The organism is Vibrio sp. SCSIO 43009 (assembly GCF_023716525.1).
Lineage (GTDB): Bacteria > Pseudomonadota > Gammaproteobacteria > Enterobacterales > Vibrionaceae > Vibrio > Vibrio alginolyticus.
Window position 1 is genome coordinate 1,383,283 of record NZ_CP071842.1, and the last position, 115,343, is coordinate 1,498,625.

110 protein-coding genes and 1 pseudogene (1 of these 111 running past the window's edge) are annotated in these 115,343 nt (G+C 43.8%); 72 read left to right on the forward strand and 39 right to left on the reverse strand.

Translation table 11 applies throughout. The features are described from left to right. Window positions 1–62: 62 nt before the first annotated feature. From J4N43_RS06750 to J4N43_RS06795, 10 genes are all read left to right on the forward strand, one after another. Entirely contained in the window at window positions 63–608 is a 546-nt protein-coding gene (locus tag J4N43_RS06750) for a GNAT family N-acetyltransferase (RefSeq protein WP_054702081.1), read from the forward strand. A 142-nt stretch (window positions 609–750) separates the two neighbouring features. Then, window positions 751–1,392, forward strand: coding sequence for an alanine--tRNA ligase-related protein (locus tag J4N43_RS06755; RefSeq protein WP_158159692.1), 642 nt, complete (start codon window positions 751–753; stop codon window positions 1,390–1,392). Between the two features lie 128 nt (window positions 1,393–1,520). Further along, complete coding sequence (locus J4N43_RS06760; RefSeq protein WP_158159691.1) at window positions 1,521–1,808, forward strand: putative quinol monooxygenase; 288 nt, start codon at window positions 1,521–1,523, stop codon at window positions 1,806–1,808. A 143-nt stretch (window positions 1,809–1,951) separates the two neighbouring features. After that, on the forward strand, window positions 1,952–2,248 hold the full coding sequence (locus tag J4N43_RS06765) for an antibiotic biosynthesis monooxygenase family protein (RefSeq protein ID WP_017634583.1): 297 nt from the start codon (window positions 1,952–1,954) through the stop codon (window positions 2,246–2,248). Window positions 2,249–2,329: 81 nt separating this feature from the next. Then, window positions 2,330–2,935, forward strand: coding sequence for a hypothetical protein (locus tag J4N43_RS06770; RefSeq protein WP_017634582.1), 606 nt, complete (start codon window positions 2,330–2,332; stop codon window positions 2,933–2,935). Between the two features lie 97 nt (window positions 2,936–3,032). Continuing rightward, entirely contained in the window at window positions 3,033–3,386 is a 354-nt protein-coding gene (locus J4N43_RS06775; protein ID WP_005377096.1) for a DUF1428 domain-containing protein, read from the forward strand. A 129-nt stretch (window positions 3,387–3,515) separates the two neighbouring features. Then, entirely contained in the window at window positions 3,516–4,142 is a 627-nt protein-coding gene (locus J4N43_RS06780; protein WP_158159690.1) for a LysE family translocator, read from the forward strand. Between the two features lie 327 nt (window positions 4,143–4,469). Further along, window positions 4,470–5,096: a LysE family translocator gene (locus tag J4N43_RS06785; protein WP_033907480.1), complete on the forward strand. Its 627-nt coding sequence runs from the start codon at window positions 4,470–4,472 to the stop codon at window positions 5,094–5,096. Between the two features lie 169 nt (window positions 5,097–5,265). Further along, window positions 5,266–5,730: a DUF2846 domain-containing protein gene (locus J4N43_RS06790; RefSeq protein WP_005377099.1), complete on the forward strand. Its 465-nt coding sequence runs from the start codon at window positions 5,266–5,268 to the stop codon at window positions 5,728–5,730. 336 nt (window positions 5,731–6,066) lie between these two features. Beyond that, the gene (locus tag J4N43_RS06795) at window positions 6,067–7,725 is read left to right on the forward strand and encodes an autotransporter assembly complex protein TamA (protein WP_242013648.1); all 1,659 of its coding nucleotides are present in this window, start codon (window positions 6,067–6,069) and stop codon (window positions 7,723–7,725) included. 57 nt (window positions 7,726–7,782) lie between these two features. Here J4N43_RS06795 and J4N43_RS06800 read toward each other — a convergent pair whose 3' ends face one another. The 6 genes from J4N43_RS06800 to J4N43_RS06825 form a co-directional block, all read right to left on the reverse strand. After that, entirely contained in the window at window positions 7,783–9,234 is a 1,452-nt protein-coding gene (locus J4N43_RS06800; RefSeq protein WP_158159688.1) for a phospholipase D family protein, read from the reverse strand. Window positions 9,235–9,335: 101 nt separating this feature from the next. Continuing rightward, window positions 9,336–11,375: a carboxylesterase family protein gene (locus J4N43_RS06805; protein WP_158159687.1), complete on the reverse strand. Its 2,040-nt coding sequence runs from the start codon at window positions 11,373–11,375 to the stop codon at window positions 9,336–9,338. A gap of 209 nt (window positions 11,376–11,584) precedes the next feature. Next, a complete protein-coding gene (locus J4N43_RS06810) occupies window positions 11,585–13,240 on the reverse strand; it encodes a hypothetical protein (protein ID WP_064354002.1) in 1,656 nt (551 codons plus the stop codon). 302 nt (window positions 13,241–13,542) lie between these two features. Further along, a complete protein-coding gene (locus tag J4N43_RS06815) occupies window positions 13,543–14,898 on the reverse strand; it encodes an FUSC family protein (RefSeq protein WP_158159686.1) in 1,356 nt (451 codons plus the stop codon). A 13-nt stretch (window positions 14,899–14,911) separates the two neighbouring features. Next, entirely contained in the window at window positions 14,912–15,775 is an 864-nt protein-coding gene (locus J4N43_RS06820; RefSeq protein ID WP_053350319.1) for an HlyD family secretion protein, read from the reverse strand. A 10-nt stretch (window positions 15,776–15,785) separates the two neighbouring features. Continuing rightward, a complete protein-coding gene (locus tag J4N43_RS06825; RefSeq protein ID WP_033005140.1) occupies window positions 15,786–15,998 on the reverse strand; it encodes a DUF1656 domain-containing protein in 213 nt (70 codons plus the stop codon). 426 nt (window positions 15,999–16,424) lie between these two features. On the opposite strand from J4N43_RS06825, the gene aspT reads away from it, so the two are divergent. The 6 genes from aspT to J4N43_RS06855 all read left to right on the forward strand — a co-directional run bounded on the left by aspT (window position 16,425) and on the right by J4N43_RS06855 (window position 23,691). Further along, window positions 16,425–18,140 carry an aspartate-alanine antiporter gene (aspT, locus tag J4N43_RS06830; protein ID WP_042523827.1) on the forward strand — a complete coding sequence of 572 codons (1,716 nt, stop codon included), beginning with the start codon at window positions 16,425–16,427 and terminating at the stop codon, window positions 18,138–18,140. A gap of 95 nt (window positions 18,141–18,235) precedes the next feature. Continuing rightward, complete coding sequence (locus J4N43_RS06835) at window positions 18,236–19,831, forward strand: bifunctional aspartate transaminase/aspartate 4-decarboxylase (RefSeq protein WP_158159685.1); 1,596 nt, start codon at window positions 18,236–18,238, stop codon at window positions 19,829–19,831. A 125-nt stretch (window positions 19,832–19,956) separates the two neighbouring features. Continuing rightward, window positions 19,957–20,814 carry a pyridoxal kinase PdxY gene (gene pdxY / locus J4N43_RS06840; RefSeq protein ID WP_005377109.1) on the forward strand — a complete coding sequence of 286 codons (858 nt, stop codon included), beginning with the start codon at window positions 19,957–19,959 and terminating at the stop codon, window positions 20,812–20,814. A gap of 210 nt (window positions 20,815–21,024) precedes the next feature. Continuing rightward, a complete protein-coding gene (locus J4N43_RS06845; RefSeq protein WP_053350321.1) occupies window positions 21,025–22,194 on the forward strand; it encodes a patatin-like phospholipase family protein in 1,170 nt (389 codons plus the stop codon). Window positions 22,195–22,211: 17 nt separating this feature from the next. Continuing rightward, window positions 22,212–22,640 (forward strand): hypothetical protein, encoded by a 429-nt coding sequence (locus J4N43_RS06850; RefSeq protein ID WP_053350322.1) that lies wholly within the window; start codon window positions 22,212–22,214, stop codon window positions 22,638–22,640. A 142-nt stretch (window positions 22,641–22,782) separates the two neighbouring features. Beyond that, window positions 22,783–23,691, forward strand: coding sequence for a LysR family transcriptional regulator (locus J4N43_RS06855; protein WP_017821360.1), 909 nt, complete (start codon window positions 22,783–22,785; stop codon window positions 23,689–23,691). 286 nt (window positions 23,692–23,977) lie between these two features. On the opposite strand, the gene J4N43_RS06860 is transcribed toward J4N43_RS06855, so the two are convergent. The 5 genes from J4N43_RS06860 to J4N43_RS06880 all read right to left on the reverse strand — a co-directional run bounded on the left by J4N43_RS06860 (window position 23,978) and on the right by J4N43_RS06880 (window position 29,072). Next, window positions 23,978–25,129 carry an ABC transporter permease gene (locus J4N43_RS06860; RefSeq protein WP_053350323.1) on the reverse strand — a complete coding sequence of 384 codons (1,152 nt, stop codon included), beginning with the start codon at window positions 25,127–25,129 and terminating at the stop codon, window positions 23,978–23,980. Beyond that, window positions 25,126–26,292, reverse strand: coding sequence for an ABC transporter permease (locus tag J4N43_RS06865; RefSeq protein WP_053350324.1), 1,167 nt, complete (start codon window positions 26,290–26,292; stop codon window positions 25,126–25,128). The genes J4N43_RS06860 and J4N43_RS06865 overlap by 4 nt, the downstream gene beginning before the upstream one ends. A gap of 22 nt (window positions 26,293–26,314) precedes the next feature. Next, window positions 26,315–27,295: an HlyD family secretion protein gene (locus J4N43_RS06870; RefSeq protein ID WP_005377122.1), complete on the reverse strand. Its 981-nt coding sequence runs from the start codon at window positions 27,293–27,295 to the stop codon at window positions 26,315–26,317. A 3-nt stretch (window positions 27,296–27,298) separates the two neighbouring features. After that, window positions 27,299–28,714 (reverse strand): TolC family protein, encoded by a 1,416-nt coding sequence (locus J4N43_RS06875; RefSeq protein ID WP_053306992.1) that lies wholly within the window; start codon window positions 28,712–28,714, stop codon window positions 27,299–27,301. Window positions 28,715–28,844: 130 nt separating this feature from the next. Beyond that, complete coding sequence (locus tag J4N43_RS06880) at window positions 28,845–29,072, reverse strand: hypothetical protein (protein ID WP_005377125.1); 228 nt, start codon at window positions 29,070–29,072, stop codon at window positions 28,845–28,847. Between the two features lie 476 nt (window positions 29,073–29,548). Here J4N43_RS06880 and J4N43_RS06885 point away from each other — a divergent pair, with 476 nt between their 5' ends. Further along, a complete protein-coding gene (locus J4N43_RS06885; RefSeq protein WP_017821356.1) occupies window positions 29,549–31,168 on the forward strand; it encodes an ATP-binding protein in 1,620 nt (539 codons plus the stop codon). Further along, window positions 31,165–31,851, forward strand: coding sequence for a response regulator (locus J4N43_RS06890; protein WP_017821355.1), 687 nt, complete (start codon window positions 31,165–31,167; stop codon window positions 31,849–31,851). The genes J4N43_RS06885 and J4N43_RS06890 overlap by 4 nt, the downstream gene beginning before the upstream one ends. Window positions 31,852–31,942: 91 nt before the next feature. Here J4N43_RS06890 and J4N43_RS06895 read toward each other — a convergent pair whose 3' ends face one another. Then, window positions 31,943–34,078, reverse strand: coding sequence for a TonB-dependent siderophore receptor (locus J4N43_RS06895; RefSeq protein ID WP_053350325.1), 2,136 nt, complete (start codon window positions 34,076–34,078; stop codon window positions 31,943–31,945). 99 nt (window positions 34,079–34,177) lie between these two features. Then, a complete protein-coding gene (locus J4N43_RS06900; protein ID WP_053350326.1) occupies window positions 34,178–35,143 on the reverse strand; it encodes a helix-turn-helix domain-containing protein in 966 nt (321 codons plus the stop codon). A 537-nt stretch (window positions 35,144–35,680) separates the two neighbouring features. Between J4N43_RS06900 and zwf the strand changes: the two genes are divergently transcribed. The 5 genes from zwf to J4N43_RS06925 all read left to right on the forward strand — a co-directional run bounded on the left by zwf (window position 35,681) and on the right by J4N43_RS06925 (window position 40,959). After that, window positions 35,681–37,183 carry a glucose-6-phosphate dehydrogenase gene (gene zwf / locus J4N43_RS06905; RefSeq protein ID WP_017634563.1) on the forward strand — a complete coding sequence of 501 codons (1,503 nt, stop codon included), beginning with the start codon at window positions 35,681–35,683 and terminating at the stop codon, window positions 37,181–37,183. Then, window positions 37,180–37,896 carry a 6-phosphogluconolactonase gene (gene pgl, locus J4N43_RS06910; protein ID WP_005387158.1) on the forward strand — a complete coding sequence of 239 codons (717 nt, stop codon included), beginning with the start codon at window positions 37,180–37,182 and terminating at the stop codon, window positions 37,894–37,896. Before zwf ends, pgl begins: the two co-directional genes overlap by 4 nt. 38 nt (window positions 37,897–37,934) lie before the next feature. Continuing rightward, window positions 37,935–39,383 (forward strand): decarboxylating NADP(+)-dependent phosphogluconate dehydrogenase, encoded by a 1,449-nt coding sequence (gene gnd / locus J4N43_RS06915; protein ID WP_005377160.1) that lies wholly within the window; start codon window positions 37,935–37,937, stop codon window positions 39,381–39,383. A 197-nt stretch (window positions 39,384–39,580) separates the two neighbouring features. Beyond that, window positions 39,581–40,435 carry a BAR domain-containing protein gene (locus J4N43_RS06920; RefSeq protein WP_053350327.1) on the forward strand — a complete coding sequence of 285 codons (855 nt, stop codon included), beginning with the start codon at window positions 39,581–39,583 and terminating at the stop codon, window positions 40,433–40,435. Then, the gene (locus J4N43_RS06925; protein ID WP_053350328.1) at window positions 40,432–40,959 is read left to right on the forward strand and encodes a DUF1240 domain-containing protein; all 528 of its coding nucleotides are present in this window, start codon (window positions 40,432–40,434) and stop codon (window positions 40,957–40,959) included. The genes J4N43_RS06920 and J4N43_RS06925 overlap by 4 nt, the downstream gene beginning before the upstream one ends. Window positions 40,960–40,969: 10 nt before the next feature. Here J4N43_RS06925 and J4N43_RS06930 read toward each other — a convergent pair whose 3' ends face one another. Continuing rightward, window positions 40,970–41,173, reverse strand: a complete 204-nt coding sequence (locus J4N43_RS06930; protein WP_053350329.1) for a hypothetical protein — start codon at window positions 41,171–41,173, stop codon at window positions 40,970–40,972. A 578-nt stretch (window positions 41,174–41,751) separates the two neighbouring features. Between J4N43_RS06930 and J4N43_RS06935 the strand changes: the two genes are divergently transcribed. Continuing rightward, window positions 41,752–41,889 carry a hypothetical protein gene (locus J4N43_RS06935; protein ID WP_005377165.1) on the forward strand — a complete coding sequence of 46 codons (138 nt, stop codon included), beginning with the start codon at window positions 41,752–41,754 and terminating at the stop codon, window positions 41,887–41,889. Window positions 41,890–41,950: 61 nt separating this feature from the next. On the opposite strand, the gene J4N43_RS06940 is transcribed toward J4N43_RS06935, so the two are convergent. Next, complete coding sequence (locus J4N43_RS06940; protein WP_158159682.1) at window positions 41,951–43,717, reverse strand: sigma-54-dependent Fis family transcriptional regulator; 1,767 nt, start codon at window positions 43,715–43,717, stop codon at window positions 41,951–41,953. A gap of 239 nt (window positions 43,718–43,956) precedes the next feature. On the opposite strand from J4N43_RS06940, the gene exaC reads away from it, so the two are divergent. Next, window positions 43,957–45,477 (forward strand): acetaldehyde dehydrogenase ExaC, encoded by a 1,521-nt coding sequence (gene exaC, locus J4N43_RS06945; protein ID WP_005377169.1) that lies wholly within the window; start codon window positions 43,957–43,959, stop codon window positions 45,475–45,477. Window positions 45,478–45,603: 126 nt separating this feature from the next. On the opposite strand, the gene exsE2 is transcribed toward exaC, so the two are convergent. Beyond that, window positions 45,604–45,909 carry a T3SS regulon translocated regulator ExsE2 gene (exsE2, locus tag J4N43_RS06950; RefSeq protein WP_158159681.1) on the reverse strand — a complete coding sequence of 102 codons (306 nt, stop codon included), beginning with the start codon at window positions 45,907–45,909 and terminating at the stop codon, window positions 45,604–45,606. 8 nt (window positions 45,910–45,917) lie between these two features. Further along, the gene (exsC, locus tag J4N43_RS06955) at window positions 45,918–46,364 is read right to left on the reverse strand and encodes a type III secretion system regulatory chaperone ExsC (protein WP_005377174.1); all 447 of its coding nucleotides are present in this window, start codon (window positions 46,362–46,364) and stop codon (window positions 45,918–45,920) included. 388 nt (window positions 46,365–46,752) lie between these two features. On the opposite strand from exsC, the gene J4N43_RS06960 reads away from it, so the two are divergent. The 20 genes from J4N43_RS06960 to J4N43_RS07055 all read left to right on the forward strand — a co-directional run bounded on the left by J4N43_RS06960 (window position 46,753) and on the right by J4N43_RS07055 (window position 62,861). Continuing rightward, entirely contained in the window at window positions 46,753–47,166 is a 414-nt protein-coding gene (locus tag J4N43_RS06960; protein WP_158159680.1) for a YscW family type III secretion system pilotin, read from the forward strand. A 609-nt stretch (window positions 47,167–47,775) separates the two neighbouring features. After that, window positions 47,776–48,636 carry an AraC family transcriptional regulator gene (locus J4N43_RS06965; protein WP_005377191.1) on the forward strand — a complete coding sequence of 287 codons (861 nt, stop codon included), beginning with the start codon at window positions 47,776–47,778 and terminating at the stop codon, window positions 48,634–48,636. Window positions 48,637–48,784: 148 nt separating this feature from the next. Further along, window positions 48,785–49,765, forward strand: coding sequence for a T3SS regulon anti-activator ExsD domain-containing protein (locus J4N43_RS06970; RefSeq protein WP_025768113.1), 981 nt, complete (start codon window positions 48,785–48,787; stop codon window positions 49,763–49,765). A 12-nt stretch (window positions 49,766–49,777) separates the two neighbouring features. After that, window positions 49,778–50,206, forward strand: a complete 429-nt coding sequence (locus J4N43_RS06975) for a YscB family type III secretion system chaperone (RefSeq protein ID WP_005377195.1) — start codon at window positions 49,778–49,780, stop codon at window positions 50,204–50,206. Beyond that, a complete protein-coding gene (gene sctC, locus J4N43_RS06980; RefSeq protein ID WP_306309021.1) occupies window positions 50,203–52,077 on the forward strand; it encodes a type III secretion system outer membrane ring subunit SctC in 1,875 nt (624 codons plus the stop codon). The genes J4N43_RS06975 and sctC overlap by 4 nt, the downstream gene beginning before the upstream one ends. 5 nt (window positions 52,078–52,082) lie before the next feature. Continuing rightward, on the forward strand, window positions 52,083–53,384 hold the full coding sequence (gene sctD, locus J4N43_RS06985; protein ID WP_065646413.1) for a type III secretion system inner membrane ring subunit SctD: 1,302 nt from the start codon (window positions 52,083–52,085) through the stop codon (window positions 53,382–53,384). Further along, window positions 53,371–53,574: an EscE/YscE/SsaE family type III secretion system needle protein co-chaperone gene (locus tag J4N43_RS06990; RefSeq protein ID WP_005377198.1), complete on the forward strand. Its 204-nt coding sequence runs from the start codon at window positions 53,371–53,373 to the stop codon at window positions 53,572–53,574. The genes sctD and J4N43_RS06990 overlap by 14 nt, the downstream gene beginning before the upstream one ends. An 18-nt stretch (window positions 53,575–53,592) precedes the next feature. Then, window positions 53,593–53,841 (forward strand): type III secretion system needle filament subunit SctF, encoded by a 249-nt coding sequence (gene sctF, locus J4N43_RS06995; RefSeq protein ID WP_005377199.1) that lies wholly within the window; start codon window positions 53,593–53,595, stop codon window positions 53,839–53,841. 3 nt (window positions 53,842–53,844) lie between these two features. Beyond that, a complete protein-coding gene (locus tag J4N43_RS07000) occupies window positions 53,845–54,204 on the forward strand; it encodes a YscG family type III secretion system chaperone (RefSeq protein WP_005377200.1) in 360 nt (119 codons plus the stop codon). Continuing rightward, the gene (locus J4N43_RS07005; protein WP_158159678.1) at window positions 54,201–54,836 is read left to right on the forward strand and encodes a YopR family T3SS polymerization control protein; all 636 of its coding nucleotides are present in this window, start codon (window positions 54,201–54,203) and stop codon (window positions 54,834–54,836) included. The genes J4N43_RS07000 and J4N43_RS07005 overlap by 4 nt, the downstream gene beginning before the upstream one ends. Window positions 54,837–54,844: 8 nt before the next feature. Next, on the forward strand, window positions 54,845–55,189 hold the full coding sequence (sctI, locus tag J4N43_RS07010) for a type III secretion system inner rod subunit SctI (RefSeq protein ID WP_005387149.1): 345 nt from the start codon (window positions 54,845–54,847) through the stop codon (window positions 55,187–55,189). Next, window positions 55,189–55,935 (forward strand): type III secretion system inner membrane ring lipoprotein SctJ, encoded by a 747-nt coding sequence (gene sctJ, locus J4N43_RS07015; protein WP_086012989.1) that lies wholly within the window; start codon window positions 55,189–55,191, stop codon window positions 55,933–55,935. The genes sctI and sctJ overlap by 1 nt, the downstream gene beginning before the upstream one ends. Next, the gene (vscK, locus tag J4N43_RS07020) at window positions 55,928–56,593 is read left to right on the forward strand and encodes a SctK family type III secretion system sorting platform protein VscK (protein WP_158159677.1); all 666 of its coding nucleotides are present in this window, start codon (window positions 55,928–55,930) and stop codon (window positions 56,591–56,593) included. Before sctJ ends, vscK begins: the two co-directional genes overlap by 8 nt. Beyond that, window positions 56,572–57,210 (forward strand): HrpE/YscL family type III secretion apparatus protein, encoded by a 639-nt coding sequence (locus J4N43_RS07025; RefSeq protein ID WP_005387146.1) that lies wholly within the window; start codon window positions 56,572–56,574, stop codon window positions 57,208–57,210. The genes vscK and J4N43_RS07025 overlap by 22 nt, the downstream gene beginning before the upstream one ends. A 131-nt stretch (window positions 57,211–57,341) precedes the next feature. Then, window positions 57,342–57,827 carry a type III secretion system chaperone gene (locus J4N43_RS07030; protein WP_242013647.1) on the forward strand — a complete coding sequence of 162 codons (486 nt, stop codon included), beginning with the start codon at window positions 57,342–57,344 and terminating at the stop codon, window positions 57,825–57,827. A gap of 3 nt (window positions 57,828–57,830) precedes the next feature. Continuing rightward, window positions 57,831–58,994, forward strand: a complete 1,164-nt coding sequence (locus J4N43_RS07035) for a VopS family T3SS effector adenosine monophosphate-protein transferase (protein ID WP_158159676.1) — start codon at window positions 57,831–57,833, stop codon at window positions 58,992–58,994. 255 nt (window positions 58,995–59,249) lie between these two features. Further along, window positions 59,250–59,696 (forward strand): type III secretion system chaperone, encoded by a 447-nt coding sequence (locus J4N43_RS07040; protein ID WP_025768119.1) that lies wholly within the window; start codon window positions 59,250–59,252, stop codon window positions 59,694–59,696. A 10-nt stretch (window positions 59,697–59,706) separates the two neighbouring features. Beyond that, window positions 59,707–60,684, forward strand: coding sequence for a type III secretion system effector VopR (vopR, locus tag J4N43_RS07045; RefSeq protein ID WP_017821338.1), 978 nt, complete (start codon window positions 59,707–59,709; stop codon window positions 60,682–60,684). Between the two features lie 230 nt (window positions 60,685–60,914). Next, the gene (locus J4N43_RS07050; protein ID WP_005387141.1) at window positions 60,915–61,373 is read left to right on the forward strand and encodes a CesT family type III secretion system chaperone; all 459 of its coding nucleotides are present in this window, start codon (window positions 60,915–60,917) and stop codon (window positions 61,371–61,373) included. Between the two features lie 9 nt (window positions 61,374–61,382). After that, window positions 61,383–62,861 (forward strand): CesT family type III secretion system chaperone, encoded by a 1,479-nt coding sequence (locus tag J4N43_RS07055; RefSeq protein ID WP_151514830.1) that lies wholly within the window; start codon window positions 61,383–61,385, stop codon window positions 62,859–62,861. Window positions 62,862–62,950: 89 nt separating this feature from the next. Here J4N43_RS07055 and J4N43_RS07060 read toward each other — a convergent pair whose 3' ends face one another. From J4N43_RS07060 to vscN, 10 genes are all read right to left on the reverse strand, one after another. Further along, window positions 62,951–63,853, reverse strand: a complete 903-nt coding sequence (locus J4N43_RS07060) for a DMT family transporter (protein WP_373417447.1) — start codon at window positions 63,851–63,853, stop codon at window positions 62,951–62,953. 106 nt (window positions 63,854–63,959) lie between these two features. Beyond that, window positions 63,960–64,670 (reverse strand): helix-turn-helix domain-containing protein, encoded by a 711-nt coding sequence (locus J4N43_RS07065; protein WP_021707757.1) that lies wholly within the window; start codon window positions 64,668–64,670, stop codon window positions 63,960–63,962. 102 nt (window positions 64,671–64,772) lie between these two features. Beyond that, entirely contained in the window at window positions 64,773–65,822 is a 1,050-nt protein-coding gene (gene vscU, locus J4N43_RS07070) for a SctU family type III secretion system export apparatus subunit VscU (protein ID WP_005387129.1), read from the reverse strand. Window positions 65,823–65,837: 15 nt separating this feature from the next. After that, on the reverse strand, window positions 65,838–66,623 hold the full coding sequence (sctT, locus tag J4N43_RS07075; RefSeq protein WP_158159675.1) for a type III secretion system export apparatus subunit SctT: 786 nt from the start codon (window positions 66,621–66,623) through the stop codon (window positions 65,838–65,840). Next, a complete protein-coding gene (vscS, locus tag J4N43_RS07080) occupies window positions 66,620–66,886 on the reverse strand; it encodes a SctS family type III secretion system export apparatus subunit VscS (RefSeq protein ID WP_005377227.1) in 267 nt (88 codons plus the stop codon). The genes sctT and vscS overlap by 4 nt, the downstream gene beginning before the upstream one ends. Before the next feature lie 13 nt (window positions 66,887–66,899). Continuing rightward, window positions 66,900–67,550, reverse strand: coding sequence for a SctR family type III secretion system export apparatus subunit VscR (vscR, locus tag J4N43_RS07085; RefSeq protein ID WP_005377232.1), 651 nt, complete (start codon window positions 67,548–67,550; stop codon window positions 66,900–66,902). Continuing rightward, window positions 67,547–68,515, reverse strand: a complete 969-nt coding sequence (vscQ, locus tag J4N43_RS07090; protein WP_017634547.1) for a SctQ family type III secretion system cytoplasmic ring protein VscQ — start codon at window positions 68,513–68,515, stop codon at window positions 67,547–67,549. The genes vscR and vscQ overlap by 4 nt, the downstream gene beginning before the upstream one ends. Next, window positions 68,512–69,723 carry a type III secretion system needle length determinant gene (locus J4N43_RS07095; protein WP_158159674.1) on the reverse strand — a complete coding sequence of 404 codons (1,212 nt, stop codon included), beginning with the start codon at window positions 69,721–69,723 and terminating at the stop codon, window positions 68,512–68,514. Before J4N43_RS07095 ends, vscQ begins: the two co-directional genes overlap by 4 nt. Before the next feature lie 9 nt (window positions 69,724–69,732). After that, entirely contained in the window at window positions 69,733–70,194 is a 462-nt protein-coding gene (locus J4N43_RS07100; protein WP_065274573.1) for a type III secretion protein, read from the reverse strand. After that, window positions 70,191–71,513, reverse strand: a complete 1,323-nt coding sequence (gene vscN, locus J4N43_RS07105) for a SctN family type III secretion system ATPase VscN (protein ID WP_124008910.1) — start codon at window positions 71,511–71,513, stop codon at window positions 70,191–70,193. Before vscN ends, J4N43_RS07100 begins: the two co-directional genes overlap by 4 nt. A 185-nt stretch (window positions 71,514–71,698) precedes the next feature. Here vscN and sctW point away from each other — a divergent pair, with 185 nt between their 5' ends. The 13 genes from sctW (at window position 71,699) to J4N43_RS07170 (ending at window position 82,538) form a co-directional block, all read left to right on the forward strand. Further along, window positions 71,699–72,592 carry a type III secretion system gatekeeper subunit SctW gene (gene sctW / locus J4N43_RS07110; RefSeq protein WP_158159673.1) on the forward strand — a complete coding sequence of 298 codons (894 nt, stop codon included), beginning with the start codon at window positions 71,699–71,701 and terminating at the stop codon, window positions 72,590–72,592. After that, window positions 72,573–72,857 (forward strand): TyeA family type III secretion system gatekeeper subunit, encoded by a 285-nt coding sequence (locus tag J4N43_RS07115; RefSeq protein WP_005377239.1) that lies wholly within the window; start codon window positions 72,573–72,575, stop codon window positions 72,855–72,857. Before sctW ends, J4N43_RS07115 begins: the two co-directional genes overlap by 20 nt. Then, a complete protein-coding gene (gene sycN, locus J4N43_RS07120; protein WP_005388159.1) occupies window positions 72,844–73,218 on the forward strand; it encodes a type III secretion chaperone SycN in 375 nt (124 codons plus the stop codon). Before J4N43_RS07115 ends, sycN begins: the two co-directional genes overlap by 14 nt. Further along, window positions 73,215–73,592, forward strand: coding sequence for a type III secretion system protein VscX (gene vscX, locus J4N43_RS07125; RefSeq protein WP_064368455.1), 378 nt, complete (start codon window positions 73,215–73,217; stop codon window positions 73,590–73,592). Before sycN ends, vscX begins: the two co-directional genes overlap by 4 nt. Window positions 73,593–73,597: 5 nt before the next feature. After that, window positions 73,598–73,939: a type III secretion system chaperone VscY gene (gene vscY, locus J4N43_RS07130; RefSeq protein WP_158156522.1), complete on the forward strand. Its 342-nt coding sequence runs from the start codon at window positions 73,598–73,600 to the stop codon at window positions 73,937–73,939. Next, on the forward strand, window positions 73,923–76,049 hold the full coding sequence (vcrD, locus tag J4N43_RS07135; protein WP_104979251.1) for a SctV family type III secretion system export apparatus subunit VcrD: 2,127 nt from the start codon (window positions 73,923–73,925) through the stop codon (window positions 76,047–76,049). The genes vscY and vcrD overlap by 17 nt, the downstream gene beginning before the upstream one ends. Further along, the gene (locus tag J4N43_RS07140; protein ID WP_053350345.1) at window positions 76,049–76,462 is read left to right on the forward strand and encodes an LcrR family type III secretion system chaperone; all 414 of its coding nucleotides are present in this window, start codon (window positions 76,049–76,051) and stop codon (window positions 76,460–76,462) included. Before vcrD ends, J4N43_RS07140 begins: the two co-directional genes overlap by 1 nt. Before the next feature lie 60 nt (window positions 76,463–76,522). Then, window positions 76,523–76,807 carry an LcrG family type III secretion system chaperone gene (locus J4N43_RS07145; protein WP_005395092.1) on the forward strand — a complete coding sequence of 95 codons (285 nt, stop codon included), beginning with the start codon at window positions 76,523–76,525 and terminating at the stop codon, window positions 76,805–76,807. Window positions 76,808–76,817: 10 nt separating this feature from the next. After that, complete coding sequence (locus tag J4N43_RS07150; protein ID WP_158159672.1) at window positions 76,818–78,641, forward strand: virulence-associated V antigen; 1,824 nt, start codon at window positions 76,818–76,820, stop codon at window positions 78,639–78,641. Window positions 78,642–78,653: 12 nt separating this feature from the next. Continuing rightward, entirely contained in the window at window positions 78,654–79,139 is a 486-nt protein-coding gene (gene vcrH / locus J4N43_RS07155; protein ID WP_005377258.1) for a SycD/LcrH family type III secretion system chaperone VcrH, read from the forward strand. Window positions 79,140–79,146: 7 nt separating this feature from the next. Continuing rightward, entirely contained in the window at window positions 79,147–80,346 is a 1,200-nt protein-coding gene (gene vopB, locus J4N43_RS07160) for a type III secretion system translocon subunit VopB (protein WP_054575027.1), read from the forward strand. A gap of 10 nt (window positions 80,347–80,356) precedes the next feature. Then, window positions 80,357–81,361 (forward strand): type III secretion system translocon subunit VopD, encoded by a 1,005-nt coding sequence (vopD, locus tag J4N43_RS07165; RefSeq protein ID WP_005377262.1) that lies wholly within the window; start codon window positions 80,357–80,359, stop codon window positions 81,359–81,361. Between the two features lie 205 nt (window positions 81,362–81,566). Then, entirely contained in the window at window positions 81,567–82,538 is a 972-nt protein-coding gene (locus J4N43_RS07170; RefSeq protein WP_005388171.1) for a TAXI family TRAP transporter solute-binding subunit, read from the forward strand. A 293-nt stretch (window positions 82,539–82,831) separates the two neighbouring features. On the opposite strand, the gene J4N43_RS07175 is transcribed toward J4N43_RS07170, so the two are convergent. The 5 genes from J4N43_RS07175 to J4N43_RS07195 form a co-directional block, all read right to left on the reverse strand. Further along, complete coding sequence (locus tag J4N43_RS07175) at window positions 82,832–83,602, reverse strand: sulfite exporter TauE/SafE family protein (protein ID WP_047102688.1); 771 nt, start codon at window positions 83,600–83,602, stop codon at window positions 82,832–82,834. A gap of 81 nt (window positions 83,603–83,683) precedes the next feature. Further along, complete coding sequence (locus J4N43_RS07180) at window positions 83,684–84,199, reverse strand: P-loop NTPase family protein (protein WP_005377268.1); 516 nt, start codon at window positions 84,197–84,199, stop codon at window positions 83,684–83,686. Between the two features lie 279 nt (window positions 84,200–84,478). Further along, the gene (locus J4N43_RS07185) at window positions 84,479–86,005 is read right to left on the reverse strand and encodes a tripartite tricarboxylate transporter permease (RefSeq protein ID WP_005377271.1); all 1,527 of its coding nucleotides are present in this window, start codon (window positions 86,003–86,005) and stop codon (window positions 84,479–84,481) included. Window positions 86,006–86,024: 19 nt separating this feature from the next. Further along, complete coding sequence (locus tag J4N43_RS07190; RefSeq protein ID WP_005377273.1) at window positions 86,025–86,519, reverse strand: tripartite tricarboxylate transporter TctB family protein; 495 nt, start codon at window positions 86,517–86,519, stop codon at window positions 86,025–86,027. A 238-nt stretch (window positions 86,520–86,757) separates the two neighbouring features. After that, window positions 86,758–87,729, reverse strand: a complete 972-nt coding sequence (locus tag J4N43_RS07195) for a tripartite tricarboxylate transporter substrate binding protein (protein ID WP_005388181.1) — start codon at window positions 87,727–87,729, stop codon at window positions 86,758–86,760. A gap of 266 nt (window positions 87,730–87,995) precedes the next feature. Here J4N43_RS07195 and J4N43_RS07200 point away from each other — a divergent pair, with 266 nt between their 5' ends. The 10 genes from J4N43_RS07200 to J4N43_RS07245 all read left to right on the forward strand — a co-directional run bounded on the left by J4N43_RS07200 (window position 87,996) and on the right by J4N43_RS07245 (window position 101,487). Further along, window positions 87,996–88,394 (forward strand): GFA family protein, encoded by a 399-nt coding sequence (locus tag J4N43_RS07200; RefSeq protein ID WP_199266791.1) that lies wholly within the window; start codon window positions 87,996–87,998, stop codon window positions 88,392–88,394. A 264-nt stretch (window positions 88,395–88,658) separates the two neighbouring features. Then, entirely contained in the window at window positions 88,659–89,372 is a 714-nt protein-coding gene (locus J4N43_RS07205; protein WP_005377279.1) for a GntR family transcriptional regulator, read from the forward strand. A gap of 12 nt (window positions 89,373–89,384) precedes the next feature. Next, window positions 89,385–90,281, forward strand: a complete 897-nt coding sequence (gene prpB, locus J4N43_RS07210) for a methylisocitrate lyase (RefSeq protein ID WP_005388185.1) — start codon at window positions 89,385–89,387, stop codon at window positions 90,279–90,281. Window positions 90,282–90,412: 131 nt separating this feature from the next. Next, on the forward strand, window positions 90,413–91,555 hold the full coding sequence (prpC, locus tag J4N43_RS07215; RefSeq protein ID WP_005377283.1) for a bifunctional 2-methylcitrate synthase/citrate synthase: 1,143 nt from the start codon (window positions 90,413–90,415) through the stop codon (window positions 91,553–91,555). Between the two features lie 156 nt (window positions 91,556–91,711). Further along, entirely contained in the window at window positions 91,712–94,303 is a 2,592-nt protein-coding gene (gene acnD, locus J4N43_RS07220; RefSeq protein WP_158159670.1) for a Fe/S-dependent 2-methylisocitrate dehydratase AcnD, read from the forward strand. Window positions 94,304–94,312: 9 nt separating this feature from the next. After that, window positions 94,313–95,509 carry a 2-methylaconitate cis-trans isomerase PrpF gene (gene prpF / locus J4N43_RS07225; protein ID WP_158159669.1) on the forward strand — a complete coding sequence of 399 codons (1,197 nt, stop codon included), beginning with the start codon at window positions 94,313–94,315 and terminating at the stop codon, window positions 95,507–95,509. A gap of 77 nt (window positions 95,510–95,586) precedes the next feature. After that, a complete protein-coding gene (locus tag J4N43_RS07230) occupies window positions 95,587–97,464 on the forward strand; it encodes a propionyl-CoA synthetase (RefSeq protein ID WP_171053505.1) in 1,878 nt (625 codons plus the stop codon). A 189-nt stretch (window positions 97,465–97,653) separates the two neighbouring features. Then, a complete protein-coding gene (locus J4N43_RS07235; RefSeq protein WP_005377290.1) occupies window positions 97,654–98,133 on the forward strand; it encodes a GNAT family N-acetyltransferase in 480 nt (159 codons plus the stop codon). A gap of 191 nt (window positions 98,134–98,324) precedes the next feature. Beyond that, window positions 98,325–99,656: a trypsin-like serine protease gene (locus J4N43_RS07240; RefSeq protein WP_025768133.1), complete on the forward strand. Its 1,332-nt coding sequence runs from the start codon at window positions 98,325–98,327 to the stop codon at window positions 99,654–99,656. 385 nt (window positions 99,657–100,041) lie between these two features. Beyond that, the gene (locus J4N43_RS07245) at window positions 100,042–101,487 is read left to right on the forward strand and encodes a bifunctional NUDIX hydrolase/phosphatase PAP2 family protein (protein ID WP_062730573.1); all 1,446 of its coding nucleotides are present in this window, start codon (window positions 100,042–100,044) and stop codon (window positions 101,485–101,487) included. A 160-nt stretch (window positions 101,488–101,647) separates the two neighbouring features. Here J4N43_RS07245 and J4N43_RS07250 read toward each other — a convergent pair whose 3' ends face one another. Continuing rightward, window positions 101,648–102,457: a Cof-type HAD-IIB family hydrolase gene (locus tag J4N43_RS07250; protein ID WP_017821691.1), complete on the reverse strand. Its 810-nt coding sequence runs from the start codon at window positions 102,455–102,457 to the stop codon at window positions 101,648–101,650. Between the two features lie 216 nt (window positions 102,458–102,673). Here J4N43_RS07250 and queE point away from each other — a divergent pair, with 216 nt between their 5' ends. Beyond that, window positions 102,674–103,324, forward strand: a complete 651-nt coding sequence (gene queE / locus J4N43_RS07255) for a 7-carboxy-7-deazaguanine synthase QueE (protein WP_053350378.1) — start codon at window positions 102,674–102,676, stop codon at window positions 103,322–103,324. A gap of 310 nt (window positions 103,325–103,634) precedes the next feature. Here the strand turns inward: queE and queC are convergent, their stop codons facing one another. The 3 genes and pseudogenes from queC to eamB all read right to left on the reverse strand — a co-directional run bounded on the left by queC (window position 103,635) and on the right by eamB (window position 105,583). After that, window positions 103,635–104,291, reverse strand: coding sequence for a 7-cyano-7-deazaguanine synthase QueC (gene queC, locus J4N43_RS07260; RefSeq protein WP_005377298.1), 657 nt, complete (start codon window positions 104,289–104,291; stop codon window positions 103,635–103,637). Between the two features lie 67 nt (window positions 104,292–104,358). Continuing rightward, window positions 104,359–104,699, reverse strand: a pseudogene (locus J4N43_RS07265) (helix-turn-helix domain-containing protein). Window positions 104,700–104,998: 299 nt separating this feature from the next. Next, entirely contained in the window at window positions 104,999–105,583 is a 585-nt protein-coding gene (gene eamB, locus J4N43_RS07270) for a cysteine/O-acetylserine transporter (RefSeq protein ID WP_005388201.1), read from the reverse strand. Window positions 105,584–105,695: 112 nt separating this feature from the next. On the opposite strand from eamB, the gene J4N43_RS07275 reads away from it, so the two are divergent. Beyond that, window positions 105,696–106,595, forward strand: coding sequence for a LysR family transcriptional regulator (locus tag J4N43_RS07275; protein ID WP_053350357.1), 900 nt, complete (start codon window positions 105,696–105,698; stop codon window positions 106,593–106,595). A gap of 1,233 nt (window positions 106,596–107,828) precedes the next feature. On the opposite strand, the gene J4N43_RS07280 is transcribed toward J4N43_RS07275, so the two are convergent. The 3 genes from J4N43_RS07280 to J4N43_RS07290 all read right to left on the reverse strand — a co-directional run bounded on the left by J4N43_RS07280 (window position 107,829) and on the right by J4N43_RS07290 (window position 113,226). Continuing rightward, window positions 107,829–108,758: a LysR family transcriptional regulator gene (locus J4N43_RS07280; RefSeq protein WP_025768139.1), complete on the reverse strand. Its 930-nt coding sequence runs from the start codon at window positions 108,756–108,758 to the stop codon at window positions 107,829–107,831. Window positions 108,759–108,903: 145 nt separating this feature from the next. After that, window positions 108,904–112,044, reverse strand: coding sequence for an efflux RND transporter permease subunit (locus tag J4N43_RS07285; protein ID WP_025768140.1), 3,141 nt, complete (start codon window positions 112,042–112,044; stop codon window positions 108,904–108,906). Window positions 112,045–112,056: 12 nt separating this feature from the next. After that, entirely contained in the window at window positions 112,057–113,226 is a 1,170-nt protein-coding gene (locus tag J4N43_RS07290; RefSeq protein WP_025768141.1) for an efflux RND transporter periplasmic adaptor subunit, read from the reverse strand. A gap of 378 nt (window positions 113,227–113,604) precedes the next feature. Here J4N43_RS07290 and J4N43_RS07295 point away from each other — a divergent pair, with 378 nt between their 5' ends. Together J4N43_RS07295 and J4N43_RS07300 are read left to right on the forward strand one after the other, a co-directional pair. Beyond that, window positions 113,605–114,528, forward strand: coding sequence for a LysR family transcriptional regulator (locus J4N43_RS07295; protein ID WP_158159668.1), 924 nt, complete (start codon window positions 113,605–113,607; stop codon window positions 114,526–114,528). A 140-nt stretch (window positions 114,529–114,668) separates the two neighbouring features. Beyond that, window positions 114,669–115,343: the 5' portion of a porin gene (locus J4N43_RS07300; protein WP_005377322.1), read on the forward strand. It continues 300 nt past the right edge of the window; 675 of the gene's 975 nt are visible here — the first part of the coding sequence; its start codon is at window positions 114,669–114,671; its stop codon lies beyond the right edge, outside the window.

Genomic DNA, 115,343 nt, shown 5'->3' on the forward strand with positions numbered 1-115,343 from the left:
ACGTGTCTCACACTTTTATTGGATTTTCGTCACCAATAACAAACCAAAAGGCTGACCCCAAAATGTTAGTAACAAAGATTGAAACGGAACGATTAATTCTAAGAGAGCTAGTTGAAGATGATGCAAGCGAATTGTTTGACATCTTCTCAGACCATGAGGTCATGAAATATTGGAACTCTGGCCCTTGGGTTTCAATTGAAGAAGCGCGGACATTTATAGCCAAGAGTACACAGGTCATGAATAGCAATACAGAAGTGACACTAGGCATCTTCCTAAAGAGCAATGGCCAACTTCTGGGTAAGATAATGCTGTTTAATCACGTGAAAGAGTCTAGGCGCGCAGAAATTGGCTTTGGCGTGAGTCGTAATTTCTGGGGTAAAGGCATTGTATTAGAGGCGGGAAATGCATTAATCGAACACGCATTCAAAACACTGAATCTACGTCGAATCGAGGCTGAGATAGATCCAGACAATACTTCTTCAGGTAAAGTCTTGGAACGGTTAGGTTTTATAAAGGAAGGTTTCCTAAGGCAGCGTTGGGAAGTGAATGGAGTAGTCTCAGATTCCGCAATTTACGGGTTGTTAGCTAAACCCCTAGACAGCGTTTAGTATCCGGCCTTAAACGCATCTAATAGGTCTAGCCTGCTCGTGCTCTATACACAGCCTTACATTTGACGGTGAGGTTTCTTGAATTGACTTGGTGGTCACTGAATGTACTATCAAAGATAGGACTTACTGCAAGGATAGCAGCATGAGCGAGAAATTATTTTGGGTTAATCCCTACCAAACAGAACTTAACTCAAGAGTGAGCAATGTAGACGGAAATAAGGTTGAATTGGACCAGACTATCTTCTTTGCAGAGTCTGGAGGCCAAGAGAGTGATAAAGGAACGATTAATGGTATTCCGGTTTTGATTGCTCAAAAGTTAGGTGTTCGACTTATTTACACATTGGAATCCTCTCCAAATTTTACTCTTGGTGACATTGTAACTACGAGTATTGATTGGAAGCGTAGATACGCCTTAATGAAGCTACACTTTGCGGCTGAAGTGGTGCTCGAGATGTTTTATCAGCGTCGGGAAGGCATTGTTAAGATAGGCGCGCATATTTCTGAAAATAAGAGTCGCATAGATTTCGAGTGGTCTGAAAGTATTGGCCCGCTATTGAAAGAAATTGAAACTGATGTGCAAGATTTGATTAACTCTGATTCAGTTATTATTAGTGACTTTTCCGATCAAGAGAGTGAAAGAAGGTATTGGAGAGTGGATGGGTTTGCGCAAGTGCCTTGCGGTGGCACTCACTTAAAGCGCACATCAGAAGTCGGCCAAATTCAATTAAAACGCAAGAACATCGGTAAAGGCAAAGAAAGGGTAGAGATAACCTTATGCTCGTAGGTCGATAGGGCATTAGAAATAGATTCCTAACACGTGGCATTTTAATTCATGGTGAGATTCACATTTGCGATATGATGGTTGAGATTGAGGGCGTGTTGGCTACTTCTTAACAGGGGCGAGAGGATGATATGTCGAAAGTAACATTGAAAGGCTTTATTTTAGTTCCGGAAAAGGATCTAGAATTAGTAAAACATGAGTTAATAACTCACAAAAGGCTCACGTTAGAAGAGCCGGGCTGCCTTACTTTTCTTGTGACTCAAAGCTCGACTAATCCTTTTCGTTTTGATGTCTATGAGGAGTTCGTCGACAAAGCCTCTTTTAAGCAACATCAGAAAAGAGTTCAAGCCTCACATTGGGGAAAAGTAACAGCCAATGTTAAACGGCAATACGAAATCTTTGAATGTGTGCATGACTAATCGAATCGGAGTGATTTAGAGCGTTTACACTTTGCTTTTTAGGTTGCTCTACGCTCTACTATGTTGCTTTATTCAGCTATTCACCTGGCTTAGTGTTCTTAATGCTTTGCCGTATTAAATCTAGAAATTTTAATGGAAGTGTTATGTTTAGAGTTGTGTATGAATGGCGTGTGCCAAGTGAAAAAATGGATGAGTTTCAAAATATATGGCGTTCGACGACAGATTCAATTCATCAGTCAGTAGATGGGGCGCTTGGTAGTTTTATGCTTCGTTCTTACGATGTACCGGAAAAGGTTTTAACTATTGCCAAGTGGCGAACACGTGAAGACTGGGAGCGGTTTTGGGGAACTAGTAACCCAGAAAAAATGAAGAAGATGAGTGAAATTGCAGAGCGTGTTTCAGTTGAACCATTCGATGAAATTGAAGATAGAACTAAGTAGGGCAATAGAAACGTTAAAGTGATGCCTAATGAACAGTTTGGCGGACAATATGAAAGACAACCTTAACGAAGGAACGGGGTTATGCAGATTTTAATCGTTGGAGGTAGTAAGGGGCTAGGAAGGTTCTTGGCTACGAACGTACAGGGTACAGAAATTTATGCGATTTCTAGATCAAAGCTAGTTGAGGAGGGAGTCGCTTCTGTTTGTATTGACGTTGATCCCGGTAAAAAACCAGATTATACGTGCTTCAAAGGTGTAGAGTTTGACATCATCGTTTATTTGGCGTCGATGTGGGGAGAGTCTTCAGAATTGACAACAAGCGAACTGATTGAGTTTATGAATGTTGGCCCGATTGGGTTTCTTAATCTAGTCAATGAACTTAACGCTTTAGGTTCACTTAACGATAAATGCAATATTGTATCTATTGGATCTACAGCCGAGCTTTCAGAAAGTAGTGAATACCCTGCATTCACCCTCAGTAAAAGATTACTCAAAGATATTTCTAGCCAGCTGCAAAACGTTTATCGTGATTACCGCTTTACTCACTTTACAATAGGTGGGATCGGGCATGCTGAAGAGGAACGTATTGAGTATTCGAGTGTTTTGGAGATTATAAATATGCTAACCAAGCTTGATCCAAACACATACCTTTCAAATATGCATATAAAGTCCAAGCTAGGAATGTAGCTCTCAAGCTGTATTACGTACCTGCTTCTATGGTTTGGCATCATGTGCATTCTTTTTATTGAGCTATGGTTATAACTCCAATGAAAGGAGTTTACTTATGTCATACATTGATGGGTTTGTCGCTGCAGTACCGACAGCGAATAAAGAAAAGTATATCGCACACGCAAAAATAGCAGCAGAAATGTTCAGGGAGTTTGGGGCCTTAAAGGTTGTTGAGACGTGGGGGAGTGAAGTACCAGATGGTGAGATCACATCATTTCCCATGGCAGTTAACGCTGAAAGCAACGAAACCGTTGTGTTTTCGTGGGTAGTCTGGCCTTCAAAAGAAGTTCGGGACTCAGGGTGGCAGCGGATCATGGCTGATCCTCGAATGAGTCCAGACAATAACCCAATGCCCTTTGATGGAAAGCGTCTCATTTATGGCGGATTTGATGTTATTTTGGAGCAGTAAAATACCAAAGAATCTCAACTCGATTCGTGACACTTGGTGTTTTAATCAGTATTACGCTTCTGATGTACGTTCAATAGAGTATTCCGCGATAAGTGTTGATAAAACTCCACTTGGAGGCTTAGAGTAAAAATGGAAGAGATAAATTATTCACTGATTGTCGTATCAGCTATCGCTGCCATCGCTAGCCCCGGACCTGCAACTCTTGCGATAGCAGGCACGTCAATGAACCACGGTCGACGCTTTGGAGGGTATATGGCTGCAGGTGTTTTAACGGGGTCTTTATTTTGGTCAACCTCAGCCGCTTTTGGTCTCGCAACCATACTCTATAGCAATGTTTGGCTTTTTGAAATTCTTAGATATTGTGGGGCATTTTATCTTTTATATTTGGCTTTAAAATCCGTACATTCTGCCTGCAACATCGAGCAGCTAAAGTTACCCAAAACATACGTAACGACAGAGAAGGGTAACTACTTAACCGGAGTGTTAATTCACTTAACTAACCTAAAGGCTATTCTGTTTTTTGGTGCGCTTTATTCGATAGGGGTTCCTCCTACGGCCAGTCCGTTGGAATTGTTGTCGGTCATTTTTGTTGTAGGGCTGGTTAGTGCTTTGGTTTTCTTTGGCTATGCTTTTCTTTTCGCGTATAAAAAGGTCAGGCAAACCTATCTCAGATCCAAAGCAGTTTTTGAAGGCGTGTTCGCGTTATTTTTTGGTGTGGCAAGTATTAAGTTGCTGCTTAGTGAGGCAGGAAAATGAAGCACAAAAGGCTTGAAGAAATAAGAATAGATAATCTATCTGATTTGACGGTCTATTAAGTATACTAAGTAGCCGATTTGTTAACTTCCATAAGAGCTGCTGGCTAGAAAAAGCTTACGACCAAACGATGCTAAATATTATCATTCAAAGGGCTAACAAAGGCCCATAATTTAATTCGTATCACTGTTCATGATTGTGCTCTTCGCGCAGTGCTGTAGTATTAGTAACGTGTTGTTAATACTAAATATAACCAATTGAAACCTGGACGTTGCATTACTTGTAGTTCGATGAAATGTTATCCCGCAAGACGTTAATTTGGAGAAAAGAATGGATTCAAACTCACTATTATTATTTGTTGTCGCTTGTCTCGCTATCAACATGATTCCTGGACCTGATGTAATTTATATTGTTTCCAATACAATGAAAGGTAAATTATCTGCTGGGCTGAAAGCGGCTCTGGGGCTTGGTATTGGTTACTTTTTTCATACACTAGCGGCATGTTTAGGTTTGTCAGCAATAATTCTGAGTTCATCTTTGGCTTTTAGCGTTGTTAAATGGTTAGGGGCCGCTTACCTAGTTTATTTAGGTGTTCAGTCATTACTGTCTATGTGGCGTGGAGAAAGTAAAATCGTTGAAAACAAAAATGTTGATAATAATAAAAATGTGTTTGTTCAGGGGGTTATCGTCAGCGTCTTGAATCCAAAAGTAGCGCTATTCTTTCTCTCGTTTCTGCCTCAATTTATTGATACGTCTGCAAGCTCAACATCAATGCAATTATTAGTACTTGGCTTGCTGTTCAGCGTACTTGCGACGACATGTAACGTTTTGTACGCCTCTGTGGGTAATTGGGTATTTAGTCGTCCACACTCTCAGCGTTATTCAAGAACTCTTGAAGGTGTTTCAGGTATTCTACTTATCAGTCTAGCGAGTAAAGTGGCATTTAGTGATCGTTAGATACAGGGCATTTTATTCTCGTGATTATTATATGGCTAATGTTTGCTCAATCTATACGCTAAATGAGTGCTATTGCATAGGTTGAATCACAAATTTCAAAAATACCAATAAGTGAACGTATTTATTTATAGTATGGTTGGCGCGATTTTATCGTAGCTAGGTTAATAACATGAAAAATAAAGTAATTCTGTGTTCCGCATTCCTTTTGGGTTTGTCAGGTTGTGCTTCTGTTCCTACTGTTGATTCGACAGTATCAAATCAAATGAAATCATTTGAAGCACCTCAAAAGGGGAACGCAGGGATTTACATTTACCGAGAAGATGCTTTTGTCGGAGCAGCGCTTAAAAAGTATGTTTACGTCGATGGGGAATGTATTGGTGAAACCGCTCCTGGTGTATTCTTCTACCATGAGGTCGAAGGCAATAAAGAACATCAAGTAAGTACAGAGTCTGAGTTTTCTGAAAATCACTTAACTATCTTAACGGAAGAGGGCCGTAATTATTTCGTTAATCAATACATTAAAATGGGTGTATTTGTTGGTGGTGCGGGCGTAGAACTCGTAGACGAAAGCAAAGGTAAAGCAGAAGTACTAAAAGTCGACATGGCAGAAAAAGGAAACTGTTCTTCGATCTAGTTTTACAAACAGACCGCTTTTTAGATTAAAAAACACATTATCAATGTAACCCAACGCTTGATGAGATCCATTCAGCGTTGGGTTTTGTATTTTTGGCAAACAGTATACCTATTTCAGACCGCATGATTTGCCACCTCCTAGCTTGAGCCCACTTATTGTTCAAAGAATCTACTTGTGAAACGTGAATTTTCGAGAGGATTTCGTAGGGAGCAATCCTACAAACGCGATTAACAGATATGCCATTCCATCATTAACCTTGTCGAGTGTATTGCTAAACTAGGTAGCGGTGTGTCTCCTCTCATTAAACAAATAATAGGTATATCAGTTTTAGCTTCTATGCCTTTACATCATGCACTCGGAGCGCAATTTAAAATCAAAGGGCTAACACCAATATTAGAGAAAAATCTTGAAAGTCACCTTACACCACTAACGAAACTCTCTGTTTCAAACATTACCTCAAATCGACTAACGCAGATGGTTAATAATGCGTTAAACCCTTATGGCTACTATCATTCCGAGCTCAATGTTCAGAGATCAGAGAATGATCTCATCACGCTTGAGGTTGACGCGGGGGAGGTGATGTTGGTCAAAAAATCTAATATTGCTGTGTCGGGAGAGGCCAGTAACGATCAGGATTTCATCGAACTAATCAATCAAGCTCAACTTAAACAAGGGCAACCGTTGCTTCATTCTGAGTACGACACGCTAAAGCGAAACTTGATTTCATTGGCTCAGCAAAAAGGTTATTTAGATGGACGTTTTATCGAATCGTCTTTGGAAGTCATTCCAAGTTTGAATCAAGCCCATGTGAATCTGCATTTCTCTAGTGGTTCTCGTTACCAATTTGGAGAGCTCTCTGTTCTTACGTCGGGTATCGAAACGGCTCGAATAGAAGCGATGAGAACATTTGAGTGGGGCGACGATTTTGACACTGTGAAATTGAGTCAATATCAGGCCGACCTCTCCAGTACTGATTGGTTTCGCAGTGTGATTGTGAAAGCGGATTTCGAGGAGGTATCCGATGGTCATAAGGTGCCGATAGAAGTGCTCGCAGAGCCGAATTCACGCAATATTGTGCAAGTCGGCGGTGGGTATTCGACAGACTTGGGATTACGCGCTTCACTAAACTGGACCAAGCCTTGGTATAACGCACGTGGACACAGTTTTGAGGCACAAGCGTACGCTTCCAAACCGGAACAATCGCTATTACTTGGTTACAAAATTCCCACCCAAAATGTTCTAACGGATTACTACGGGATTCAGTTTGAATCTAAGCATGTCGACTATCGAGACACATCGAGTTTTTCTAATGATTTATCGTTTGAAAAACACTGGCAGTTAGACAGCGATTGGCAAAGCACCATGCACGTTCGTTATTTGCAAGAAACTTATCGACAAGCGTCGGAGAATAACGAATCACAGTTGTTATTACCGGGGGTGACATTTTCACTGCTTGATCGCAAGAACGATCAATTAGAAGTAAAGCACCGTCACGTTTACTCATTGGAATACTCAGACCCTAATTTTTTCTCCGATTCTCGTTTGCTGCGCATTGAAGGCAACAGTGTGCTGTCGTGGGATATTAGTGAAAAACACAAGTTTCACTTTCGTTCCAATGTCGGTATTAATGTCGCTGACACTTTGAGCGATATTCCATCATCATTACGTTTCTTTGCGGGAGGTGACGGCAATCTTCGTGGTTATGGTTATGAGTCTATCTCTCCGAGAGACGAAAATGGCGATTTAACCGGTGCTCGTTACATGTTTACTGCTGGGTTGGAATATCAATATCAGGTCTACCGCCAACTGTGGCTTGGGGCATTTTATGATGTTGGTGATGCCTTCAACAAAAGGGTGGATTGGAAAAGTGGAACAGGGTTGAGTTTGATATGGAACTCAAAATACGTGCCTGTCAAAGTGGACTTTGCTTATGGTTTAGATGCCCCACAAGGAGACCAATTCCGCGTTCACTTTTCGCTAGGCACGCAGTTTTAGCGGACATTAAAAAGGCTCTCATCCTTGCAGATAGAGAGCCTTTTAAGTCTTGATTGTTTAGAGTTCGAACTCACCATTCAGTTTCTTGAATATCCAGTTAGGTGCCTTATGCCATCCACCATAGTTTGGATTCTTAGTATGGATCTCATTCATTGATTGCCACTGAGTTTGGCCTTGTTCATCTCGAGATACTCGCCAAAACAGTTCATCTTGTTGCCGAGTTAAGTAGTGCATGACATGTTCTGCAAAGGCTCTGCTTTGGACCAACACACCAAATTCCATATTGAGGAAATCCGATCTTGGGTCGAAGTTTGATGAGCCGATATAAGTCAGCCGATCATCGAGTATCACCGTCTTGTTGTGATAATAAGTATCCGCATGGAAGTAATGGTCATCATTTTTCGCTTGGTTTTTGTACTCAAGTATATGAACGCCCTTATCCAACAGGGTTTGGCGATGCTCCTCGTAATAAGCCGGAATAAAGCCAGAATCATTAGAAGCAGACGAGTTCGTCATTAACGTGATGTCCGCTTTTTGCTCCATCAAGGTATCAATAAAGGCAAATTCACCATCACTTGGTACCACGTAAGGCGTTGATATCACGGCTTTAGACGCAGTGGCTATTTGTTGCCAAACTTGGTGTTCTGCACGTTTTCTAAAGTAGGGTTTGTTGTTTTCTAACTTGTTTAATGAGTCGAAAACGGGGGTGACTTGCGCAGTGATGAAGTCGGGACTGGTCAGGTGTTTAACCTGTTTTTCAACTTCCGCCAGAATGATGCTTTTGTCTTTCTCACCTTTATTAAGCGCTTTAGTAAACGCGGAATAGTTTGGGGTAACGTTAACGATGTTTTCTACTGGCGTGACATGCTCGCTTTTCCAAAGTTGTTGGTAGTTCTGGTCGAACACTCGAATAATGCTGCCTTTGAACAAGACGTCCATATCAAAGAAGTTCGCTTTGCGGCTGTAACCAAAATAGTCGTTGCCAATGTTACGTCCACCTAGAATCATCCATTGATGGTCGACGTTGAAGTACTTCTCGTGCAGACGATTGTCCAAACGTTGTTGATGAGTAGAGAAGTTGACGGCGCGACCAATCCAGCCTGACTTACGTGAATCAAACGGATTGAACAAACGGATTTGAATGTTGTCGTGAGCGCTGAGATCAGCAAGCCATTTCTCGTTAAACACCAATAAATCATCGAGAGTGAGTCGAACTTGCACGCCTCGATCTGCTGCTTGCTTGAGCTCATTGAGTAGCATCAAACCAAGCGTGTCACTCTCCCAAGAAAAGTAAGTCATATCGATGCTTTGTTGAGCATTTCTAACCAGCTCAACGCGACGAGCAAAGGCTTCTGGAGCGGTAGGAATTAAGTAAACTTCGGATTGATGCTGAGTAGTTTGCCAATTGGCTTCAAAATCCGGTTCAACTTGAGGGTAGGGCTGGGCACAGCCAACCAACAGCGCGCCGAAGATAAAGAGTAGCAGAGCACGAAGGGCGTTAGGAAACATGAGTAAACCTTCCTAATTATGTTCAAGGAATAAGGATGAAAAAAGCCAGCGGACTGGCTTTTAGGTATTCGGTAACGAGTTTTGAGTGGCTGAGGATAACGTTACATGTGACTCAGAATCAGCCCAAGTTCCTCGAGACCGTTGAGGCGACCTTGGCGCAGTTTTGGATCGATGCCTGAGTGATGAGCATTGTCCCAGTCTTGTGTGGATTGAATACCGCCATCGTTATCGATCAGCAATACTCGATCAGTCGCGCTATTGTATTGGAAGTCCTCAAATAAACGTTCGCTAAACCACGTACGAGAGAGCTCGTTCATCATCGCTTTGTCTTTGCTACCTGGACGAACACTTGAACCATCAAGCTTTAATGCCTTGTTAAACACAAATGGTAATTCCGATGCATTACAAGCGCCCACAATACAACTGATGCTTTTGAGTAAATCACCCACGTCGAGATCGCCATTTTCACCTTTTGTGTTGTAAGTCCATACGTTGAATCCAGGTTTGTAGTCAAAGTAGTAAAAGCTTGGCGTCGCTCCTGTTGCTTCTTCAGTTGAAACCTTATGACGGTTTGGACCCGTGAAGAGCAAATCATGCAACGTGGTTTTGAATTGCTGCATGTTTTTGACCGCGCCATTCAGTTCGCTTTCATCGTTAGGGAAGAAGTCAGCCAGAGCAAGTAACTCAGTGGTTGAATCGGAGTTCCTCAAACCGAAGAACAACTTAGTCATCGCCTCATAAGCGGTGCTAGGCAGCAGTTCCAATAAGTTAGAAAGATCGAGTTCAATCGAAGCTGAATCGCTGAGTAATGAACGATATTCGGTGCGTAAACGGTTTAAGTTCGCATCCGATTCTAGCCACTTCACCATGTATTCGGCGATTAAGTTTTCGTCACCACTTTCAATGATTTCTGGCGCATCTTGGCTCAAGATTTCAATAATAGTTGGGATCAAAAATGTCAGGCTCGGCAGCATGCCCAGAGTATTGCTTTCTGCACTGTTTGAGCCAATTACCGTCGGTACGATCCATTCACTCTCAATGGCTTGTTCAGTAAAGTGATAGCCTGGTACTTCTTTCACTAGAAAAGCTGGTGGGCGATGCTCGATGTAAGGCGCAAATGGCATCAACGTAGCTAATGGGCTGTTGTCTCGTGTTGGACTTATAACCGGAATATTCGCAGCGGTCAGTACCCAGCTCTTAAGACGTTGAATGGGATCAAGCATCTCGCTCTGTACCTTCATGACCTCTTCAAGTGGTAGGAACGCAAGATCTTCAACGCTTTGTTCTGGTCTTTGGCTCTTGGCAACATCGTAACTTTTATATTCAAAGCCGTAAGCGTTGCTTTGCATGATGGCACGTTGAAAGTGCTCACCTGCGATTGCAGCATCGCCTTTTGATTGCTGTAAAATTCCCACCGACATGGCACCCGCACCTTGACCCATGAGTGTCACGTTTTGCGGATTGCCGCCGAATGCCTCTATGTTTTGTTGAACCCATTCAAGCGCGTGTTTTTGATCGCCTAGGCCAAAGTTACCGCCCTCTGGGTTGTCCAAACCATCGACCCAAACACTGCCCAACAAGCCCAAGCGATAGTTAAAAGTAACTGCAATAAACGGGTTACCATCGTCAGCACCTTGTGCAACCACCATATCACCATGAATCAGCGGTTCTGAGCCCGAGCCGTATTCAAAGTCTCCACCGTGAATAAAGACATACACTGGCAAATCTGCGTACGCTTCTGTCCCTGCTGGTCGCCAAATGTTTAGGTTCAAACAATCTTCTGATTGCGTTTGTGCCGTGGTTTTTAACTGCGGGCACGCATCACCGAACTGAGTCGCATCAATATCGCCTTCAAGTGGGACCGCAATGCTGTGCTGAAAGCGGTCTGCTTGCGCAAATTGGATACCTTTGAACGCCTCTACCGCTGCCAGTTTTTCATCCGCATCAAGAGGCGTGATGACAAGGGACTCTTTGGTCGCTTGAATGGTTGCATCGCCAATTTCCAAAGCGATTTGCTCTGGTGGTAAGGGTTGTAGTGGCTTCGGGCCGTTAGGAACGCTAGGTTTACCAGAGTCATCACTGCAAGCTGCTAAGGCAAGAGTGATGGTAATGGCTAAAGTTGAGCGATTGAGTAAAGTCATTGTTATGTCCAAAAGTCATTTGGTGCGTACACCGAAAATGTTAAACGGCATCTAACAAGCGACGTCCTGACGCTTTGGCATTAATCCGTGAATGGTTGGATGGCTTGTTGTATTGATGGCTAAAATGGTAGGACATCGGCGACAGTTTCAGTAATCGCCTTTGTAGGATGCAGTCCTACCATCGTCTAGGGGCGGGCTCTTTATGAGAGCTAGAAACGGTAACCAAGATTTAAGGTTACTGACTCTCGAGTTTCCCCTTTGTTATAGAGAAAGGTCAGGTTGTAGTTTTTGCCGATTTGCTTATTGAAACCAGTCAAAAACGCCCATTGATTAAGATCTACACCAATGTCGTAATCGAATTCGATATCACCACTTTTTACATGCCCGTCCATTCGAGCGTCCAGTCCTTGATATTCTGCTCCGACAAAGAACTGCGTGCGATAATCGACAAGTTGATAACCCAACATCGGCTGTACAGTAACAATACCATCGCCCCAATCATCTAAGCCCTTTAAGCGAGTTTGCGAATAGGTACCAGTGACAGAAGCAAAGAATTCTTTATAGCCAACCGAAAGGGTTGTACCTATACCACGAAGGTCATATTCCAAATGCAGCGGCACGTCTAGGCGTCCGCGACTACAAAGTGCAGATAAACCATCGCAAAACTTATCACCTAATCCTGGCAGTTTATCGTTCAGCTTATCTTTTATGTACTGGCCACCTTCACCCGTGTAGGCGGCATCAACATTGGCATCGACATTAACTTTTCCGATGTAACCAAATACATTCCAAAATGGCAGGATGTTTACATCGCCACGAAGCGTCATGCTCTCAGCACTCACGATGCCGACACTGTCTTCTGGATCAAACAGTTCATTAAGGCCGATGCCTTCAATCGTGAAATCATTAAATGGAATATTCATATCTTGATTCCGATACGCTAGCGACACACCAAACGGCAGAGGCAAATCGATACCTTGACGACGAACCATATCACCCATTAAAGGAAAAACTCGGTCTAGCTTAACACTGGCTTCTTGCATGCGTGGATCAGAGACCTCATTCAAGCGTTTTTCGTCTAGTACTTGCACGCCAAGCTTATCTTCATAAATCGCTACCGGTTTTACGCTGCTCATCATTTCGAGTGGTTTATTTTTCTTTGAACCAACTATCTTGGTGTTTTTACTGGCAATCGCAATTTTGCCTGACGCTAACTTCTGGAAGAGGATCTCTTGATCGTAAGAATCCACTTGGTAGTTGTGATGTGTGAACGGTTTATCGTTGGTAATGACCATACGTTTCGGTTCACCATTAACCAACTCAATATCAACGCTTAAAAAGCGAAAGTAGGCGATATCTTGAGGAAGACCGTATTTTGAGTAATTAAAACTGATGATCACATTACCATTCTGATCCTCTTTGGCTCTTACTGATGACGGATCAAAACTCTCCGCGTAGTTTCGAAGGCGGTATTCTGTTCGTGTGAAAGCTTCGATCTCATCAAGTACTTTTTCATTTTCATCGAGTTGTTCAGGGTTGTACTTGATACGCAGATCAATGTTGCCTTTGTTATCGGTGTTCTTAACCAAGTAGACGGACGAATCGCGAACGCTATCACCGATTTTAACACTTCGGTGGGCATGCTCGACCAAATGCTCGCCTTGAACTAGAGAGCTGATGGCCAGTTTTGGTAAATCATGACTGATACCGTATTTGTCGAACAGCGCTCGGCCTTGCTCGATTACTTCGTTGTAGGTCGTCGTCTCTTCAGCGGCGAAGCCAAAAGTGGGGGTAGTAAGCATTAGTGCGCTCGCGAGCACAGTAAGAGAAGACGTCTTGCCGGCGCGTAATTCAAAAAAACTCATGACAGTTTCCACTCTGAATAGTCTCAAACCTTCGAGACTCAGACAGTTAATGTGTCACTGAACTTCTTGTTCAGTTAGATAGATGTGTTTGCTGTGATTGACGTTGTGAATGCAGAGTTTTCGATTGCATTTCGTGAATCAATGAGAGGATTTTATGAGGTGAAGAGAAATACCGTTAATCGCTTTTGATGGATACTATCCTCGCTTTATGGGTTACGGAGGAATAATGGCTAGCTCACAAACAAACAGCCCCGCATAGCAGAAGCAATGCAGGGCTTTAGTTTCAAGAACGGAGGTGACGCTTAGGCCGTGACGCGAATACGGAACAGGTCGGTAAACAACTTGGCAATCATCAAAATGATCATAATGTTTACCAGCATCAGCAATGGTGTTTCAATTCGATACGCTGGGGTTAAATTGAGCGCTCCTGATGTCAAGACAACCAATAAGTTAATACCTAGAATTCTGTGTACCATCAGTTTTGGTGTGGAAAATACCTTCCAAATTACGATGATGTTGATGAAGTAGAATAGCCCAAGCTGCCAAAGCTCGGTCATCATTGGCATTATGAAAATGTATTGCAATAGAATCACCGTGCCAGTGCCTATCACACCAAAAAATGCATCTTTAATAATGCTTAGTGGCATAGTGGGAACGATTGAAGAGAACACGCCTGCTAGCATCGGAAAAATGAAACCTCCGGGTACGGGCAGATAAATCCAGATCAACAAAGAAGTGACGAACATGGAGACACCTTGCAGTACCTTTCTGCCGTCTTCATTCAAATGCTGGATAAACGTTCTATGCTCGTGATGCCAAACCGTGTTTTTCTCTCTTTGCATAACATAAGCAACGTGACCAATGAGCGACGTACTTGGATTTTTAATATCAAAGCTTTGAAGTTGCTGCGTTAGCGTTGGCCAATCGATCTCACGACTTTGCGATTTATCTGCTTGTTCTAGCAATCGGTCTTGGATTTGTGCCATCTCATTTAAACGCGCACGCCATAGCTGACGATGTTCTTTCAAGTGGTAGCTGCCAGTAAGTGGTAAGCCGACCAGTTGGAATAACTTTTCTATGTTGGCGCTGTTGGTCTCAAGAGCTTCAATATCTATATCATTGGGCGATTTCATAGCGTTAAGCATCGCCTCTCTGCTGGTCTCAAAACGTTGAATGAAGTTTTGTTCTGTACTGACTGGCCAGACTAATCGGTACACAACAGAAAACGTGATCACACCAAGAATAGTCTCTTGCATGCGAAGAACAGCGAAGTGGAACGTTGCTTGACTATCAAATCCTCCCATACATGCGATGATGGAGCACACAGCAAAACCGATAGAGAACACATAACCATACTTTTCGTCGCTCGACATAAAAATGCACGCACCTAAAAACAAGGTGAAGAAGGTGAGAAACAAAAAGCGATCTTGAGAAAACGTCGTGATGAGGAAAAAGGCATAACCGATGCCAAGGAGGGTTCCTAATAAGCGATTATGACCTTTGTTTATCGAGTGAGCGAAGCTTTCATTTAATGCCATTACCGCGACTGCGATCGCTGCCCAATACGGTTTCTCCCATTGAAACCATAAGGCAAGGCAGATCGCGATAACGATAGACAGCGCAGCTTTGATTGCTTCTTTGGTTGAGGCATTAAACATACATTCCACCGCATTATTGTTTGATGATTTTGATAGAGGCCGTCATACCAACACGTAGTTGAAAATCTTTCGGTAAGTGATCTAATTTGACTTTAATTGGAATGCGTTGAGCTAAGCGTATCCACTGAAAGTTAGGGTTCACATTGGGCAAAAGATCGTTACCAGTACTACCATCTTGCTTCGCAATGCCGTAGCCAATGCTTTTGATTTTTCCTTCCAGCACAGCTTCATTGTGCATCATTAAGGTCACGTAGGCTTTATCTTGTGGATCAACGCCAACTAAATCCGTTTCTTTGAAATATCCTTCGATCCAAAAGCTGTCTTCATCAATCAAAGCCACGACTGGGGAGTTAGCGACGACTTGAGAGCCGACGCGTAAGTTCAAATTAGTTATATAACCATTCGTTGGCGCATAAACTTTTGTGTAATCAAGGTCTAGCTTGGCTTCTTCAACATTGGCTTTCGCGAGCTCTACGTTGGCAACGGCTGTCTCCACCGCATTGTCTAGGTTATTCAATGTCAGTACAGGTACAGCGCCAGGTGTGCGCTTTTCTAACTTAAGTGCTCGCTGCTCTTCATTTTTGGCCTTTGCTAGTAATGCAATGGCTTGCTTTTGAGCTGCTAGCGCTTTGTGGTACGCCGCTTTATAGATGCTTGGGTCAATCTCAAACAGCAAATCGCCTTGTTTCACTTGCGAATTGTCTTCAACGTAGACTTGGATGATTTGTCCTGTCACGCGGGGGGTTATAGAAACGATGTGCGCGCTAACTTGGCCATCTCTAGTCCATGGGTTGTCAGTGTATGATTGGTAGTAGCTGAAAATCACGGTGCCAGCTGAACACAGTAGTAGCAGTGTGATGAGATAACGTTTTATCACGGAATTTGCCTCAAAATATGGTAATGAATCGACCAATAACGCCAGTAAAAATCACAATTAGGCTCAGCTCTGCGAGTGCAGGAAATGCAACGTATTTGTGGATACCCAGTTTTGTAGCAATGGTTCCGACCAAAATGGTGAGCATGTAAGCCAATGCAATAACCAGCAACAAGGGTGGGAAGTAAACTTCGCCCCACACAAGTTCATGTGGCATTGAGTTCATGGTGTTTTTCTCTATTAACTTGATGAATGGAAAGATAAGGCAAATGATGGCATCCGTGATAATCGCTTTTGGAGGATCTAATCCATCAAACGAAAGGTGTTATGCGCTATATAGAGGGAATGATGCAACCAACCCGCTTTTTGGAGAGCGATAACAAAAATAAAATTATTTTCCGATTTATCTCGTGTCTATTGCAGAACACTAAGTTATTAAATTTTCGACAATTATTGTTCAATGTTTGCGTTTGAATATGCGAAGTGATGGTTTCGTCCTTCAAATAGGATTACGAGTTGTGAGTTTTTGTTCCTAATATTCGCTTCGAAGCAAACGAGATGCTTTTTAAATTAAATAATCCAACAAATATGAGTGACAGATTATTCGTTAGATTATTTGAGTTTTATATTTATTAGTAAGAGTAAAATTGTCATGGAAATTATTTCTAACCTTTTTGACATGGCACCATTTGTTGCTCTCTTTATTACGCTCTCTCTCGGTTATATGGTTGGTAAAATTACCATTGGTCGATTTGTTCTTGGCGGTGTTGCCGGAACATTATTAATGGGTGTAATTATTGGGCAATTTGGTGTTCATATTGATCCCGGCGTAAAAAGCATTTTCTTTGCGCTCTTTATTTACGCAGTAGGGTATCAAGGTGGTGCTCAGTTCTTCAAAGCATTGAACTTTAGAACCATCAACATTCTACTTTCTGCCGTGGTTATGACGGTTTCAGGTCTGCTTTGTGTGCTAGCGGCAGCTTGGATGTTTGATCTAGACAGAGGTACGGCAGCAGGCCTTGCAGCTGGTGGTTTGACTCAATCGGCAATCATCGGTACAGCGGGTGATGCGATCGCACGTCTTGGTGGTGTGACAGAAGAAGCGAAGCACCTAATGCAGACCAACGTCGCAGTAGGCTACGCAGTTACGTACATCTTTGGTTCGCTTGGTCCAATTCTGATGGTGACATGGGTATTCCCAACACTGATGAAGTGGGATATCCGAGCAGAAGCGATTGCGCTAGAAGAGAAAAATTCAAATGGTAAGCGTGATTTAGCGCCGGGTGAGTTCAACGCTGTCACAGCGCTGGTTACACGAGCATTTAAAGTGAGCAAAGATGGTGGGCTAGCAGGCAAAACCTTAGCCCAGTTAAACCAACACGCTCTGGCTGCTTGTATTGAATTGATTCAACGCGATGGCAAAGTGCTAGACGTGGACAAATTCACAGCACTGAAAGAAGGGGATGTCATTGTTGTAACAGGTCGCCGTAATGCAGTACATCAGCTGCAAGATGGTTTGGCTGACAACGAGATTGCACTTCCAGAAGGCTATGAAGTTATTGAAGAAAACCGTCAACTGATCGCAGACAACCGCAAACTGATTGGTAAGTCGCTGCAAGAGATTAAAGAGGCTTCGAACCAAGGCTCTATGCGCGGTATTTATGTGACAGACTATATTCGTGAAGGCAACTCAATTGAAATGACGCCGGATCTTGTGGTGAAGAAAAATGACGTCATCCAGCTTACAGGTACCGCAAAAGACATCAATCGCGTTGAGAAAAACATTGGTCAGCGAATGGGCTCAGCAAACGTGACTGACTTAGTCGTGCTTGGTATGGGCATGGTGGTGGGTCTATTAATTGGTCTAATCAGTTTTAAGATTGCTGGTATTCCCGTCACTATCGGTTCTGGTGCAGGTTGTTTGATCTCAGGTTTGATTGTGGGTTGGTTGCGTAGCCGCAATCCGCATGTTGCTCAGTTTCCTGTGGGGGCCGCGAACTTTATTCGAGATTTCGGTTTGGCAGCATTTGTGGGCATTGTTGGCCTTGAGGCTGGGCCTCAAGCGGTCGACACCATCAAAGAACACGGTATGTCTCTGTTGTTCCTTGGCATGGGTGTAACGATTATCCCTCAGATTATTTCGTTCTTCTTCTCATATTTTGTATTGAAGATTAAGAATCCAGTTGAAGCACTTGGCTGTGTGACAGGTGGACGAAGTGCGAACCCAGCATTTGCGGCTTTAATGGAAAAAACAGGTAATGCAACACCAGTATTCTCATTCACCGTGACTTATGCAGTCGCCAATGTACTGCTTACCCTATGGGGTCCAATTATTGTCGGCATTATTACTTTAAACGCAGGCATGTAATTTAAATAAATTCGAACACTCTTATCGCCTAATTAAATAGGCGGTAGGGGAAGTATTATCCAAATTTTACTAAATAATAAATTCAGGTAAATATTATGACTACGCAAAATACAACAATTGATTTTTCAAAATTTGCAGATTTAAGCCCATTTGAATTAAAAGATAAACTTATTGAAGTGGCACAAACTGTTCCTGACCGCGCTTTATTAGATGCAGGTCGTGGTAATCCTAATTTTCTTGCGACACTACCGCGTAAAGCATTCATTCGTTTGGGTGAGTTCGCAATATTGGAAGCCGAGCGCACTTATTCATACCTAGATGGTGGTTTCGGTGGCATTCCAGATGGTGTGGGCATTGTTGAACGCTTCGATACGTTTGCAAGCAAGAATAAACAAGACCAAGGCGTACAGTTCTTGGAAAAGTCGCTGAGCTACGCAAAAGACCGTTTGGGTCTAGAGAAACAAGCATTCTTGAATGAACTGGTTAACGCATACCTTGCATGTAACTACCCAGTGCCACCACGTATGTTGACGAACATCGAAACCGTTGTGAAGCAATACATTGCAGAAGAGATGTACGGCCCAATGCCAATGACAACAGACTTCGATCTGTTTGCAACGGAAGGCGGTACGGCGTCTATGACGTACACCTTCCAAACTATGTTCAACAACGGTCTATTGAAGAAAGGTGACAAGGTTGCGCTAATCACTCCAATCTTTACGCCTTACCTAGAGATTCCAGAACTGAGTGAATACGAACTGGAAATCGTTGAACTACGTCTGGATGAGACAACATGGCAACTGCCGATGTCTGAAATCGAAAAGCTTGCAGATACAGGCATCAAACTGCTTTGTGTTGTTAACCCGGCAAACCCAGCGTCTGTGAAGTTCTCGGATGAGACTCTGGATAACCTATCAAATTTTGTGAACAACGAACGTAGCGACCTGTTCATTGTGACTGACGATGTATACGGCACATTTGCGGACGACTTTGTCTCACTGTTTGCAAAACTGCCATACAACACGCTTTGTGTGTATTCGTTCTCTAAGTACTTCGGTGCAACAGGCTGGCGTTTAGGCTCGATTGCGATTCAACACAACAACGTGTTTGACGATGCAATGCGTAGCCTTCCTGAAGTGCGTCAACTTGAGTTGGACGATCGTTACAAAACGCTGACTCCGGAACCTCGTGAGATCAAGTTTATTGACCGTATCGTTGCCGACAGCCGTAGCGTAGCGCTTAACCACACAGCAGGTTTGTCGCTTCCTCAACAAGTTCAAATGGCGCTGTTCTCATTGAATTGTCTGATGGACTCAGAGAAAAACTACAAAGAAGCATGTAAACGCATCATTCGCGAGCGTTACAAAACTCTGTACAAAAACATGGGTGTAGAAATTGAAGAAAACAAAGATCGTGTGGACTACTACACACTGCTTGAGCTCGACACTCTGGGCGGCAAATTGTACGGACCAGCATTCGTTGAATGGTTCAAAGCGAGCGAGAAGGGCAAAGACTTCCTGTTCCGCCTTGCACATGAAACCGGCGTTATCCTACTTCCAGGCCAAGGCTTCGATGTAGTGCATGCATCAGTTCGAGTTTCGCTAGCAAACCTTACTCACCACGAATACGAGCTTATCGGTCGTGCAACACGCAAAGTGTTGGATGAGTACTTTGCTGAGTTCCAAGGCTAATTAATCCCGCCTGATTAAGAATAAGCCTCGGCGTTGTCGAGGCTATTCCGACCAAATAAGCACAGTGCGCGGCATTGTGTTTATTTAGTCGCCAAGCTAACAAACTTCCCTATTAAGAGTGACTTATGAAAAGCATTATTTCTATTCAATCTCATGTGGTTTATGGCCACGCCGGAAACAGTTCTGCAGTCTTCCCAATGCAGAGAATGGGCCTCGAAGTATGGCCAATTCACACGGTTCAGTTTTCAAATCACACTCAGTACCAGCAAGGTTGGACTGGACAGAAGTTTGGGGCAGATGAAATTCATTCTCTAATGAGAGGCTTAGATAACATTGAGAAGTTAGGCGAATGTGGCGCGATACTGTCCGGTTATCAAGGCAGCGCAGAGCAATGTCGAGCGGTGGCCGAAGCGGTAAGTTTAGTCAAATCGCGTAACCACAGCGCGCTTTATGTGTGTGACCCAGTTATGGGTGATCCAGACAAAGGTTGCATTGTGGCAGACGGTGTCAAAGAAGCGATAAGCCATAGCTTGTTGCCCATCGCTGATGTGATTGTTCCTAACCAGTTTGAACTGAGCGAGTTAACAGGTGTGAAAATTGACTCTCTTTATGATGCGGTCACTGCATGTAAAAAAGCCCTAGAGCTGGGACCGAAAATGGTATTGGTGAAACACCTGCATGCACTAACAGATGACGCCTTCAGTATGATTTTAGCCACGCCGAAAGCAAGCTATTTGGCCCAACGCCCTAGTGTTGAATTTGCTATGCAGCCAGTCGGTGTCGGTGATTTGATTTCTGCGATTTTTACTTCTTGTTTGGTGAAGAAGATGTCTCCTGTCGCAGCCTTTCGTCATACACATAACGCCGTTTACGGTGTATTGGAGATCACCAAAGGCTATGGCACATGGGAGCTACAGACGATCAATGCCCAATACGAATTTGTCGAACCGACGCATGAGTTCAACGTCGTGAAAATTGCTTAGCGCAGTACCTAATTAACGGAGAAGCGTAAAGTTAGCATATAGAAACTTGGCATAATTGCTTTGATGGATAGCATCCTACAATCGCGATTATGGGGTTTAGCCGTGCCTAGCTATAGTAACTCCACACAACGAAACGGACTTCATTTTGACCCAATTAACTTCAAACTGAGTCTCTGGTCATACGCCAGAGAACATTAAATGAGACTGATTATGAATCGTTTAATTTCCTCTGGTGTGACGGTTGCACTTTCGCTTTTGATAGTAGCTTGTAGTTCACCTCATACGCTGGATGTTCGTGTTTCTCAAAGCAACTATAAAGATGTCGAGATCGCGAGTTCGACACCAAATGAGCCACTTCGAATGTGGGCCAATGAAGCGCCGGATTTTCTCTACTCAGCGCACAATCAAACCACACCGATCAAAGTAGAGGGTGAACAGCTCAATATTTTGGCCTTATCGGGTGGTGGCGTAAACGGCGCATACGGGGCCGGCGTTTTGATGGGGCTACAGGAAAAGGGGGAGCTAAAAGATTATGCCATCATTACTGGAGTCAGTGCGGGTGCCCTAATCGCTCCTTTTGTTTTCATTGGCGGTGATGCGATGCCAAAGATGAAAGAAGTCATGCTCAACATCAATGATAAGAATATTTTGGGTAAGAAGAACTTCTTAAATACCCTGTTTAAGGACGCGTTTACCGATGGTGAGAACCTCTATGATTTCATCGCAGACGCTTACCCTGAGCCCATGATCGAGGCGATGGCGCAGCAACACCGCAATGGTAAACGCCTCTTTATTGGCAGTACCCATTTTGATTCAGGCGAACTGGTGATTTGGAATATTGGTGCGATTGCGAACAGTGATTTAGCGGACAAATCTGAACTTATCTACAAGGTGCTTGCTGCGAGCGCATCGATCCCTGGTGTTTTCCCTCCACAATTTATCGATGTTGAACATGATGGAGAAATACTTGAGGAGTTACACGTAGATGGCGGTCTCGCAGCGCAGGTGTTCTTTAATCCGTCTAACTTCAACTATCAACAAATCTCAGATGCTTTGGGGTTAGAAAAAGCGCCTCAGTTGGATGTGATTCGCAATGGTGCGTTAAAAGCGCCGTATCGTCCACTAAAAGACAAAGGTTTGGACTTGGTATCGAAAAGTGTCTCAAGCCTTACGCTAGCGCAAACTCGTGGTGATCTCTATCGAATGAAATACATCAGTGAAATCAACGATATCGAGATGCAGTTTACCTACATTGACCAAGATTTCAGATACGCCAAAGTAACGAAAGATATGTTCGATCACCGCTACTTGCTGACGATTTACGAATATGGATTCAAAAAAGCCACCCAAGGACAACTTTGGGTGACTGAACTCCCTTAACACAGGAAAAAAACACAATGAAAAAAGCCGTTCTAACGTTAATGATGCTCACTGCTTCTGCGACTGTATTTGCACAAAGTGGTGCTCACCTTGATCAGCAAAAAGTCGACAGTGACATGCAGCAACTGTCTGCCATTAAAGAAGAAGGTGCAGCCTTTATCATGATTGATGAGAACTCGAGTTACGTGGCAGTCGAGTACGTGGGTAAGTGGGAAGAGATCAACAACTATGTTTCGCACAAAGAAGCGAAGCAACGCAAATTGGAAAAAGTGAACAAGCAGTTTGTGTATTCGCAAACGGGTGAAACGCTAGCGTCATTAGAACAGAAGATCGTTGACCACATTCAAGCTGATCAACCTAAGTATTTTAGTGTGGATGTTTACCGCGATTATCATGGTGACTCGGGTGAATTTAACTATTTGGCTCGCGTCGTTGAGTACAACTAAGTTAGAGAAAACCTACTGAAGCTAGTAGGTTTTTTTGTGTCGTCGAGAAGGAATTCAAACGCAGATTGTTTCCGTTACCAAGTAGCAATTCTACGATCTTGTGGTAATTTAATTAGATAACTCTAAAAAGTAAGCACAACCTATGAATTTTAGTTTTGAACAACTTCTCGCGTTCGTAACCGTTTATGAACAGCTTTCGTTTAGTAAGGCGGCGGTCAAACTCAATAAGCACCGAACCACAATAGGGCAGGTGATTACCAATCTTGAAGACCAACTGGCGGTCAACCTGTTTGAGCGAGTGGGGCGCTCGGTAGAACCGACAGAAGATGGTCATCTTCTTTACCACTATGCTAAGCAAACCATCGAACAAGCACGTACTTTCGATAAAGTCGCATTAAGTCTAGCTTACGGTGGGTTAGAGAATGTTAGTATCGCCTATTCAAGCGCTATACCACACCGTTTTCTTGTATTGCTTCGTATTCAATTAGCAGCAGATTTTCCGATGATGCGAGTTAACTTTCTTGTTCGTAATCGCAACGAAATTAAAGAGGGTTTACAGAATGGTGAGTATCAATTCGGTATTGTCAATGTACATGATAGTCGAGCAATACATAGTTTGGATGCGACGTTTTTAGGTCATTTTGAATTTGTTCCTTTCGTCCAGAAAGGTGGTGAACTCGCTTCTGTGGCACCAGATCGAGTATTGACAGCCTTGAGGAATAGTAAACAATTTGTACTGCGGTCTCTTATTGAAGAGGGAATGGGCGAAAAAGTCATCGTAAGTTCGAACCATGAAGAGGTCGACCAATTGGCCCTTGTAGTGAAAATGGTTGAAGCAGGTTTAGGATGGGCGATTCTCCCCAGAACGTTTGCCCATTCGGAGTTTTCTAATAATCATATAGAGCCAGTGGAAGCTTCTGAATTATTGGAAGGTTTTAAGTTTGGTTTTGGCCTATGGTGCCAACCCTCTAAGCAAGTCGGTGATGTAAAAAATTCAATCATGAAGGTCGTTACAGAATACCGAGAGAAAATAATCCGCGATATGACTTAGCGGCGACATGTATCTTGCTCATCCCTATCAACAACAAGACTCAATGTGAGTCTTGTTTTTTTGTGTCTGAAAAACGTTATCTTTCTAGCGAAGACTAATGTCTATTGGAAGGATATGACCCTCTATATGAGAGTATGGAATCCATACTTTTTGGCTTAATCTAATCTCGCTCAATGGGTAAGCCCAGAGCAAAAAGTGTTTTTACCATATGTCCGCTGCAAGGACGCAGATTTTCAGCCGGGTTTAGTTACCCGGCTTTTTTTATAGTAATAGAAAATGTCAGCTGTCACCCCAAGCTCTCTGTTACAACTGGCTTGTTACTTCGCTTAGCAATCCAGTACGCAACGCTACCCCAAAGCACGGTGAGTGCCCAAAGCGCCGTCCAATGTGGAGCGACTTGTTGCCAGGTTGCCCCCATTTGGTTTAGCGCTAAGAAAGCTTTTATCGCCCAAGTGCTTGGGCTTAAATCAGCAATCCATAATAAGGGAGTAGGTATGGCTTCAATTGGCCAAATAAAACCAGCCAAGAAAATGAGCGGCATAGAGCTCACTAAGACGACTAAGGTGACAAGTTCACGCCGAGGTAATAAGTAACCTAGCCAGAAGCCTAGTCCGCAACAACCTAAAAGGAACGGGAACAACATAGCCAGCAATTCGCCCGCATTGGCGATATGGTTTACGTTTAAGCGTTCGAAGCTAAAACCAAAATAATAGGCGCCGAGTAAATAATAAATTGCCACAAATACTAACGTTCTCACAAGCAGCAGCGATCCCGTGGATACTTGTGACCAATAGCCACGACCATGACGCTGTGTTCCCGTTTGTAATCCAACCGCCATGATCAACGTTTGTTGTAAAATCAGAACAAATACTGCCGGCACTACGTATTCGATGTAACCCATGGTTGGGTTGAACGTCGGCTTCATATTAAGCTTGATAGCAGAGTAATTATGGCTAGCCATACTCATGGGCACACCATCTATCACCATTTTACTGACTTTCACTTGGGCCCCTAATGTGCCTCCAGCTTGGGCCAATCCTTCTACCACGGTTCCGTACACGAGAAAATACGAGGCGTCCGCAGCGTAGGCTAGAGTCGGGCTTTTACCTAGCATTAGGTCTTTGTAAAAGTGTTCCGGTATGACTAAAAAACCGGTGATCTCTCGTTGTAAAAATGCTTGCTTTGCATCGGCAATCGTATGAAGTCGAGTGACTACGTTGACTTGTGGGGTGGCATCAACCATACGTTCCAGCTTTAAACTCGTCTGACTACCATCTAGATTAACAATCGCGATTGGTTGTTCACGAGGCGTTTGTTGTGCATAAGGCAAAGGGTATAAAAACGAGTAAAATACGACACCACCAAACACGGTCAACGTAACGACTGGATTGGTTAGAACGGCCTTAAATTCCGCTTTAATCAGTTGCCACAATGTCATACCGCCTCCTTCGCTTGGCGTGTTGATGAAGCTGTTAGATGTTTACCCATCAAGGCTGCGGTGATGAGCAGAGGCACAACGTAACCAATCATAGGCCATAGCGAGCTTAAAGATTGTGCGGCCGATGCTCCATAGTTTGCTTGGCTCACTTGTACTTCAATGTAATGGGTAATCGGCAATAATGAACGCCATGCATAAGCGAGCGTGTTCATGTCAGAAACTGGGAATGTAATTCCCATGAACGCGAAACTTGGAGCCGTAAACGCGCCAGCAAAACTCATCGCACGTGCAGGATCCATCGACAAGAAGAAGAACAACGCTCCCATAATGATACAGGCGATAACCGTCGCCAATTGTGCTAATAGCATAACCACAAAACTACCTTCCATTGGCCAATCAAGCACGGAATAAAACCAGTACAAGAACAACGCACCTTGCGCCATAAAGACCGGAATGTACTGACTTAATAAGGTAGTGAGCCTGGCGTATGGCTTTTCGCCCAAAAATGCAAAGCTATTCTTTCCACCATAAATGCGAAAGTGCGCGGCAAGAATCAAAATAGTGCTTACTACAATACATATTTGCCAAATGGCTGGCACGATAGCCGTTACCAAAAATTGTGCGTAGTTATTGTTACGGTTAAATAATGCGGTTATTTGTGTCGACACGGGTACAGCCTGTCCAGCCGCTGCTAACGTTGTGGTGTTACCCTTAGCCAAGTTTCCCATTACTTCAACCTGAGCGTCGAAATAGCCTTGTGCTTGCGCAACGGCAGAGTTGATCAGTTTCGCTACCAAAATGTACTGACTGTTGTAAAAGACAGAAAGTTGAGGTTGGCGGTGCTGGAGAATATCTTGGTCGAACTTAGATGGGATGACCGCGTAAGCGTAGATATCGCCTTCAATCATCGCATTTTTTGCTTCGCTTGCACTGGTGTAGTGATAGTTAACAGCCAGACTCGACGACGCATCCAAAGATTGAATGAGCTTTCGAGAAAGTTGGGAATGTTGTAGATCAACCACACCGATTGGCAGATCCCGGGCAATGCCCGCAGAGAACACTCCCCAAATCATCATCGCGAGCAAAATCGGTATCCAAGTAAGGCACGAAAGCAACCACTTGTCTCGTCGTAAGATATGCCGCTGTGAAATCTTAATCGTCATAGCATTAACCTAGTGGTTGTGATTAAAGTTCAACGACAACACTCATTCCCATACGCAGTTCAGGTTCGGGTTGAGCTGGACGAGCTTCTACTTCAAAGGTACGAAGATCAAAACCTTGAGAAGCATCGGTTGCTCTCCACGTTGCAAAGTCACCCATAACGGCAACATGCGTTACTTTGAACTCAACATTTTTGTTTAAGGCAGGCAAATAGGCATCAAAGGTTGCTCCTTTTTTAAAGTGTTGAAGGTAATCTTCACGCACATTAAGTGTCGCCCAGGCATCTTCTGTATCTATCACAGTAACAACCGGGAAGCCCTGAGGTGCTAATTCACCACTTTGAAGTAGAACTTGAGAGACTTCGCCGTCGAACCAGCTGTAGATCTGAGTATCTTTCGCGTACGCTTCTACTTCGGCTACGGCACCTGATGCCATGCGCGCTTTTTCCGCCGCAGCCACTTTGGTTTCACTTCTAGCGCCTTCTTTTGCCATTTCGTACATTTGAAACGCGGCACTTTCTGTGTATTTCGCTGCTTGCCATTGAGTTAAAGCTTCATCGCGTTTTTGTTCTGCAACCACGCCATCGTTATAAAGGTTATTTACACGATTGTAGGTTTTTTCCATTAAATTCGCAGCGGCTTTGGCTTTCATCCACTGATCTTTTGCTGCTTGGATTTGTTGCTCACGTGCGCCTTTCTCAGCTTCTTGAGCTAAGGCGTCCGCCGCTTTTTCACCTGCTTTTGCTTGTTCTAACTTCGCTTCAATTTCAGGACTATGAAGGGTAAAAATAAGCTGACCTTTCTCTACATCGTCGCCTTTACGTACCATTACCTCATCAATACGCCCTGGGACTTTTGAGGAAATGCTGTATTGCTGGGCTTCAATTAATCCCTGTAAGCGGATCGGTTCCGGTTGATAGGCTTGGTAAAATTGATACCCAACCCAAGAGGCAACACCCAAAGCACAAAGTGAGAGTAAAACGGGTTTTAGTGATTTAGCTGCCATGATTTATTTCACCTCTTTGGATGTTGAAGCAGGGATATAAGCGGTATTTTGATATTGTTCGAAGCTGTTCATTTCACTGCTCAATGCGAGTAGCTTGGTTAAAGATATTAAATAGCGGAAACGCGCCGCTGAACGCTGAGTTTCTATACTCGCGACATAAAGTTGTGCATCCACAACATCCAGAGAAGACGACAGACCCTGAGTAAATGCTTTTTCACGCAAGCGCAGGTTTTCGTTAGCGAGTTCAATGCTAGATGCGAGCCCTTGTACTTCATCAATGGCTTGCTGAGCCTCCAAGTATGTCTTTTGGACTAACAGCGATAAGTCTTGTTTGGCTTGGGACTTTAATGAGTCGACCTGCGAGACGACGCTTTGAGCGGCTTTGACTTTTTCGCTTCGCCCTGATGATTCAATCAGTGGAATGCTGACACCAACACCAACTAACCAGTCAGGCTTCATTTGGCTTGCGAGAGAATCGTCTTCATACAAGCTGTAGTCGCCGTAAAGATAAACTTCAGGGTAGTATTTCCCTTTTTCTGCTTTGATTAAGCTAGAGGCTTGTTTGTGTTTAGCGCTCAGAAGTTCTAACCCCGGATAGGTAAGCAACGTTTGATCGACAAAAGCGCTAAGAGGGGGAAGACTGTCGTTGATAAACAAAGATTCAGCGGGCTCTACGGCGTCATCTTGTGCGAGTAATTTACCTAATGCAGCCTGAGCGATACTCAAATCGCTGGCAGCTTTACGTGTTTCTACGGATGCTTTATCTAAAGAAGCCTCGGCTTGCAGGCGCTCAACGTGCGCGATTTGTCCTTGCTCTTCAAGCTTAATGGCAAAATCTCGATGCTTTTTTAGCCCTGCTTCAACCGCTTGCCGCGTTGCGAGTACTTCCTTTGCCAGTACGACAGAAAAGTAGTACTTCGATAAATCTTCAAAACGCGCTTGTTGTTCCATTAGAAGCTGACTTTTCGCCTCATCCGTTTTGCCTTCTGCTGCTGATTGAGCCGCAGAAATTCGACCACCAGTAAAAATTGGCCAAATGGCACGAATAGACGAAGAGAAAATATCGCGCTCGGTTATGGTCGAAGTGGTATTAGCTAAGGCACCAAAAATAGGCTGAAAAGCAGGAGGTACGTTAATGTGTGCTCCTGTGCTGTCTAGGATCTGTTTTCCCGAAAGCGTGATATCGGTATCTAAACGCGTGTAATTCGCGCCAATAGTCACCTGAGGTAAGTTGAGATTGCTGGTGGCACTCTCTTGGTATTGGTAGTTCTCGACGTTTGAGCGTTGAGCTTTAAGAGAATAGTTGTTTTCTAGCAATAGCTGCCATGCGGTATCAAAAGTGATCGGTGCCGCATGACAGGCAAGGGAAATCGAGCTGCTAAGTAAGCCCAATATCCAAAACTTTCCTGTTTTTTTCATAATGGCTGCTTTGTCGTAGAGTATTAGCTCTAATATAAAGGATTCGTAACTGCGTGTTAAGTAGGAGGGAAAATTGGGCAGTAGTATGCGCCCAGTTATATTTGTGCTGGGCGCGGGAGATGTTACAAATTTATTTCGTATATGGACAGTGAAACTCCGCTCTCCACTCGAGCTGACGAGAACCTCGCATCGTATTCAATAGATCTTTTCCGCTCATTTGAGGGAATGATAACAGGACTTTGAGATCAGAAGTACCGCCTCCGTTTTTTTCATAAGCCCTGACGTGTGTAAATGTTGAATACATATTCTCTGACAGCATCGCCTTATTCAGGCATATTCCAAAGGTATCGCGTTCCATGTTTGGTGTTCCTTCTAACTATAAATGCACCTCTGTTTATAGTTTTCCAGTTTTCAGATGGTGTCTAAGTGTTTGTCATATAGTCAGTATTTGTATTTTGTTTTATTTGTGTCCAAACCACTGACATCAATGTTGAGCTTTTAATAGACTTCCAGCTTCACTGCTTTCAAACCGAAACTCTCATTGGTTTCGTTGATTAAAAATTATACGTTGTAAAGTCTAAAAACGCCTCAAAAACCGCTAAAATCGATGTGATCACGATCATGATTTTAAGGGCAATTTATGTATGGAATTGAGTATCAGAGAGGAATGCTAAATTTGGTGAATGGTTGTAATTTTATGTTTCAGCTCGTCGATTAATTAACCGTAAACTCTGCGGTTTGCTTGTCTTCCTCACAGATTTATCACCGCGACAACGTCATGCTGTTAACTGAGTGTTAACGTTACGCTCAAGAGTGAATCACAAGGATGTATCAATGAGTTGGAAAACCATCAGCTTTCGTAAGCGGATGCTCATTATCATGACGCTATCGGGGTTGATAGAGCTGTTATTGCTTGTCGCCGCAGGGTTCACTTATCTCAAAATCAATCAAGAGCAAGAAATGGGAGAAAAAGCACTGGGTGTTGCCCGTTTTTTAGCGGACTCAGCGGTTGTTCGTGAAATGATCGAAACCCAAAACCCCCAGCCATACCAACTTCGCTTTAGAGAATTAACCGAAGCCATAGGTGCTGCATTCATCGTTATTGGCGACCATAAGGGAGTACGCTTAATCCACCCTGTTGATGAGCGGTTGGGCAAGCCAATGAGAGGTGGCGACAATCGTCGAGCGCTAGAACAGGGGTTGTCTTATGTTTCGACGGCACAGGGCTCGTTAGGTTATTCAGTTCGTGGTAAAGCTGCGATTTTTGACGAGCAAGGGAACATTATTGGTGTGGTTTCAGTTGGCTATTTGCTCGACCGACTGCAAGACCGCATCGAACCATTTTTGGCCTTTTTGATTTTAATGGTCATCGTAGTTGTCGTCGCTAATGCCGTTGTATCCAATTATGCGTCGAGAAAGTTTCAGCGCGCCATTTTAGGCTTTGAGCCTGAAGAGATAGGGCGGTTGTACGGCGAATTAGAAGTGACGATGAGCACTATCAAAGAGGGCGTGTTAAGCATTGATGCCCAAGGGATACTTCGCTCGATAAATCGTAGTGCCTGCCAGATTCTCGGTATTGATAGAGAATCAGCGCTCAATAAACCTTTGACTGATACGCTGCGTGATAGCGATCTATATACAGTGTTAGAAAGCGGGCAGGAAGATCATGATATTGAAATATTCCTTAATCATAAGCGCCTGATTGCAAATCGCTCTCCAATTTATGTTGATGGAAAAATCGTGGGGGCGGTATCGAGTTTCCGTTTAAGGGATGAAATCAATGATCTAACCGAGCAGCTATCACAAACCAAGGAATATGCAGATTTGTTACGTTCGCAAACCCATGAGCATCGCAATAAGCTCAACACCATTAGTGGGCTAGTACAAATGGGTGAGCTTGATGCGGTGCAAAGGTTAATTGGACAAGAAACCGCACACTATCAAGCAATGATTGAGTTTTTAAGAGATACCGTTAAGGACCCGCTAATTGCAGGTATGTTGCTTGGAAAAACTGAACGTGCTCGCGAGTTAGGCTTACAACTGGTGGTTGAGGAAGGCAGTCGTCTGGAGCCCCTACCTGAGTGGCTAAATTCGGAAGACCTTGTCACAATTTTGGGTAATTTGATTGATAACGCTTTCGATGCCACGTTAACTTCCATTCGCGATGAATCAAATGTTGCGTCAGAACGCAGAAACATTGATGTGTCCGTTAGCGATTACGGAAATGAAGTGATACTTGAGGTGATAGATCATGGTTGTGGCCTCCCAAAAACAATGGATCCACAAACATTATTTACAAAAGGCGTTTCAACGAAATCTCGTCAAAATCGAGGTGTTGGGTTGCACCTTGTCAATCAGCTTGCTACTCGATATCACGGCCATGTTGAGATGATACCCAATAAAAATTATGGGACAAGAATAACGGTGTACTTACCCAAGGAAGAACAATTATGAGTATGGCGACTCGCGTAATGATCATTGAAGATGATCTGGCTATTGCTGAGCTGCACCACAAATACTTAAGCCAACTGACAGGTTTGGAAGTGGTCGGAATTGCGACCACGAGAATGGAAGCGGAAATGCAACTCGACATTCTTAAGCCAGATTTACTATTGATGGATGTCTATCTTCCCGATGGCACAGGGCTTGAGATACTAAATACACTGCGTGCAAGTAACCAAACGTGTGATGTCATTTTGATTACAGCCGCAAGGGATGTCGATACGTTACAACAGGCGATGAGGGGTGGCGTTGTCGATTACCTGTTAAAACCAGTGATGTTTCCACGTTTAGATGCCGCACTGAAAAAGTATGTGTCCCAACGCCAACAACTAGACATCGTAGAGAGTTTGGATCAGAACCTCGTTGATAAAATGCTGCAGTCTCACGCCAATCAAGACAACTTGCCGAACCGATTACCAAAAGGGATTGATGGTGTAACCCTAGACAAGATCAGAGAGTTGTTCCCAAATGGCAGTGCGCTGACCGCTGATGAGGCAGGTGAAAAAATCGGAGTGAGCCGAACAACCGCTAGACGTTATCTTGAGTTTCTTATCAGTACTGGAGAACTAGAGGCTGATTTAAACTATGGGTCGGTAGGTAGGCCAGAAAGGTGCTATAAAAAAGTGACGCGGTAGCGTTTATATTGATGCTCTATGCAAAATAAAAAGCGATGGCTTATTGTAGAAACCATCGCTTTACAAATTACTGCTGTTCCGTTCTAAGAGGTTAGAAGTTGTATTCTAACTTCGCTTCGATAGAGCGCTCAGCGCCAAACCAACAGTTATTTTTGTCGTAACAAGAATAGTATTCTTTATCGAATAGATTGCTTGCAGAAAGCGTGACGCTAGCCCCTTTCATTGATTCAGATACCGTTGAGAAATCGTAACTTGCTGCTAAATCAAACAAGGTGTAGTCCGGTACTTTTTGACTATTCTGTGCATCAATTTGTGCTTCTCCGACATAGCGAACGCCAGCACTGGTACGAAGGCCTGAAAGATTTCCTTCAAAGAAGTAATTGGCCCATAGAGAGGCCGTTTGCTCAGGTACCCAAACCGGCGTTTTACCTTCTTGGTTGTAATAACTGTCCTCGGTAATCTCCATATCGGTATATGTATAGCCTAGAGTGAAATCAGCTTGTGCTGTGGCTTGCCATTTCGCCTCAAGTTCAATACCTTGTGATACCACTTCGCCCGCTTGATAGTTCGGTGCATATGGATTATTCGGATCGGTCAAGATCGCGTTTTTCTTCGTAATATGGAAGAGTGCTAAGTTACCTGAGATATCACCAGATAATGGGGCGTATTTAAAGCCTAACTCCCATTGATGACCGGTTGATGGCTCAAATGCTTTACCAGAAGAGTCGGCACCCGCAATTGGCTCAAAACTTTCCGAGTAAGTAAGATATGGCGAGAGACCAAAGTCTAGCTCATACAAACCACCGACTCGGAAAGATACGTTGGTATCGTCTAACTCTTCCTTGCTGTTGGATACTGTTCCTAGATAATCGCTAACGGCGTCTGTATTTGAATCGTATTTATCCCAACGAAGACCTGCAATCATTACAAGTTGGTCGTAACGAACTTGATCTTGGAAATAAACGCCAATCTGCTTCGTTTTGATATCCAAGTTTTGTTTGTATTGGAAATTCAGTGCATTACGATCAATGCTGTTGTGGTCAGGATTAAAAATGTCCTGAGTTAGCGAATACCCAAGCGTGTCTTTGTATTTTACATCTGAGTCTAGATACTGATAATCAAGCCCGAACAATAAGTTATGTTCAAAATTTCCTGTTTTAATGTAGCCCGATAGTTGGTTGTCAATCACAAAGGATTTGGACTTTTCATCGGTTAAATAGGCATTTCGACCAACGGTACGGTTATCCGCTTCAAGTGCACCGTTATATGTGTTTTCCTGATAGGCATCGGCGGTCATGTAGCGGGCATTCTGTAGAAATTGCCAATTGTTGTTAAAGTCGTGTTGGACTTTGTAACCCATCATCAGAACTTCGCGTTCGTAAGTGTTCCAGTCCTCATCCCCTAAATAAGTGCTTGGTGACATCGAGCCAAGTGGGTTTTTAATCACTGAGCCAGATGCAGGCACAGTCGTGTAGATACCTGCTGATGGATCATTTTGATAGTAAACATTCACGTTCACTAATGTGCTTTCTGTCGCTTGCCAATTGAAAGATGGGGCGAGTACATAACGTTCATCTTCAGACGTATCGGCTTGACCATCTCGCTGTTTTGCCAGGCCGACGATACGGTAATCCACATTAGAATCACCAATTTGTCCTGTGGTGTCGAACGTCAGTTCTTTTAGGTTGTTAGTCCCAGTACTAATCGAGACAGAGTGCGAGGGTGTTGACTGAGGCGCCTTGGCGATAATGTTGACCATACCTCCTGGTGGAATATTGCCGTAAAGAACAGACGTTGGCCCTTTAAAAACCTCGATTTGCTCAAGAGCAACGGAATCGACCTGCGGTTGAAGGTTCCAACCGTTGTACAGCAAAGGAAGACCATCATAAAAGTTGGTGTAGTTAATAAAACCACGAATATTGAATAGGTCAAGTCGGGAAACGGCACCACCACGCAATTCTGTATTTACGCCAGGCGCATAACGTAATGCTTCGCTCACCGAGTTTACGCCGCGTAGGTCCATGTCATCTTTAGTGATTACCGTGATCGCTTGCGGTGTTTCCTCCGGTTCTAAAACGGTTTTAGTTGCGGTGTTTCGGTATGTTTCTCCTAGCACCGTAATCGTTTCGTGTTGGGATACGCTCTCAGTCGCATTGGCGTGGCCAGCGAGCAATGCGGATACGACGATAGCAACCGCTGAACGATGAAATCGAATCGGACTTTCCATATTTATAAATTCCACTACTTTTTCTATTTATTGATAATGATTGTTATTTGTATTCTATATTCAAAGAAATAGGAAAAGTTAACAATTTGGTGCAAAACACTAATCTTTGGAACTTATTCTTCTGTTCTTAGGTTTTAAAGATAGCGAGTCGTTTGGCTCGACAGGAATCCAATACTGCATTTGTGCTTGTTCGCTATCAACATCATAACCTTCTGGATAAAGCTCTAACTCATAACCATCGATAGCATGATAATTAGAGTAGGGTAGCCAATGTAAAATAAACCATTCCAGCGTTGAGGCGAGCTCTGATGCTTTGCCTATGTGTGTAATGACGGCGTAGGTTTGCTCAGGAACAGCCAAGAGGTCTAACCCCGAGTTGGAAGAGTTCGTTGATCTTGGTGCGTTTGCTGTTGGACTGCACTCATAACCTGCCCAATACTCAAGTTGTTGGTTGTTTGAATACGCTTGCGTCACATCAATCACGCCAAAGTAAGTACTTTCCGAATTATTAAGGTTTTCAGATGAATAAAGACGTGACCAAAGTGACGGTACTTTGGATTGGAAATCGGGCGTAGCGGAAAACAATCCGTGAATAGGTTCATGATAACCAGCAAGTTCAAAAGCCGGTTTTGTTTCTATTCGAACTTCAATAAAGCGCTGATGTTTTTTCTCTTCTTCTGGTGTCTTACGCAGCGTCAAAGGTTGCCTCAACCCGGAGAGTTGTTGCGTTTTTCGATATTCGCGGGGGCTTTTTGAAAACATATTCCTGAACGCTCGGCTAAATGCGTGTTCAGATGTAAATCCCATTTCTATCGCTATATCTAACGAGCGGTCAGAAGTATGGATTAAGCGCTCAGCCGCAAGGCTAAGTTTAAGCTCTCTGATGTAGTGAGCGACGGATACGCCAGTGTGTTGTTGAAATACGCGTTGCAGTTGCCAGCGCGACCAACAACTTGCTTTTGATATTTCATCTACGCTCAGAGTGCTGTCTAAGTTGGTGTGAATGTAGTCAAGCACCGATTGTATTCGGTTAATGGGATGTGGGTTAATGGCGCTTGATTTCATGGCGTTCTACTTTCACATTAATAGTGATTTCATTATCTTTAATTGAGTATCATTATCAATAGGATGATGAAATAAAAAGTAAGTAACACAGATCACGATAAAACTGTAATGGATTGCAAGTATGAGTAATTTTTACCCATATTAGAGTTTTTGCTTAAATTTTGTAGCGTTCAGATGAAACTTTTTTTATCAATAAAATACAATCGCTTATGACGTTTTGTGCAACTTATTTAAACGTTTGCACTGGCAAGTGTTGATGTAAATCAAATAGTCGTAGACAATATTGCCCCGTGTCGGACTCTCCTCCAGCGAGTACAGTGTGTACTTTTGAGACATAAGTGACTTAAATGACCTCAATACGTCGTGTTTCCAAGAATCGGAAATGCAACTTCTTGAGGTTCTTTGGGCCCATAGACTTTACCTATCAACGTAATAGGTAAGACCAATTTTCTATTTTGAGGTGCCATTGATAGGGTTGGCTCATTCTCTAGCCGTATCCGGGCACACAATAAGTACCTCGTTTTTAAGGGAAAGATGATGGTAATACCAGAAAACAGCAGCATCGTTATTTTTGGTGCTTCAGGTGACCTTACGTACCGTAAGCTCATTCCTGCTTTATACCACCTCTACGCGAACAAGCAGCTTCCAGAGAATTTTGCCATTCTGGGGGTAAGTCGCACTGAATACAGTGATGAGTCTTACCGCGCGAAGCTGAAAAAATCGCTTCAGGAAATGGAAAAGACTGAGCCAGAAACGCTTGATGCATTTATTAACCATCTGCACTACCAAGCAATTAATACTTCTGACACACAAGATTACGGTAAGCTATCTTCTCGCTTAGACCAACTTGCTGACGAATATCAATTCGAGCAACGCAATACGCTTTTTTACTTAGCAACCCCACCAAGTTTGTACAGTGTGATCCCTGCAAGTCTTGCAGCACATGGTCTTAACAGTGAAGAGGATGGCTGGAAACGCCTGATCATTGAGAAACCATTCGGTTATGACCTTGAATCGGCGCGTATTCTGGACAAAGAAATTCACGAGCACTTCCAAGAGCATCAAATCTACCGAATTGACCATTACTTAGGTAAAGAAACGGTACAAAACCTACTTGTGCTTCGTTTCTCTAATGCGATGTTTGAGCCGCTTTGGAACCGTAACTTCATTGATTACGTTGAAATCACAGGCGCAGAATTCCTTGGCGTAGAGGAGCGTGGTGGTTACTACGACAACTCTGGTGCTGTGCGCGACATGTTCCAAAACCACTTGCTACAAGTATTAGCAATGGTAGGTATGGAACCACCAGCGCAAATCAATGCAGACTCGATGCGTGATGAAGTGGTAAAAGTGCTTCAATGCCTAAAGCCATTAGACGAAAACGCTCTGCGCAACGATCTAGTATTAGGCCAATACACGGCGTCTGAAGTTCGTGGGCAAAGCCTACGCGGCTACCGTGAAGAACCGGGAGTTGCAGACGATTCTCGTACAGAGACTTACATCGGTTTGAAAGCGTACATCAACAACTGGCGTTGGAATGGCGTGCCATTTTACGTGCGTACTGGTAAGCGTCTTCCAACACGCGTTACTGAGGTGGTTATCCACTTTAAACAAACACCGCATCCTGTGTTTGGTCAAAACGCACCAGAAAACAAGCTGATCATTCGTATTCAACCAGACGAAGGCATTCAAATGAGCTTTGGCTTGAAAGAGCCAGGCGCAGGCTTTGAAGCGAAGGAAGTGAAAATGAACTTCCATTACGCTGACCTGCAAGAAACGCAAATGCTAACGGCATACGAGCGTCTTCTGCTTGATGCTTTGAATGGTGATGCTACGCTATTTGCACGTAGTGATGCGGTGGAAGCGTGCTGGCAATACGTACAGCCAATCTTAGATTTTAAGCAAGATCCACAATCCCTCTTCGGGTACGCATGCGGCACTTGGGGACCTAAAGAGTCAGATGACTTGTTACAGCGTGATGGCCGCGCTTGGCGTTTCCCATGTAAAAACTTAACAGATACGGATTACTGTGAACTATGATCAACCATAAGATCTACCAAACAGCAGAACAGGTAGTTGAAAGCCTAGCTAACGATATGAAAGCGTTTAGCGAAATGGGCAGACCTGTTCACATCTCTCTTTCTGGCGGCAGCACTCCTAAAATGCTGTTTAAACTACTGGCTTCAGAGGCTTACGCAACCTCCATTCAATGGGAAAACCTCCACTTTTGGTGGGGTGACGAACGTTGTGTTGCCCCTGACGATGCAGAAAGCAACTACGGTGAAGCGAACACGTTGTTGTTTAGCCAAGTAAATATTCCTGCAGAAAACATTCACCGCATCCGTGGCGAAGATGAGCCTAAAGCAGAAGCCGAGCGCTTTGCAAAAGAGATGGCAGAGGTAATCCCGAATGAAAACGGCACACCTGTGTTTGACTGGATCTTATTAGGCGTTGGTGCAGATGGTCATACAGCTTCTCTGTTCCCTGGCCAAACGAATTATGATGATGCGAACCTATCTCTTGTGGCGTCGCATCCTGAATCGGGCCAACTTCGTGTGTCGAAAACCGCACGCGTATTAGAAGCAGCGAAACGCATTAGTTACTTAGTGCTTGGTGCAGGAAAAGCGGACATTGTTGAAGAAATTAACAGTTCACCAGCACACGCACTGCCATACCCAGCGGCTAAGATTCAAGCGAAATCGGGCCTAACGGAATGGTATTTAGATTTAGACGCGGCAGCAAAAATTGCTTAAGACGCTGCTCGTCGATGAAATAAAATTGGAGAGAAACAATGAAAGGTGATATCGGTGTAATTGGCCTAGCAGTAATGGGTCAAAACCTTATCCTAAACATGAACGATCACGGTTTTAAAGTGGTTGCTCACAACCGTACTGCTGCTAAAGTAGACGAGTTCCTGGAAGGTCCAGCAAAAGGCACGAACATCATCGGTGCATACTCTCTAGAAGAACTAGTAGAGAAGCTAGAAACGCCGCGTAAAGTAATGTTGATGGTTCGCGCTGGTGACGTTGTAGACAAGTTCATCGAAGCGCTAGTACCTCTGCTAGACAAAGGCGACATCATTATTGACGGTGGTAACACAAACTACCCAGATACAAACCGTCGTGTTGCTGCACTACGTGAAAAAGGTATCCACTTCATCGGTACTGGTGTATCTGGTGGTGAAGAAGGTGCGCGCTTTGGTCCATCTATCATGCCTGGCGGTGCTGCTGAAGCATGGGAAGCGGTTAAGCCTATCTTCCAAGGTATCGCTGCGAAAACTGACGCTGGTGAGCCATGTTGTGACTGGGTTGGTAACGACGGTGCAGGTCACTTCGTTAAGATGGTACACAACGGCATCGAATACGGTGACATGCAGCTAATCACAGAAGCTTACCAGTTCATGAAAGACGGTCTTGGTATGTCTGCAGACGAGATGCAAGCAGTATTCGCTGATTGGAACAAGACTGAACTAGACAGCTACCTTGTTGAAATCACGGCTGACATCCTTGGCTACAAAGATGAAGACGGTGAGCCTCTCGTTGAGAAGATCCTAGACACAGCAGGCCAAAAAGGTACTGGTAAATGGACTGGTATTAACGCACTAGACCTAGGTATTCCACTAACACTTATCTCTGAGTCTGTATTCTCTCGTTGTCTATCTGCACTGAAAGACCAACGTGTTGAAGCTGAGTCTTTATTCGGCAAGACAATCACACCAGTTGAAGGCGACAAGCAAGAGTGGGTTGATGCACTACGTCAAGCGCTACTAGCTTCTAAGATCATCTCTTACGCTCAAGGCTTCATGCTAATGCGCGAAGCGTCTAACGAAAACGGTTGGGACCTAAACTACGGTAATGTAGCCCTAATGTGGCGTGGTGGTTGTATCATCCGTTCTGCGTTCCTAGGCAACATCCGTGATGCGTACGAAGCGAACCCAGACATCGCATTCCTAGGTTCTGATGAGTACTTCAAAAATATCCTACAAGGCAGCCTAGCAGCATGGCGTAAAGTAGCAGCGAAGTCTCTAGAATCTGGTATCCCAATGCCATGTACGATTTCTGCGCTATCTTTCCTAGACGGTTACACAACTGCTCGTCTACCAGCGAACCTGCTTCAAGCTCAACGTGACTACTTCGGTGCTCACACTTATGAGCGTATTGACCGTCCACGTGGTGAATTCTTCCACACTAACTGGACTGGTACAGGCGGCGACACAGCGTCTACAACTTACGACGTGTAATCGTTTTAAGTAAACCGACTAAATATAAAGATGTAAAGGGATGCCCAAGTGGCATCCTTTTTTGTGTCTGTAAGATATTGGTAGATTTAAAAGTTACATTAAACGTTGATTCGTCACGCACTTCTCAGAAATGGGAGAGCAGGTTTTTTTCTTCCGATTAGAATATGCCGAGTTAAAAAGTCTAAGGAATAGTGGAGATGACCACCGATAAGTTTCAGTGTTTGAGTAAAAGAAATAAAGTTAAAAGAAATGGTTGCTTAAAGAAAATTGAAGAAAATGAAGTAGATATATATGTATTAGATAGCAGAGGCCTCGTTGATCTTTGGATATTTGAAAAAAGATTCAAAGGATTAAGTGAAGAACAAGTTAAGGATCTTGCAGCATCTATGAAAGTTGCTGAGTTTGTTAGCTCGAGGGGAAGTTTATTACATGATATTGCCGCATTCTATATACTCGCAGAAGACCTTCATAAAGGAGGGACGATAATCGGGAAATATGAGATAACTAGGAATGGTTCTAAAAGTTACATCACCTTTAAAGGCAACCACAGACTCAGAAGTATAGTAAAAGGCACACGTTACCTTTTGAACAATGCCAACATTTTGGCTTTAGGAATAGGACAAGCTGGTCTGAAAGTGAGTGCTAAAGGTGGAGTGTTTCTCACAATTATTTATTCAGTCCCCTATCGAACTCTAGAGCTTGCATTTAAAAAAGATTATTTGTTCAGTAATTGGGTTGTCAATGTGAGTTCTGACGTTATAAAAGCTTCAATTTCAGCGACAATTGGATACTTAGCAGGAGCTTATTTTATAGGTGCTACAGGAGTCGTATTATTACCTATTGGAGTTGGTATTGTTGCTGCTTTATTAGTTGGAGAGGTGCTAAATTCTTTGGAAGGAAAGCTCGAATTGAAAGAAAAAGTTATTGCGGCTATCGATGAGCACTTTGAGAAGAGGGCTATACAAGCAATTGACGAAATCAATGAAGACATTGTGAGACGCAAATCTATAAGTCAACTTAAGCGTGCTACCACCAAGGCTATTTTCTTATGATAGAACAGAAGCACCCGGCGCATTCAGCTTTCGTTTTGGTAATATGTATTACCTTGAGTGCGTACTCAAGTTATCGGTTGTATGAGTATTTAACATTAGAGTCTCTCCAACATCAAATAAATAGTAACTTTTTAGTCATATATTTAAGTACGTCTCATGTGATTAGTGTTAGTGGCCTGATTCTAGCTCCGACTTTAAGTGTATTTATAGCTTCTCGTGTTATTTTTAAATCTTCAAGTGTATCGATCAAATGGATGGGTTTTGCAACTGTACTTGCTTTGCTAGTTGCTATTCCTGGAAGACTTTGGGAGTTCGGACGACTGCAAAATATTGCCGAAACCAACGGTTACTTGACATGTCCACCTTTCACAATTGCATCAAGCGGAATGTTTGTAGAAGCTATGGTAAAAGAAGAAAAATACTGTATAGAACCAGAAATTAATCGTATTGGTATGTATGGTTATTTTCACGAACTCGAACGGATTGATAACTATATCAAGTCACATAGAAATGACATTCAATAGAAAAGAGCGCCTAGGCGCTCTTTTCAGTGGTCGTTTTCTTGTTTTGATAAAACCTGTCTTTTAGGTAAAGAATTGCACTGATCACAAGAGCCACTAAAGAAACAGTGAATAGGGCGTACATGCTGAGAATCCATGCGAATGTGGCCGTCAAGAATGCAATGAAGGAAAACATCCTGCTGAAAGACATCACATGGCCAAGTTTGTTACTTTTCATAAACGCCTCCCGAAGCTAAGTGGGGATAGACAATTGTGGTCATATGCCACACTTTTAATTGTCTGCTCTTTTGGGGCGTTTCACACAAAAAAGTGGCTAAAGATTTCTCAAAAAAGGTGAAATATTGAACTGGTAGACAAATCGTTAAACTGAGTTGCACAGATATGACTTCGGTTGTCTATCACTTCAAAGTTTTTAACTACGCAGATTAAGGGCATGTAGCGTTATTATTATCGTATTCGAACTCTACGATACACAATTGCAAGTGAACCTACACTCGTAAGCTCATCCCTGTCGTCAGTTACAGTAAAAGCTTTTTTCTCTGTTTAACAATACCTTAGTAACTACGGGCAATTAAACCCGTTTTTCGATCGAAACTCAGATTGCATAAAAGGTGAAAAAGAGTGCTAGGTAAGCCTTTAAACTACGCCTATAATTAGCGCCCACATGGAGGATGTTTACTATATGAACATCCTTTATTTTTTGAAACTAGCAACAAGGATCCAGTAAAACATGTTTTTCTGGTTTTGTTTACGTCGACCAAGAAGGTAATTAACACAGCAAATTGAGGCTCTAAGATGACTCTTAACAAGTACTTTGTTTTCATTCCAGCAGAATTGGAACAGGAAATGCACAAGGACAATCAAGTGATCTCTGAGAAGGAAACTCAACGTCAGGCATTAGTAAAACAGGCACAACAACAAGGCGGCCTGTAAGCTAGGTTTCAAAGAGAAAGAGCACCGCAACGGTGCTCTTTTTGTATCTGAGGTCGTAGAATTAACTTAATATGCCAAGGCTTTTCAACTTTCTGTAAATGGTATTTCGGCTCACACCAAGCATACGAGACGTTTTGCTAATGTTCCCCTGGTTGGCTTGATATGTTTTGAGCAACTTATCTTCGACGGTTGCACGCAGTTCTGAAGTTGGTTCAGCGGATGCTGCCCCTTCTTGAGCTTGGCTGAGTTTCTTACTTAGGTGGGCTGGGACGTGTGTGAGTTCCAATATTTCTTCACCTTGCGCCATTAAGGCGGATACTTTGATTAAACTATCGAGTTCACGCAAATTTCCTGGCCATGAGTAAGACAGCATCAGAGAAAGTAGGTGAGGGCAAAGCTGTTGTTCAGATTCGGCGTGACGCCGATGAATGTTCTCAATCAGTTGTCGTTTGTCATCACGTTCCTCAAAGCGAGGTAGCTCAATGATCAAGCCATTAAGGCGATAATACAAATCTTGGCGGAACAATCCTTCGCTGACCAAATGTTCCAGATCTTTATGCGTGGCTGCAATGATTTGCGTATCGACTTGAATGCTTTGGTTGGAACCCACGGGAAGCACGGTTTTATCTTGCAATACATGGAGCAATCGGCTTTGAGCTTCCAAGGGTAAATCTGCGATTTCATCTAGAAACAAAATCCCTTTGTGTGCTTGGCGAATTTTTCCCTGATAGCCTTTGCTGTTTGCGCCAGTAAAGGCACCGGCTACGTAGCCAAATAATTCAGATTCAACCAGATCTTTTGGTAGCGCTCCGCAGTTGACGGAAACTAACGGTCCCGTTTTTCTCTGGCTGTTTTTATGGAGTGCTTTCACAAACTCGTTTTTGCCAACACCAGTCTCTCCGAGAATCAACAAACTGATGTCTTTATCGATGACGCGATTGGCTTGCTGCCAACAGTGCTCAACAGCGGAGTCGCCATAATGAAGATCATTGGACGCCGCTACAGCACGAGACTTGACCTTGCTATCTTTATCGGTAAGCGGTTTTGTTTTGAAAACGAAAGGGTGCTCATTTCCCCGAGTGGATAGAATGTCGTCTAAGGATTGCCCAATGATATTTTTTTGCGCAAAAAGTTGAGAGGCTACTTGATTGTGAGCCAAAACTTGTCCGTCTTCATTTGCAATGATAATTCCTTGCCAACCACTATTCAGTAAACCTTTTTCGCACGCTAAATCCACACGAATATGCCCTTGTGGAATCAAGTTAAGTAGTTGATTCTCCACTTGCTGGACCATGTTTTGTACTAGTACTTGCGTTGAGAAGTCATGTCTCTTTTGCTCGCTCGTAATATCTAATACGCCAATGAGGTTACCAAGATGATCGAAAATAGGATTAGCCGAACAGCTAATAAAACGATGGTGTTGGATAAAGTGCTGATCACCAATAACAGAAACGGGCTTTGCTTCAACCAAGGCTGTACCAATCGCGTTGGTGCCTTTGACCTTTTCTTGCCAGCATGCACCAGAGCTTAGCGAGATTTCCGTTAACTTTTCACGAAATCTAGGCTGTCCCCAACTGCCGATGATGACACCGTCTGAATCCGTCAAAATTAAGCGACTGTCGCTATGAGCAAATAGCTGATTAAACAAAGGGAGCGCAAATTGAGTGATTGCCTCTAGCAAAAAGTTGAGTTGGTGACGCCTATCTTGGAGCGTTGCTGGCGTTACTCGAATATCTTCAGGGCGTCGACGCTGTTTTAAACCCGCTTGTTCACTTCTGACCCATGAAGTTGAAAGCCAATTGTTATCGCTAATATGTTGAAGTTCCATGACTGTACCATTTTGTCACAGTGAGGGTGTGCCATTTTGGAACACTTGAACATTGGTGTTCACACCATACATCCGCTCAAACGTCGCTCACTTGGTTTGTTATCGCTTGGTAATCATAGTTTTACATTTAATTAACAACAAGTGTGGTGTAGTTGGCGTGTGACTTGCGTAATGCTCTTTGTGAACAGTGCGATACGACACTGCAATAACACATTGAACGAGAAACAAAAGGAAGAGTTATGATCTATGCACAGCCAGGTAGTGAAAATGCCATTGTTAACTTTAAATCGCATTACGATAACTTTATCGGTGGGGAATGGGTAAAACCAACGGGTGGTGAGTACTTTGACAATATCTCACCAATCAACGGACAAGCGTATTGTAAAGTTGCTCGCTCTGGCGAGGAAGATATTAATTTAGCACTGGATGCCGCGCACAACATCAGAGCAAAATGGGCCAAAACTAGCGTGACAGAACGTTCGAACATCTTGCTGAAAATTGCTGACCGTATTGAGCAGCATCTAGAAGAGCTTGCAGTTGCAGAAACTTGGGAAAACGGCAAACCAGTTCGCGAAACCCTGGCGGCAGATTTACCTTTAGTAGTGGATCACTTCCGTTACTTCGCTGGCTGTATTCGCGCACAAGAAGGCAGTGCGGCAGAACTAGATGAGCACACCGCAAGCTACCACTTCCCAGAACCGATTGGTGTGGTTGGTCAAATTATTCCGTGGAACTTCCCAATGTTGATGGCGGCTTGGAAACTAGCACCGGCACTAGCGGCGGGTTGCTGTGTGGTATTGAAGCCAGCAGAGCAAACCCCAACATCCATTCTGGTTCTGATGGAAAAAATCGGTGACCTTCTTCCTCCTGGTGTCATCAACGTTGTAAACGGATATGGTTCTGAAGCGGGTCAAGCATTAGCAACCAGCAACCGCATTGCGAAACTCGCGTTTACCGGGTCTACGCAAGTTGGCAACCACATTCTGAAATGTGCAGCAGACAACTTGATCCCATCGACAGTTGAGTTAGGTGGTAAATCTCCAAACATCTACTTCTCAGATATCTTCGATTACGAAGATGAGTATCTTGATAAGTGTATCGAAGGTACGTTACTTGGTTTCTTCAACCAAGGTGAAGTTTGTACTTGTCCATCTCGCGTACTGGTTCATGAAGCGATTTATGACAAGTTTGTAGAGAAACTGACGGAACGTGCACAGCTGATTAAACAAGGTAATCCGCTCGATACCGATACTCAAGTCGGTGCTCAGGCTTCTCAAGAACAGTTTGATAAGATTTTAAGTTACCTGGAAATCGGCCGTGAAGAAGGCGCAAAAGTGGTCTTTGGTGGTGGAGTGTCAGAACAGCCAGAGTCTATCAACCAGGGGTACTACATTCAGCCAACCATGTTGGAAGGCCACAACAAGATGCGAATCTTCCAAGAAGAAATCTTTGGCCCAGTGATTGCTATCACCAAATTCAAAGATGAGGCTGAAGCGTTGGAAATCGCAAACGACACCGAATATGGCTTAGGCGCAGGTGTTTGGACACGTGATGCGAACGTCGCATATCGTATGGGCCGTAATATTGAAGCTGGTCGAATCTGGATTAACTGTTACCACGCTTACCCTGCACACGCAGCGTTCGGTGGTTACAAAAAATCGGGTATCGGGCGCGAAACGCACAAGATGATGCTGGATCACTACCAGAATACTAAGAACTTGCTGATTAGCTACAGCATCGACCCGTTAGGCTTCTTCTAGTGAAACTAAGTAATTAATAAAGAAAAAGCAGTATGAATCAAAACCCCGAATCTTCGGGGTTTTTTATTAGCGTGAGCTTGTCGGCTGAAGGTTAACTTAGATGTTTAACCTGCTTATATTGTGATATCAGGAACGTTGAATTATCGCTACTTTTCGTTCCATAAGCTTTTCTACGGCGGCGTTTTGCTTGTCAATATTGAGTTGTGGATCAAAGTCCAAAACGCGATTGCAAGATTCGAGACTGGCAAATTGATTTAAACATTCACCAAGCTCTCTTTTAGAGCTTGTTCGCGTCATACTGCTTTCTAATGAGGAGAGTAGGGTGACTTTACGGCCATGAAACGTTCCTTGCGGCACTGCATCACTTTGCTGCGCTTGTTGAACGTCATGAACCGATGAATTGGTGTATGTGGATTGGATGTCATTGGACATAAAGACACCTAAACTCTCAAGTCTAAAGTTTGTGGCATCGGTGGTGCCTCATCAATGGTTACATGAGAAGACAATAACGCTTCCCACGACTCGCTGTGCGTCAGCAATTCTGCTAAAGCTGTTTCAAAATATTCGTAATCCAGTCGCCTAATGTTAATGAGTCGGTTTAAACATAGGACATGTCGGTGGTTATCTAAACTAAAAAATAACTGGTGCTCAGGCCAGTGATAATTAAAGGCCAAGAAAGAGCGATAGAGATCGGAATTTACAATTTGAAGGCCAACAATCTCAGCTTCGAGCTGCAAAGTTGTCGATTCAGGATGAAAGATGATATGCACCCTTAGATTATCATCAAAGGCTAAGCTTACTTCATTTTCCGTTAGATGCAGTGCAGGCAAGCCTATTTGATGAGCAAACTTTAGCAAAATCTCATCGATAGTTTGGCGTGCTGACATAGGAATAGTCCCTTTTGAAATTTTATCAAGGAAAATATTAGATGTATCTCTTCATGTTTATCAATATTAGTCGGTTGTTATTATATTTTGGCTTTTAAATGTGTTGAGAGAAATAGAACGGCAAAATTAAATGTGTTCAGATGCATATCTTAAAGGTAATGAGATATATGAATATCATTTTTCTCTAATGAACTTCAATTAAGGAAAGAATGAAAGAGAGCAGAAACTGTTTTTGAAATTACAGTCCATGTTAACTACGTGTTGTTGAAAAATGCGATTTATTGTCCGCTTGTAGTATAAATATAAGTTGATCTTTTATATTTTTACATAAAGAATTGTGTGAATTTCAAATGAGCTAGATTATATAAAATACGTTTATGGGGTCATAATGAACAATTCTATATGGGCTGGTTTTATTGGGTTATTCATACTGAGTGGGTGCAGTCAGACTGTGTCCGTCAATGGGGTGGATGGCTTTGATACACAGAGTCAGGCATCAGTCTATGGTTGGGTTTCTGTCGACGGCTACTTTCCACCTTCGATTACTTCTCTTGAAGTGGAAATATGTAAAGTTGTTTATAATCAATGTCTTAAATCGGCATCTCAGAGCTACCAAGGCGTTCAGTTGCCTGTGCAGTATTCGTTTTTAATTGCACCAATTCAAGCTGGTGAAGGAAAAATGAAGATTATTGGAAAGCTTTATTCAAACGGTGAGCTCGTTGCGGAAAAAGAAAAGAACTATTTATTTTTGGAGGGAAATAAACAAGAAAACTTGATTCTTGTTCCAAAAATAAACAGATAAAATTTTAAGTACTACATTTTTATTAGAATTTTCTAATTTATAAAAATAAAGACCATATCTTTCCTTTTGTGAAAGATTTGTTGTCTTTTATAAACATTAATTACATGACTTTGAAGTCATCGGGTCAGTTGTTTTTTAGACTCATACTTGTTGCAAAAACAGTATTTTTTATGATTATATCTCGCTCCTTGAACACGTTGGCTTGGCGTTTTAGGCTATAAAACATACATTTTTATGATTTTGGAAATTTAATTTTGTTCTCGAAACGATGCCGAAGTCTATTTAATTGTATTCTAATGTATAACAAAACAACCAAACTTAAATAACGAAATCATATTTAAGTTTTGGCTAATGATAAACGCTATCTGATAAAAATAATAAAGACGGACAGCAGAAATTTACTAAGTCAAACTTTTACCTTTAGGTAAAGGTAATGCTTGGGTTATTCGCTAATTATTCGGGGGGTATGGTAAGTGATAGAACTTCTATGCTCTTTTCTTTGCTTCTTTAATTCATACAGCAGTACTTAGAAATAACAACAATCAAAGTAGTGCTTTGAAAGTTTCTCAACATTTGCACTGAGAAACTCAAAATAATGAAGGGTAGAAAATGGATGTGTCAGGCCAACTAAACTCAGAAAGGGTCGACTCGAGTTCACGAAAAATTCGTAGTTTTTCCTGCTATGAAAAATCTGACGAAGTATTTCACTCAGACCAGTCTCACATTGTTGTCGTTCACAATGGTCAGCTTCGAGTTCAAACAGGTGATTGCACAATCGATGTTGCTGCAGAAAATGGGGTATTTCTATCCCAAGGAGATTACTTGTTAGAGTACTCTCCGCTAGATGGGGCATACAAAGCGTCGATTATTGCCTACGACAATGAACTCGTTAGTCAGTTGCTGCAAAAACACAGTGATCTCTTGATGATGCTGCCTAAGGTAGACAAAGTTTGTTCTGGTTTGTTTACTTTTGGTTTGAACATACTCGTTGAACAAGTGCTTTCCAGCATGCAGACGCTTGAGCAACAAGCGTACCCTGATGCCATTATGTGCCTAAAATACGAAGAACTACTCATTCTCTTGCTACACAGCAAAGGAGGAGAATCACTGTATGCGTTGCTGTCACAACAAACAAACCGTACGTCGGAACGGTTACGTCGATTTATGGAACAGCATTACTTAAAAGAATGGAAGTTGACAGACTACGCGCAGGAGTTTGGTGCCAGCTTAACCACTTTTAAAGAGCTTTTTAATGAGCACTATGGCATTTCTCCAAGAGCTTGGATCAGTGAGCGTCGACTACTGCATGCTCATAAACTGCTGTTGACGAGCAAGATGAGCATTGTAGATGTGGCGATGGAGGCAGGGTTTTCCAGCCAGTCTTACTTTACGCAGAGTTACCGTCGTCGTTTTGGAACGACCCCAAGCCGCGTACGTTCGGGAGACGATCAAGTGGCTATCGCGAAATGAAATGACTTGGGACTAAAATTTTCTGACTAATTTTGAAAGTCACTCACCAGTGTAAATTCTATTATGTATCGTGTAACAACGAACGATTAAAAATTATTACATCTCTTTCTTTCTGGATTGTTCGAAAGGGGTGCGGAGACGAACATAAATGAAAAAGCAGCATTGGCGACGCCGTTCGCTTTTTCCAGACAGCATAGTGACACAGCGAAAAGTGACTGTTTTACAAAGAGGAGCTCGTTATGAAAGCGCCTCGAAACCTACGCAGGATCTCAATGTTGTGCACGTCAATCACCGACAATTGTTGAGTGAAGGCGTCATAAATTATGAGCAGTTATCTTTACTTCAACGCTTGTTGGATAGAAATGTCGTCGATAGCCTGTGCGCTAGCCAGTTAGTAAAAACGTATCAAAAACTTGGTGCTTCGATAGACCGGTTTGCCATGCGTTTATTTTTGGAAATTGGATCGCAGCTCAGTGATAGCAGCACAATCACAACGTTCGAACAAAGGCTGGACTACATCAACTCTCGTCTGGGCTTTCGCTTTAATTTGGCTGTCCCAAAAACGTTGATGCTTTGTTTCCATTTATCACTCAACGAGTGGATTAACCGACAAGTCGATCAAAGTGCTCTTCATGCTTCGATTAAAGTTGAACAACTTATCAATCAACTCGATATTCAGAAGGAATATTGGTCGAAGCTATCAGGGGAAGACACCAGTGCCGTCTTTGTTCAACAGCAACTCGATCTCATTAAGAGCCAGCAGCATCAACTTAAAAAGCAACTTGGGACGTTAAGCGAACAACAGTTGCAAGTGATTGAATGTCATCGTTCGTTAATTGAGAAGTGGCAACCGTCTTTAGACGAGCTGAAAGGGTTCGCGGAGTACACCTCTACAACCGAACAATTTATTTCTGAGTGGAAAAATTGGTGTTCGGAAGTGCGACTTGAGGCCCCCGAGCTGAACGAAGTTTGGGATGCATGCGATGTGGTTTACAACGACCAAAATGCGGTTGCGAAAGTATGGCAATGGTTCAAGAACATGCAAACTGTTGGTGATATCGATCACTACTATTTTGATACTCAAAGTGGTCAGTGCGGCCAGGCTTGCAATCACCTCAGCCAGATCTAAATAGGGCGTTAAATGTTAGATAAGATGATGAAATCTTTAGCGGAAGCGCTAAAGGTAGGGGATTTTATTGCCTCAGAAAATGGTTCTTACAACATCGAGGTTGACCAATTATCACTGACCATCAAGCAACATGCGTCATGGATTTTATGGGAAGCGACGTTACCCTTCCAGTTTAAAGAGCATCTAGATTATCAACAAGAACAAGCGTTACAACGTTGCATGCAGCTCTCATTAAAAACCATTCGTGAGGATGGCGGCGTACTGACAACCAATGATGATCAGCAATTGATTTTGCAAAGTAAAGTAAGGGTTGAGGACTGTTCCGTGGAACGGTTCTCTGCTTTGCTTTCTAAGCACGTCAATCTATGTGAGCGTTACATTGCATTATTGGAACAAGAACGCGTGAACCACACAATCAACCATACAGTGTGGTTACCATGATGCAAAAAATCTTTCCCAACATTAGACGTGCTGCAACAAAGGCATTGCTATGCGCAGTGAGTGTTGTTCCTTTGGGATATGCGCAAGCAACAGACTTACACTGGCCCGAACAACCGTTCCGCTACTATGCAGATAACGACTCATTAAAAGAGTTGTTGAATAACTTCGGTGCAAATTATCGTGTCTCGGTTTCTGTTAGTGACAAAGTCAACGATCGAGTGAATGGGCGTTTTACCCCTGAAGATCCGGCGGAATTCCTCGATTACTTATCGCAAGTGTACAACTTGATGTGGTATTTCGATGGTGCCGTCTTACATGTCTATAAGGCGACAGAAACTCGCTCACGTTTACTTCAATTGGAATTACTTACGGCTAGAGAGCTACGCAGTACGTTAATTTCCACCGGCGTTTGGGATTCTCGTTATGGTTGGAGAGCGGCTGAGAGCAAAGGGTTAGTCTATCTTGCTGGTCCTCCACGTTATGTCGACTTAGTGGTACAAACGGCGGAGGCATTGGAAACGCGCTTGCTGCAGAAATCGAATTCAACCGACGAATTATTTGTTGAGATAATTCCTTTGAAGTACGCTTCTGCAACGGATAGAGAAATTGCATATCGAGATCAGACAATTACGGTCCCGGGCATCGCATCGGTGTTAAAACGGGTCGTGTCTGGTGTTCAAACGCAAGTGGCGAGTGCGTCTAGCAAAGAAGTTACCAGTCCAGATAAGCCTGTAAAAAGTAATAAAACCGCCTCAGTTCATGGTGGCGCAACAGTTGAAGCAGAGCCGGGCCTTAATGCGATTATCGTTCGTGATACTCAAGCACGATTACCGCTCTATCGTAAACTGGTCGCGCAATTAGACCAGCCGCAATCAAGAATTGAGGTCGCGCTATCGATTGTCGATATCAGTGCCAACGATTTAAGTCAGTTAGGCGTGGATTGGCGAGCGGGAGTGTCTGTCGGAAACAACCGCATTGTCGATATCAAAACAACAGGTGATGTGAATTCGGGGGATGTGACGCTCGGCAGTGGACAGAACTTTAAGTCCTTGCTTGATTCAACCAACCTAAATTACTTGCTGGCTCAAATTCGTTTATTGGAATCCAAAGGCAGTGCTCAAGTGGTTTCAAGGCCAACATTGTTAACTCAGGAAAATGTCGAAGCGGTACTGAACAACAGCAGCACGTTTTACGTCAAACTGGTTGGTAAAGAAACCGCAGCGCTGGAAGAGGTCACATATGGCACGTTACTGAGAATTGTCCCACGTATCGTTGGTGATAGATTTGCTGCACGACCTGAAATTAACCTGAGCCTTCATCTCGAAGACGGTGCAAAGATCGCTGATGGTGGCGTCGATGATCTTCCTTCCGTTCGTAAAACTGAAATCAGCACCTTAGCGACGGTTAAACAAGGGCAAAGCTTACTTATCGGTGGTGTGTACCGAGATGAAGTGAGCCATCAGTTACGTAAAGTGCCATTGCTAGGAGACATCCCATATTTAGGCGCGCTGTTTAGAAGTAATACCAATACTAAGCGCCGCACAGTACGAATGTTTATTTTAGAACCTCGAATTGTTGTGGATGGTATTGGCGATAGTGTGTTGATTGGCAACGAATATGACTTGCGACCAAGTATAGGCAGGCTTAACAACATCTCCAACAATAGCGCTGAATTTAAATCGGTAGTGGAAGTATATAGCTGCACATCGAGGGTTCAGGCCGAGCGCTATCAACAAGACTTATTGTCACAGAAAAAGTCGTCTCAATTAACGCAGTGCCAATTACCAACAGGGCAAAAGGGTTGGCGGGTGAAAGTATTGGAATGTGATGACTCACAAAGTGAGTGTGTGCGCCCTTCAGAGGAGTCTTAACCGCGATGCAGCAATGGAAAATTCGTATTTTATCAGGCGTGCATACCGGAGTAGAAGTCACCTTACCTGAAGGTGTTCTCGTGCTTGGCAGTGACGACTTTATTGCTGATCTTGTACTGTCTGATGCTGGGGTCGAAGCGAACCATTTCACCCTCGTTTGCCAGCAAGACTCGGTCATTTTACGAGGCTGCGAAGAGGCAAATATTAACAGTGAAGACATCGCTGTTGCAGGTGATGGTATCGAGTTGTCACGCCATGCTGTTGTCTCGGTCGGCGTTGTGAAGTTCGCTCTGGGATACGCGGAAGATGCGTTAATTGTGAGTAACGTCAGCGACGAATCTAGCCAACAGAATACACCTGTGGTTGCTGTGCAACGCTCTAGCTGGAAAAAAACAACGCTCATCGCTTTGCTCTGTAGTTTTGTCCCGAGTGTCATTTTTGCCGGTATGTGGTACAGCCAAGCTAACGGAAACAACAATGAAATTGTTACAGAAGCAGAACCCATTGTTTTGGTACGTAACATCTTAGGCGAGCTCAAACTTAGCGACGTTCGTGTGGAATGGAATGCCGCCGCACGCCAAGCAGTCTTAGAGGGCTATGTTGAAGACCGAACACAGAAACTCGATCTGCTTGGTCGAATTGATGTATTGGGCATCAATTACAAAAGTGACTTAAGAACGATGGAAGAAATCCGTCGCGGGGTTCGATTTATTTTGCGCAACCTCGGCTATCACCAAGTGAAAGTCGAAAATGGCGATGAGACCGGCACACTGCTGCTGACAGGCTATATCGATGATGCCAGCCGCTGGAACCAAGTTGAACAAATTTTGGAGCGAGACGTGCCTGGTCTTGTTGCGTGGAAGGTTGAACTGCAGCGAGCGGGTGCCTACATGGATACGCTAAAAGCGTTATTGACGGATGCGGAGCTACTGAAAAAAGTCCAGTTGGTCACCAGCGGTGATCGCATCGAAGTTCGTGGTGAGCTTGATGATATCGAAACGACTCGATTTTACGGTGTGACCCGAGACTTCCGGGAACAATATGGTGAGAAACCGTACTTGGTTTTGAAATCCATACCTAAGGTGAGTAAAGGCACCAACATCGATTTCCCGTTTCGTAGCGTTAACTTTGGCCAGGTTCCATATGTGATTCTGACCGATAATGTTCGCTATATGGTCGGTGCAAGAACGCCTCAGGGCTACCGAATATCCAGTGTTACACCTGCTGGTATTGAGTTGGTTAAAGGCGGGCGGGTGATAACAATAGAACTCGGATATGAAGGCGAGACGAACAATGACAAATCTTGAACAAATTTTAAATAACGACACAAACGGTGCGGAAGTGCACAAGATTAAGAGCAAGCTCTTAGAAGCACAAGCGGTGGTGAAACGTCAGTTGGATTTAGGGTGCTCACCACAGCAGTACCAATTGCTACTCAAACAGTATGAAGCTTACACAGCCGCCCATGCGGTCGTTGAATCATACGAAGCTAACTAAAAAATACGAGGAAGTCTTATGTCATTTTACGATGCTAGTAACAGTGTAAACCTTGATGATGTTAAAGCTAAGTTAGAACAACAAGCGAAAGATGCCAACACAGAAGTGACGGCAGCCATCAAGAACCTAGAAACCAATGCCGATGATCCATCAAAGCTTGCCGAGCTTCAGCACGCGATCAACAAATGGTCTGTTGTTTACAATATCAATGCGACCACCACTCGTGCGATTAAAGATGTGATGCAGTCGATTCTCCAGAAGGTGTAAAGCATGGAACGAGAAACGCGCCAACTGCTGGCTGAAATCGCGCTGATGGCAACAGGTATGCATCGTCATCAAGAAGCCAACACGATTGCAGATGGCCTTGAAGCAAGCTCAGGTTCTGAAGAGACCGTTGCGATGATTCGTGCAATGAGCCTCATGAATAAAGGCTTGTATGAAGAGGCTCATCAATTACTCGAACCACTTTGTAACGCCTATCCAGATCTGATCAGCTTAGCGGCTCTTGCTTCTGCCAAAGCCGGTTTACTGAGCAAAGCGGAAAGCTGGGTAGAACTTGCGTCACAAGGAAGCGAAGAAAGCCAAGCATTTGCTGCGAGCTTTTCTCAGGACATTAGGAATCTTGGATGATCATTGATTCGAGTAACCTAGGTCTTCAACACCAATCTTTGCGTCAGTCGGAGTCGCGTCATTATGAGCGGAGCGATGAAGACAAGATGAAAACGCTCATGGAGCGAAGTGACAAGCAAGAGCAAGTTTCACATGTTTCTCCAAAAGAGACGCTAGAGAAAACAGAAGCGAAACTGGCGGAGATTAAAGCGTGGTACGAATCATTAAAAGACGCAGAGGTTGTCAGTAAACAAAGTGTCTTATCATCGTTAAATGAAGCGTTTTCCGACCCTCAAGTTAAACGAGAGGCAATGTGGTACGCCTTTCATGAGGCGAAGAGTGCAAAAGGCAACGAGCAGCCACAATCTGATTTGTTAAAGGTGTTGAAGCAGGAGTTACTAGGGAATTTTTCGGGACAGCTTATTGCCGAACCACCTGCTGATAAAACAGCACTAAAAGCAATGCTAGCGCAGCACTTTCCACTGGGTGCCCAGAAAGAACAAGCCTTATGGCATTGCTGGGCAGAGTTGAAGTCGTTACCTGATATGGCATCAACACTGGACATGGTTCGTGATGAACTTAGCTTCATGATCCAAAAAAATGCGATGGTGAAAAACATCATGACTCACAGTCACAAGTTAGATTTATCTTAGGAGTACATATGATAAACACGCAGTACACCGAGGTGATGCAAACCAACATTGATAAGTTACAGGATGCGCAAGTCGAAGACGGTTTAAGCGAACGTTTTGAGCAAGCCATGTCGGTTCCCGAGGCAAGTAATGGCCTGGAGGGCGGTTTGCTAGAAAACATCAGCGAGTTGAAAAACACTATCGATAACGCGAAAAGTAACCTGCAAGACAACATGAAGATGGTGGGTGATGATCCGGCGCAATTACTGCAAATGCAGTGGGCGCTGACACGCATTACTTTTCAAGAAGAGCTGATCGCGAAAACCGTGGGTAAAACCACACAAAACGTAGAAACCTTATTGAAGGCACAATAGTGATGATGAATAAAATGAGAGCAGTTTTCATCATGCTCACGTTGTTTCTGGTAGGTTGTCAGACCGAGTTATACACCAACGTTACTCAGAAAGAGGGTAATGAGATGTTGTCGATCTTACTATCCGAAGGTGTCGTTGCAACAAAAGAGCCTGACAAAGACAACACCGTCAAGTTAATGGTAGACAGTTCTCAAATCGCCTTCGCGGTAGATGCGCTAAAGCGAAAAGGTTATCCAAGAGAGCAGTTTTCTACACTGAAAGAGGTGTTTCCTAAAGACGATTTGATCTCGTCACCATTAGCAGAACGAGCACGTTTGGTGTACGCGAAATCTCAAGAGCTCTCGTCAACCTTATCTCAGATTGATGGCGTGCTGGTGGCACGTGTTCATGTTGTTTTGGAAGATCAAGATCTGCGTCCAGGAGAGCGTCCAACTCCAGCTTCTGCCTCCGTATTTATTAAACACGCGGCAGATATTGCGCTTGATTCATATGTTCCGCAGATCAAATTATTAGTGAACAACAGTATTGAGGGGCTGAACTACGATCGAATCAGCGTAGTGATGGTACCCTCATCAGAGGTTCGAGTTGCTACTCAAAACAATCAATTTAAAAGCATTTTGTCGGTTCAGGTCACCAAAGAGACGGCGAATAATCTTATCGCCATTTTGGTGTTCTTGGTAGCGGCACTCATCGGCTCGAATATCGCTACCTTTACATGGTGTCGTAGGAACACGAAGCGTGGTTAAACCAGAAACACCACTCGCGCAGGTACAACACCAGTTTAACTATGCGCCTTGCCAGTACATCCATAGAAGTTGGATAGAGCAAAAGCAGCCTTGGTTACTAAATATCGAAGGCTGGAGAGATAACCCCATGTTCAACCAGTGGTGTATCAATGAGTGGGCGCTATCTCCCGTTCCTGAGACGGCTTTTGACAGACCTTGTCATAGTTTGGCATTGCTCCCGACAGACGCGTTGAATCAACTCGTATTGATGGTGGGTGGAGCTTTGCATTGCGTTGCGATGCGAAGCGTTGTCTTAAAACATCCTAAACAGGTTCTGAACAACGTATTTGGTTTGGAAGGCGCTCGGTTCTTAATTCAAAACGGGCCGATGCTGTTATCCAGCTGGCCGCAAGGCTGGCAGCGTTCGTTACCAGAACTATTGGATGAAAGGTCTGTTGAAGCAAGCATGAGGGCGCTAGGATATTTTTGGATGAGGTTTATTTTGATTAACTCACCAGAAGATGTTGTTCTTCGTTGGCAATTCAAATTAGAAAAGCAACTTAGCGAAAACGCGGAAACAGCTAACTGGTTGGAAGCGGATCAACGAGATCTGGCGTATCGACTCACAAAAAAAATCGCAAAACAGGTTATTCCTCAATGGTTTCATTTGTTGAAATAAAAACAGACAATTTGCAGCTGGCACCTGGCTTAAAGGTGCTGAAAGCGAAAGATTATGCCAGTTATCTGGATTCGCAACACTTAGTTGAAGCCGCGAACTCCAAAGCTGAGAGCATCATTGCTAATGCCCAACAAGCCTACGAAACCGAAAAACAACGTGGTTATCAAGATGGCCTTGCACAAGCCAAGATTGAAAATGCGCAAACGATGGTTGAAACCTTAGCACGTTGTAATGACTACTATCAGCAAGTCGAAGAAAAAATGACAGGTGTGGTGTTAGAAGCAGTACGTAAGATCATCGATACCTTCGATGATGTCGATACCACGGTGAGTGTAGTTCGAGAAGCGTTGCAACTGGTGAGCAACCAAAAGCAGGTCATTTTACATGTCCACCCAGAGCAGGTTGTTGAGGTGAGAGAAAAGGTGGCTGGTGTATTAAGTGATTTCCCTGAAGTCGGTTACGTTGACGTGGTAGCAGATGCGCGCTTGAAAAATGGAGGCTGCATTTTGGAAACAGAAGTTGGGATCATCGACGCCAGTATTGATGGACAGCTGCATGCATTAAAGCAAGCCATGGTGAAGCAGCTCAGCGAGCGTAAAATTACGATTCATGAATAAACCTTAAAAACTCAGCACTTGCTGAGTTTTTTCATTTTAATGCCTTTAAACAAAAAAAATCCGACCATTTCTAAAATATTCACTGCCATAAATCCTTAAGAATACACCTAAGAAAGCTGCTTAGTTGATAAGTGTTGCAACCAAGCAGCGCCTCTAAAACAACAAAAATAGGATTATTTAGTCGAATGGCTAATGGATTTATAACTTCTTTACTGACAGATTTTGCCAGCCGCTGCCAATTGGAGCCGTTGGTTTTTGATGAGGATGATTGTTGCCATCTACTCGTTGAGCAAAACACAGCAATCACAATTCGTGCACAAGAAGATCGTGTGACGCTTATCGGGCTGATTTCAGGTGATGAACCGAGTGCTGATATTTTGCATCAACATATGAAAGGTGCCTTAACGCAAGGCTCTCCAGCGGTATGCTGGGAGGAAGAGACCGGATATATCGGTTTCATACACCTGCCTCAGCAACTGCTAACTGCATCTTTTTTCGATGAGTCATTTGCGAATTTCATCGAGTGGTTAAAAAGTGCGAATACACAAGAAGTAACCAATAAAACAACCGAAGTACCGGAAACGAATACCACTCATTTTTCCACATTAAGGGTTTAAAACATGATCAGTTTTGGAAGTGTTAGCGCGTTGCAGGCCGCCATGCCGCAAGCTCGTAACGAGATACTTAACGAAGGTAAGCTGAGTATTGGTGGCAAAGAATACCAAATCAACGCAGCGACCCAAGAATTTACTCGCGCCAATCCTACGAATGGTGCAGTAGCGCGATTTTTTGAAGCGACAGGAAAACTGTTTCGCGAAGGTAGCCCACAATCGGTAGCGAAAGCCCTTACAAAAGCCGTATTTGATAATGAGCAAGGACAAGCTCAGCGTTTACAAGCTGCTTCTTCTGTTGAGCATGGACAAATGTTCTTCAAAGATGGAAGCATAAAAACCGCATCAGATGTCTTAAATGCCTTTGCGAAGTTAGACAGTAAATCAGTTCAGTCGAACTCTGCTGAGCTAAACCAGTTAGCAGAGCGAGCGATGACAGAGGCAATGTTAGAAACCGATTCTGGTAAAAACCTCACATCACTGATTGGCGAAAGTGCAGCGAAGTCGCTTGCTGGACGTGTAGTAAAAGACTACGGCGGTGGTGTATCTGCAGCGCAGGAAAACCCGGCAGGTAGCATTAATCAAATGCAAGCGGTGTTTGATATGGAGGTGATGCATCTTAAATCGGCGCAACGTCATATCGAAGGTCTAGCAAGCACCGATCTAAGCCAAGGTGTATACGCTGAAGGACTGGCAGAGGACGCGTTTAACAAAAGTGGCGTAACCAATAATGTTGAAAGAGCTGCGGCGTGGATCATTAATGCTTCTAACTCTAAAGGAAACGATGCCGAAAATATTACGTCTTTACTGAAAGAATACGCGTCTAATGGTAAAGATTTATTGAATATGGAAAACCTAAAAGAGCTACACGCTCGATTGGTGCCTAATGTTGAGCGTGATTACCGAGGGCCAAATATTTCGGGTGGTACTTTGCCTTCAAGTATTGGCGGTGAGGGCATGTTAAAGCAGCACATTGAAGGCTTTTTGAAAGAGAACCCTGTAGAAGATAAAGACTTAGGTAAACATTTGTTCGCCGGAGTTATCGGGTACCATGGCTTTACCGATGGAAATGGTCGCATGGGGCGTATGCTATACGCGATAGCAGAACTTCGTAACGACTCGTTCAATCCTTTAGCTATGGATGCAGAAAATAGCCTTCACGGTATTAAGTGATTTTTTACTTCTATTTAATTTTTGGAGCGGCGATTGCCGCTCTTTTATTTTCCAGCTTAATCTTAATTTTTCTTCTCAATAAAACGGCTAATAGCAATAAAAATGAGACGTTGAAATAAAGTGTTGGTTTCTATCTCGCCATAAAATCTCTTTTATCCTTATTCGCTTATTTAAATGAGCCGTTATACCCAAGTGGCTTCGCTGCAATAAATATATCGATGTCACTTAGTTATAATAAATTAGACAGGACACAACATGGATACAGGAAAGATTAATATGCTTCTCTCTGAGCTAGGAGAAGTGCTGAACCTTGAGCGCGTGACAGCGTATGACGATCAAATGTGGTCACTGCATTTTGCTGAAAACAACAGTGTCGATGTTCTGCTCGTAGAGGAAAAAGGCGAGTTATTGATTTCCAAAAACCTGCTTATAGAACAAGATGATATTACGCTAGATAAACTTCAAGTTTTACTTGAATACAACTTTTTGTATCGAGAAACAGGTGGTGTGCAGTTTTGTGTGAATCCAACACGCAAAGACGTTGTTCTTCAAGTTGCTATCGCGACTGGAAGTGAACTCACCAACATTGCTAACTTAATCATTCAGTTGAACGAATTAGTTGATACTTGGGGACAGTTATTTCAAAACAACACGGTTGTAGATTTTAGCCAAACAGACGTACACGCATTTATTCAAGTTTAAGGCATCACACATGGTCAATATTAATACATCGCAAATGCACTCGTTGAGTCAGTTAACGTCACATTTGGCGACACAAAATCAAGCTGACGACAAAGAGGTTCGAGCACACAACGGCAAAGATATTTTTGTTAAAGAGGGCGCACCAAAAAATAAAAGTATCAGCGCGCGTATTAGCCACCAGAATAAAGCGAAAGATATTGTAGTGAACCTGCTTACTAAGCAGGGTATTCCTAAAGATGTTGCGAAGCTCATGCTGAAAAATGTGTTGAATGGTGAAAACAAGTTAACGCTTGGGAGCCTGAAAAATCTTGAGAGATTGTCGTCTGGCCCTAGCTCAAATTGGCCCACTGCACAAACGGCAGCCTCTTCTTCCAAAACCAATAAAGCCTCATCGAGTGTCGCGCTTATCAACGAACATAAAGCCAACCTTCAAAAGCTTGGTGATTTTGCCTGTACGGACTTAAATACGTTCGGTGTTAAGGGGTCACAGTTTTATGAAACAAAAGGAAAGCCACGACTAAAAGAGCTTCACGCGGATCAAGCGCGAATCATGCAAGATCACAGAGCGACGATGTCCGCAAACGGAGTTCAAGCTGCAGCACAAAGAGGAACCGCACCGCAATTAAGCACTCTACAGAACATTGCTAAGGCAGTACAAACCGCGAAAGCCGGCTGCTGTACTACATTTGCCTTTGCTGCCGCCGCTGAGATGATTCAAGGCATGTCAGGAACACCTGAAAGTGAACCCAAAGTAGAAGTGGTTGCGTTTAAAAAGGGTCATTCAGGTACACACCTTTATGTACTGGTTGGTCGACAAGAGGGGAGCGACATAAAAGATCCATCAACGTGGAGTAAGGATGTGAAAATTGTTGACCCGTGGGCGACATCTGCATTCGGTGCACCAATGTTTGGAGATGCACAACGACCACCTGTTTCGAATATGTTCCCGCCAACAGAAGTCATTTTTGATAGCCATAAACTGGGTTAGTCAATCTGCAAAAGAAGTGAGCAAATACACCATGCTAAGCATCTAACCTTTATTGAAAGAGCAGCCCTGAGCTGCTCTTTTTTATTACTCTGGAAACTCGTTTTTAGAGCGAGATTTCTGCGGAAAACCTCACAATGCAGGCGAAAAAGTGACAAAAATAAAGCCATTACCGACATCGTTCAATCTGCAATCGTTGTTCAATAGAGTTATTGAAACAAAAGGAAAAAGTTATGAACACGATTCAACAACTGCTCTTGGAGTTTTGCCAACTCAATGAGTTGCCCGAACTGAATTTTGAAGAAAATGAACGTTGTCAGCTACTGGTCGATGATCGCTACATGTTGTATTTCATCGCGACAGATACGGATGATTTGATGTTGTCTGTAACGTTCGGAGGGTTAGAAAAATCCGGTGAACAACGACTAAAAGGTTTAGAGCTTCTTGCTCATGCTAACTATCAAGGAATAGGTAGTGGCAGCCTCGCACTTGCTTTGGCTCCAAACGGTCGACAGCTTGTCTTAGCAGGACGTAAACCCGTTGAGCATCTAAATACGACGAACCTTACCGCTTGGTTTCACGAAGTTATTGAACAGGCCGAGCTGTGGCAAGCGCGTTTCGCAATGTTGGATCAAGCGATTCCAACCACCTCTAATCATGAACAAGCTCATGTTCAATCACTTCGTGTGTAGGAGAGAAAAATGGTTAATACAACACAAAAAATCAGCCAAAGCCCAGTACCTGATCTAGAGCAGTTTCGTGCAGTTGCTGCGCAAAAAGATGACCGAGTGATCAGTAAAAGAGGTGAAGTAAAAGAACCTTCCACATTCCACAAAGGTCATAAGTTTGCTTCTATTCACGAAGGCGTATTGAGAAGCAAATACACTAAGTTTTTCCAAGAAAACATAAAAACTCACCTTGATTTAAAGCAGGCGCTACTTAAGCAAGAAAAACCTGAGGTTGCGCTGTTGGCATACTCCCTAGTGAGTCCTTCAGGCTATCGCGGTGAGCCACTTACTGAGCGTAAAATCTTAGAAGTTGTCAGCCTATTGGATGAAATAAAAGTGAGCAGCGATGCGTACCAGCAGCTTAAAAATACGTTTGATGCGATCAGCAAAGATCCGCGTATGCAGGTGAGTTTAGAAGCCCAGTATCCAGGAAAAATGGATGGCTTCGCTGCTGAACTGTTACAGATGGGCAAAGAAAAGCTAAAAGGTTCTGGTGTGAACGCCGTTATTAACTTGGCATTACCTGGTGTTGGCTTATTGATTTCTACAGGTCGAGAGCTGCACAAAGCGGCCGTAAATGGTGATGCTGAGGCTTACCATCATCAGTTAGAACAAATTTCACAGCTGCCAGGGCGAGATCAACGTCTTTCTATGCCGATGCAGCAAACCTTGGCTCAAGGTCATGCGATACTGTCGGCTGAAGGTGGCATTGGAGCTACGTTAGGTATGGCGACGGGGAGCCTGGGCACGTTCGGTGTTAGCTCTGTAGCAACGGTGGGCGTCACACCGATAGCAAAAGAGGCAATCGGTTCTGCGGCAACGACTGCTATCATGAGCGGCGGTGGCTTTGTGGCGAACCAAGCTGGGGCATACGGGTTAAATACGGAAGTAAAAGAGCAACTTATGCAAGGCGAAATGTCTGGTGTTTTACCTAGACTTGAAGTTTCCAATGCAAAAGGAGACTTTACCTTCAGTATGCAAGATCCGGCTTCTGTCCGCGCATTAATGGCGTACCTTGGCCCTAAGGAGGATACTGCAATGACTTCTCCTCAAGCGCCTAAAGAGGCACAAGAGATGGAAGCCGCTCGATTAACACTGAAAAAGATGTTGGGTTCAGAGCCAAGTGAGCACTTGGTTCCTGACGTAGATTCTATCTTGAAGCTAAGCCCAGAGGATGCACCAAGTAAAACCGAGTCTATTGCTAACGGGGCGTTTAAAAAACTGTTAGGAGAAGATTGGGATTGGCTCATGCCAGCTGTTCGAGCGATTGATAAAGGGGAAGCAAGTAAAATAAACGAAAAGCTAACCTACAAGCTCCCCCTAGATGCAGCAAACGGACGAGTTTATCTTGATAAATGCCCAAACCTGAGTGACGTCCAATTAGATGCGCTAGAAAAACTAGGCTCACCAAGTCAATTGCGATTGATGTACTTGGCAGAAGGCTGGGTGTAATTTCAAATGGTAAAGTAGGGAGTAGGTGCTGCTCCTTACTTTATCTACCGTCAGCGTTCCTTTTTGGGGCTGGCTAATATCGGTTTAATTTAACTTTTCGACTGAAGAAACAAACACACAAGTGTCAACGTTATACCAACCCAACCAATGAAAGAAATTTCTTCCCCAACAATCGCAACTGCTAGTGCTGCTGCGATAACAGGTTCAAATAGCGTGAGTATGCTAGCTCCACTGGCTGTAACAAACCGTAGCCCAAACCCAAAAGCGACGTAACCTAACCCCATTGGAATCAAGGCCATGTAGAGCATGACCGCCGTATTAGTTGACGATGCAAATAGATTATCACCCGTGATGAAAAGTGTTGGTAGAAGCAAAACTCCACCAATACCAAAAACACTTCCCATGGCCGTTTGCGATTCAATGCCGTGGTCAATCATAGCCTTTACTCCCCATGAGTAAATGGCGTACGTCAAACCTGCCAATAGGCCAAGTAATACACCCCAATGCTTCATATCCTGATCAAATAAGCTATTTGCGGATGACTCAGAAGCCAGCAACAAGGTAATGCCAATGACCCCGATTGCGAAACTCATCATCCAGCGCTTGGTTATGGTCTGATTTCGGCTAAAGAGACACTCTAACAAAGCAGAAAAGAAAGGAGCAGTGGAGATAGAAATAACCGTACCAATAGCCACACCAGCGAATCGCATTGATGAATAAAAAGCCAGTGGGTAGGTGGCTAAGGCGATAATACTAATCAGTAACGTTTTCTTCTTATGTACGACTTTTCGAAAATCTCTCTTCAGTGACTTCGCAGATAGACATGCTTGCATAAACCCACCAATACCCATAGAAAATGCGCCAATGGCGAGAGCACTGACATCCGGTGCCAAGCTGGCAGCGGTGCCCGTCGTTCCCCACAGGGTTGAAGCAAAAAGTATGGATAAAGTTCCTAATTGATAGTCGGTGAAATGTTTTTTTAACACTGTAATTTCTACCTAGTGAATGGCTGTTTTAGGGTAGAAAGAATAAAAGAAAGCGATAGAGATTTTTGTGCTGAAAAGACGGAATACTTGTTCCAGAAGACTATTTTAGTGACTATCGGGAAAACTCTCTAGGAGACATACCAAAATGCATTGAAAACCGTCGACTAAACGCGGAAAGGTCACTATAACCAACTCGTTCAGCTATCAACTGAACTGGAAGGTCTGTATGAGTCAGTAGTGCTTTGGCTTTTTCCATACGTTGTAGTGTAATGTACTTATGGACGCTCACTTTTAGCTGCTCTTTAAAAAGCTTTTTAAACTGCGTCGGACTCAAGCAAGCGGCATTCGCTAATGAGGCAATGGTGAGTGGCTGATCAAGCTGCTCCGCGATCACAACCTGTACATCTCGAATACGCAAATCCACGGAGCGAGACCGCTTTTGCTGCTCCAGCAACAGATAGAAGGTTGCAACCATTGAGTTTTCAATTTCATCATTAACCTGATACTCAAGTTGCTTTTCGACAAACTGGATAAAGCTCAGTAGAGGCGGGCTAATCGAAAACACAGCCACACTATTATCCATCAAATGAGTGGGCAAAGTGGTCATATCCGCAACAATAAAGCGTGATGACTCTTCGGCATTAAACCCGTGAGCACAACTTTTGGGGATGACTATGCAGTCGCCAACCGCCACCTTTCCGACATAGCTATCCATATCAATATGTATGTTGCCCTGGAGAGGAAGCACCAGTTGATGATAATCACTATGAGTATGTCGGCTCATACGTTTCGTGTAGGAGCGAATGCTTAAGCTAGATTTCATAAAAACAACATACAGTTAAAGGATACCGCATTATAGCGTTGAAAGTATCGAGGTTGAAAGCTGGGCAGTTGTAAGCCCAGATCTTGAATGGGATGTGGTTTGTTAGTCCGCCTCGGACTCTAACGAAGCCAACCAACGAAGCACTTCCGCAGTTGCCTCAATAAGATCGCTTGGGATGTACTGGTCGACGTTACCGTCGGCGTATAGTGCACGAGCAAGAGGGACTTTTTGCATCACAGGCACGCCTTCCTCTTTAGCGATTGCGACCATACGTTTGGCTACCGCATCGGTTTCCATCAAAGTGATGACGGGCAGGGGCGTTTCGCCTTTCTTGTAATAAAGGCCAACCGCGATATGTGTTGGGTTTGTAACTAATACATTAGAACGTTTAACGTTTTCACGTTGATTAGAGGCTTGTAGCTCTTGGTGTAACTGACGACGTTTGCTTTTTATTTCTGGACTGCCTTCCATCTCTTTGTATTCGCGCTTCACTTCGTCCTTGCTCATTTTGAGCTTTTTCGTGTGATCAAACTTCTGGTACGCAAAATCTGCGGCAGCGATGACGATGAAACCTACCGAAGAGATAATCATTAATTGTTTAATCATGACGCCAGTAATGGTCGGGACACATTCTAGCCCACAAGTTGGAATTTGCATTAAAGCGTTGATGTTACCGCGTAATGTCACCCAGATAATGCAGGAAAGAAGAGAGACTTTAAGGATCGACTTGATAAACTCAATCACACTCTTGAGGGAAAAAATGCGTTTGGCACCTTCGACGGGATTGATCTTTTTGATGTCGGGTTTAACGGATTCACCACTAAATAGGAACCCGAACTGCCCCATATTGGAAAAGATGGCGACGAGTGCAGCAACCAGAATAATCGGAGCGAGTAGATAGGCAATTTCTTTTGCGATGGCGATAGCGACATCGACTAGCGCATCTTGGAAACCCTGATAAGCAAGCTTACTTGGTAGGAGAATAAGCGCTGAGATGTGCGACATGTAATAATCGGCGAACGCAAACAGTACAATTATGAGCGCCAAAATTAATGCAGACGATACGATTTCTTGGCTTTTGGCAACCTGACCTTTCTGTCGAGCATCGCGTAACTTTTTTGCGGTGGGTTGCTCAGTTTTTTCTGCACTCATAAAGAATCCTAAGCGTTATTGCCAAATGGTATTGAGTTGTTCTGCGAATCGGGTAATGCCGTAAAACTGTACTTCAAAGTGATCCATCATTATTCCGAGATACACGATCAGTAAAACACTCGCGATGGCACTTTTTATTGGCATGGCAAGGAAAAAAACATTCAATTGCGGTGCAAAACGACTGATAAGCGCCAGACCAAACTCAGCAAGAAACATTGCCAACACTAGTGGAGCGGACATCAACACACCAAGCCACATAAGCTGTTCAAATTGCGCGTAGAAGAAGCTAACCCATGCGTCGCTAACGGTTGGGAAAAAGTCCACGATCGGCCAAGATGTATAGCTTTTGAATAACGCATAGATAAAAGTGACAAAGCCCCCGCCAGAGAAGAACAGGGTAATCAACGTTTGGGTCAGCAACACGGCTGTTGGTGTGGATTGTGAGCCTAGCGTTGGGTTAAACATACTTGCCATGGCAGCACCACGTTGGTTGTCGACCAGAAAACCGGCCGCTTCTATCGCCCAAAAGGGGATAGCAGCAACAAACCCTATCAATAGCCCAATTAATACCTCCTTACCCAAAATCACTATCAGCCAAATGCCGTCGGTTTCTGCGGGCAAGCTTTGCTGATTAATCATCGGAAATATAAACAGCGCGAGTGAGCAAAGCACACCATTTCTCACCATGGTGCCGCCTAGCATTTGCTTGCTCAAAATAGGCAAAAAGATGAAGCATGCCATTACCCGAGGTAACGTCAGACTGTACAAAAATAAAACCTGGTGTAAGTCGTGATAACTCATCGTATTTGAGGAATTTTATCCATAGCAAGCGAGGCGAAGGCGTGGAGCTCTGCCCCTAGCCATTGCGTTGTGACGAACAGTGTAATAATGACCGCGATAAGCTTGACCACAAAGCCTAACGTTTGTTCTTGGACCTGAGTTAACGCCTGAATAAGCGACACCAATGTACCAACCAATGCTGCGACTAAAATCGGCGGTAATGACAAGTACAACACTAGGGTTAATGCTTGAGTCGTGAAATGAATGATTTCAGCAGAATGCATACTTTCTCCGTGATTAACCGTAACTCAACACTAAGCCGTGGGTGAGCTTTGTCCAGCCGTCAAGCAAGACAAAAAGCAACAATTTGAAGGGGAGGGAAATCGTCATTGGCGATACCATCATCATCCCCATTGCGAGTAGGATATTCGACACAATTAGGTCAATAGCGATGAACGGTAAGTACAACAGAAAGCCAATTTCAAAAGCGCGAGTAAGTTCGCTGACGGTAAATGCGGGCAGTAAGAGCAATAAACTGTCCGACTCTAAACGGTCTACGTACTTCTGTGGCCACAATGTGCGTGCAGCATCAGTGAAGAATATGGCTTCGGTTTCCCGAATATGCTTTTTCAAAAATTCTCGATAAGGCTGTAAACCGCTTTCAATGAGGCCTTCTACACTTGCAGAATCTTCAAGGGAGATATCATGCTGCTTTACGTAGTCGTAGGTTTCAAACCCGACGGGAGCCATGATGAAAATTGACAGAATGATGGCCAATCCGTAAAGCGCCATATTCGGCGGAATTTGCTGTACACCGAGAGCGTTACGCAGCAGTGAGAATACAACGGCCAGTTTCACAAACGACGTCGCCATCATGGCGATAAATGGGATCAGTGCCAGCAGTGCTAAGCTGACAATGAGATTGAGCTCGTCGGGTAACTGGATCATGCTGGCTCCTGCGTGCCACCGAACAGCTCCAGTACGCGCACACCTAAATGTTCGTTAACATTAACCAGTTCACACTCACCAATGATTTTGCCGTTGGCACGCAATGTTACCGGTTTAGATACAGGCTGGTTTAGCTCGAATACGTACCCTGGCTGAAGCTGGTTAAGCTGCTCTAGCGTGATGGTTTGATGGCCGATATCAAACGTGAGTTCCACAGGCAGTTGCTGGTGGTCGGTTAACATTTCTGAAGTGTTTACGTCATTCATATTGGTTTCTTTTTCCATAATGTGAAGAGTTTGGTCATCCAGTTGGCAGCGCCAGAGATTCTGGTTAGATACTTGAAAAATGGCTTGTTGCTTGGCGATGTAACCATCGTCAAAAAAGATGACATCTCCCAGCTCGAGCGAATTAAATTCGCTTAACGTCAAATGGGTCCTTCCAAGACTTAACCACACAGGTAAAGCGAGGTGTCGAGCTTGTAGAGCAGCGCTGTTTGGTAGCGCATCCAACAACACGTCTGATCCTTCGCTAACCCACAAACAAAGAGAGCCGTTAGGCTTATTGAGGGTTAACATTAAAGTATGCTCTTGGGCCTGGCTCGCCTCTAACGGCTGTAGTTGACTAAGAATGGGTAACTGACCAAATAGCGCTTTGATTGCCTCACTATGCGGTTCTATCTGTGAGCTCAAAAGTGCTAACTGGAGGGAGTTAGGCAGGGACTCAAACGCAGTAGCATTTAAGGTCGATTTCAGCCAATGTTGGAGCTGCGCACGAGAAAAGTCTACTTGTAGGGTTTGCCCTCCAATCAACGTGGTTAAACGGAACCCTTCAAATGAAGGGATTTGAGCAACAGTAATCGATACGCTCTGACCATCAGTCCCTTGGAAGTGGCACTGTTTTGCACAAAGTTGATTGCTGAGCGCGATACTTTCTGCATCCACTTTGGGGATTATTAACGGCGTCATAGGTCATTCTCCGCTTGCCATTCTTCATACACGCTGCGTTGTTGGCGTGAGTGTTGTTGTTCATGTTGTTGTTGATCGAGCTGTTGAGTTTGTTCGCTGATCGCTAAGCGAAGTGGCTGCTCACCACCGAATCGGTTTAGCCGTTCAGCAAGATCTTGTCTAGCTTGCTGGCTAATAATGGTAAGGGCATGCTCTTGTCGAATCGTCACGCTATACCCTTGAGCGTCCAACTTGATGTGGATTTCACCACCTTTTAATTGTCCTTCACTTAGAAACAGCCGAACCTCTTTGTTGTCCGATGCGGTTGGCAGAGCAACATAGATTTTGTCCACCAATTGCTGGAGTAATTGGTTTACGTCTCGCGTTGGGCTTGGTTGAGCCTGCGAAGCAACACTTTTTAGGATGACATCGCCTTGTGTTACCGCACTTGCAAAGGGCTGAGAAGGCACTTTTTCTTCATCCGTTTTAACGGCGACTAGTGCGCTTTTCGTCACGATTTTTTCAAGAGGCTTGGTTTCAGGCAGGCCACCAGTTTGGTCTAGTCGTTTGCCTGTATTCTGTAGCGACGGAGTTGCACGCTTATTGTGCGTTTTTTCAGTTTGCTTTTTCGTTAAGCCAACAATGTTAATCCCATATTGAGCGAGCTCTGTCTCTGTCGCACTTTGGGGAAGCAAGCCAGATTCAAGCGTAGAGAGACAATCCGGCGAGGTATGTTTATCCATCGGCGTCGGTTTATCATCTTTCAAATGAGCTTGAGCTTGAAAGTGAGGATCAACACGCTCGGTAGAAGGGGAGCTTAGAACTGTGTTGCCATCGCTTTTTCCATCATTTTTAAGCAATTTATTGTTTTCGCTAATTATTTCTTCGCTATTTGCTGCGTCGTCTTGCGGTTTCTCTATATCTCTCTTAGTGACGACGTCACTTTTACCTTTTAAAGTGGAGGTGTTTTTGTCAGCGTTGGCTTCTTGGTTCGATAGGTTAAGTTTCTTATCTAGACCTTGAGATGTCTTATGCCTTAGCGGTATGTCTTCTTCGCCAGTATGATTTTTTTGGGGATTCCCAACGATAGACTCCTTTCCCTCGCTAGGCTTCTTCGTCATTGCATGCTCGAATTGTGATTGAAGCTCGGCCTCCTTCTCGAGAGGCGCTTGTTCCGGCGTTGATTTGTGCAGCGTATTCGATGCTTCAGTTGTTGGGGTAATGCGCATAGTGAACCTTTAGATAATGTCGACAGTGCGAAACTCTTCCTGTTCGAGTTCTTCTTGGTATTGCCTTTCTCGCGATTTTTCCGCGACTTCTTGTTGCTGCAACTGAACGAATTTTTCTTTGGTTTTATGGGCTTGTCGCGCCTCTTTTTGCTTTTCTTTAAGTGCCGAGCGTTCGATTTCAAGCGCTTTTTTTGACTCGGCCACACGCTGTTTAAGTTCGGCTTCTCTCTCTCTTAACAACGCGATTTCTTGTCTTAATGTTTCCAGCTCTTTGAGAACGAGCGTTTGTTGTTTTGCTTTAGCAAAACGTCGCTCTTCTTCTTCCTGGCGCCAAACGTGATAGTCCGCGACAGAACGTTCGGCCTTTTGAACCTGTGCTGTGGCGTTTGACACGCGGTATTCTTGACGCTTGACGGCTTTATCCGCACGGTCAGCGCGAATTTTTTTGATTTCTAATAAGCGTTCTATCATTGTTTCACCATCCCTTTAAGTTGAGCGATAGCGCCATCAAGATCGCTTAGTTCATGCGTGCCTTGGCGTAAAAAGGCGCGTATATCATCACTTTGTGCAATGGCCATATCCGCTCGGCTATCTGCACCATGTTGGTATTCGCCAATTTTGATTAGCAGTTCAACTTCTTCATACTTAGCTAACATTTCGCGAATATGAGCAGCAGACGCCTGATGATCGGATTCAACGATTTGATTCATCACTCGGCTTGCTGACCGAAGTACATCAATCGCAGGGTAGTGGTTCATTGCCGCAAGTTTACGCGAGAGAATAATGTGCCCGTCTAAAATTGAGCGAGTTTCATCCGCGACAGGCTCTGTCATGTCGTCACCTTCCACCAACACGGTGTACAGTGCTGTAATTGATCCTTTGTCTGATTGTCCAGCTCGTTCCATCAGCTTTGGCAAAGCGGCAAAAACGGAAGGCGGATAGCCACGTCGTGTTGGTGGCTCGCCTGCGGCTAGTCCAATCTCCCTCTGTGCGCGGGCGAAACGCGTTACAGAATCCATCAGCAGTAGCACGCGTTTACCTTGGTCACGAAAATATTCTGCGATAGAAGTGGCAACAAAAGCGGCTTTGGCGCGCTCCATTGCTGGGCGATCAGAGGTAGCGACCACTAAAACCGATTTGGCCATTCCTTCTTCGCCTAGGTCATGCTCAATAAACTCGCGCACTTCGCGTCCGCGTTCACCAATTAAGGCGAGAACGGTCACGTCAACTTCTGCGGAGCGAATCAGTTTTGCCAGTAGGGTACTTTTACCCCCGCCAGCCGCTGCAAAAATACCCATGCGCTGACCTTCACCACAGGTCAGTAGCCCATCAATGGATCGAACGCCAAGAGAGATTGGCTTTTCAATCAGTTTACGTTGCATTGGTGGTGGTGCATCGCGATAAACAGGATACCAAGCGCTTGGTTCTTGACTTTGCGTACCATCGAAAGGACGTCCAAGCCCGTCAAGCGTTGTACCTAACAGGTGGTCGCCAACACCCACTTCGTGCATTTTACCCATTGGGCTTACTTCTGTATTTGAGGAAATCCCAAACATATTTCCTAACGGAGTGAGCAAAGCGTGATGCTGCTGGAAGCCAACCACTTCCGCTAACAAAGACAGAGTTTGATCGGGATTACGCAACTCACACAGTTCACCTACACGAACGCCAGGGACGACAGCTTTGATAATGGTGCCGGTGACTTGCGTAACGCGCCCGCGAATTTGGATCAAACGCGTGTGTTTAATCGCAGATTGTTGGATATCAGTGATGTATGAGAAATCGTTCAAGGTAAAAATATGCGCAATGATTGATGCTGAGAGGATAGAAAGTATAAGAATCAATTTATAGTGAATATCAGTCGGGAGTTTTTAGAAAACTGAAAGCGCACTAAAAAAACACGTCTGATTTTGACAGCTTCAACAAAGCGCACTTCCTATAATTCGCCTGTATTGTGCGGAAGGAGTGCAAGTGAATGAGTATTATCAACAATCATATCGCAACAAATCCAAAGTTTGATGCGTCTATCCAAAGCGGGTTGGAATCGTCTCGTCCCGACGTTTCACAAAAAGGCAATTATCGCGGTGAAACCGTCCGTGTTCACAATGCCACACAATCACTTTTTGATGCGATGGAAGAACTCACTTCACTCGGTTCCGAAAAAGCAGAGAAAGATCTGACTAAGCGCAAAGTGAAAGACAGTGGTGTTCGAGTTAATGAAGCACATGAACTCGTTTCGGACTATTTAAGAAAAGTCCCTGATCTTGAAAAGAATCAAAAGATCAAAGATTTGGCTACAAAAATGGCGGGAGGAAATATCTCGACCATCGCGCAATTACAAGCCTACTTGAATGGGTTTTCCGAGGAGAAAAGCCATCAATACCTCGCCCTAAAAGCCGTTAAAAAGTTTTTGAGTGCGAGTCCAGAAAGTAAACACCTACTAGCGCTGATTGACCAAGCACTTCTAAGAATCGAGCAAAACCCAGATACATGGTCTCAAATTGATACGGAAATCCGTGTCTCAAATTTTGCTGATGAATACAGCCAAGAGCAAGAGTTTAGCTCTTTGCATCAGCTGCGCGGCTTCTACCGCGATACCGTTCATAGTTATCAAGGGCTCGGCGCGGCTTATCAAGATGTAGTGGCGCGCTTTGGTGAGCAGGAGGTATCGACTGCTGTTGACTTTATGCTGCAAGGCATGAGTGCAGATCTTAGTGTTCAAGGTAGCAGTATCGATTCGGTTAAGTTGCAGTGGTTGATGTCCGATATGCAAAAACTCAAAACTCTAAATACGTTGCAAGATCGTGTGAATCAGCTGTTCCAAATGTTTAAACCGGAAAGGACGAATTATGGCTTATCAAGTTTCTAATTTGATGGCTGATGTGATTGCGTTGGTAGAGCAGCGATGGGTAAGCAGTGATGAGATATGGAAAGTCGCCAACGCAATGGAATTGACGGCGGTAGAACAAAAAATCGATTTTTTTCGAGAGTTCCATAAGTTAGTTCGCGCAATCCCAATTGACGTATTCGCCGATGAAGAACAACGACAGAATTTAATCCAAGCGGTACAAAAGGCGCTAGACGAAGCCATTGATATAGAAGAAGAGGAAGCGTGGGAAGATGAGTTGGATTGATGCATCCGTCGATGAATTTTGCCGAGGAATGGGGCTCGATGCCGTCGATTTCTCATCAGCTGGACGGGTGCAGCTGGATTTTGAGCAAAGTGGTACGCTGCATATTGAGCGACAGGGTGAGCAGTTATTCTTGATGTTGTCTCGAGCGTTATCTTGGCATCAAACCAGTGACATGATTCAAAGTGCACTGTGTTTGTGTCATGCCGATCAAGGCTGGCCTTTCGAAATTAAAACCGGCTTGTTAGATGAGCAAACTCTGGTTTTTTCAGCAAGGCTAAAAGGAGAAGAAGTAACACTTCCGACCTTAGAGCAAGCGTTTACGCTTTTGGCTCGTCTACATAACGATGTGGCAGGCTCATGACTCGAGTTAGCACTTTAAACGTAGGCATAGAAGCCTTCACGCATGTTACTCATAGTGAGGTTAAGGCCGATTTCCCTGAACGGTTTCAATTACTTCCGGATGGACAGGCGGTCGCTACGCATTTAGAGAAGCTCTATGACCTCAGGCCTTCAGACCAATATCTCATCGCGTTAACTAAGCCCAAGCTGCTGCACTCAGAGTTGTTGCGTCCAGAAAAGTACCGCCAACAGTTCGATGAAACGTTGGCTCAGCTGCAAGTTCTTGCACAGGACTCAGGCTCCGTTTCTTTTATCAAAGCATCCGAAACGCTACAAAGTACACAACTTGATCAGCGTTACCTCACTATGGCGCTCAATCTCCTTATTCAGGTCTAACCAACATGTTGAGATCCAAAGACATTGAACTCTTACTTGTTCACGCTGCGCTACAAGTTCAATACCAAAAGCCAGAGCATGCCATTTCTATTCTCGATGCGGTTCTAGAAATAGAACCGCATCACAAAGAGGCGATGCAAACACTTGCTGTGGCGTGTTTACAAAGTGGTCGATATACCCGGACGATTGAGGTGTGTGAGCACTTATTAAAATCCGACCTTCATCCTGACTCGGCAGGACTCTGGTTTTGTTTAAGCCAAGCGCGTTGGAAACAAAATGACGTCGATGGGGCACGCCAAGCGCACCGACGCTATCTGCAATCTTTAAATAGTGAATCACATGAATAAGTTGATCGATATTCTAAACAAAGTAGGGCAACGCAAAGACATCATGCTTGCGGTGATGTTACTCGCGATCGTCTTTATGATGATATTGCCACTTCCTACCGCACTGGTGGATGTGCTGATTGGCACCAACATGAGCATTGCGGTGGTGCTGCTTATGTTAGCGATTTACATCACCACGCCACTTGAGTTCTCTGCATTTCCTGCGGTGCTATTGATCACGACATTGTTTCGTCTGTCTTTATCTATCACGACAACCCGCTTGATCTTGCTACAAGGCGATGCTGGTCAAATCGTTTATACATTCGGTAACTTCGTTGTGGGCGGTAACTTAGTGGTCGGTATCGTTGTGTTCCTGATCATTACCATTGTTCAGTTTATGGTGATCACCAAAGGCTCAGAAAGGGTAGCAGAAGTTAGTGCGCGCTTCTCACTCGATGCGATGCCTGGTAAGCAGATGAGTATTGACGGTGACATGCGTGCCGGAGTAATTGACGTACACGAAGCTAGGCACCGACGATCGCTGATTGAAAAAGAAAGCCAAATGTATGGCTCGATGGATGGCGCGATGAAGTTCGTTAAAGGCGACTCCATTGCGGGTCTGGTCATCATTGTGGTCAACATCTTAGGTGGCGTCACGATCGGGGTAACGCAAAAAGGCATGAGTGCTTCTGAAGCACTTGAATTGTTTGCGATTTTGACCGTTGGCGATGGTTTGGTATCGCAGATCCCGGCACTCTTTATCGCGATTACCGCCGGTATTATCGTGACGCGTGTTTCCCATGAAGACTCTTCTGATCTTGGATCGGATATTGGTGGGCAGGTGATTGCTCAGCCACGAGCACTTCTTATTGGTGGTGTGCTTTTGGTGCTGTTCGCACTCATCCCTGGGTTTCCAAAAATCACTTTTCTGGTCTTGGCCGCCGTGGTTGGTGGTGGTGGTTTCTTCCTTTTCTATCAACAGAAAAAACAAGCTGAATCAGATAGCACCGACTTATCAAGCTTTGTTTCGCAAGGGGCCGGTTCGCCAGCAGCGAAGCCAAGCAAACCTACGCCTTCTAGAAACAGTAAAGGTAAGTTAGGTGAGCAAGAAGAGTTCGCCATGACGGTCCCGCTGTTGATTGATCTTGACGCGAGCCTTCAGGAAAGCTTGGAAGCGGTCGCATTAAATGAAGAGCTAGCAAGGGTGAGGCGCGCACTATATCTCGACCTAGGCGTGCCTTTCCCAGGCATCCACCTGCGCTTTAACGAGGGGATGCAAAATGGCGAGTACTTAATTCAGTTACAAGAAGTCCCGGTTGCACGAGGACGAATTGTTAAAGATCAACTCTTGGTGACAGAAGGGAATGAACAGATCGATTTATTAGGCGTGCCTTATGAGCAAGATGAAGATTTTCTACCTGGTATTTCTAGCATTTGGGTGGCACAGAGTTATGAGCAAAAACTCGTAGCCAGTCATGTAGGTTTTCTCACACCCGACAGAATTTTAACGTACCACTTGTCTCATGTTCTTAAGGAGTACGCGCAAGACTTTATTGGTATTCAGGAGACGCGTTATCTGTTGGAGCAGATGGAAGGCAGTTATTCGGAGCTAGTCAAAGAGGCCCAGCGTATTGTTCCGTTGCAAAAAATGACGGAAATCTTGCAACGCTTGGTTTCTGAAGACATTTCTATCCGAAACCTTCGCGTGATCTTGGAAGCGATGGTTGAGTGGGGCCAAAAAGAGAAAGATGTTGTACAGCTGACGGAGTACATTCGTTCCAGCTTAAAACGTTACATTTGCTACAAATACGCGAGCGGACAAAACATGTTGCCCGCTTACTTATTGGATCAAAGTCTCGAAGACACAATACGCAGCGGTATTCGTCAAACCTCAGCAGGGAGTTACTTGGCGTTAGACCCGTCAGTAACGCAACAATTTGTCAGTGATGTGAAACAGACCATTGGTGACTTAAGCCGCATGCCGAATAAACCTGTGCTAGTTGTGTCTATGGATGTACGCCGATATGTGCGAAAGCTTATTGAATCGGAATACTACGATCTGCCCGTTTTGTCATTTCAAGAACTAACCCAGCAAATCAATATTCAGCCACTTGGAAGGGTGGGGATGTAATGAAAACAAAACTAATACTCTCGCTGGCGCAAGCGGGGATCGAAGTGACGCCATACTTTTGGCAACAAAGTGAAATTCAACTTGGTTATCGAATTGAAGTTGAAGGCTTAGAGCTCGTTTTTCGGGTGGAGGACGGTGAAATCATCATCGTTCTTCTGAAACGCATTCGTCCAAAATTGGGGTTGAGTAACCCCTTTGCCGGCTTATTTCTCTTGGCTGAACATGCCATTCAACTTTATCCCTCCGATTGGGTCATTCGCGGCAACGTCGATGTGTTACGTGGTAGCAACATGAGCAGCCAGCGATTGGCACAGTTCTATCTAAAAGCATGCGGTGCAAGCCATGATGAGCTAGACGACTGGTACTGTTTACGCCTAGCAGATTATAGACCTTTGAAAAAGTTGAAAAAGTAAAAACTCACGACTGTTACTGACAGCACCGATGAGATGACCCGCTTTAAGATAGGAATCAAGATGAAGCAACCGTTTACCGATGCGATTGAGAACGCTGAGCTTGCCATTAGAAAAGCTGAAGACAGAACCGATATTTTTAACGAGCTATTGGAAGGCTTAGGTGTTGGTCCTGTTGCGGGGGATGTTTTACTTGGCGGCATAAAAGCGCCAGTAGATACCATGAAACGTGCAGAGCAAGAGCTAATAGACGAAGTCCAGCGCCGCCGGCAACAACAAAATCAGCTACAAGGTACGTCAGGTAAACGCAGAAAGCGTCCCACAGTGATGCGCGGCATGATGATTTAGAGGTTTGGAAATGACGAATATGAAAACGACTGGCTCTACGACAGGAGCAACAGACACAGCTGCGAGTAGTGCACCATTACCCACTTTCCAACAAAACTTGATAGAGGCATTTACCCCTGTACTGGGTGAAGCAGAGACTCAGCAACTTGCCTCCCTAATCTCTTCATTGCCAACTATCTCGGGACAAACGGAATCACAAAGTATCGCGCTTTATGTTGATACGCTTGAAAACCTAAAAGCGAAAAATAACGCGTTTGCTGGTATATCATTGACCGACACCGCATCTGTTTGGATAAAGTCGCTACAAAGTGCTAACTCAGATGGCGAATTAACCGCAGCCGAGTTTAATGCTCAAACAAACCAAACGCTATCAAATCAGTTTCAGGCTTGGTTTAGTAAGTTACTGACGGAAAACGTAGATAGCTCGTTGTCTACTGAGTTTGTTAGTCAATTTAATCTGGGCACTCAGAGTAACCAAGCGGAGCAGATCGCCAACCTCTCCGAGACAGGTCTGGCTAATGCCACCAAAGAAATTTCTCTTTTTGTTGCAGAGCTTGCTAATCAAATGGGCTCCCGTGAAGTGAGAGATGCTTCTATTTCTTTTCTTCGCAATGCCTTTAGTAGCTTAGGTTCCGTTAATCTCGCGCAACTGAAGAGCTCGGATTTCCTGTTGACTAAAGAGAGTTTCGCTCTTCAAGTCTCAGCTCAATTAAAAAGTAGTTTTCAAGGCATCGGTATTACTTTAAGCACCGATGACGCAAGTGCGCTAGCTAGCAGAATTACCTGGACTCCTGGTATTTCTAAACAGCAGCTTAAAGAAGCGTTAGATGAAATGGCCGCTCAAGTGAAAGGTCAATATAGCGCAGCTTATGGTGAGGCGAGTGGAACGAACAATCTAAAAGCAGCACTTAATACTGTCATTGGTGGAACTGAGCCTTTGACCCTTTCTAGTCTGTTCGCCAACTTCGCGGTGAGTTTAACAAATATAGAAATCGACGACTTTTACCAGGACAGAGCGATAGCCGATGTCCAAAAGACACAAATAACGGCAGCTCAAGTTAATTTGATCAAAGAAAACACCGAACGAGATATCCGATTACAGTTTGAAAAAATAGTAAAAGGTGAATCTACCGGGGCTTCATTTACTGAGCGATACGAGGCATTGCGCAAGAACTTAGGGGCATTGAAAGAGCGTCTACTCAATATCACCGATAAAGAGAAAGCGGATCGCGAGGTGAGAGCAGAGCACTCTCTAACGGCTCGTGATTTGTTGGCCGTTGTTGAGTCCAGCATTGGAGACCGTTTTGATGAGCAAGTGCTGCTTGCACTAAATGAGCGTCGTGTTAACCGTTTAGAGAAACGTAATGACCAGAAAGAGGCATTAGAGGATCTCACAATACAGCTTAAAGTTTTTGGTGTTGTGCAATCAAAAATTCACTCTACGCAAAGTGTTGATGGGGTTTATAAACCGGGATATCCAGAAAGTAACTTCAAAGCGAGTGACTTTAACTACAGCAATCAAACGGATTTTGAAGCTTCACCTGAGTACAAGTATTTGACGGATAATAAAATAACAAACCATCGAGACTTCCTTCAAACACAAGGTATTACTATCGGTGATGGTGCGTCGTACCAAGACGAAGAGAAGTCTAAAAAACTGTCTAATTTTTCTAGTTCTGTCAGTGCTAAATCCAAGTTGCTTAACGATGAAGTGCAAATCAAAACCACTGAGCTGAACGACACCAGTTCTCAATACAACTCGACCGTTGAAGCGATGAACAAGTTTGTTCAGAAGTACCACAGTATTTTACAAGAAATCCTACGAGCCATTTAAGGATAACCAACCATGACTAAAACAAACGCGACCGATCCATCTCAAATGCAAGCAGAAGAACTGCTGTCTTTTTTGGAAGAGGGAGGCACGCTAAAAATGTTGCACGATGTGTCTCAGGACACCATCGAACATATTTATGCCGTAGGTTACAACTTTTTCCAATCGGGAAAGATTGAGCAAGCAGCGAAAGTATTTCAATTACTCAGCATGCTTGATCATTATCAGGCGCGATTTTTCATTGGCCTTGGCGCGGCTCGTCAGGAGTTGGGTGAGTATCTGCAGGCAATAGACGCCTACAGCTACGCAGCGCTAGTGGACGTAAATGATCCACGCCCACCTTTTCACTCTGCTGAATGTCACCTGAAACTGGAACAACTGACAGAAGCAGAGAGTGGGTTTTATAGCGCGAAGGAGATGTCTGCCGGAAAATCACAATATGCAGATTTGCATGAGCGTGCAGGCATCATGTTAGAAGCGGTGAGAAATAAAAAGGAGTAATTAGACTATGAGTTCTATTGCACTTGACCGCATCCAGACACAGGTTTATAGCCCTGAATCTGGCCAAGCCACGTTAGATAACGTGCAGAAAACGGTGTCTACAGCGACGCCTTCTGTGACGGTAGAAAACGTGAAGAGTAAAGATGCAGATGTACTGAACACCGGAAAAGTAAAAGTTCAGTTAGATGCACCTAACGCAGCTGTTAGTGACAAAGTGAATGATTTGACGCTAAAAGCCATGGCACAGCTGCAAAAGATCGTCGATACCATTGCAAAATCTCTCCATGCAGTTGCAGACCAAACAGGTTCGATTGCCGTCAAAATCATCGCAGGATCTGCTGATGATTTTGAAGTAGAGCTTGCTGCTATCACGGATAAACTGAAAAGTGCTCAAAACGAGCTGAAAATTCAGGAAGTGAAGGTCGCAAAAGCTAAACACGAAAAAGAGATGGTGGAAAACCAAGACAAAATCAAAGAATCGGAAGCCGCTGCAAAAGAAGCCCAAAAATCAGGCTTAGCAGCGAAGATCTTTGGTTGGATCAGTGCGGTGGTTTCTATTGTTGTTGGTGCCGTAATGGTGGCAACGGGTGTTGGTGCAGCAGCCGGTGCACTTATGATCGCTGGTGGCGTTATGGGAGCAGTGAGCATGGCGTTGCAAGAGCCAGCCGTTCAAGATGCGCTAAAAGAAGCGGGCGTAAATGTCGATGTGCTAAACAAAGTCGTAATGGCATTAGAAATCGCCGTCGCGGTTATCGGAGCTGTTGTGACGTTTGGTGGTGCAGCAGCTGGCGGTATCGCGAAACTTGCAGCGAAAGGTGCTGGTAAGGTAGCTCAAAAGGTCACGGAAATCGCTACGAAAGCCGCTGCAAACATGGCGAAAGTGGCGGATATGGGCACAAAAGCTGCGACAACAACAGCGAAAGCGATTCGTTATGGCGCAGAAACCGTCGATCTTGCCGTCAACGTGGGTAAAGGCGCAACGGACAGTGTTCACGCTGCTAACAATGCTCACGTGACAGAGATTCAGGCTGATATCACAGACCTTCGAGCCAAAATGACGTTAAGCCAGGCTGTCATTGATAAGCTCAAAGAAGAGATTGGTAAGTTGATGGAAGACTTCCAAGAGCTGATGAGCCTCATCATGCAAATGATTCAAGCGAAAAGTGAAACTATGCAAACGGTGTTAAGCCGTCCTGCAACGGTATAAGGAGTTTATTATGCTAGATAAAGTAGGCGGAACGGGTCGTGGTGAACTATACGGTTTAGGCGACACCATTAAAACCAACAAAGCAGAAAAAGCGCCGGAAACAAAGCTTGAAGCGGGCGCCGTTAAAAGCCAAAGTGAGTCAGGTGTTTCTGGTGCAGCACGCTACCAGTTAGAGACACCTAAAGCTCCTACAGTGAGTAATCAAGCTCAAGTTGTTGCAAACTTAATGAGTGCTCTTGCGCCGACGGTGAGCTCATTAATGAGCACAACGATGAAAGCACTTAACGGTGAGGAGGTGATCAAGTCACCATCAGATGCGGTATCACAATCGTTGACGCTATTAACATTGTTGTATCAAGTATCAAAGCTGAGCCGTGAGCAGCAAGTGCTACAACGTGAAATTGCTGTTGAAGCAAACGTCGCGAGTTTAGAAAGCCAAGCGGCAGAACTCAACAACTCGGCAAGCGCAATGATCGCGATGGCAGTCGTTTCGGGTGTACTAGCGGGTGCTACCGCAATTATTGGTGCCCTTGGTTCTTTCAAAGCAGGGAAAGAAATCAAGAATGAAATGGCGAGCAATAATGTACTTAAAACGCAAAAAGCTGGCTTCGATCAAGCAGAAGAGTTATTAAATAACAATAGCTTGTCTAAAACGCAGCAAGATCAGGTTAAGCGTGCGCACTCACTAGCGAAAGACAATATCGCAGACACGACAGCGCAGCTGACAAGTGGTGGCCGTAAGTTCGATAAGTTGATGAGCTCAAACCAAGCGAAGAACGCGATTCTTCAAGCTTTGGGCCAGATGGCAAACTCAGCATCGAATGTAGAGCAAACCAAAGCGCAAGCGCGCAGCAAAGATGATGAAGTACAAGCGACTCGCGCACAAGCAGCCAAACAGAAAGCCGATGAAAACATTGGTTTCCAAGAAGGCTTATTGAAAGAGCTACGTGACTTGTTCCGATCTATCTCAGATAGCCAGAACCAAGCGTGGCGAGCATCAGTCCCAACGGTGTAACCATCCGTTTCACTAACTACAAAGCGTTGTTTATACAACGCTTTTTTTATGGCATTCAAGTCTAAATGTTATTTATCAGTAGGTTAAGTTGATAAAAAAGTATATATCTATAAATCAACCTCCAAGGATGAGAACTCAAACGTTATCAAATTGTTAACGATTGCTATACTTAAACGGTCATTAACACAAGTAAAAGGGATGTTCAATGTTTAAGTTTAAGCAAATCGCACTTGCGGCTTCTTTGGCTGCACTCACAACAGGCTTTTCTGCGTCTGCGGAGGAAACGTTTGTCACGATTGGTACCGGTGGCGTAACAGGGGTTTATTATCCGACTGGTGGCGCTATTTGTCGCTTGGTTAACAAATCGCGAGAAGATCACGGTATCCGTTGTTCGGTAGAAAGTACTGGGGGATCGATTTATAACATCAACACTATTCGTGCTGGTGAATTGGACCTTGGTATCGCGCAATCAGACTGGCAATATCATGCTTACAAAGGAACCAGTAAGTTTGAAGAAAGCGGGCCTTTTAAAGAGCTGCGCGCCGTATTCTCCGTTCATCCAGAACCGTTTACTGTCGTTGCACGTAAAGACGCGAACATCAAAACTTTTGATGACTTGAAAGGTAAGCGCGTCAACATTGGTAATCCTGGTTCTGGTCAGCGAGGTACTATGGAAGTGCTAATGAACCAGTATGGTTGGAGTAACGACGACTTTAAGCTTGTCTCTGAGTTAAAAGCAGCAGAGCAATCAAAAGCACTTTGTGATAACAAAATTGATGCGATGATTTATACCGTTGGTCACCCAAGTGGAGCGATTAAAGAAGCCACTACGTCGTGTGATAGTAATATCGTAACGGTAGCTGGACCTAATGTAGAAAAACTGGTTGCAGACAACAGCTTCTATCGTGTCGCAAATGTCCCAGGTGGTATGTATCGTGGTACAGATAGTGATGTTCAAACCTTTGGTGTGGGCGCGACGTTTGTTTCTTCTACTGCGGTACCAGAAGATGTGGTTTATAACGTGGTTAAAGCGGTATTTGAAAACTTCGATGATTTCCGCCGTCTCCACCCAGCGTTTGCAAACTTGAAGAAAGAGGAAATGGTAAAAGACGGTTTATCTGCGCCTCTTCACCCAGGTGCGCTCAAATACTACAAAGAAGTAGGGCTGATTAAGTAAGCGTTACTTTCTCTTATTATTGATGTAAAACGCCATCTTTCTCGATCAATGCCACTCGTTTAACCGCGAGTGGCATATTTCTATTTCTCGTCATCCTGTACAGCGACGAAGGAGCGTGATACAGGATCTTCTATCCGAGCACTTTGTGATCAAAATGGTTTCATTAGCCGCTCAGTGTAGTGCTATTAGATTCCTAACCTCGCTGGAGTGACACAAAAAATCGTTAAGCTATCTGCATTAATCTTTCGCGCTGGTGTTTTTGTAGGATTGTTATCCACTTGTACAAGTTTTGCTTAAACATAAACATCAATGAAAAAGTAGATAGTGATGAGAATAGAAGAAAGAGCAACAAACCCTTTAACATGATTGGGATTCAGTTGACGAGAGACACGAGCTGCAAGATACCCACCTACCAACGTACCGACCAAAACAACACTACCTGTGTGCCAGTCAATGGAGCCATTGGCAACAAAAATCACGATAGCAATGAGTGAAACACACGTAGATACGAGCAATTTCAAACCGTTCATTAAATTAATGTCTTGGTGGCCCGCTACTACCAGATAGCTCAGAACAATAACCCCTAAACCTGCGTTGAAAAAACCACCGTAAGCAGAGACACCAACAAGTAATAAACCCAACGCGATTGCTCCGAGTATGCCAGCATGTTTGTGCTCTTTCGCGACAGTTTTGATTAGCATTGTTAAACGAGAACCGGTGAGAAAAAGCACGGTGGCAAATAAGAGTAACCAAGGGATAGCTTCCATAAATAGCGATTCTGGCGTGTTGAGCAACAGATATGCTCCGACAGCGCCGCCGACTAAACTGAATGAGACTGTGAACAGCAGTTCATGCTTGTTCTTCATGATCTCTTCTCTGAACCCGACGGCTCCGCTAATGTAACCCGCACATGAAGCATACGTGTTTGTTGCGTTAGCCATAATAGGAGGAACACCTACTGCCAATAGAGCCGGAAAAGTAATAAAGCTTCCGCCTCCTGCTATGGAGTTAATGATCCCACCAATTACGCCAGCAATGAATAAAAGTGAGAGTTCTAAAAGCATAAACAATCCTTGTTATGTTCTTTTTTATTGTTAGAGCTTCAGATGATCTAACCTACATGCTCTAATGTTCTGATATGAGGTTTACTTTACCCGCTCTAAAACAAAATTGTTCAGTTCTGTAACGTTTTTGATGACATGAACGGCTTTACTTTGAGAGTACCCTTCGAGGCGATACATAAAGTCATCATTCCAGAATGCGGGGCATTGCTGAAGAACTTTGTAGCTTTGTAACGTTCCTTTCAGTACCGAACTACCATCAGGCCAACCTTCAGGTTTTATGAATAGTCCTTTAAGGAGACGTTTCGTCACAAACCAATAGCTTACGGAGTATGGTAGATCAATATAAATGAGAGTATCGGCTGCATCTAAACGAGCGTTGAAAGAGCTGATCGGTCCAAGGCCATCTATAATCCAACGATCTGAGCTTAGTATATTGCTATGGGCTTCATCAAAAACGTTACGCTCAACGGGAGCACCGTTTGGTTTATAGACTATTGAATCTAATTGATGAAGAGGAAGACCGGTAGCAGACGCGATTGCTTTACTTACCGTCGATTTTCCACTGCCGGGTTTACCAAAAACTGCTATTTTTTGCATTGTGACCGCCTCCAAGAGAGCTTTTCCCATACGGTAGAGACAGAAAACCCACCGCTATGGGTGGGTTCGATAAATACTGAGCGCATCAAAAAATCCCACCATTCCTATGGAATGATGATAATTCGTTGGTTAAGTTGCGCTAAGTGTGTGTTCATACAATCACCTTCATATAACGACAGTGATTTGTCAATACCATCTGCACAATAAGCGAACGATTTGGAGGGCGGAAGATAAAGCCATCACGATGGATGGCTTTATCTAGGTTGAAAGAGACAGCGATTACTGCTCAACGCTGACTGGCTGTGCTTTAAACTTTTGAATCAGCTTTACGATTAGTGGACTTGCCAATACCAATACAGCTAAAACAGTAAAGGTAAGGGTAATAGGACGCTCCCATAGGAAACTCAGTTCTCCATCTGAAATCATTAATGCGCGGCGTAAGTTCTCTTCCATTAATCCTCCAAGGATGAAGCCCAGCAATAAAGGTGCGAGCGGGAAGTTAGCGAGCCGAAGTGCAATGGCAGCCATAGCCACAATCAGCATCACGAACACATCCATAGTGTTAAAAGAGACCAAATAAACCCCGGTGATTGAGAAGAATAAAATCATCGGTAGAAGCACCGTTCTTGGAACCGCCAAAAGCTTTGAAATGTACGGAATCAATGGTAAGTTCAGGATCACAAGTACGATGTTGCCGAAGTACATGGAAATGATCACTGACCAGAACACATCTGGGTGTTCAACAAATAGGCGAGGGCCAGGTTGAATACCATAAGCGATCAGCGCACCGAGCATTATTGCTGTTGTACCAGAGCCCGGAATACCAAGCGTTAATAGCGGTACAAATGAACCACTAGATGCTGCATTGTTCGCAGACTCTGGCGCAACCAAACCACGGATACTGCCTTTACCGAACTCATCCTTTTTCTCTTTAGGTGCGAGGTTGCGCTCCATACCATAGCTTAAAAAAGCAGCAATGGTTGCCCCTGCGCCAGGAAGAACGCCAGTGAAGAAACCTAATATTGAAGAGCGAATTGAAACAGGCGCAACATCTTTGATTTCTTCCTTGGTCACTTTCATTGAGCCAATGTTGCTCAGCTTTTCTTGTTCTTCATTGCTGGTGTCTTTTGATGGTTTAAGGATGCCCATCAGTGTCTCACCCAGTGCGAATGTCGCCATTGCAAGCAACAAGAAGCTAAAGCCATCCATTAAATCCGTTAAACCGAAGGTAAAGCGTTCAACGCCTACGCCTTTATCGATTCCAACTGTAGATAGCATCAAACCAAGAATGGTCATCATCCACGCTTTGATTACCTGACCTTTCCCCGCAAAAGCCGCGACTGCTGATAACCCAAGTAGCATCAACGCAAAATAGTCCGACGATTGGAAGCTAAGGGAGACGCTAGCCAATGCTGGTGCGGCAACAAGCAACATAATGGCAGATAGCGTACCGCCAGTGAAAGACGAATAAGCTGCCAAAGCTAATGCTTTACCTGCCTGGCCTTTTTGAGCCATTGGGTAGCCGTCGAATGCTGTGACCACGGTTGAAGAACAACCCGGCGCGTTAATTAAAATCGACGATGTAGAACCACCAAATACCGCACCGTAATAAACACCCGCCATTAAAATAAGACCAGAGGAGGGCTCTAGACCATAAGTAATTGGGATCATCAAAGCAATGGCTGAGATCGGCCCAAGTCCAGGTAACATGCCGATAAATGTACCGACGAAGCAACCAACGATCACCATCATAATGTTCATTGGCATTACTGCGGTGGATAAACCTTGTAGAATTCCATCTAACATAATTCAGTCCTTTCTTTGGCTACCAGATGGTGAAAATCAAACCCGGTTCGAGATAGATGTCCAAACCTTGAGTGAGTAATAAGTAGAACGCGATCACGAATGGAAACGACGCGCCAAACAGAACGGGTTTACGTCTTTCCCCGAGCAGATAAAAGCCAGCCAATAAAAACAAGCCAGTAGCTATCACAAAACCTAGATAAGTCAGGCCCACGCCGTAGAGCGCCATTAAAATTAAAAAGGCAATCAGTAACTTCCAATTGAAGGTCAGCACTGCGCCACTTTGTTTATCTGGTTGTCCTGTCACCAGCAATAGCAAAGAAAGGCCGACACCAACGTAAGTCAGGATGGTTGGCAGAGTGCGTGCGGTGAATGGTTCATACTCATCACCTGGAAACAATGGAATCTGCGAGGTTTGATAACCGTAGCAAAGACAGAAGAGTAGAAAGATCATTGCGCCGACGCGGTCACGACAGAGCAAGTACTCTTTGGTGAAAAAGTTGGTTGAACGAGGCATATTCAACTCCTAACAAAAGTAAAAAAGACCGCATATGGACGTCAATGAATAAACTAAACCATTAACAATTAAGCATTTCGCTGCTAGTCGAGCCGCTTTGGGTATATAAACAAAGGAGTGTGCATGCCGATTGTCGACAATGTCCATATGCGGTGAAACTTAGAGTGCAAATACAATGGGGAAATACCAACCTACGTTATTCATTGAGGTTGGTATCTGAGGGACCCCAATTCGACTGTTACTTCAGGAAGCCTAACTCGCGCATTAAGTCACCCATCTGTTGCTCTTGATCTTCAAGAAACGCGAAGAATGCTTTATCCGCTTTATAGTTGTCGATCCAACCATTGCGGTCTCGAACGACTTGCCATTCGTCGGTGTTATACATTTTAGTAAATGCGGCATTCCATTCATCTAGCTTTTCTTGGCTTGTGCCTGGTGCTGCAAAGAATCCACGCCAGTTAGCAAAGACAGTTTCATTACCATATTCGGTGAGAGTTGGAATGTTAGGCGCAGCTTCTAAACGTTTTGGTGCTGTAATCGCTAACACTTTCACTTGCCCAGACTTAGACATTTCGAGTACTTCACCTAGCCCTGTAGAGAGCAGTTGTGTTTCGCCTGAAAGTAGGGCAGCCATGGCTTTTCCACCTGCATCATAGGCAATGTAACGAACTTTGCGCGCATCAAAACCTTCACCTTTGAAAGCTGCTGCTATAACCAAATGATCCATAGAACCACGAGCAGAGCCACCAGCAACCTTCACCTTACGTGGGTTTTCTTTAAAAGCTTTAACGACATCTTCCCAAGAGCTATAAGGAGAATCGGCTGATGTAACAATGGCGCCATAATCGGCAACCGTTGCGGCAACAGGTGTCAAGTCGCGGAAAGATTGTGGGAAGATCCCACTGAGCGAGCGAACGACGATCGGTGTTGAGTTCACCATGAGTGTGTCTTCTTGACGATCAGCCGTTTCAATCAAATGTGCGATTGCTTTGCCACCGCCACCACCAGATAGGTTTTGAAATGATACGGTTTCGACGATGTCTGATTTTATTAATACATCACCAGTACCTCGGGCGGTCATGTCCCAACCGCCACCGGCACCTCCAGGGATAAGAAAGTGCATTTTTTCAATATCTGCAGCAAGAGCGTTGAATGAAAATGAAGCTGCGATGATTGAAGCTGCGAGCGTTGGTTTGAGTACCTTTAACATGTTCACGTTCCTTATGTTAGCGACTCTATTTAGTTGAGCCTTATTGTTTTTGCTCAGTTGTCATGCCTTGTAAGCGTTAAAGCTGAACTTGGTGTAAAGGTTAATTAAGTGTTAAATATCTGTCTGTAAAAGAGATATAAAGAGAATATTGAGCATTTCGGTTATTTTGTTCATAAAGTTCACGGCGAGAAGTTGGTGTTAGGTCACGCGGCTTTACGCTTTGGTAGGCCATAATAAAATGACGGAAAATGAACGAGGAAAAGAGAATGAAAGGGACGTGTTTGTGCGGCGCAATTGAAGTCATCGCTGAGGTTAAAAATGAGGTTAGCCTGTGCCATTGCTCTATGTGTCGAAAATGGTCGAGTGGCGCACTTCATGCGGTGCATTGTGGGCCTAACGTGATGTTTAAAGGTGGCGAACCTAAACGTTATCAGTCGTCAGACTGGGGTGTGAGGGGGTTTTGCGGTGAGTGTGGCACAAACCTTTTCTACCATTTGTTGCCGACAGGTGAGTACATTCTTTCCGCTGGTTTGTTCGATAACCCAGATTTCAAACTCACTTTAGAGATTTTTACCGATGAAAAGCCAGCTTATTATGACCTCAATTCCGCTTCACAAAAGATGACTTCGCAACAAGTCTTTGATCAATTTGTACCTAAAGAATAGTTTTTTATCCGATTATTGTTCGACAGCTGAGCTTTTAGTTTTTAGATCATAAGCTTAAAAGTTTATAAGTTGTCGACAATATGAGTTCCCCATTCTTTATCCCTGCTAAAAACGGCACTTAATAGGCATTTTAGGCCCATTTAAATTACGACCTTAGTCTAAATTGTCGACAATTTACTTGATTGTCGACACTTTGATCGACTACTTTATATTCAGGTTAAGAAATTGTAGACATTTCGATGTCGGTAACAAGAGTATCTGAATATGAACTCTGAGTTGAAAGCTCGTTATAAAGTGCTGGGTTCTGAGAAAGAACACACCAAATCCGAAACGCTGACCGAAACACTGATTGAAGTCATTGTTAATGGCGATGTGAAGCCTGGCCATAAGATATCAGAGCCTGAGCTAGCAAAGAAATATCAGGTCAGTCGTGGGCCTTTGCGTGAAGCATTGATGCGCTTAGAGGGGCTAGGGCTCATCGAGCGAATTCCTCATGTTGGGGCTAGAGTGACCACTTTTTCTCCGGAAAAGCTGATAGAACTTTATGCCGTTCGAGAAGCATTGGAAGGCATGGCGGCAAGGTTAGCTGCGCGACACATTACGCAAGAAGAGCTCTTAAGCTTGGAAATGCTATTGTCGACACATTCCAAGCATATAGACCAAATGGAAGGCGCATCTTACTTCCATCAACATGGTGACTTTGATTTTCACTATCGCATCATCCAAGCGAGCAGAAACAGTAAGTTAATATCTCTGCTGTGTGATGAACTCTATCACTTATTACGGATGTATCGTTACCAGTCGCCACGTGCGCAATCTCGCCCGAATGAGGCGCTCACCGAACACAAATTCATTTTGGAAGCCATTCGCAATCGCGATGAAGAGCTTGCAGAAATGTTGATGAGAAGACACATATCAGGAAGTCGAAAGCTCATCCAATCTCAAATTATACATACAGAAAGTTTAGACAAAGACTAGAAGGAATTCGTCATGAGCTTAACACCGGGAGCGAAATTCAGACTCGCCATTGAACAAAATAATCCACTACAAATTGTCGGCACTATAAACCCGTATTGCGCCATGATGGCAAAAAACTTGGGTCACCAAGCGATCTACTTGTCTGGTGGCGGTATCGCAAATGCGTCATACGGATTGCCGGATCTCGGTATCACAACATTAAACGACGTTTTGGTTGATGTTGACCGCATTACTAACGCATGTGATTTGCCTCTTTTGGTTGATATCGACACGGGCTTTGGCGGTGCATTTAACATTGCTCGCACGATCAAAGCGATGGAAAAAGCAGGCGCGGCAGCGGTGCACATGGAAGACCAAGTCGCACAGAAACGTTGTGGTCATCGTCCGAACAAAGCAATAGTCAGCCAGCAAGAGATGGTTGATCGTGTAAAAGCCGCGGTTGATGCACGCAATGATGAAAGTTTCGTGATTATGGCTCGTACTGACGCGTTAGCTGTTGAAGGCATGGACAGCGCAATCGAGCGCGCGATTGCGTGTGTGGAAGCTGGCGCAGACATGATCTTCCCCGAAGCGATGAACAAGCTGGACCAGTACCTTCAGTTTTCAAATGCGCTTGAGCAAGCGACCGGAAAGCACGTTCCTATTCTGGCGAATATTACAGAGTTTGGCGCGACACCGCTGTATGGCTGCGATGAGCTAGCGAAAGCAAAAGTGGACATGGTGCTTTATCCATTAAGTGCGTTCCGTGCCATGAACAAAGCTGCTGAAACGGTCTACAAACATTTGCTAGAAGTGGGTAATCAGGAAGCACTGGTTGATTCGATGCAAACACGTAAAGAGTTGTATCAGCACCTGAATTACCACGACTATGAAGACAAACTTGACCAGTTATTCTCTGAAGGGAAATAGCGGGGAAAAGCAAAAATAGACGGAAGCCCAAGAAAAAGATAATCGGAATTTATCTCATCTAATAACGTGAAATTCGTTTGGCTAAAAACACCCCAGAGAGGGAAAAGTCAGACAGAAAAGGAGTTCAAACAATGTCTCAAACTGCAGAAAAGAAAGCAGAATTAGGTGGCGCAGGCCTTCGTGGTCAAAGCGCAGGAAGCACAGCTTTATGTACTGTCGGAAAAACGGGAACTGGTTTAACTTATCGTGGATACGATATTACTGATCTTGCGAACAACGCACAGTTTGAAGAAGTGGCTCACCTTCTGTTACGCGGTCACTTGCCGAATCAACAAGAACTTGATGCGTACAAGACACACCTACTCAGCCTTAGAGGTTTGCCAGCCGAGCTAAAACAAGCTTTAGAGTTGATTCCTGCAAGCGCACACCCAATGGACGTAATGCGCACGGGTTGTTCTGTATTGGGTAACCTAGAGCAGGAAATGAGCTTCGAGGAGCAACTGAAAGCAACCGAACGTATGCTTGCCTTGTTCCCTGCCATCATCTGTTACTGGTACCGCTTTAGTCATGATGGCGTGCGTATCAACACCGAGGATCAGACTGAAGATTGCATCGGTGGTTACTTCTTGCGATTACTTACAGACAAAGCGCCATCTGCGCTGCACAAACAAGTGATGCATTGCTCGCTTATTCTTTATGCTGAACATGAGTTTAATGCTTCTACATTCGCAGCACGCGTTTGTGCATCAACGTTGTCAGACATCCATTCTTGTATCACGGCAGCAATCGGTACGCTTCGTGGACCACTTCACGGCGGCGCAAACGAAGCGGCGATGGAAATGATTGAAGATTGGCAAACGCCCGATGAGGCGGAAGCGAACATCATGAAAATGCTAGCCAATAAAGACAAGATCATGGGATTTGGTCATGCAATTTATCGTGAAAGTGACCCTCGCAACGCCTTAATAAAACGCTGGTCCAAAGAGCTATCGAAACAAGTTGGTGATACACATCTATATGCGGTTTCTGAGCGTGTTGAATCAGTGATGAAGCGAGAGAAAGGTCTGTTCTGTAATGCGGACTTCTTCCATGCATCGGCTTACCACTTCATGGACATTCCAACCAAACTATTCACCCCAATCTTTGTGATGAGTCGTTTAACGGGCTGGGCTGCACACGTTTATGAGCAACGTGCCAATAACCGCATCATTCGCCCAAGTGCTGATTACACGGGCCCAGATCATCAAGAATGGGTGCCTATCGAGAATCGCTAGCGCGAAGGTCAACGAGGGCATTATATGCTTTGGTTGACCACCTCCTTCCTTTGTCATTCTCTCTAACAGAGGAAGGAGATCCTCTCATCACTGTGTTTCTGGAGCAATGGAAAACCTTGATGAAGGCAAGATGTAAAGACTGAATGGAAGCAAACCATGAACACAAATATTAATACTCAATATCGTAAGCCGCTTCCGGGAACTCAACTGGATTATTTTGATGCACGCGAAGCCGTCAATGCCATTTCTCCTGGAGCCTATGAAACACTCCCTTATACCTCTCGCGTGCTAGCTGAGCAACTGGTCCGTCGCTGTGACCCGAACACATTGACAGATAGCCTGAAACAGTTAATTGAACGCAAACGCGATCTTGATTTTCCTTGGTATCCAGCACGCGTTGTTTGTCATGACATTCTTGGTCAGACCGCTCTAGTCGATTTAGCGGGTCTACGCGATGCCATTTCAGATCAGGGCGGCGATCCTGCAAAAGTGAACCCAGTGGTTGAGACACAATTGATCGTTGACCACTCTTTAGCGGTTGAACATGCGGGCTTTGACCCTGATGCCTTCGACAAAAACCGCGCGATTGAAGAGCGCCGTAATGAAGACCGATTTCACTTTATCGAGTGGTGTAAAACAGCGTTTGAAAACGTCAGCGTGATTCCAGCTGGGAATGGCATCATGCACCAAATCAACTTGGAAAAAATGTCTCCTGTGGTACAAGCAAAGCAGGGCATTGCCTACCCTGACACCTGTGTGGGTACGGACAGTCACACGCCTCACGTAGACGCTCTTGGTGTTATTGCGATAGGTGTCGGTGGTCTGGAAGCAGAAACCGTCATGCTTGGCCGACCATCAATGATGCGTCTACCAGATATTGTCGGTGTCAAACTGACGGGTAAACGTCAACCGGGCATTACCGCAACGGATATTGTCCTCGCGATTACTGAGTTTCTTCGTAATGAGCGTGTGGTATCTTCATATCTTGAATTCTTCGGAGAAGGCGCACGTGATCTAACGATCGGAGACCGCGCAACGATTTCAAACATGACACCAGAATACGGCGCAACAGCTGGCATGTTTTATATTGATGAGCAGACCATCAATTACTTGAAACTAACTGGTCGAGATGAAGAACAAGTTGCTTTAGTAGAAAATTACGCAAAACAAACCGGTCTTTGGGCAGACGATCTTGATAGCGCAGTTTACGAGCGTGTACTTGAGTTCGATTTATCATCAGTTAGCCGTAACTTGGCTGGTCCGTCAAACCCTCATCGTCGTTTACCAACTTCTGAGTTGGCACAGCGCGGTATTTCTGGAGCGTGGGAAGAGAAAGAAGGCGAGTTGCCAGATGGTGCAGTGATCATCGCTGCTATTACCTCATGTACGAATACTAGTAACCCAAGAAACGTGGTTGCTGCTGGCCTTGTGGCGAAGAAAGCCAACGAACTTGGTCTTGTACGTAAACCTTGGGTGAAATCGTCTTTTGCTCCGGGTTCTAAAGTTGCACGCTTGTATCTGGAAGAAGCGGGCTTATTACCAGAGCTAGAGAAGCTTGGCTTTGGCATTGTTGGTTACGCATGTACAACTTGTAACGGTATGAGTGGTGCGCTGGATTCAAAAATCCAACAAGAGATCATCGACCGTGATTTATATGCAACAGCGGTGCTTTCTGGTAACCGTAACTTTGATGGTCGAATCCATCCGTACGCCAAACAAGCTTTCTTGGCTTCACCACCATTGGTTGTCGCTTATGCGCTAGCGGGTACCATTCGTTTTGATATCGAGCGCGATGCATTGGGCTCGGACCAACACGGCAAACCAATTTATCTCAATGATTTGTGGCCAAGCGATGAAGAGATCGATGCAGTTGTCGGTACTCATGTTAAACCTGAGCAGTTTAAGCAAGTTTACATTCAGATGTTTAAGCTGAATGATCAAGAGCAAAATCCCAACCCGCTGTACGACTGGCGTCCGATGAGTACCTATATCCGCCGACCACCGTACTGGGAAGGTGCGCTAGCGGGAGAAAGAACATTGTCTGGTATGCGTCCATTGGCGATTCTGGGCGACAACATCACCACTGATCACTTATCACCATCCAACGCGATTCTCGCAAGCAGCGCTGCAGGTGAATACTTAGCGAAAATGGGTGTGCCAGAAGAAGATTTCAACTCTTACGCGACTCACCGTGGTGACCACTTAACGGCGCAACGCGCGACCTTCGCTAACCCAAAGTTGTTCAATGAAATGGTGAAGGAAAACGGCGAAGTCGTGCAGGGATCTCTGGCGCGTGTAGAGCCAGAAGGGCAGGTGGTTCGTATGTGGGAAGCGATTGAAACCTACATGAATCGTAAACAACCATTGATCGTGGTGGCTGGCGCGGATTACGGTCAGGGGTCATCCCGTGACTGGGCAGCAAAAGGCGTTCGACTGGCGGGCGTAGAAGCCATTGTTGCTGAAGGCTTTGAGCGTATTCACCGTACTAACTTGGTTGGCATGGGCGTACTACCACTGCAATTTAAGTCGGGCGTTAACCGCAATACGCTAGAGCTGGATGGTACGGAACTTTACGACGTGGTTGGAGAAATCAAGCCGGGCGCTGATTTAGCGCTGGTTATCACACGCAGCAACGGCGATAAAGTCGATGTTCCGGTTACTTGTCGCTTAGATACCGCTGACGAAGTTCACGTGTACAACGCGGGCGGTGTTCTGCAGCGTTTCGCGCAAGATTTCTTGGCACAATAAGGAGTGCGTATGGCAAATAATACTCCGAATCAAACAAGCCAAATAAAAGTGCCCGCGACGTACATGCGTGGCGGCACGAGTAAAGGTGTCTTTTTCAACCTAGAGGATTTACCTCAAGAAGCGCAAATGGCTGGAGCCGCGCGTGACAAGCTGTTGTTACGTGTTATCGGCAGCCCGGATCCTTACGCGAAGCAAATCGACGGTATGGGTGGTGCAACCTCCAGCACCAGTAAAACAGTGATTGTTTCGCGCAGTAGCCAAGACGGTCATGACGTTGACTATTTGTTTGGACAAGTGTCGATCGACAAACCATTCGTCGATTGGAGTGGTAACTGCGGCAACTTGTCTGCGGCAGTTGGTCCCTTCGCCATTCATGCTGGGCTGATTCCACAAGACCGCATTCCAGAAAATGGAATTGTGACGGTGCGTGTTTGGCAAGTGAACATAAGCAAAACGATTTTGATTCACGTGCCAATCGTCAATGGTTTCGTCCAAGAAACCGGAGAGTTTGAGCTCGATGGTGTCACGTTTCCAGCGGCAGAAATTCAAGTGGATTTTGTTGATCCTTCCGATGGCGAAGGAAGTATGTTCCCAACGGGTAACTTAGTTGATGATTTGGTGGTGCCGGATGTGGGTACGTTCAACGCGACCTTTATTAACGCGGGCATACCAACCATTTTTATTGATGCTGAATCGATAGGATATCAGGGCACCGAGCTGCAAGACGATATCAACAACGATGACACAGCATTAGCGATGTTCGAATCCATCCGTGCATATGGCGCGTTAAAAATGGGCCTGATTTCTGATTTAGAAGAAGCTCAAACACGCCAACATACGCCGAAAATAGCGTTTGTTTCTAAACCGAAAAGTTACCTGTCTTCAAGTGGTAAAGCCGTTAATGAGTCGGATATTGATGTGCTCGTTCGCGCGCTGTCGATGGGCAAGCTACATCATGCAATGATGGGAACAGCAGCCGTTGCTATTGCTTCTGCTGCGTGTGTGCCCGGAACGTTAGTGAATTTAGCCGCTGGTGGCGGTGAAAAAGAGTCCGTGACTTTTGGCCACCCGTCAGGAACGTTAAAAGTTGGGGCACAAGCGAAGCAAACTGAGCAGGGCTGGGTGGTGCAAAAAGCCATTATGAGCCGAAGTGCGAGAATACTGATGGAGGGATTTGTGCGTGTACCCTTCTATGTCTTCGATTAAAAGAGACGATCTTTGGATTAAAAGAGCGATCTTTGAGTAGAACGAGAGCAATGTCAGGACATACTGGAGGAAGCAATATGTCTTCATACGAAAAAGAATACTTATGGGCGAAGAATGAACCGGAGAGTTTTTGGCGCGCTCAAGCGGAGAATATCGATTGGTTTGAATCTCCTAAAACTATCTTGAAATCTGATGAAAACGGCATAGAACGTTGGTTTCCAGATGGTGTAATGAATACGTGCTGGTTAGCATTAGATTACCATTGCGAGCAAGGACGCGGTGATAATACTGCACTCATTTATGACTCGCCAGTGACAGGTCGTAAAGCCACGTACACCTATAGCGACCTACGTGACCAAGTAGCAAAAATTGCTGGCATGCTGTCTGCTCAAGGTGTTGAAAAAGGCGACCGAGTCGTTATTTATATGCCGATGATCCCAGAAGCCGCAATGGCGATGCTTGCCTGCGCGCGTTTGGGGGCGATTCATTCCGTAGTATTCGGCGGTTTTGCTCCTAATGAGCTTGCTGTACGAATTGAAGATGCAGAGCCGAAAGTGATCATGACGGCGTCGTGCGGGATTGAGATCAACAAAGTCATTCCATACAAACCAATGGTAGACAAAGCCATTATGGACAGCCGTTGGAAGCCTGAGAAAGTGTTTGTTTTCCAACGTCCAGAGTGCGACGCTGAGCTAAACCAAGAAAGAGACTTAGATTGGCTGCGAGAGTACAAACAAGCGCTGCCACATGGTTGTGTTCCGGTGTTAGCAACCGATCCGCTCTACATACTTTATACATCGGGCACGACAGGTAAGCCGAAAGGCGTTGTGCGTGATAACGGTGGCCATGCTGTCGCGATGAAGTACTCCATGAGCGCAATCTATAACATTCCTCAAGATGGCGTCTTTTGGGCGGCATCTGATGTGGGCTGGGTAGTAGGGCACTCTTACATTGTTTACGCCCCACTGATTCACGGTTGCACTACTATCCTATTCGAAGGCAAGCCTGTTCGAACACCGGATCCTGGCGCATTTTGGCGAGTGTGTGATGAATATAAAGTAGATGCGTTGTTCTCTGCACCAACGGCGTTTCGTGCGATTAAGAAAGAGGACCCGGAAGGCGAGCACTTAAAACAGTACGACTTGTCGAATCTGAAAAACATCTTTATGGCGGGAGAACGCCTTGACCCTCCGACACTGGAGTGGGTTCAGAGCAAAGCGGACAAGCCCGTTATTGACCACTGGTGGCAAACCGAGACGGGCTGGGCCATCGCTGGCAACCCGACAGGTGTCGAAATGATGCCAGTTAAAGCTGGTTCTTCGACGAAGCCCATTCCGGGTTATCAGGTCGAAATTCTGAATGAACTTGGAGAGGCTGTCGGGCCTAACCAACAAGGCTTTGTCGCATTAAAACGTCCGCTACCACCAAGTTGTCTGCCAACGGTTTGGCGTAATCATGACCGTTTTGAAACTGGTTATCTTAGCCAGTTCCCAGGCTACTACGTGTCTGGTGATGGTGGCTATCTGGATGAAGACGGTTACCTGTTTATTATGGGACGTATTGATGATGTGATTAATGTCGCGGGACACCGATTGTCGACAGGTGAAATGGAAGAAATAGTAGGAGGCCACCCAGCGATTGCAGAATGTGCGGTGGTCGGTATCCACGATGATCTAAAAGGTCAGCTTCCACTTGGTTTTGTTGTACTGAAAGACGGCGTCAAAGTGGATGAGCTAGACCTTGAAGGTGAGCTTGTGGGCAAAGTGCGTAGTGAGATAGGTGCAGTTGCTTGCTTCAAGCATGCGTTGGTTGTAGACCGTTTACCGAAAACACGTTCAGGTAAAATTTTGCGTCGAACTATACGTCAAATAGCTGATGGTGAAAAATACACCGTTCCGTCAACGATTGATGACCCAAGTAGCTTGAACGAAATTGAGCGAGTGCTACGACGCTGAGAAAAACTCAATTCTAACTAACCCCTGATCCTCGAACTCTGTAGGTTGGTTCTGCCTCTGTACGTTTATTAAGTACAGGGGCTTTTTTGTTGCTCAAACAGTACAAACGTATCGTGAAAGCATTTGTGACTTGCCAATACGACGTTTTCCTCACAAACTACAGCCATTCCATTTTTAGTGACCCTTTGTATGACCACGTTTGCGATTAAACCTGCGTGTTTTAGCGACCTAGAGTTGCTCAACGATCTTATGTTCGAGCTTCATGATGAGCATCATCTTCAATCTCCTGAGCTTTTCAAAACGGCAGAGGAGATAGAACAAGAAAAAAGCATTGCTCGATATATTGATGACCCTGAGTGCCTTGTTTACGTAGCAAAACAAGGAGATGAAATTATTGGCTTTATTTCTGGTCACTTCTGTGAACTTATTTCTACCGTCAGCCAGCCAGTTATGATGGGAAGCGTGGATGAGCTCTATGTGCTGCCTGAATATCGAAAACAAGGTACGGCGCAGGCTTTGATTAATAAAATTGAGTCAACGTTCTCTGATTACGGTGCAAAACAGATGTTTGTTGAAGTATGGCATTTTAACCAGGGCGCAATATCTTTGTATGAAAAACAAGGATTTGCACACCATATCCACTATTTAAGAAAACCGCTGAACGAATAATCGTATTTAACTTTAATATTGTGATTTAGGTTCGATCGAATTGAAATCATTCAGTTCGTCAATAGACTTTTCTCTATAAGCTACTCGCAATGTTAACAAATTGATATGCACCTACATTGGTATCGGCGTTTTTGTCTGCTTGTTTATTAGTAGCACGAGGATCGTGCTTACAAAAACAAGAGGACAATATTTTGAAACTAACAAAATCGTTACTTGCTTTAGCCGTTTTGCCAATGTTCGCAAGTGCTGATGATTTGTCACAGACGCAAAATCACACTATCCAACCCCAGATCGTAGGCGGAGTAACTGCCGACCCACGTGACTGGAAATTCTACACCCAAATTGTTAGTCGTTATGGTAACCGATCGTATTGTGGGGCCAGTTATATCGGGAATGGTTACGTCCTGACTGCTGCACATTGTGTTGAGGGTGATTCTCCGAGTCAGATTGCGGTTAAAATCGGTGGCGTTGTTTATAACGGTAGTGATGGTGTTCGTGCAAACGTCAGTGAGATCCATATGCACCCGGCATATCGCCGCGCGACGCTTTCTCATGACCTCGCGGTATTGAAGCTCGACTCTGTGCCTCAAGGTGTTTCTTCAGTTGAGATTGCGAATGGTAGTCTAACGCAATACGCGAGCATCGGAGATTGGCTTAGTGTTGCTGGCTTAGGGCGAACTTCTGAAGGAGGAAGCTCTCCGTCTCGATTGCAAGAGGTTGACGTCCCACTTGTGTCGGATATGACTTGCCGTCAAGCCGGTGGCAACTACACAACGGTTGGAGAAGTGTCATTTTGTGCGGGTATTCCTCAAGGTGGGATAGATTCTTGTCAGGGAGATAGTGGTGGTCCAATCGTTATTAATCGCAGTGGTGTAATTACTCAACTTGGTGTGGTCAGTTGGGGAATAGGTTGTGCTCGTCCTGGTATGTATGGGGTTTATAGCGATATCGCTGCTATGCGCAATTTTGTCGATGGTGTTATCGGAACAGCAACACCACCAAAAGAAAATGTTTCTGTTGGATACACCACCGAACAGACACTGGCATCATTTAATGTTGGGGAGTTACAGCAACATAGCTTTGTTATCCAGAATTCAGGGAACACCACGTTCACTGTGGAAAATGTTCGCGCGTTTGCTTCGGGTGTTACTGATGCAGCTGTTATTGCCAATGATCAGTGCTCTCAGGCGACGTTAGCAATGAATGCAAGTTGTCGTGTTGATGTTGAATTTGGTGCTACTCAGAGCGGAGAAGCAAGAGTGGCTTTGAACTTCAACGTTGATAAGACCAGCACACAATACCAAGCGTTAGTATCTGCTCAAGCGAAAACGGTGACAACGCCTCCCACAGATAGCTGTACAACTGTATGGCAAGCCAGCTTAGTGTATCTCAAAGGAGATACGGTCACTTGGAATGGTAAAGTTTGGCAAGCGCAGTGGTGGACTCAAGGTGATAACCCAGCAGACTCAGGGCCTTGGGGTGTTTGGCAAAAAGTAGGCGATGAGAATTGCACGTCTAACTAACGATCGGGCCAGTGAATTTGAGTCGTTGACCATGAGATAAGATTCATTCTTGGTTTCAACGATCAGTACATAGTTACCATAACTGGGGTTTATTGTTTGCGAATAATAAGCCCTTTTTTATTGTGTCAACTATGAGAACCCACAAAATGTGTATGACTTTTTCCTGACGTTATCTTTATATAACTGGCAGAATTGCGATCAACATTTTATGTTTTGTCTGATTTTTGTCAGGTTTGCATTAAATTATTCTCCAGTGAGCGTTGAGATCAGGTTTTACGCGATCAACTCAGTTTGGCATAACTCGTTACTTAATTTTTGTCGAAAAAGATAAGATTAACTGCCATGATTCATTGGTTATCATTATGTTTATTTAAGGTCATATTTTGTGTTGAGACAGCTGTTATTACTCATCCTTTGTTTTATTTTGTTACCTGTTTCACCGATCTCTACGGCTAAAGCCACTGCGAGCGAAGTTAAAGGAGCGCTCTGTATTGTTCGCGCTGATGACAAGTTAGTGCTAGTTCATGAAGTATTAACGGATAAGATTTCTCTACCTGGCGGAACCATTATTGATGGTGAGTCTCCACAAGTTGCTGCTCAACGAGAAACGTGGGAAGAAACCGGTATAGTGGTTACGGTTGGAGAGGAGCTTGGCAGAACGGACACTGCGGTTTTTTACGACTGTATATCAGACTCTGACATTATCGCTTTTTCTATGAATAATTCTTTAGGTGGAAATGAACTGCCTATTTGGTTTGCCCCTCATTATGGAGTAGAAGTTGCGTCAGCGATGTTGCTTAGCCCATCTGAATTACCATCATCTTTATATCGTTATCCTGAGCAATGGCCACAAGCCACTCAGTTTTTTGATCAAGCTACCAAGCAATCAGTATCTTATGTGACTCAGTTGATCGAATCCGCGCCTTCATTTCGTCAGGTTGAATTGGCGTGGCTGATAGATTTACAGAGTTGGGTAGGGGCGTTGTCAGAAACGAGTTACGAGGTAGCTAGTCAGATCTCGAAACTCGTTATAGATCTGACAGAACCGACGGTACTACTCTTTCTATTTCCTTTTGCCATGATGCGCTTTGGTAGCCGGTTTGTGTACCGACTCTTTTTCGCAATTAGTGCAACGTCGCTTATGGTGCTTGTCGCTCAACAAGGCTTTTCGCTACCGCGCCCACATGTCTATATACCAATGATGGAGTTAACGCACAGCTTTGGCTTTAGTTTTCCTAGCTTGCCTATCGCTGTGTGGTTTTGTGTGCTGACGTTCTTGTTTCATAGAACCCAGTATTTTGGTTTGAATGGAACAACGGCAGTCTTCGTGTTCATCACTCTTACTGTGGTGTTAGGTAAGTTTTTCCTCGGCAGTGCCTTTATTTTAGATATGTTATTTGGCGCGCTGTTAGGCAGCTTGGTGGCTTGGCATGTTCTTCGACTGGAAACAAATCAAGATGTGAACGTTGATCAAGTTCTAAGCTCAAAAGGCGTCTGGTTAATTATGACTGCGGCAACAGCGGTCATCTCCGTCATCTGGCCATTACCTGTGTTTGGTCGCTGGCTAGCAATTTTAATCACTGCATCAGCGTTGGTCATGACATTTAAAGAGTCGAAAGCACATTTAGATACTCGGCAGATGATCTTTGTGACGCTGGCATTGTTGCTTGTTGATCAACTCTATTTGTACTCGGCTAATATCGTATCGTTTAGCGGTTTGTGGTCATTAGTCTTGTCGACGTTACATTATCCATTATTAATGTTGTTATTTATGCTGCTTGCAAGGAAGCTGACTTGTGAAAACCAACCGAGCAAAACGTTGCTAGATTGATGGCTGTATTTGTTATCTATTAGTATTTGAGTAAAAACAAAGCCTTGCATTACAGCAAGGCTTTTACACGTTTAGTCCACGAACAACGCCGCTTGCCTATCTTGGACGGCTAGGGGTGTTAAACGTAAGAGGCTTAACGCAACAGACATGGCGGAAAGGGCTATGCATTGAGCACGAACTTTTCTATAGCTTTAGCGACACCGTGCTCATCATTACTTGCCGTAATGTAGTCAGCGATTTGCTTGGTTTCTTCCATTGCATTTGCCATCGCGATACCAAGGCCAGCGTATTTCAGCATGTGGTGGTCATTTTCTGCGTCACCCATACAGATAACTTCTTCCGGTTTAATTCCCAAATACTCGGCAATTGCGGCAACACCAATACCTTTGTTGCTCGCAGGGTTAAGAAACTCAAGGAAAAACGGAGCGCTTTGAACAACCGTAAACGCTTCGCGCATTTCAGCTGGCAGTGCTGCTATAACTTCTGTTAGTTTGCTTGGCTCTGCAACCATCATAGCTTTGATGATTGGATGATCGTCTTCTAGTGATTCGAAGTTCATCTCGGTGACATTTAAGCCATTTATCTTTGCTTCAATATCTGTGTAAGGGTTGTGCTCGTTGGTGATTAAACCATGAACTTGACTAAAAGCATGGACGTACGCACCTAGCTCTTCGGCTTTTCGCGCCACCAATTTTGCAGCTTTACCATCTATGATTTGCTGGTGGATGATGTCGTTTGTGCCTACGTTCTTGACCATCGAACCGTTATAGTAAAGAACAAAATCTCGATCGGAATGGATATTCAGTTCGTCGAGCTTGTCTTGCATTCCTTCTAATGGGCGACCAGAAGCGAGAACGACAGTAACGCCTGCTTCTCGAGCTTTTGCGATCGCTTGTTTGTTTTCTTCAGAAATGGCTTTATCACTATTGAGTAGCGTGCCATCCATATCTAGTGCGATCAGTTTATACATCATTTCTTACCTTAAAGTTTTTTGGGAGCTGTCAGTGAATAAGGCTTGGTTTAACGTTAACCAGAAACCTATATTCATTACGCTATGAAACTACAAAATGGTCTATTTTAACAATTAATTTTTGGTTTAAATTGACCTAGACACGCGTGTCCATTATGGTCTTCGCCTCGAAATGTTATGAGTTGAGTGAGTTCTGCGTTGTATAAGCTAAATGAGATGTTTGAAACCATCCAAGGGGAAGGGGTTTTCACTGGAGTCCCTGCTGTTTTTGTTCGGCTTCAAGAGTGTCCGGTTGGTTGCTCATGGTGCGATACCAAACAAACGTGGTATGCAGATGAGAATGATCAACGTCAAATAGGCGATATTCTGGTGAAAACGGAAGACTCTCCGACGTGGTGTGTTGCATCTGCCGAGAACATCGTAGAGCAATATCAACAGCAAGGCTTTAATGCTAAGCATATCGTGATTACTGGTGGAGAGCCTTGTATTTATGATCTGCGCCCTTTAACAAAGGCGTTTGAAGGTATGGGGTGCCAATGCCAAATTGAAACCAGTGGCACATCAGAAGTGATTACTTCAGAAAATACGTGGGTGACAGTGTCACCAAAAGTGGCAATGAAAGGTAAATTACCAGTGCTTAATAGCGCGTTAGAGCGGGCAAATGAGATTAAGCATCCAGTCGGCACCCAGAAAGACATCGACCACCTTGATGATCTTTTAGCAAATGCGAACGTAGCGGCTGAGACTATCATTGCACTACAACCAATTAGCCAGAAGCCTCGTGCTACGCAATTGTGTATTGATACGTGCATTGCCCGCAATTGGCGTTTGTCTGTTCAAACTCATAAATATTTGAGTATTGCTTAGACGAGAGACTCGTCATCATTCGAGGTAGCTTTTCTATCTAATTCCGGTTTCGCGAGTAATGCCGTTGGTAGCTTTGCTATCGAAACATTGTCGATATATCTAAACAATTTATAGCGTTGTAAAAGCTAAGCAGTGTTGGCTGTTGTGGTGTGGTGCTATCTTTGGTTCGACAATCGTTTCGCATTTAATTGATGCCACCAATCTGGCGGCATCAAAATGAAGCTCTGTTGGCTGGAGTTTCACGCTGAGATAAAACGTTTAGAAGCTAACGCAAAAGGTTTTATCCCAGCGCTATTACCGCTAACAAAGACTATTTGCTCGCTAAGTATTCTTCTAAGCCGCTTTGTCGCAGTAGGCACGCTGGGCATTCACCACAGCCTTTACCAACGATTCCGTTGTAACATGTTAAAGTATTGTTTTGAACAAATTCCAACATATTATGCTTATCAGCTAGAGCCCAGGTCTCGGCTTTAGTAAGCCACATTAAAGGAGTCTTAATATTGAAGGCTTTATCCATACCTAAATTGCAAGAGAGATTTAGAGAGCGAATAAAGTTGTCTCGGCAGTCAGGGTAACCACTAAAGTCTGTTTCGCAAACTCCCGTAATGATGTCTTGAATGCCAAGCTGGTAAGCATGGATACATGCGTAAGTAAGAAAGAGAATGTTTCTCCCTGGAACGAATGTATTGGGTACGTTAGCGTCGCTTAAGTCATTAGATACCGGAATGTTGTCTCTTGTCAGCGAGCTTATCGCTAACTCATTAATTGATTTTACATCCAGGACTTTGTGGCTTTTGATGTTAAGTTGCTTACCTAATTCGATAGCGATATCTATTTCATCTGAATGACGCTGGCCATAATCAAACGTTATAGCATGAACTTCATCATATGTATTTAATGCATCGATTAAGCAGGTCGTAGAGTCCTGCCCACCGGAAAAAACCACAAGTGCTTTTGTTGTAGCCATGTTGAACCCTTAGTTATGCTCTTTGATTCTTTGGTATTGATACGTATTCTTAGGCGTTTAATCCCAATTACGTACTCGACTTGTTCGTGACGATTGCGTCCGCAATCAACTGGGCTGTGCTCTCAAGCACTCTTTGCTTGTCATCATTTGACAGCTTGTGGAGATTCGCAGCAAGTTCAGCGGTGATTTCATCTTCACAAAAAAATAGTTTAGAGGTACGTTTAGCTCATCTGCGATAAGTTTGAGCGTTTTTACGTCGGGAGTATGGCGCTCCCTTTCGTATTGATTCATCCTTGCACTTGCAGAACTATCATCCATGCCGATACGGATGCCCAGTGCTTTTTGGGATAGATTCGCTTGTTTACGCGCATGCTTAAGGCGGGCTGGGAGTGGATTATTAAACAACACTTAAAGTTCATACGAAGGACTTGGATGACTAAGATTATCTTAGTTTTTCTGATTTGTGTATACTAAGTAATGCTTAGTTATTGCCGAGGTCGCCAAGGCCGTGTCTGTATAACTAAAAAAGATTTCGTATCTTTAGGTTGATTAAGTGACGTTGAATCTACTTCTTCAAAAACTGCCGTATGAAGGAGCGAGTAAGGGCACGAGAAACCGCAGCGATTTGTAGAGCAGAATTTGCTCTTCACATAAACGTAGTCGTCTAAGTTGAAGAGCAATATTGTTCTTGATGATCAACTATATACTTAAGTAAATAACTGTGTCGCACAATAGATCAGAGCTGCTGCTAAGCTCATATTGATGACTTTGCCATATCTCTGGAATTGCGATTGAAGTAGCTTTCCTGCAACGGCCCAGACTACGTTGCTAAGAAGTGCGATCAAAGCAAGAATGAGGCTAGTCGCTAAGATCCAGTAGATATTCTGAGTGTGGGGCAGTACGAACGTAGAAATAGAGGTAATTCCATAAAGAATGATTTTCACATTAACGAACTGCAAACCGAAACCTGTTAAGAAACTGATACCTTTAGAATTATCCGATGAAGTTTTGATCTCACTCGTAGCAAGCCCCCAAGCCAACCAAACAATATAAGCTGCTCCAATCCATGTTAGCCAAGGTGTAATCACGGGCAAGAGGCTGATCATGTTATACGTGAAAGCGCCACAAAGTAGCATCAAAACAACATAGCCACAAAACATCCCCGAAATCACTTTTGTTGAGCGTTTTAGTCCATATTGCGTCGCGATGCTGAGCGATAAAATGTTGTTTGGCCCTGGTGTAATTGAAGTAATGATTACGTAAGTAAAAAATGCGGTGTAGATGGCGGTCATCTCTATCTCTCCTGTTTTTACTGCACTATACTTCGCTACAATTGATTAAAAAATTGAATAAATTAAAACTTAGACTTTTAATTTATTGAACTGTTGGTTGTGGAGTCTAGTCATGAATCTAAAACGCTTTCTTACTTTTAAAGCTATTGTTGAAGAAGGATCGTTTCTAAAAGCGTCACAGAAGCTTTATTGCACGCAATCAACCGTCACCTTTCAAATCAAGCAGTTGGAACAAGATCTGTCTCTGCAGCTGTTCGAAAAAATAGGGCGTAAGATGGTTTTGACTCAAGCAGGAGAAAAGATACTGCCTTACGTCTATGAACTGGCGCGAGTGATGGAAAATATTGAGGGAACAGCACAGCAAGAAAACTCGGAGCCGACCGGTGAATTGAAAGTGCTGGTTGCTGAGACTCAACTTGCTTATAAGATGGCTAATGTTTTAAAAGAGTTCAGGATCAGAGCGCCCAATGTCAGACTCTCTCTGCAATCACAAAATTGCTATCAGATTCGAGATGAGTTGATAGCGGATAAAGCTGATTTAGGTGTGTTTTATCGAGTAGGTAATGACGATACGCTCAAGGTCCACGAGTTTGAGCACGAGCCACTGGTATTGGTTGCTTCACCGCTTTTAAAAGGGCTAGATTTAAAGAAGAGAGAGCAACATATTGATTTAGGGTTTATAAGCAATGGCCCTAAGTGCCTTTTTCGACGGATGTTTGAGAGCATTATTCAGGAGCGTGATATTAGCATCGACAACATGATCGAACTTAGCAGTATTAATACGATCAAAAATTGCGTTGAGAGTAATATTGGTATCTCTTACTTACCTCGTTTTACGGTTGAAAAAGAGTTGCAAGAGGGCAGTTTACAAGAGCTTGAGTTCACCGAATTTTCACAGATGATCAAGCCACTCTGCGCTTATCATGCTGGGAAGTGTGTGACGCCGGCGATGGAAGTCTTTATTGATTGTATGCGTAACGAGTATGAACGGCTTTCTACTCAGAGTCGGTGATCTTTAATATGTTCTATCTGATATAGTTTCGTTTTTACTCCTTTTTATTTTTTAAGTGGCTACTTCTAATTTATTGATTTTTATTGCTTTGTTTTGAATCCGACTGTTGTGGGATGATAAATGGGATCTGATGTGAAGAGCTATTTATTGACGGAAAGAGATAAGATATAAAAACGACGGCGTGTGATAACTAGATTAGATAAGGTTACATAATTAACAGTGTAATAAATTCCATTCTTTATGGATTATTTTCAACGAGACTTAATTGTTACGGTTCGTTATTATTAACTCGTTAACGCATCCATTGCTAGGAAGTTAACTTACGCATATTGTTTTTTTCATCATTTGCAGCAAATATAATTTGCTGCTTTTTTTTAACCAAAAAAGTTCAAAGCTTGAACTACAAGCTATGAACTTTTATTTATACTTAGTGGTTTTCTACTTTAATAAGTAAAACACCGTTTAAAAGTATCGCGTAACCTAGTAACTCTAAGCTTTCTTCGACCAAGTTTTTCACGTCTCTATTGTATGAGTTCCCCATAAACTCGACCCAAAAATCACCATACCCTGCAAAGCGTGAGAATAAGAAAACAATAAAAAAGCCAATCGTTAATGTCGTGAAGCTAGAATGAGAAATGAAAAGTTTTACCTCATTTTTTATGTTAACTATGTTATTAAAACAAAAATAACAGACCGAGACTATTATAATCCAAGCAGGATACTTCCATGAACCGTGAGGGAAATACTGCTCTATGTGGTAGTCCATTTCTCTAACGAATATAACCATAAAAAATGAAGACATTATTACTAATATGTGTTTGAGTTCAAGATATTCCTTAGATTTATACAAACACATTAACGATGAAAAAAGCACAAATGCTATTTGAGTCATTTCTATAAGAGAGTTCTCCGATGTGCTTTTGTCCATTTGTACGCTAAAATAAATCGTTGCTAACGTGTAAATAACCAAAAAAATAAGATAAGATATTTTATATACTAACAAACTAGTGACCGAGGTGTGTTTTTCTTTAATATACATCGTAACTTGTATAGGTGATGGATTTGTTAGTATTATAAATCAAGAATGTTTTATATTTAGTGAATTAAGCGCCATTTAGAATGGAACTTAATTCACCTAACATTAAACTCCTATGAATCTTAAATATTCCTGTTTTAACTTATTGATTTTATTTGATGTTTTATTTTATGTTAATTTTGGTTAAATAGAATTACCTAGCTTTTATTGAAATGCTTTTCCCATATTGGTGGTATGCCAATTTCTTCTTGAACGATATCAATGAATGCCCTAACCAATGGTGATTGCTGACGGTGTGAGTACATGGCATAAATATCACCAAAATCTTGAGTTTCATATTCTGGTAAAAGTTGAACTAAATTAGAAGACTCTAGGTTGTTAGGGAGCATAAATTGACCTATAAGTGCTGCGCCCAGACCTGACTTTACGCTTTCAATTATTAGCTCAGCTTCATTTACCATGTATGACCCTGATATTGGGTATGTATCTAAACCATCTGATTTTGCTTTGTCGTAGAATTTAAGTTTATCGACAATAAAATTACCATTTGAATAAATAATAAAAGGTAGCTTAACTAACTCATCAGGCGTTTCTGGGTTACCATGTTTTTCAATTAAATTTCGAGAAGCAATGATTGCAGTCGTATTTTTTGCTAATTTTCTTGCTACCATTGATGAATCCCTCATAGGTCCGATTCGAAAAGCAATATCAAAATTACTTCTAATCACGTCTACATGAAGATCATCTAGCATTAGTTCAACACTTGCTTTTGGGTACTTATGTAAAAACTTCTCTATCGAAGGTTGTAGATAGAGTTTTCCAAATAATGTTGAGCTTGAAATTCGTACTTTCCCTGAAGGCTCAGTCTGAAAGTTCTCCGCTATTTGTTGAGTATCATCAAGGAGTTGAGATATTTGGTCTGCTTTTTCTACTATTTGCTTGCCGACTTGTGTTAATGAAAGAGAGCGAGTCGTTCTGTTTAATAGCCTAACGCCTAAGTGCTCTTCTAACTGCTTGATGTGTTTAGACAAAACAGAGCGGTCGATATTCATCCCATCTGCTGCTTTTGCAAAAGATCCAGCTTTAGAGACTTCTAAAAGCAGGTGTAGTTTATTTGCTAAATCCACAATGTTTATCCACGTTAGATATTAGCGTATTAGTTTCATGTATAACTTCTGCTCTGTCTAGAAATTATTAATATACTTAATAACCAAAAGAAAAGGGAGCAATAGCTCCCTTTAGTATGAATTTAAATGAGTATTTATATTATGGTTATAGTGTTTGACGTTTTTTGTTTCGACTCACTAACATGTAAAAAACAGGTGTGAGTAGTAATCCAAATACCGTTACGCCTACCATACCCGAGAATACAGCAATACCCATTGCTTGTCGCATTTCCGCTCCGGCCCCTGTACCAATCATTAATGGAATAACACCAGCGGTAAATGCAATTGATGTCATTAGAATCGGTCGAAGACGTAAACGACATGCTTCCAAAATCGCTGATAAGGTATCTTGGCCATTGTCTTTAAGTTCTTTAGCGAACTCCACCATCAAGATGGCATTTTTACACGCTAGAGCCACAAGGACAATCAAAGCAATTTGTGTGAATATATTGTTGTCACCACCAATGAACCAAACACCTGCTAGTGCAGAAAAAATGGTCATAGGAACGATCAAAATGATAGCGAATGGCAGTTTTAAACTCTCGTACTGCGAAGCTAGCACCATGAAAACTAACAAAACAACAAGTGGGAATATATACACCATCGTGTTACCAGCCAAAATCTGCTGGTAGGTTACATCAGTCCATTCATAAACCATTCCCTCTGCTAGGTTTTGATCCAGTACTTCCTCAATAGCCGTTTGGGCTTGGTCAGAACTGTAACCAAAAGCAGGACTGCCGTTTAGTTCTGCACTAGGGTAGCCGTTATAGTGCATCACGCGGTCAGGCCCAATCGTGGGTATGATCTCCAGTACAGCGCCGAGAGGAACCATTTGTCCGGCAGCATTTCTTACTTTGTAGTTAAGTATTTGGTCAGGTTCGAGACGATAGTTCATGTCTGCCTGGGCATTCACTTTGTATGTTCTACCAAACATATTGAAGTCATTGACGTATAATGATCCTAAATAAACTTGAAGCGCATCAAAAACCTGCTCTAGAGGAACACCTTGCAGCATCGCTTGTTCACGATCTATTTGGATGTCCATCTGCGGCACTTGTATACGAAATGTGGAATATAATCCCATCAGCTCGGGTCTTGTTGATGCCTCACTTATTACCAAGTTCAATTGCTTGAAGAGCTCATCAAACCCCTTGTTCGCTCGGTCTTCGATTTGAAGTTTAAAGCCGCCAGTAGAGCCAAGTCCTTGGATTGGTGGTGGTGGAAAAATCGCAACGAAGGCTTCATCAATGATTGAAAAGCTCTTATTCAAAGATGCAACAATCGCATTTGCTCCGAGAGTTGGATCATTTCGTTTATCGAAGTCCTCAAGCGTAACAAAAACGATGCCACTATTCGGACTGTTAGTAAAACCATTGACCGATAAGCCTGGGAAAGAAATGGTTTGTGCTACGCCAGGTGTTGCCAGCGCGAGGTTTTCCATTTCTTTAATAACGGACTCTGTTCGATCTAAACTTGCTGCATCTGGAAGTTGGGCGATCGCAACTAAATACTGCTTATCTTGTTGAGGAATGAATCCTCCAGGAACTGCTTTGAATAGAGAAGCCGTTCCCCCGAGTAACGCAATGTATACCACCACAACAACAAGGCTAAAGCGAATCAGCTTCTTGACCAGAGCTTGATATTGGTTCGAGCTGTACTCAAAAATTCTATTGAATGGCGCAAAAACATACTTACCAAAAACCGCATCCAATAGCTTGGTTAGCCGATCGGGTTTTGCGTTCTTATCTTGTAATAGCAGTGCTGATAAAGCAGGCGATAACGTCAACGAGTTAATTGCTGAAATAATCGTCGAGATCGTAATTGTTAGTGCGAACTGCTTATAAAACTGACCGGATAACCCTGTAATAAAGGTCGTCGGGATGAACACCGCACATAACACTAAAGCAATTGCAATAATTGGCCCGGTAACTTCGGTCATTGCTTGTTTCGTTGCTTCTAGTGGTGCAAGGCCATTATGGATGTTCCGTTCCACGTTTTCGACGACGACAATGGCGTCATCGACGACGATGCCTATGGCGAGAACAAGTCCAAACAACGAAAGTGTGTTAATCGATACTCCGAGCATTTGCATTACAGCGAACGTACCGATTAATGAAACAGGCACCGCAATGATAGGGATGATAGACGCGCGCCATGTTTGCAAAAACAAAATGACTACGACAACAACAAGTACAATTGCCTCTAGCAGAGTATGAACCACCGCGTCTATCGAACCACGAACAAAGACGGTCGGGTCGTAGGCTATTTCATATGAAACTCCAGCTGGAAAGGCTGTTTGTAAACGGTCCATGGTTGAACGAACCTGATTAGATAGCTCAATAGCATTAGCACCAGGGCGCTGGAATACGGGCATCGCCACCGCTGGTTTACCATTTAACAAGGCGCGCAGTGCATAAGAGTTTTGACCTAGCTCTACGCGTGCAACGTCTTTAAGACGTGTCAAAGCCCCTGTTTCGTCAACTTTTACTACAATGTCGTTGAATTCATCAATATTCTCCAAGCGGCCTTTTACGTTCAACAAAACTTGGAATTGGTTTTCATTAGCGGCTGGTTGCGCACCTAATGAGCCTGCTGCCACCTGTTGGTTTTGAGATCGGACGGCGGAGACAACGTCCATTACGGTTAGATTTCTAGAAGCGAGCTCATCTGGATTTAACCACAAGCGCATTGAGTACTCGTCACCACCGAAAAGGCGCACATCACCAACGCCTCCGAGCCGAGCTATCTCATCTTTCAAGTTTAAATTAGCGTAGTTAGCTAAATAACTGACTTCACGGCTAGAATCTGGAGAATATATATGCACAACCATGGTGAGATCAGGAGAGGCTTTTTCGGCAACAACTCCTAACCGTTGGACGGCTTCTGGTAACCGGGGCAAAGCTGTAGTGACGCGATTTTGAATTTGAACCTGAGCTTTGTCCAAGTCCGTACCTAAAGCAAAGGTTACGGTCAATGTCATTCTGCCGTCACTGGTTGCCTGTGAAAACATATATAACATGTTTTCTGTACCATTAATTTCTTGCTCCAGAGGCGTAGCAACTGTTTCTGCGATTACTTTTGGGTTCGCACCAGGATAGTTTGCTGTAACTACTACTGTAGGAGGGACAACCTCTGGATATTCACTCACAGGCAACTGCAAAAGTGAAATTGCGCCTACTATTAATATCAATAGCGATAACATAGAGGCAAATATGGGTCTTTGAATAAAAAAGTGTGCAAATTTCATTCGGTTGTCTTCTTAGTCTTGAGCTAAACGTTTGTTTGGCAACGATGTTGAGTTTGAAGCCATAATCAATGAAGTATTGCTAATATCTAGCGTGACATTTTTTGGTGTGACTTTGCTATTTGGGCCAACTTTTGCTGGGCCATTTACCGCAATAATTGAGTCGGCGTTCAAGCCATTCTCGATAGCACGAAATGTTCCGTAACGTTCGCCTAAGGTTACGATGCTGTATTGCAACGTATTCTCTTCATTGAGTGTTAATACAAAGCGGTTTTCTAGATCTGTGCCAATAGAACGCTCTGGAACGAGAACTCGTTCGACTGGTTTGGTTGTTGATATCTGAACTCGGCCAAACGATCCCACTTTTAAGTTTGATTTTGTTGCATCGAATACCGCTCGAACCTGCAAAGTACCGGTGTTTTCGTTGATGGAGTTGTCGACAAAGTCAACGCGTCCAAAAAACACCTGCCCATTTTGTCCAGATAGTTCAAGACGAGTAGGTAAGTTAGAGTCGGCATTGATTGTCGAGAAGTAACGGTTCCAAGTTCGCTCATCGACATCAAAGTATGCATATACCTGATCGTTAGAGACAATGTTTGATATAACGCTTTGATTTGCGTTTACATTGTTTCCTTTAGTAATGAATGCTCTAGAAATAGTGCCGCTAATAGGGGCATATATCTTCGTAAACTCAAGATCTAACTTTGCGGATTCTAACTGAGCACGCAAGGCCATTAGTTCTGCAGAGCGTTGCTTTACTGCGGTATCTCGGGCCTCTGCTTGTTCCGCTGAGATGGCTTTTCGCTTAACCAGTTGGGCGGCTCTCTTTTGTTCGTTTGCTGCTTGCTCTAGCGCAGCTCGAGCACTCTTAACTTGCGCTTCAAGTCGTGAGACCTGAGCTTTGAAGGTTCGATCATCAAGAGTGACGAGTAAGTCACCTTTGTTGACACTCTGTCCGTCTTTGAATTCTACCGTTTCAATAACTCCGGAAACGCGTGGCATTAAAGAAACTTTCTCTGGGGCTTGAAGCCTTGTTGTAAAGGTGAACCACGATTGAACGGGCTCATAGATGACTTTGGAGACGTCTATCGTAGGTAAGGGAGTATTAGGTTGTTTGGTTATCTCTTCGTCTGCACAAGCAGCTAAAACGGATAAAAGGCCAATGCCGAAAACTTTCTTTAACATTTGTCGCGCCCTAAATGATTCTGTTCATACTAAAAGGAACGGCATTGTATTCATTGTACCTATGGGTAAATAGGCCCTCAGCGAACATAGAGTAGTGATAAAAATGCACGATTAAATATTGGTCAAAATGCTCACTTTTTGGTTTGAAAAAGGTCAGTTTAGGGTTTTAAAGACGTGGAGTATTGTTAAATGTAATAAGCCATAATAGATAGGAATAACTAAACAGAAGCTAAAGATAGCGACGAAAATTAAAGCGTTTTTAATTCGTGCATTATTTGCAATTCACTGATGCAATTTGAACCATAAAAAATTGAAATTAATTTTGTAAAATCCATTTCCCATCACATAAAGAATAAAAACTAAATAAGGAATTGTGCAGTGGATCTCGCAAGCCAACTTGAATTACTACTGGATGTCTCTGAATACGGAACTTTTGCTAAGGCTGCTGACAGAAATCATATAGATCGTTCAGCTTTGTCAAAACAGATCAAAAAGCTAGAGGATGAATTGGGCTTACGGCTGTTAAACCGTTCCACGCGTTCGCTATCCCTGACCAATGCTGGTGTTGAGATGGTGGCGCAAGCTAAGAAAGTAAGAGAGGTTCTAACTGAAACTCGTAGTATTGCTGCTACATTTCAGGATGAACCGAAGGGTAACCTGAAAATATCAAGCTCCACTTTCTTTGGCAGAGCTTACTTAAATCAGGCAGTTAAAGAGTTTATAAAACAGTACCCAAACATTACTGTAGAGCTGCTGCTCGATGATAATCGAGTCGATGTTATCCACGAAGGTTTTGACGTTGTGTTTCGTATCGGACCAATCCGAGAGTCCAATATGATAGTACGTAAGTTGGCAAGCAATAATATGGCACTGGTTGCATCGAAGAGTTTTATTGACAAGTATGGAACCCCGAGCTCTCCAGAAGAGCTTACAAAAATGCCAGCAGTAATATACTCTAATGCTAACTTTAAGGCGGATAAGCTACGTATAGCGCCAAGCCAGTCATCAAGCGACGTTAGAACGTATAATATCAATGGGCAGTACTTCGTGAATGAAACTGAGTTAATGCTCGATGCCGTAAAATCTGATCTAGGGTATGCTTTAATAGGGCAGTTCTTTCTTCAGGAGAGTTTGAGTAAACAAGATCTTGTACAGTTGCTTCCTGATTATAATCTTCCCGCGATAGGGGAAATATATGCAATGTATACTCACCGAAATCAACAACCATTAGCCAAACTGTTCATTGATACTGTTCAAAAAATAATAGGGACGCCTCCTGTTTGGATGGATTATCTCAACTAATATGAGTACTAGGACATAATGTTTTAGATTGAGGGCTTGTTTATATTTATCCATAGAATATGGTTGAATTTGCACTTTAAAAATAATTGCCACTGTTCATAATTTCACTCGATTCAAACAACACAAGTAGTGGTAATTAAATGAAAATGACAAGAACGTCGATCGCAATCGCAGCACTTTTTTCTGCAAGTGCTGCAAATTCAGCCGTAGTTTATGAAGATCAAGAATCAGTATTAAATATTCATGGCCGAGCGCAAGGGATGTATTATTTCTCTGATGATAAAAATGCAGACGGAGATAATAGCTACATTCGTGTAGGACTTTCAGGTGAGTCTAAAATAAATGAAGATCTTTATGCCTTCGGCTTATATGAGTTGGAATTTAAGTCTAATCGCAGAGATGCTGATGGGATTGAAGATGATGAATTTGATATCCGAAAAGGCTATGTAGGAGTTGGTGCAGATTACGGAACAGTAAGTTATGGACGTCAATACGGTGCGGTCACTTTAGTATCTGACTACACGGATATTTTCCCGGAGTTTGGTAATGAAGCTGCTGGCGTAAGTGCGGATCTATATGGTACCGGTCGCTCCGATTCAGTATTTAAGCTAACGACAAGCTATGAAGGTTTGAATATTCATGTTAGCTATCAGGCTGAAAACGATGAAGTGTCAACAGATGCAGCCTCTTATGGTGCGGCGGCGGACTACAAGTTGCCATATGGCTTCAAAGTTGCGCTTGGTTACAACGAAGGTGAAGGGCAATCGGGTGCAGAAGATGCAGAGCTGCTAACGGGTGCTATTGCATTTGAATAC

Coding starts and splice junctions, on each gene's coding strand:
- J4N43_RS06750 (WP_054702081.1), top strand. CDS start 63: ATGTTAGTAACAAAGATTGAAACGGAACGATTAATTCTAAGAGAGCTA.
- J4N43_RS06755 (WP_158159692.1), top strand. CDS start 751: ATGAGCGAGAAATTATTTTGGGTTAATCCCTACCAAACAGAACTTAAC.
- J4N43_RS06760 (WP_158159691.1), top strand. CDS start 1,521: ATGTCGAAAGTAACATTGAAAGGCTTTATTTTAGTTCCGGAAAAGGAT.
- J4N43_RS06765 (WP_017634583.1), top strand. CDS start 1,952: ATGTTTAGAGTTGTGTATGAATGGCGTGTGCCAAGTGAAAAAATGGAT.
- J4N43_RS06770 (WP_017634582.1), top strand. CDS start 2,330: ATGCAGATTTTAATCGTTGGAGGTAGTAAGGGGCTAGGAAGGTTCTTG.
- J4N43_RS06775 (WP_005377096.1), top strand. CDS start 3,033: ATGTCATACATTGATGGGTTTGTCGCTGCAGTACCGACAGCGAATAAA.
- J4N43_RS06780 (WP_158159690.1), top strand. CDS start 3,516: ATGGAAGAGATAAATTATTCACTGATTGTCGTATCAGCTATCGCTGCC.
- J4N43_RS06785 (WP_033907480.1), top strand. CDS start 4,470: ATGGATTCAAACTCACTATTATTATTTGTTGTCGCTTGTCTCGCTATC.
- J4N43_RS06790 (WP_005377099.1), top strand. CDS start 5,266: ATGAAAAATAAAGTAATTCTGTGTTCCGCATTCCTTTTGGGTTTGTCA.
- J4N43_RS06795 (WP_242013648.1), top strand. CDS start 6,067: ATGCCTTTACATCATGCACTCGGAGCGCAATTTAAAATCAAAGGGCTA.
- J4N43_RS06800 (WP_158159688.1), bottom strand. CDS start 9,234: ATGTTTCCTAACGCCCTTCGTGCTCTGCTACTCTTTATCTTCGGCGCG.
- J4N43_RS06805 (WP_158159687.1), bottom strand. CDS start 11,375: ATGACTTTACTCAATCGCTCAACTTTAGCCATTACCATCACTCTTGCC.
- J4N43_RS06810 (WP_064354002.1), bottom strand. CDS start 13,240: ATGAGTTTTTTTGAATTACGCGCCGGCAAGACGTCTTCTCTTACTGTG.
- J4N43_RS06815 (WP_158159686.1), bottom strand. CDS start 14,898: ATGTTTAATGCCTCAACCAAAGAAGCAATCAAAGCTGCGCTGTCTATC.
- J4N43_RS06825 (WP_033005140.1), bottom strand. CDS start 15,998: ATGAACTCAATGCCACATGAACTTGTGTGGGGCGAAGTTTACTTCCCA.
- aspT (WP_042523827.1), top strand. CDS start 16,425: ATGGAAATTATTTCTAACCTTTTTGACATGGCACCATTTGTTGCTCTC.
- J4N43_RS06835 (WP_158159685.1), top strand. CDS start 18,236: ATGACTACGCAAAATACAACAATTGATTTTTCAAAATTTGCAGATTTA.
- pdxY (WP_005377109.1), top strand. CDS start 19,957: ATGAAAAGCATTATTTCTATTCAATCTCATGTGGTTTATGGCCACGCC.
- J4N43_RS06845 (WP_053350321.1), top strand. CDS start 21,025: ATGAATCGTTTAATTTCCTCTGGTGTGACGGTTGCACTTTCGCTTTTG.
- J4N43_RS06850 (WP_053350322.1), top strand. CDS start 22,212: ATGAAAAAAGCCGTTCTAACGTTAATGATGCTCACTGCTTCTGCGACT.
- J4N43_RS06855 (WP_017821360.1), top strand. CDS start 22,783: ATGAATTTTAGTTTTGAACAACTTCTCGCGTTCGTAACCGTTTATGAA.
- J4N43_RS06860 (WP_053350323.1), bottom strand. CDS start 25,129: ATGACATTGTGGCAACTGATTAAAGCGGAATTTAAGGCCGTTCTAACC.
- J4N43_RS06865 (WP_053350324.1), bottom strand. CDS start 26,292: ATGACGATTAAGATTTCACAGCGGCATATCTTACGACGAGACAAGTGG.
- J4N43_RS06870 (WP_005377122.1), bottom strand. CDS start 27,295: ATGGCAGCTAAATCACTAAAACCCGTTTTACTCTCACTTTGTGCTTTG.
- J4N43_RS06875 (WP_053306992.1), bottom strand. CDS start 28,714: ATGAAAAAAACAGGAAAGTTTTGGATATTGGGCTTACTTAGCAGCTCG.
- J4N43_RS06880 (WP_005377125.1), bottom strand. CDS start 29,072: ATGGAACGCGATACCTTTGGAATATGCCTGAATAAGGCGATGCTGTCA.
- J4N43_RS06885 (WP_017821356.1), top strand. CDS start 29,549: ATGAGTTGGAAAACCATCAGCTTTCGTAAGCGGATGCTCATTATCATG.
- J4N43_RS06890 (WP_017821355.1), top strand. CDS start 31,165: ATGAGTATGGCGACTCGCGTAATGATCATTGAAGATGATCTGGCTATT.
- J4N43_RS06895 (WP_053350325.1), bottom strand. CDS start 34,078: ATGGAAAGTCCGATTCGATTTCATCGTTCAGCGGTTGCTATCGTCGTA.
- J4N43_RS06900 (WP_053350326.1), bottom strand. CDS start 35,143: ATGAAATCAAGCGCCATTAACCCACATCCCATTAACCGAATACAATCG.
- zwf (WP_017634563.1), top strand. CDS start 35,681: ATGGTAATACCAGAAAACAGCAGCATCGTTATTTTTGGTGCTTCAGGT.
- pgl (WP_005387158.1), top strand. CDS start 37,180: ATGATCAACCATAAGATCTACCAAACAGCAGAACAGGTAGTTGAAAGC.
- gnd (WP_005377160.1), top strand. CDS start 37,935: ATGAAAGGTGATATCGGTGTAATTGGCCTAGCAGTAATGGGTCAAAAC.
- J4N43_RS06920 (WP_053350327.1), top strand. CDS start 39,581: ATGACCACCGATAAGTTTCAGTGTTTGAGTAAAAGAAATAAAGTTAAA.
- J4N43_RS06925 (WP_053350328.1), top strand. CDS start 40,432: ATGATAGAACAGAAGCACCCGGCGCATTCAGCTTTCGTTTTGGTAATA.
- J4N43_RS06930 (WP_053350329.1), bottom strand. CDS start 41,173: ATGAAAAGTAACAAACTTGGCCATGTGATGTCTTTCAGCAGGATGTTT.
- J4N43_RS06935 (WP_005377165.1), top strand. CDS start 41,752: ATGACTCTTAACAAGTACTTTGTTTTCATTCCAGCAGAATTGGAACAG.
- J4N43_RS06940 (WP_158159682.1), bottom strand. CDS start 43,717: ATGGAACTTCAACATATTAGCGATAACAATTGGCTTTCAACTTCATGG.
- exaC (WP_005377169.1), top strand. CDS start 43,957: ATGATCTATGCACAGCCAGGTAGTGAAAATGCCATTGTTAACTTTAAA.
- exsE2 (WP_158159681.1), bottom strand. CDS start 45,909: ATGTCCAATGACATCCAATCCACATACACCAATTCATCGGTTCATGAC.
- exsC (WP_005377174.1), bottom strand. CDS start 46,364: ATGTCAGCACGCCAAACTATCGATGAGATTTTGCTAAAGTTTGCTCAT.
- J4N43_RS06960 (WP_158159680.1), top strand. CDS start 46,753: ATGAACAATTCTATATGGGCTGGTTTTATTGGGTTATTCATACTGAGT.
- J4N43_RS06965 (WP_005377191.1), top strand. CDS start 47,776: ATGGATGTGTCAGGCCAACTAAACTCAGAAAGGGTCGACTCGAGTTCA.
- J4N43_RS06970 (WP_025768113.1), top strand. CDS start 48,785: ATGAAAAAGCAGCATTGGCGACGCCGTTCGCTTTTTCCAGACAGCATA.
- J4N43_RS06975 (WP_005377195.1), top strand. CDS start 49,778: ATGTTAGATAAGATGATGAAATCTTTAGCGGAAGCGCTAAAGGTAGGG.
- sctC (WP_306309021.1), top strand. CDS start 50,203: ATGATGCAAAAAATCTTTCCCAACATTAGACGTGCTGCAACAAAGGCA.
- sctD (WP_065646413.1), top strand. CDS start 52,083: ATGCAGCAATGGAAAATTCGTATTTTATCAGGCGTGCATACCGGAGTA.
- J4N43_RS06990 (WP_005377198.1), top strand. CDS start 53,371: ATGACAAATCTTGAACAAATTTTAAATAACGACACAAACGGTGCGGAA.
- sctF (WP_005377199.1), top strand. CDS start 53,593: ATGTCATTTTACGATGCTAGTAACAGTGTAAACCTTGATGATGTTAAA.
- J4N43_RS07000 (WP_005377200.1), top strand. CDS start 53,845: ATGGAACGAGAAACGCGCCAACTGCTGGCTGAAATCGCGCTGATGGCA.
- J4N43_RS07005 (WP_158159678.1), top strand. CDS start 54,201: ATGATCATTGATTCGAGTAACCTAGGTCTTCAACACCAATCTTTGCGT.
- sctI (WP_005387149.1), top strand. CDS start 54,845: ATGATAAACACGCAGTACACCGAGGTGATGCAAACCAACATTGATAAG.
- J4N43_RS07025 (WP_005387146.1), top strand. CDS start 56,572: ATGGTTTCATTTGTTGAAATAAAAACAGACAATTTGCAGCTGGCACCT.
- J4N43_RS07035 (WP_158159676.1), top strand. CDS start 57,831: ATGATCAGTTTTGGAAGTGTTAGCGCGTTGCAGGCCGCCATGCCGCAA.
- J4N43_RS07040 (WP_025768119.1), top strand. CDS start 59,250: ATGGATACAGGAAAGATTAATATGCTTCTCTCTGAGCTAGGAGAAGTG.
- vopR (WP_017821338.1), top strand. CDS start 59,707: ATGGTCAATATTAATACATCGCAAATGCACTCGTTGAGTCAGTTAACG.
- J4N43_RS07050 (WP_005387141.1), top strand. CDS start 60,915: ATGAACACGATTCAACAACTGCTCTTGGAGTTTTGCCAACTCAATGAG.
- J4N43_RS07055 (WP_151514830.1), top strand. CDS start 61,383: ATGGTTAATACAACACAAAAAATCAGCCAAAGCCCAGTACCTGATCTA.
- J4N43_RS07065 (WP_021707757.1), bottom strand. CDS start 64,670: ATGAAATCTAGCTTAAGCATTCGCTCCTACACGAAACGTATGAGCCGA.
- vscU (WP_005387129.1), bottom strand. CDS start 65,822: ATGAGTGCAGAAAAAACTGAGCAACCCACCGCAAAAAAGTTACGCGAT.
- sctT (WP_158159675.1), bottom strand. CDS start 66,623: ATGAGTTATCACGACTTACACCAGGTTTTATTTTTGTACAGTCTGACG.
- vscS (WP_005377227.1), bottom strand. CDS start 66,886: ATGCATTCTGCTGAAATCATTCATTTCACGACTCAAGCATTAACCCTA.
- vscR (WP_005377232.1), bottom strand. CDS start 67,550: ATGATCCAGTTACCCGACGAGCTCAATCTCATTGTCAGCTTAGCACTG.
- vscQ (WP_017634547.1), bottom strand. CDS start 68,515: ATGACGCCGTTAATAATCCCCAAAGTGGATGCAGAAAGTATCGCGCTC.
- J4N43_RS07095 (WP_158159674.1), bottom strand. CDS start 69,723: ATGCGCATTACCCCAACAACTGAAGCATCGAATACGCTGCACAAATCA.
- J4N43_RS07100 (WP_065274573.1), bottom strand. CDS start 70,194: ATGATAGAACGCTTATTAGAAATCAAAAAAATTCGCGCTGACCGTGCG.
- sctW (WP_158159673.1), top strand. CDS start 71,699: ATGAGTATTATCAACAATCATATCGCAACAAATCCAAAGTTTGATGCG.
- J4N43_RS07115 (WP_005377239.1), top strand. CDS start 72,573: ATGGCTTATCAAGTTTCTAATTTGATGGCTGATGTGATTGCGTTGGTA.
- sycN (WP_005388159.1), top strand. CDS start 72,844: ATGAGTTGGATTGATGCATCCGTCGATGAATTTTGCCGAGGAATGGGG.
- vscX (WP_064368455.1), top strand. CDS start 73,215: ATGACTCGAGTTAGCACTTTAAACGTAGGCATAGAAGCCTTCACGCAT.
- vscY (WP_158156522.1), top strand. CDS start 73,598: ATGTTGAGATCCAAAGACATTGAACTCTTACTTGTTCACGCTGCGCTA.
- J4N43_RS07140 (WP_053350345.1), top strand. CDS start 76,049: ATGAAAACAAAACTAATACTCTCGCTGGCGCAAGCGGGGATCGAAGTG.
- J4N43_RS07145 (WP_005395092.1), top strand. CDS start 76,523: ATGAAGCAACCGTTTACCGATGCGATTGAGAACGCTGAGCTTGCCATT.
- J4N43_RS07150 (WP_158159672.1), top strand. CDS start 76,818: ATGACGAATATGAAAACGACTGGCTCTACGACAGGAGCAACAGACACA.
- vcrH (WP_005377258.1), top strand. CDS start 78,654: ATGACTAAAACAAACGCGACCGATCCATCTCAAATGCAAGCAGAAGAA.
- vopB (WP_054575027.1), top strand. CDS start 79,147: ATGAGTTCTATTGCACTTGACCGCATCCAGACACAGGTTTATAGCCCT.
- vopD (WP_005377262.1), top strand. CDS start 80,357: ATGCTAGATAAAGTAGGCGGAACGGGTCGTGGTGAACTATACGGTTTA.
- J4N43_RS07170 (WP_005388171.1), top strand. CDS start 81,567: ATGTTTAAGTTTAAGCAAATCGCACTTGCGGCTTCTTTGGCTGCACTC.
- J4N43_RS07175 (WP_047102688.1), bottom strand. CDS start 83,602: ATGCTTTTAGAACTCTCACTTTTATTCATTGCTGGCGTAATTGGTGGG.
- J4N43_RS07180 (WP_005377268.1), bottom strand. CDS start 84,199: ATGCAAAAAATAGCAGTTTTTGGTAAACCCGGCAGTGGAAAATCGACG.
- J4N43_RS07185 (WP_005377271.1), bottom strand. CDS start 86,005: ATGTTAGATGGAATTCTACAAGGTTTATCCACCGCAGTAATGCCAATG.
- J4N43_RS07190 (WP_005377273.1), bottom strand. CDS start 86,519: ATGCCTCGTTCAACCAACTTTTTCACCAAAGAGTACTTGCTCTGTCGT.
- J4N43_RS07195 (WP_005388181.1), bottom strand. CDS start 87,729: ATGTTAAAGGTACTCAAACCAACGCTCGCAGCTTCAATCATCGCAGCT.
- J4N43_RS07200 (WP_199266791.1), top strand. CDS start 87,996: ATGAAAGGGACGTGTTTGTGCGGCGCAATTGAAGTCATCGCTGAGGTT.
- J4N43_RS07205 (WP_005377279.1), top strand. CDS start 88,659: ATGAACTCTGAGTTGAAAGCTCGTTATAAAGTGCTGGGTTCTGAGAAA.
- prpB (WP_005388185.1), top strand. CDS start 89,385: ATGAGCTTAACACCGGGAGCGAAATTCAGACTCGCCATTGAACAAAAT.
- prpC (WP_005377283.1), top strand. CDS start 90,413: ATGTCTCAAACTGCAGAAAAGAAAGCAGAATTAGGTGGCGCAGGCCTT.
- acnD (WP_158159670.1), top strand. CDS start 91,712: ATGAACACAAATATTAATACTCAATATCGTAAGCCGCTTCCGGGAACT.
- prpF (WP_158159669.1), top strand. CDS start 94,313: ATGGCAAATAATACTCCGAATCAAACAAGCCAAATAAAAGTGCCCGCG.
- J4N43_RS07230 (WP_171053505.1), top strand. CDS start 95,587: ATGTCTTCATACGAAAAAGAATACTTATGGGCGAAGAATGAACCGGAG.
- J4N43_RS07235 (WP_005377290.1), top strand. CDS start 97,654: ATGACCACGTTTGCGATTAAACCTGCGTGTTTTAGCGACCTAGAGTTG.
- J4N43_RS07250 (WP_017821691.1), bottom strand. CDS start 102,457: ATGTATAAACTGATCGCACTAGATATGGATGGCACGCTACTCAATAGT.
- queE (WP_053350378.1), top strand. CDS start 102,674: ATGTTTGAAACCATCCAAGGGGAAGGGGTTTTCACTGGAGTCCCTGCT.
- queC (WP_005377298.1), bottom strand. CDS start 104,291: ATGGCTACAACAAAAGCACTTGTGGTTTTTTCCGGTGGGCAGGACTCT.
- eamB (WP_005388201.1), bottom strand. CDS start 105,583: ATGACCGCCATCTACACCGCATTTTTTACTTACGTAATCATTACTTCA.
- J4N43_RS07275 (WP_053350357.1), top strand. CDS start 105,696: ATGAATCTAAAACGCTTTCTTACTTTTAAAGCTATTGTTGAAGAAGGA.
- J4N43_RS07285 (WP_025768140.1), bottom strand. CDS start 112,044: ATGAAATTTGCACACTTTTTTATTCAAAGACCCATATTTGCCTCTATG.
- J4N43_RS07290 (WP_025768141.1), bottom strand. CDS start 113,226: ATGTTAAAGAAAGTTTTCGGCATTGGCCTTTTATCCGTTTTAGCTGCT.